Source organism: Pseudomonas sp. S1_E05 (assembly GCF_056337105.1).
In genome coordinates this window covers 286,943-402,285 of record NZ_JBFRHM010000001.1, presented here as the reverse complement: position 1 = coordinate 402,285, position 115,343 = coordinate 286,943, and the positions used below count along the sequence as shown (strand labels likewise).

Annotated in this window: 100 protein-coding genes and 4 pseudogenes (2 of these 104 running past the window's edge); 51 read left to right on the top strand and 53 right to left on the bottom strand. The window is 61.7% G+C overall.

Translation table 11 applies throughout. The features are described 5' to 3' along the window. Together AB4N33_RS01655 and gudD are read left to right on the top strand one after the other, a co-directional pair. On the top strand, positions 1-103 hold the 3' portion of the coding sequence (locus AB4N33_RS01655) for an MFS transporter (RefSeq protein ID WP_460142116.1). 1,223 nt of this gene lie to the left of the window's left edge; the window shows 103 of its 1,326 coding nt (coding positions 1,224-1,326); the start codon falls outside the window, past its left edge; the stop codon is at positions 101-103. Positions 104-128: 25 nt separating this feature from the next. Continuing rightward, on the top strand, positions 129-1,472 hold the full coding sequence (gene gudD / locus AB4N33_RS01650; RefSeq protein WP_460122457.1) for a glucarate dehydratase: 1,344 nt from the start codon (positions 129-131) through the stop codon (positions 1,470-1,472). Between the two features lie 57 nt (positions 1,473-1,529). On the opposite strand, the gene AB4N33_RS01645 is transcribed toward gudD, so the two are convergent. Beyond that, entirely contained in the window at positions 1,530-2,405 is an 876-nt protein-coding gene (locus AB4N33_RS01645) for a LysR family transcriptional regulator (protein WP_460141245.1), read from the bottom strand. Between the two features lie 160 nt (positions 2,406-2,565). On the opposite strand from AB4N33_RS01645, the gene ampC reads away from it, so the two are divergent. Further along, positions 2,566-3,732 (top strand): class C beta-lactamase, encoded by a 1,167-nt coding sequence (ampC, locus tag AB4N33_RS01640; RefSeq protein WP_476456265.1) that lies wholly within the window; start codon positions 2,566-2,568, stop codon positions 3,730-3,732. 93 nt (positions 3,733-3,825) lie between these two features. Here the strand turns inward: ampC and AB4N33_RS01635 are convergent, their stop codons facing one another. Continuing rightward, entirely contained in the window at positions 3,826-4,392 is a 567-nt protein-coding gene (locus AB4N33_RS01635) for a DUF4174 domain-containing protein (protein ID WP_476456264.1), read from the bottom strand. A gap of 305 nt (positions 4,393-4,697) precedes the next feature. On the opposite strand from AB4N33_RS01635, the gene AB4N33_RS01630 reads away from it, so the two are divergent. The 5 genes from AB4N33_RS01630 to AB4N33_RS01610 all read left to right on the top strand — a co-directional run bounded on the left by AB4N33_RS01630 (position 4,698) and on the right by AB4N33_RS01610 (position 12,266). Further along, positions 4,698-6,305 carry an ABC-F family ATP-binding cassette domain-containing protein gene (locus AB4N33_RS01630; RefSeq protein WP_476456263.1) on the top strand — a complete coding sequence of 536 codons (1,608 nt, stop codon included), beginning with the start codon at positions 4,698-4,700 and terminating at the stop codon, positions 6,303-6,305. Between the two features lie 1,164 nt (positions 6,306-7,469). Then, positions 7,470-8,219 carry a creatininase family protein gene (locus tag AB4N33_RS01625; RefSeq protein WP_460122447.1) on the top strand — a complete coding sequence of 250 codons (750 nt, stop codon included), beginning with the start codon at positions 7,470-7,472 and terminating at the stop codon, positions 8,217-8,219. Between the two features lie 167 nt (positions 8,220-8,386). Further along, positions 8,387-8,785 (top strand): sigma factor, encoded by a 399-nt coding sequence (locus AB4N33_RS01620; protein ID WP_460122445.1) that lies wholly within the window; start codon positions 8,387-8,389, stop codon positions 8,783-8,785. Between the two features lie 42 nt (positions 8,786-8,827). After that, complete coding sequence (locus tag AB4N33_RS01615; protein WP_460122443.1) at positions 8,828-9,244, top strand: organic hydroperoxide resistance protein; 417 nt, start codon at positions 8,828-8,830, stop codon at positions 9,242-9,244. Positions 9,245-9,374: 130 nt separating this feature from the next. Continuing rightward, positions 9,375-12,266, top strand: coding sequence for an ATP-binding protein (locus AB4N33_RS01610; protein ID WP_476456262.1), 2,892 nt, complete (start codon positions 9,375-9,377; stop codon positions 12,264-12,266). A 13-nt stretch (positions 12,267-12,279) separates the two neighbouring features. Here the strand turns inward: AB4N33_RS01610 and AB4N33_RS01605 are convergent, their stop codons facing one another. The 4 genes and pseudogenes from AB4N33_RS01605 to AB4N33_RS01590 all read right to left on the bottom strand — a co-directional run. Next, the gene (locus tag AB4N33_RS01605; RefSeq protein ID WP_476456261.1) at positions 12,280-12,930 is read right to left on the bottom strand and encodes a response regulator transcription factor; all 651 of its coding nucleotides are present in this window, start codon (positions 12,928-12,930) and stop codon (positions 12,280-12,282) included. A gap of 29 nt (positions 12,931-12,959) precedes the next feature. Then, positions 12,960-13,331: a response regulator gene (locus tag AB4N33_RS01600; RefSeq protein ID WP_460126606.1), complete on the bottom strand. Its 372-nt coding sequence runs from the start codon at positions 13,329-13,331 to the stop codon at positions 12,960-12,962. Next, on the bottom strand, positions 13,331-14,500 hold the full coding sequence (locus AB4N33_RS01595) for a sensor histidine kinase (protein WP_476456260.1): 1,170 nt from the start codon (positions 14,498-14,500) through the stop codon (positions 13,331-13,333). The genes AB4N33_RS01600 and AB4N33_RS01595 overlap by 1 nt, the downstream gene beginning before the upstream one ends. A 91-nt stretch (positions 14,501-14,591) precedes the next feature. After that, positions 14,592-16,169: pseudogene (locus AB4N33_RS01590) on the bottom strand (PAS domain-containing protein); the annotation flags it as partial. Positions 16,170-16,391: 222 nt separating this feature from the next. On the opposite strand from AB4N33_RS01590, the gene AB4N33_RS01585 reads away from it, so the two are divergent. Continuing rightward, on the top strand, positions 16,392-16,817 hold the full coding sequence (locus tag AB4N33_RS01585) for an organic hydroperoxide resistance protein (RefSeq protein WP_460122435.1): 426 nt from the start codon (positions 16,392-16,394) through the stop codon (positions 16,815-16,817). Positions 16,818-16,892: 75 nt separating this feature from the next. Then, entirely contained in the window at positions 16,893-18,326 is a 1,434-nt protein-coding gene (locus tag AB4N33_RS01580) for a catalase (protein ID WP_460122433.1), read from the top strand. A gap of 116 nt (positions 18,327-18,442) precedes the next feature. Here the strand turns inward: AB4N33_RS01580 and AB4N33_RS01575 are convergent, their stop codons facing one another. Next, a complete protein-coding gene (locus tag AB4N33_RS01575) occupies positions 18,443-19,258 on the bottom strand; it encodes an AraC family transcriptional regulator (RefSeq protein ID WP_476456259.1) in 816 nt (271 codons plus the stop codon). Positions 19,259-19,400: 142 nt separating this feature from the next. Between AB4N33_RS01575 and AB4N33_RS01570 the strand changes: the two genes are divergently transcribed. Continuing rightward, on the top strand, positions 19,401-20,615 hold the full coding sequence (locus AB4N33_RS01570; protein ID WP_476456258.1) for an MFS transporter: 1,215 nt from the start codon (positions 19,401-19,403) through the stop codon (positions 20,613-20,615). Between the two features lie 49 nt (positions 20,616-20,664). On the opposite strand, the gene AB4N33_RS01565 is transcribed toward AB4N33_RS01570, so the two are convergent. From AB4N33_RS01565 to AB4N33_RS01545, 5 genes are read right to left on the bottom strand one after another with little or no spacing between them, the layout of a single operon-like run. Beyond that, positions 20,665-21,417 carry a 3-oxoacyl-ACP reductase family protein gene (locus AB4N33_RS01565; protein ID WP_460122428.1) on the bottom strand — a complete coding sequence of 251 codons (753 nt, stop codon included), beginning with the start codon at positions 21,415-21,417 and terminating at the stop codon, positions 20,665-20,667. Positions 21,418-21,447: 30 nt separating this feature from the next. After that, the gene (locus AB4N33_RS01560) at positions 21,448-22,227 is read right to left on the bottom strand and encodes an alpha/beta fold hydrolase (protein WP_476456257.1); all 780 of its coding nucleotides are present in this window, start codon (positions 22,225-22,227) and stop codon (positions 21,448-21,450) included. Positions 22,228-22,245: 18 nt separating this feature from the next. Next, positions 22,246-22,749 (bottom strand): cytochrome P460 family protein, encoded by a 504-nt coding sequence (locus tag AB4N33_RS01555; RefSeq protein WP_476456256.1) that lies wholly within the window; start codon positions 22,747-22,749, stop codon positions 22,246-22,248. Between the two features lie 22 nt (positions 22,750-22,771). After that, positions 22,772-23,842: an alpha/beta fold hydrolase gene (locus AB4N33_RS01550; RefSeq protein WP_460122423.1), complete on the bottom strand. Its 1,071-nt coding sequence runs from the start codon at positions 23,840-23,842 to the stop codon at positions 22,772-22,774. Between the two features lie 49 nt (positions 23,843-23,891). Then, positions 23,892-25,241 carry an epoxide hydrolase family protein gene (locus tag AB4N33_RS01545; protein WP_476456255.1) on the bottom strand — a complete coding sequence of 450 codons (1,350 nt, stop codon included), beginning with the start codon at positions 25,239-25,241 and terminating at the stop codon, positions 23,892-23,894. A 309-nt stretch (positions 25,242-25,550) separates the two neighbouring features. Here AB4N33_RS01545 and AB4N33_RS01540 point away from each other — a divergent pair, with 309 nt between their 5' ends. After that, a complete protein-coding gene (locus AB4N33_RS01540) occupies positions 25,551-26,765 on the top strand; it encodes an MFS transporter (RefSeq protein ID WP_476456254.1) in 1,215 nt (404 codons plus the stop codon). On the opposite strand, the gene AB4N33_RS01535 is transcribed toward AB4N33_RS01540, so the two are convergent. Together AB4N33_RS01535 and AB4N33_RS01530 are read right to left on the bottom strand one after the other, a co-directional pair. Then, complete coding sequence (locus AB4N33_RS01535) at positions 26,762-27,547, bottom strand: sulfite exporter TauE/SafE family protein (protein ID WP_476456253.1); 786 nt, start codon at positions 27,545-27,547, stop codon at positions 26,762-26,764. The two genes, AB4N33_RS01540 and AB4N33_RS01535, sit on opposite strands and share 4 nt — an antisense overlap. 132 nt (positions 27,548-27,679) lie before the next feature. Continuing rightward, positions 27,680-28,429, bottom strand: coding sequence for a hypothetical protein (locus AB4N33_RS01530; RefSeq protein WP_460141231.1), 750 nt, complete (start codon positions 28,427-28,429; stop codon positions 27,680-27,682). A 238-nt stretch (positions 28,430-28,667) separates the two neighbouring features. Between AB4N33_RS01530 and AB4N33_RS01525 the strand changes: the two genes are divergently transcribed. The 3 genes from AB4N33_RS01525 (at position 28,668) to AB4N33_RS01515 (ending at position 31,242) form a co-directional block, all read left to right on the top strand. Continuing rightward, complete coding sequence (locus AB4N33_RS01525; RefSeq protein WP_476456252.1) at positions 28,668-29,816, top strand: aldose epimerase family protein; 1,149 nt, start codon at positions 28,668-28,670, stop codon at positions 29,814-29,816. A gap of 104 nt (positions 29,817-29,920) precedes the next feature. Further along, a complete protein-coding gene (locus AB4N33_RS01520) occupies positions 29,921-30,742 on the top strand; it encodes an aldo/keto reductase (protein ID WP_476456251.1) in 822 nt (273 codons plus the stop codon). A gap of 29 nt (positions 30,743-30,771) precedes the next feature. Beyond that, positions 30,772-31,242 (top strand): DUF1810 domain-containing protein, encoded by a 471-nt coding sequence (locus tag AB4N33_RS01515; RefSeq protein WP_460141229.1) that lies wholly within the window; start codon positions 30,772-30,774, stop codon positions 31,240-31,242. Here AB4N33_RS01515 and AB4N33_RS01510 read toward each other — a convergent pair. Beyond that, a complete protein-coding gene (locus tag AB4N33_RS01510) occupies positions 31,207-33,567 on the bottom strand; it encodes a DNA polymerase II (protein ID WP_476456250.1) in 2,361 nt (786 codons plus the stop codon). The two genes, AB4N33_RS01515 and AB4N33_RS01510, sit on opposite strands and share 36 nt — an antisense overlap. Positions 33,568-33,719: 152 nt before the next feature. Here AB4N33_RS01510 and AB4N33_RS01505 point away from each other — a divergent pair, with 152 nt between their 5' ends. Beyond that, positions 33,720-34,160, top strand: a complete 441-nt coding sequence (locus tag AB4N33_RS01505) for a CBS domain-containing protein (RefSeq protein ID WP_460141227.1) — start codon at positions 33,720-33,722, stop codon at positions 34,158-34,160. Positions 34,161-34,187: 27 nt separating this feature from the next. Here AB4N33_RS01505 and AB4N33_RS01500 read toward each other — a convergent pair whose 3' ends face one another. Then, the gene (locus AB4N33_RS01500) at positions 34,188-34,808 is read right to left on the bottom strand and encodes a glutathione S-transferase (RefSeq protein ID WP_460122403.1); all 621 of its coding nucleotides are present in this window, start codon (positions 34,806-34,808) and stop codon (positions 34,188-34,190) included. Positions 34,809-34,964: 156 nt separating this feature from the next. On the opposite strand from AB4N33_RS01500, the gene AB4N33_RS01495 reads away from it, so the two are divergent. The 3 genes from AB4N33_RS01495 (at position 34,965) to AB4N33_RS01485 (ending at position 36,914) form a co-directional block, all read left to right on the top strand. Next, the gene (locus AB4N33_RS01495; protein ID WP_476456249.1) at positions 34,965-35,486 is read left to right on the top strand and encodes a DUF3455 domain-containing protein; all 522 of its coding nucleotides are present in this window, start codon (positions 34,965-34,967) and stop codon (positions 35,484-35,486) included. Positions 35,487-35,676: 190 nt separating this feature from the next. Next, complete coding sequence (locus AB4N33_RS01490) at positions 35,677-36,204, top strand: sigma-70 family RNA polymerase sigma factor (protein ID WP_460126602.1); 528 nt, start codon at positions 35,677-35,679, stop codon at positions 36,202-36,204. Continuing rightward, positions 36,201-36,914, top strand: coding sequence for an anti-sigma factor (locus AB4N33_RS01485; protein ID WP_476456248.1), 714 nt, complete (start codon positions 36,201-36,203; stop codon positions 36,912-36,914). The genes AB4N33_RS01490 and AB4N33_RS01485 overlap by 4 nt, the downstream gene beginning before the upstream one ends. 23 nt (positions 36,915-36,937) lie before the next feature. On the opposite strand, the gene AB4N33_RS01480 is transcribed toward AB4N33_RS01485, so the two are convergent. Next, the gene (locus AB4N33_RS01480) at positions 36,938-38,035 is read right to left on the bottom strand and encodes a DUF1615 domain-containing protein (protein WP_476456247.1); all 1,098 of its coding nucleotides are present in this window, start codon (positions 38,033-38,035) and stop codon (positions 36,938-36,940) included. A gap of 155 nt (positions 38,036-38,190) precedes the next feature. Between AB4N33_RS01480 and AB4N33_RS01475 the strand changes: the two genes are divergently transcribed. Then, positions 38,191-39,726 carry an FAD-dependent monooxygenase gene (locus tag AB4N33_RS01475; RefSeq protein WP_476456246.1) on the top strand — a complete coding sequence of 512 codons (1,536 nt, stop codon included), beginning with the start codon at positions 38,191-38,193 and terminating at the stop codon, positions 39,724-39,726. Between the two features lie 44 nt (positions 39,727-39,770). On the opposite strand, the gene hemB is transcribed toward AB4N33_RS01475, so the two are convergent. Together hemB and AB4N33_RS01465 are read right to left on the bottom strand one after the other, a co-directional pair. Continuing rightward, a complete protein-coding gene (gene hemB / locus AB4N33_RS01470) occupies positions 39,771-40,745 on the bottom strand; it encodes a porphobilinogen synthase (RefSeq protein ID WP_476456245.1) in 975 nt (324 codons plus the stop codon). 256 nt (positions 40,746-41,001) lie between these two features. Then, a complete protein-coding gene (locus AB4N33_RS01465) occupies positions 41,002-41,709 on the bottom strand; it encodes a glutathione binding-like protein (protein WP_476456244.1) in 708 nt (235 codons plus the stop codon). A 359-nt stretch (positions 41,710-42,068) separates the two neighbouring features. Here AB4N33_RS01465 and AB4N33_RS01460 point away from each other — a divergent pair, with 359 nt between their 5' ends. Next, positions 42,069-42,743, top strand: coding sequence for a histidine phosphatase family protein (locus AB4N33_RS01460; protein ID WP_476456243.1), 675 nt, complete (start codon positions 42,069-42,071; stop codon positions 42,741-42,743). 62 nt (positions 42,744-42,805) lie between these two features. Here the strand turns inward: AB4N33_RS01460 and AB4N33_RS01455 are convergent, their stop codons facing one another. The 3 genes from AB4N33_RS01455 to AB4N33_RS01445 all read right to left on the bottom strand — a co-directional run bounded on the left by AB4N33_RS01455 (position 42,806) and on the right by AB4N33_RS01445 (position 44,939). Beyond that, positions 42,806-43,762 (bottom strand): quinone oxidoreductase family protein, encoded by a 957-nt coding sequence (locus tag AB4N33_RS01455; RefSeq protein ID WP_476456242.1) that lies wholly within the window; start codon positions 43,760-43,762, stop codon positions 42,806-42,808. A gap of 31 nt (positions 43,763-43,793) precedes the next feature. Further along, positions 43,794-43,967, bottom strand: coding sequence for a DUF1427 family protein (locus AB4N33_RS01450; RefSeq protein WP_460122387.1), 174 nt, complete (start codon positions 43,965-43,967; stop codon positions 43,794-43,796). Between the two features lie 186 nt (positions 43,968-44,153). Then, positions 44,154-44,939 (bottom strand): AraC family transcriptional regulator, encoded by a 786-nt coding sequence (locus AB4N33_RS01445; protein WP_476456241.1) that lies wholly within the window; start codon positions 44,937-44,939, stop codon positions 44,154-44,156. 147 nt (positions 44,940-45,086) lie between these two features. Here AB4N33_RS01445 and AB4N33_RS01440 point away from each other — a divergent pair, with 147 nt between their 5' ends. Continuing rightward, entirely contained in the window at positions 45,087-45,314 is a 228-nt protein-coding gene (locus AB4N33_RS01440) for a DUF6555 family protein (RefSeq protein WP_460122383.1), read from the top strand. Positions 45,315-45,339: 25 nt separating this feature from the next. Beyond that, entirely contained in the window at positions 45,340-45,618 is a 279-nt protein-coding gene (locus tag AB4N33_RS01435) for a hypothetical protein (protein WP_460141220.1), read from the top strand. A 24-nt stretch (positions 45,619-45,642) separates the two neighbouring features. On the opposite strand, the gene AB4N33_RS01430 is transcribed toward AB4N33_RS01435, so the two are convergent. From AB4N33_RS01430 to AB4N33_RS01420, 3 genes are all read right to left on the bottom strand, one after another. Further along, positions 45,643-45,810, bottom strand: coding sequence for a metallothionein (locus AB4N33_RS01430; protein ID WP_460122379.1), 168 nt, complete (start codon positions 45,808-45,810; stop codon positions 45,643-45,645). 84 nt (positions 45,811-45,894) lie between these two features. After that, positions 45,895-46,347, bottom strand: a complete 453-nt coding sequence (locus tag AB4N33_RS01425) for a DMT family transporter (protein ID WP_460122377.1) — start codon at positions 46,345-46,347, stop codon at positions 45,895-45,897. Between the two features lie 2 nt (positions 46,348-46,349). Then, a complete protein-coding gene (locus AB4N33_RS01420; RefSeq protein ID WP_476456240.1) occupies positions 46,350-46,838 on the bottom strand; it encodes a DMT family transporter in 489 nt (162 codons plus the stop codon). A 224-nt stretch (positions 46,839-47,062) separates the two neighbouring features. Here AB4N33_RS01420 and AB4N33_RS01415 point away from each other — a divergent pair, with 224 nt between their 5' ends. Next, positions 47,063-47,998 (top strand): LysR family transcriptional regulator, encoded by a 936-nt coding sequence (locus tag AB4N33_RS01415; RefSeq protein ID WP_476456239.1) that lies wholly within the window; start codon positions 47,063-47,065, stop codon positions 47,996-47,998. 44 nt (positions 47,999-48,042) lie between these two features. On the opposite strand, the gene AB4N33_RS01410 is transcribed toward AB4N33_RS01415, so the two are convergent. Both AB4N33_RS01410 and AB4N33_RS01405 read right to left on the bottom strand, forming a co-directional pair. After that, complete coding sequence (locus AB4N33_RS01410; RefSeq protein WP_476456238.1) at positions 48,043-49,725, bottom strand: methyl-accepting chemotaxis protein; 1,683 nt, start codon at positions 49,723-49,725, stop codon at positions 48,043-48,045. A 209-nt stretch (positions 49,726-49,934) separates the two neighbouring features. Then, a complete protein-coding gene (locus AB4N33_RS01405) occupies positions 49,935-51,251 on the bottom strand; it encodes a Na+/H+ antiporter family protein (protein ID WP_476458770.1) in 1,317 nt (438 codons plus the stop codon). Here AB4N33_RS01405 and AB4N33_RS01400 point away from each other — a divergent pair. Beyond that, positions 51,133-52,794, top strand: a pseudogene (locus tag AB4N33_RS01400) (methyl-accepting chemotaxis protein); the annotation flags it as partial. The gene AB4N33_RS01405 and the pseudogene AB4N33_RS01400 overlap by 119 nt on opposite strands. Positions 52,795-52,896: 102 nt before the next feature. Further along, a complete protein-coding gene (locus AB4N33_RS01395; protein ID WP_460126597.1) occupies positions 52,897-53,652 on the top strand; it encodes a methyl-accepting chemotaxis protein in 756 nt (251 codons plus the stop codon). Positions 53,653-53,781: 129 nt separating this feature from the next. On the opposite strand, the gene AB4N33_RS01390 is transcribed toward AB4N33_RS01395, so the two are convergent. From AB4N33_RS01390 to AB4N33_RS01375, 4 genes are read right to left on the bottom strand one after another with little or no spacing between them, the layout of a single operon-like run. Further along, positions 53,782-55,095 carry a sensor histidine kinase gene (locus AB4N33_RS01390; RefSeq protein ID WP_476456237.1) on the bottom strand — a complete coding sequence of 438 codons (1,314 nt, stop codon included), beginning with the start codon at positions 55,093-55,095 and terminating at the stop codon, positions 53,782-53,784. Then, complete coding sequence (locus AB4N33_RS01385) at positions 55,092-55,760, bottom strand: response regulator transcription factor (RefSeq protein WP_476456236.1); 669 nt, start codon at positions 55,758-55,760, stop codon at positions 55,092-55,094. The genes AB4N33_RS01390 and AB4N33_RS01385 overlap by 4 nt, the downstream gene beginning before the upstream one ends. Positions 55,761-55,763: 3 nt before the next feature. After that, positions 55,764-56,069, bottom strand: a complete 306-nt coding sequence (locus tag AB4N33_RS01380; RefSeq protein WP_460122365.1) for a PepSY domain-containing protein — start codon at positions 56,067-56,069, stop codon at positions 55,764-55,766. Beyond that, positions 56,069-56,377 carry a PepSY domain-containing protein gene (locus tag AB4N33_RS01375; protein ID WP_460122363.1) on the bottom strand — a complete coding sequence of 103 codons (309 nt, stop codon included), beginning with the start codon at positions 56,375-56,377 and terminating at the stop codon, positions 56,069-56,071. Before AB4N33_RS01375 ends, AB4N33_RS01380 begins: the two co-directional genes overlap by 1 nt. 175 nt (positions 56,378-56,552) lie before the next feature. On the opposite strand from AB4N33_RS01375, the gene AB4N33_RS01370 reads away from it, so the two are divergent. After that, positions 56,553-57,632, top strand: a complete 1,080-nt coding sequence (locus tag AB4N33_RS01370) for a patatin-like phospholipase family protein (protein WP_476456235.1) — start codon at positions 56,553-56,555, stop codon at positions 57,630-57,632. A gap of 74 nt (positions 57,633-57,706) precedes the next feature. Continuing rightward, positions 57,707-58,063 carry a 6-carboxytetrahydropterin synthase QueD gene (gene queD / locus AB4N33_RS01365; protein ID WP_017339724.1) on the top strand — a complete coding sequence of 119 codons (357 nt, stop codon included), beginning with the start codon at positions 57,707-57,709 and terminating at the stop codon, positions 58,061-58,063. A gap of 103 nt (positions 58,064-58,166) precedes the next feature. On the opposite strand, the gene AB4N33_RS01360 is transcribed toward queD, so the two are convergent. Next, positions 58,167-60,710 carry an RHS repeat-associated core domain-containing protein gene (locus tag AB4N33_RS01360; RefSeq protein WP_476456234.1) on the bottom strand — a complete coding sequence of 848 codons (2,544 nt, stop codon included), beginning with the start codon at positions 60,708-60,710 and terminating at the stop codon, positions 58,167-58,169. Between the two features lie 225 nt (positions 60,711-60,935). Next, positions 60,936-63,566: an RHS repeat-associated core domain-containing protein gene (locus AB4N33_RS01355; RefSeq protein WP_476456233.1), complete on the bottom strand. Its 2,631-nt coding sequence runs from the start codon at positions 63,564-63,566 to the stop codon at positions 60,936-60,938. A gap of 98 nt (positions 63,567-63,664) precedes the next feature. Here AB4N33_RS01355 and AB4N33_RS01350 point away from each other — a divergent pair, with 98 nt between their 5' ends. Both AB4N33_RS01350 and codA read left to right on the top strand, forming a co-directional pair. Beyond that, a complete protein-coding gene (locus tag AB4N33_RS01350) occupies positions 63,665-64,510 on the top strand; it encodes an alpha/beta fold hydrolase (RefSeq protein WP_476456232.1) in 846 nt (281 codons plus the stop codon). Between the two features lie 33 nt (positions 64,511-64,543). After that, positions 64,544-65,782 (top strand): cytosine deaminase, encoded by a 1,239-nt coding sequence (gene codA, locus AB4N33_RS01345; RefSeq protein WP_476456231.1) that lies wholly within the window; start codon positions 64,544-64,546, stop codon positions 65,780-65,782. Between the two features lie 118 nt (positions 65,783-65,900). Here codA and AB4N33_RS01340 read toward each other — a convergent pair whose 3' ends face one another. Beyond that, positions 65,901-66,893 (bottom strand): diaminopimelate epimerase, encoded by a 993-nt coding sequence (locus AB4N33_RS01340; protein WP_476456230.1) that lies wholly within the window; start codon positions 66,891-66,893, stop codon positions 65,901-65,903. Positions 66,894-67,059: 166 nt separating this feature from the next. Between AB4N33_RS01340 and AB4N33_RS01335 the strand changes: the two genes are divergently transcribed. Beyond that, positions 67,060-68,211, top strand: a complete 1,152-nt coding sequence (locus AB4N33_RS01335) for an MFS transporter (RefSeq protein ID WP_476456229.1) — start codon at positions 67,060-67,062, stop codon at positions 68,209-68,211. A 133-nt stretch (positions 68,212-68,344) separates the two neighbouring features. Here the strand turns inward: AB4N33_RS01335 and AB4N33_RS01330 are convergent, their stop codons facing one another. The 3 genes from AB4N33_RS01330 to AB4N33_RS01320 all read right to left on the bottom strand — a co-directional run bounded on the left by AB4N33_RS01330 (position 68,345) and on the right by AB4N33_RS01320 (position 72,383). Then, positions 68,345-70,768, bottom strand: coding sequence for a TonB-dependent siderophore receptor (locus tag AB4N33_RS01330; RefSeq protein ID WP_476456228.1), 2,424 nt, complete (start codon positions 70,766-70,768; stop codon positions 68,345-68,347). A 96-nt stretch (positions 70,769-70,864) separates the two neighbouring features. After that, on the bottom strand, positions 70,865-71,842 hold the full coding sequence (locus AB4N33_RS01325; RefSeq protein WP_476456227.1) for a FecR family protein: 978 nt from the start codon (positions 71,840-71,842) through the stop codon (positions 70,865-70,867). A gap of 40 nt (positions 71,843-71,882) precedes the next feature. Beyond that, entirely contained in the window at positions 71,883-72,383 is a 501-nt protein-coding gene (locus AB4N33_RS01320) for a sigma-70 family RNA polymerase sigma factor (RefSeq protein ID WP_460122345.1), read from the bottom strand. 225 nt (positions 72,384-72,608) lie between these two features. Here AB4N33_RS01320 and tynA point away from each other — a divergent pair, with 225 nt between their 5' ends. Next, complete coding sequence (gene tynA / locus AB4N33_RS01315; protein WP_476456226.1) at positions 72,609-74,888, top strand: primary-amine oxidase; 2,280 nt, start codon at positions 72,609-72,611, stop codon at positions 74,886-74,888. Between the two features lie 131 nt (positions 74,889-75,019). On the opposite strand, the gene feaR is transcribed toward tynA, so the two are convergent. The 3 genes from feaR to paaY all read right to left on the bottom strand — a co-directional run bounded on the left by feaR (position 75,020) and on the right by paaY (position 77,699). Then, a complete protein-coding gene (gene feaR / locus AB4N33_RS01310; protein ID WP_460141206.1) occupies positions 75,020-75,934 on the bottom strand; it encodes a transcriptional regulator FeaR in 915 nt (304 codons plus the stop codon). A gap of 86 nt (positions 75,935-76,020) precedes the next feature. Beyond that, positions 76,021-76,944 (bottom strand): phenylacetic acid degradation operon negative regulatory protein PaaX, encoded by a 924-nt coding sequence (paaX, locus tag AB4N33_RS01305; protein WP_460122339.1) that lies wholly within the window; start codon positions 76,942-76,944, stop codon positions 76,021-76,023. Positions 76,945-77,102: 158 nt separating this feature from the next. Then, positions 77,103-77,699: a phenylacetic acid degradation protein PaaY gene (gene paaY, locus AB4N33_RS01300; protein WP_476456225.1), complete on the bottom strand. Its 597-nt coding sequence runs from the start codon at positions 77,697-77,699 to the stop codon at positions 77,103-77,105. A 360-nt stretch (positions 77,700-78,059) separates the two neighbouring features. On the opposite strand from paaY, the gene paaF reads away from it, so the two are divergent. From paaF to paaZ, 14 genes and pseudogenes are all read left to right on the top strand, one after another. Beyond that, a complete protein-coding gene (paaF, locus tag AB4N33_RS01295; RefSeq protein WP_476456224.1) occupies positions 78,060-78,833 on the top strand; it encodes a 2,3-dehydroadipyl-CoA hydratase PaaF in 774 nt (257 codons plus the stop codon). Between the two features lie 44 nt (positions 78,834-78,877). Next, positions 78,878-79,669: a 2-(1,2-epoxy-1,2-dihydrophenyl)acetyl-CoA isomerase PaaG gene (gene paaG, locus AB4N33_RS01290; RefSeq protein ID WP_476456223.1), complete on the top strand. Its 792-nt coding sequence runs from the start codon at positions 78,878-78,880 to the stop codon at positions 79,667-79,669. A gap of 3 nt (positions 79,670-79,672) precedes the next feature. Next, positions 79,673-81,189: pseudogene (paaH, locus tag AB4N33_RS01285) on the top strand (3-hydroxyacyl-CoA dehydrogenase PaaH). Then, complete coding sequence (gene paaI, locus AB4N33_RS01280; RefSeq protein ID WP_460122330.1) at positions 81,182-81,631, top strand: hydroxyphenylacetyl-CoA thioesterase PaaI; 450 nt, start codon at positions 81,182-81,184, stop codon at positions 81,629-81,631. The pseudogene paaH and the gene paaI overlap by 8 nt, the downstream one beginning before the upstream one ends. Next, positions 81,624-82,835: a 3-oxoadipyl-CoA thiolase gene (gene pcaF, locus AB4N33_RS01275; protein ID WP_476456222.1), complete on the top strand. Its 1,212-nt coding sequence runs from the start codon at positions 81,624-81,626 to the stop codon at positions 82,833-82,835. Before paaI ends, pcaF begins: the two co-directional genes overlap by 8 nt. A 99-nt stretch (positions 82,836-82,934) precedes the next feature. Next, on the top strand, positions 82,935-84,260 hold the full coding sequence (gene paaK / locus AB4N33_RS01270) for a phenylacetate--CoA ligase PaaK (RefSeq protein WP_460141203.1): 1,326 nt from the start codon (positions 82,935-82,937) through the stop codon (positions 84,258-84,260). Between the two features lie 319 nt (positions 84,261-84,579). Beyond that, positions 84,580-85,569, top strand: coding sequence for a 1,2-phenylacetyl-CoA epoxidase subunit PaaA (gene paaA / locus AB4N33_RS01265; RefSeq protein WP_476456221.1), 990 nt, complete (start codon positions 84,580-84,582; stop codon positions 85,567-85,569). A 126-nt stretch (positions 85,570-85,695) separates the two neighbouring features. After that, complete coding sequence (gene paaB, locus AB4N33_RS01260) at positions 85,696-85,977, top strand: 1,2-phenylacetyl-CoA epoxidase subunit PaaB (RefSeq protein ID WP_460122323.1); 282 nt, start codon at positions 85,696-85,698, stop codon at positions 85,975-85,977. 8 nt (positions 85,978-85,985) lie between these two features. Next, complete coding sequence (gene paaC / locus AB4N33_RS01255) at positions 85,986-86,747, top strand: 1,2-phenylacetyl-CoA epoxidase subunit PaaC (RefSeq protein WP_476456220.1); 762 nt, start codon at positions 85,986-85,988, stop codon at positions 86,745-86,747. Further along, positions 86,734-87,267: a 1,2-phenylacetyl-CoA epoxidase subunit PaaD gene (paaD, locus tag AB4N33_RS01250; protein ID WP_460122319.1), complete on the top strand. Its 534-nt coding sequence runs from the start codon at positions 86,734-86,736 to the stop codon at positions 87,265-87,267. Before paaC ends, paaD begins: the two co-directional genes overlap by 14 nt. A gap of 33 nt (positions 87,268-87,300) precedes the next feature. Then, positions 87,301-88,377 (top strand): 1,2-phenylacetyl-CoA epoxidase subunit PaaE, encoded by a 1,077-nt coding sequence (gene paaE, locus AB4N33_RS01245; RefSeq protein WP_460122317.1) that lies wholly within the window; start codon positions 87,301-87,303, stop codon positions 88,375-88,377. Positions 88,378-88,536: 159 nt separating this feature from the next. After that, positions 88,537-88,845: a DUF485 domain-containing protein gene (locus AB4N33_RS01240; RefSeq protein ID WP_460122315.1), complete on the top strand. Its 309-nt coding sequence runs from the start codon at positions 88,537-88,539 to the stop codon at positions 88,843-88,845. Continuing rightward, positions 88,842-90,488, top strand: a complete 1,647-nt coding sequence (locus AB4N33_RS01235; RefSeq protein WP_476456219.1) for a cation acetate symporter — start codon at positions 88,842-88,844, stop codon at positions 90,486-90,488. Before AB4N33_RS01240 ends, AB4N33_RS01235 begins: the two co-directional genes overlap by 4 nt. 31 nt (positions 90,489-90,519) lie before the next feature. Then, positions 90,520-92,574: a phenylacetic acid degradation bifunctional protein PaaZ gene (paaZ, locus tag AB4N33_RS01230; protein ID WP_476456218.1), complete on the top strand. Its 2,055-nt coding sequence runs from the start codon at positions 90,520-90,522 to the stop codon at positions 92,572-92,574. Positions 92,575-92,682: 108 nt separating this feature from the next. Here paaZ and AB4N33_RS01225 read toward each other — a convergent pair whose 3' ends face one another. The 6 genes from AB4N33_RS01225 to AB4N33_RS01200 all read right to left on the bottom strand — a co-directional run bounded on the left by AB4N33_RS01225 (position 92,683) and on the right by AB4N33_RS01200 (position 99,911). After that, entirely contained in the window at positions 92,683-93,522 is an 840-nt protein-coding gene (locus tag AB4N33_RS01225) for a helix-turn-helix transcriptional regulator (protein ID WP_476456217.1), read from the bottom strand. A gap of 47 nt (positions 93,523-93,569) precedes the next feature. Continuing rightward, the gene (locus AB4N33_RS01220) at positions 93,570-94,988 is read right to left on the bottom strand and encodes an aminotransferase (RefSeq protein ID WP_476456216.1); all 1,419 of its coding nucleotides are present in this window, start codon (positions 94,986-94,988) and stop codon (positions 93,570-93,572) included. Positions 94,989-95,018: 30 nt separating this feature from the next. Further along, a complete protein-coding gene (locus AB4N33_RS01215; RefSeq protein ID WP_460122306.1) occupies positions 95,019-96,128 on the bottom strand; it encodes a polyamine ABC transporter substrate-binding protein in 1,110 nt (369 codons plus the stop codon). A gap of 1,345 nt (positions 96,129-97,473) precedes the next feature. After that, positions 97,474-99,024 carry a diflavin oxidoreductase gene (locus tag AB4N33_RS01210; RefSeq protein WP_476456215.1) on the bottom strand — a complete coding sequence of 517 codons (1,551 nt, stop codon included), beginning with the start codon at positions 99,022-99,024 and terminating at the stop codon, positions 97,474-97,476. A 6-nt stretch (positions 99,025-99,030) separates the two neighbouring features. Further along, positions 99,031-99,450, bottom strand: coding sequence for a PAS domain-containing protein (locus AB4N33_RS01205; protein ID WP_460122302.1), 420 nt, complete (start codon positions 99,448-99,450; stop codon positions 99,031-99,033). 110 nt (positions 99,451-99,560) lie between these two features. Beyond that, the gene (locus AB4N33_RS01200) at positions 99,561-99,911 is read right to left on the bottom strand and encodes a hypothetical protein (RefSeq protein ID WP_460122300.1); all 351 of its coding nucleotides are present in this window, start codon (positions 99,909-99,911) and stop codon (positions 99,561-99,563) included. A 283-nt stretch (positions 99,912-100,194) separates the two neighbouring features. Here AB4N33_RS01200 and AB4N33_RS01195 point away from each other — a divergent pair, with 283 nt between their 5' ends. After that, positions 100,195-101,316, top strand: a complete 1,122-nt coding sequence (locus AB4N33_RS01195; RefSeq protein WP_476456214.1) for an HlyD family secretion protein — start codon at positions 100,195-100,197, stop codon at positions 101,314-101,316. Continuing rightward, on the top strand, positions 101,313-102,905 hold the full coding sequence (locus tag AB4N33_RS01190; protein WP_476456213.1) for a DHA2 family efflux MFS transporter permease subunit: 1,593 nt from the start codon (positions 101,313-101,315) through the stop codon (positions 102,903-102,905). The genes AB4N33_RS01195 and AB4N33_RS01190 overlap by 4 nt, the downstream gene beginning before the upstream one ends. Positions 102,906-102,946: 41 nt before the next feature. On the opposite strand, the gene AB4N33_RS01185 is transcribed toward AB4N33_RS01190, so the two are convergent. Beyond that, the gene (locus AB4N33_RS01185) at positions 102,947-103,387 is read right to left on the bottom strand and encodes a carboxymuconolactone decarboxylase family protein (RefSeq protein WP_460122294.1); all 441 of its coding nucleotides are present in this window, start codon (positions 103,385-103,387) and stop codon (positions 102,947-102,949) included. 213 nt (positions 103,388-103,600) lie between these two features. Between AB4N33_RS01185 and AB4N33_RS01180 the strand changes: the two genes are divergently transcribed. The 3 genes from AB4N33_RS01180 (at position 103,601) to AB4N33_RS01170 (ending at position 107,592) form a co-directional block, all read left to right on the top strand. Beyond that, the gene (locus AB4N33_RS01180) at positions 103,601-104,107 is read left to right on the top strand and encodes a sigma-70 family RNA polymerase sigma factor (RefSeq protein ID WP_476456212.1); all 507 of its coding nucleotides are present in this window, start codon (positions 103,601-103,603) and stop codon (positions 104,105-104,107) included. Then, positions 104,107-105,063, top strand: a complete 957-nt coding sequence (locus AB4N33_RS01175; protein ID WP_476456211.1) for a FecR domain-containing protein — start codon at positions 104,107-104,109, stop codon at positions 105,061-105,063. Before AB4N33_RS01180 ends, AB4N33_RS01175 begins: the two co-directional genes overlap by 1 nt. A 99-nt stretch (positions 105,064-105,162) precedes the next feature. Further along, positions 105,163-107,592, top strand: a complete 2,430-nt coding sequence (locus AB4N33_RS01170) for a TonB-dependent siderophore receptor (protein WP_476456210.1) — start codon at positions 105,163-105,165, stop codon at positions 107,590-107,592. Positions 107,593-107,701: 109 nt separating this feature from the next. Here the strand turns inward: AB4N33_RS01170 and AB4N33_RS01165 are convergent, their stop codons facing one another. The 6 genes and pseudogenes from AB4N33_RS01165 to mgtA all read right to left on the bottom strand — a co-directional run. Next, complete coding sequence (locus tag AB4N33_RS01165) at positions 107,702-109,144, bottom strand: mechanosensitive ion channel domain-containing protein (RefSeq protein WP_460122287.1); 1,443 nt, start codon at positions 109,142-109,144, stop codon at positions 107,702-107,704. A 102-nt stretch (positions 109,145-109,246) separates the two neighbouring features. After that, the gene (locus AB4N33_RS01160; protein ID WP_476456209.1) at positions 109,247-110,113 is read right to left on the bottom strand and encodes a pirin family protein; all 867 of its coding nucleotides are present in this window, start codon (positions 110,111-110,113) and stop codon (positions 109,247-109,249) included. Positions 110,114-110,311: 198 nt separating this feature from the next. Next, positions 110,312-113,553, bottom strand: a pseudogene (locus tag AB4N33_RS01155) (transporter substrate-binding domain-containing protein). Then, a complete protein-coding gene (locus tag AB4N33_RS01150; protein WP_460122281.1) occupies positions 113,554-114,180 on the bottom strand; it encodes a response regulator in 627 nt (208 codons plus the stop codon). 108 nt (positions 114,181-114,288) lie between these two features. After that, on the bottom strand, positions 114,289-114,702 hold the full coding sequence (locus AB4N33_RS01145) for an ANTAR domain-containing protein (RefSeq protein WP_460122279.1): 414 nt from the start codon (positions 114,700-114,702) through the stop codon (positions 114,289-114,291). 163 nt (positions 114,703-114,865) lie between these two features. Beyond that, positions 114,866-115,343: the final stretch of a magnesium-translocating P-type ATPase gene (mgtA, locus tag AB4N33_RS01140; protein ID WP_476456208.1), read on the bottom strand. 2,225 nt of this gene lie beyond the right edge of the window; the window shows 478 of its 2,703 coding nt (coding positions 2,226-2,703); its start codon lies beyond the right edge, outside the window — the gene reads right to left on this strand; it ends in the stop codon at positions 114,866-114,868.

Sequence of the window (115,343 nt, the reverse complement as noted above, 5' to 3'; positions counted from 1 at the left end):
CGCCACTTCGATTATCGCCGCAATCATCGTTTTCGCGGCCCGCAATACACCCAAAACCGCACCACCGGTGGCTGCTGACAAACCTGCGCCACAGCACGCCTGACATGGCCTCTGATAAGGACAACAACATGACCGCACATGACACCGCCAAAGCCCCGATCATCACCAGCATGCAGGTGGTCCCAGTAGCCGGCCACGACGGCATGCTGCTCAACCTGAGCGGCGCCCATGGCCCCTTCTTTACTCGCAACGTGGTGATCCTCAAGGACAACGCCGGCCACACCGGCGTCGGCGAAGTACCGGGCGGCGAGCGAATTCGCCAGACCCTGGAAGATGCCCGCTCGCTGGTGGTGGGCAGTCCGATCGGCAGTTATCAGAAGATTCTTAATCAGGTGCGCCAGACCTTCGCCGACCGAGATGCCGGCGGTCGCGGCCTGCAGACATTCGACCTGCGCATCACCATCCACGCCGTCACCGGCCTGGAAGCCGCGCTCCTGGATTTGCTCGGCCAGTACCTGGACGTTCCGGTGGCCGCCCTGCTCGGCGAAGGCCAGCAGCGTGACGAAGTGAAGATGCTCGGTTACCTGTTTTATGTCGGCGACCGGGAACAGACCAATCTGGACTATCGCAGCGAAGCGGACGCTGACAACGATTGGTTTCGCCTGCGTCACGAAAAGGCCATGACCGCCGAGGCAGTGGTGCGCCTGGCACAAGCCGCTCACGCGCGGTATGGCTTCCAGGACTTCAAGCTCAAAGGTGGCGTACTGAGCGGCGATGCCGAGATCGAAGCCGTGACTGCGCTGGCCGAAACCTTCCCGCAGGCGCGCATCACCCTCGACCCGAACGGTGCATGGTCACTCAAGGAAGCGATTCGCTTGTGCCGCGATCAGCATCAAGTGCTGGCCTACGCCGAGGATCCTTGTGGCGCGGAAAACGGCTACTCGGGACGCGAAGTCATGGCTGAGTTCCGCCGTGCCACCGGCCTTAAAACCGCCACCAACATGATCGCCACCGACTGGCGGGAAATGGGGCACGCCATCCAGTTGCAATCGGTGGACATCCCGTTGGCCGATCCGCACTTCTGGACCATGCAGGGCTCGGTTCGGGTCGCGCAGATGTGCCATGAGTGGGGCCTGACCTGGGGCTCGCATTCCAACAACCACTTTGACATTTCCCTGGCCATGTTCACCCACGTCGCCGCCGCGGCACCGGGCGACATCACCGCCATCGACACGCACTGGATCTGGCAGGACGGTCAGCGCCTGACCCGCGAACCGCTGCAAATCGTCGGTGGTTGCGTACAGGTGCCGAACAAACCTGGGCTGGGCGTCGAGCTGGACATGGATCAGTTGGCCAAGGCCCACGAGCTGTACAAGGGCATGGGGCTCGGCGCGCGAGATGACAGCGTGGCGATGCAGTTCCTGATACCGGGGTGGAAGTTTGATAACAAGCGGCCGTGTCTGGTGCGTTGAGACACACCTCAGCGAGCCTGTCGACGCCTCGACAAGCTCGCTCCTACGGGAATTGGGTCAAGACAGGGCAGCCTGCAATAACCACCCTTTGAACGCCGCCATCGCCGAGGTTTCGGGCCGAGACTGCAAACGTGTCAGCCAGTAGCTGCCGGTGGTGATGCCAATGGCGAACGGTTGCTCGATGGCCCCGACCGTCAATTGCCGGGCGAACATCAGCGGGGGTGCCAACGCCACCCCCGCGCCTTGCAGTGCCGCTTCCATCATCGCCAGTGACGAGTCGAAGACGATACTGCGCGGCGGCGCGACATGAGGTGCAAGACCGGTGGCCTGAAACCACTGCGGCCACTCGTCCGTGCGGTAGGAACGCAATAACGTTTGCTGCAACAGATCGTCCGGAGTCTGCAATTGCCGGGCTATCTGCGGCACGCACAACACCGACAACGGCGCCTCGATCAGGCGCACCGCCTCAATGCCGTGCCAGGCCCCGGCACCGAAGCGAATCGCATAGTCCAAACCTTCGGCGGCAACATCCACACGATTGTTATGGGTCGACAGACGGAGATCTATGAAGGGATATTTCGCCTGGAAGTCCGCCAACCTCGGCATCAGCCACCCCACCGCGAACGTCCCCACTGCCCCCACCGTCAACACTTCACGAAAATGCCCGCCCTCGAAACGTTCCAGTGTGGCGGCGATGCGGTCGAAAGACTCACGCAGCACCGGCAACAGGGTTTCCCCTTCACTGGTCAGCATCAGCCCCCGGGGCAAGCGTTTAAACAGTGTCACCTTGAGCTGGGCTTCCAGGCTCTTGACGTGATGACTGACCGCCGCCTGCGTCACACACAGTTCCACCGCCGCTCGGGTGAAGCTCAGATGCCGGGCCGATGCCTCGAAGGCTCGAAGCGCATTGAGTGGCAATTGCGGGCGAATCATGCTGACTCCCAAATTTTTCTAATGACCAGGCCCAAATAACATCGTTTGTCCCAGGGCGGAAAAGTGAATAGATTTTCGCCACACTCATCGGCGGCCCCCTGGGAATCGCTCGCTCCGAACGGGCACACATGACAAAAACCTCATGAACAGCAGCGTACACATGCACAACTTAAAGCTCAGCAAGGCCTTATCCTACAGCGCTTTCGGACTTCTCCTCAGCACAGGGTACGGCATGGCCGCGAATGCAACGGACTCGCAGATTGAAGCGACAGTCAACAGCATCGTCAGACCACTCATGCAGCAGCAAGGCATCCCTGGCTTGGCAGTCGCCGTCACCGTGAACGGCAAGCCACATTACTTTAATTACGGCGTTGCCTCGAAGGAAACAGGCGAAAAGGTCAGCGAAAACACACTGTTCGAGATTGGTTCGGTCAGCAAGACCTTCACTGCGACCCTCGCCGCATACGCCCAGGCCAGTGGCAAACTGTCCTTGACCGACAAGGCCAGCCAGGTCTGGCCCGCCCTGCGAGGCAGTGCGTTCGATAACATCAGCGTGCTGCAACTGGGCACCTATTCCGGCGGTGGGTTGCCGTTGCAGTTTCCCGCCGAGGCGGACACGCCGGACGGAATGCTCGGCTATTTCAAACACTGGAAACCGGTGTACGCCCCGGGCAGCCATCGCCAGTACTCCAACCCGAGTCTTGGACTGTTCGGTTACCTGGCCGCGCAACGTCTTGGCTTGCCGTTCGATGAGGCGGTGGAAAAGACCCTGCTGCCCAAACTCGGTTTGAAACACACCTTCCTCAGGGTCCCGCAGGATCAACTGGGGCTTTACGCCCAGGGCTACAACAAGGATGACAAGCCGGTACGGGTCGGCCCGGGAGCGCTGGACTCGGAAGCTTATGGGGTGAAGACCAGCGCGGCGGACCTGATCCGCTACGTGCAGGCGAACATGCAACCGGCGCTACTGGAAAAGCCCTTGCAACAGGCCATCGCCCTCACCCACACCGGCTACTACCAGGTAGGCGACACGACTCAGGGTCTGGGCTGGGAGTTCTATCCCTATCCGGTCAAGCTCGACACCTTGCTGGCGGGCAATTCAGCGCAGATGGCCTATGAGGCCAACCCGGTGCGATGGCTCAATCCTCCCCAACCTCCTCGTCAGGATGCACTGTTCAACAAGACCGGCTCAACCAGCGGATTTGGCGCCTATGTCGCGTATGTTCCCGCGAAGCAGATTGGGATCGTGATGTTGGCCAACCGCAATTATCCGAATGCCGAGCGAATCAAGATCGCCCATGCGGTATTGGAGGCATTGGGTCATTGATTTCAGGAATAGACGGGCTGAGCCCAGATACCCCCTGCCCCTCAACCTGCAGGAGGTTCACGAATCGACGAATGGGTCCGGACTCACGCCCGCTCAATCATCCGGCTGCTCGGGCGGCTTGACCGGTTTCGCCGGCTTGGCGGGTTTTGCATTCTTCGCACCTTTGGCCGGGGCCGGTTCGGCAGCGGGAGGTGGGGGTGGCGCGGCGGCGGCGGCTTCCTTCTCGGCCATGGGCATGGCGTCGATGGTATCGAAGATTTTTTTCAGGTCCGTGGACTTCGCCTCTTCACCTGAACTCTCGAACTTCTTCTCGCCGTCCTTACCGATCAATATCACTTTGGGCAACGCCCCCGCCCCCAGTTTCAACGCACGAATCAGCGCCATGGTGTCCTGCTGGCCGATGTCCTTGCCATCAAGCTGGCCGGACATGTTCAGCACGCTGTACACCTTGATGTTGCGATCAGCGATCCCCTGCTTGTTGGCCGGGTCTTCCAGGGATTTTTTCAGGTTGACCCAGACAGGGTCCACCGTGCTTTGGGCGATGACGATCAGCGGTCGGGACAGGCCTTTCTGGACATCCAACGGCGAATCACCATCAGCAGCGAGCAAGGGACCGGCGAAGGCCAGCAAGGTTGTCAGGGTCAGTGACCTGATGAGCATGCGCATCTCCTTTTGATATCCACGCTCTAGTGATTGCGCATCGCGGCGTTCGTTCCGGGTGAGCACCGCAATTGTGTTTCGCCATGTCCCAAGCTTAGGTCAGGGCAGTCAATGCGCAACCAGTGCCGATGCTGAGAATCGGTGGTTGCCCTTCCCGGTCAGGCCCTTCCATAATCGACGTTCTTTGGCTCCTGTGAGGTGTTCGTCCGATGCGCAATTGATGCCGCCGTCCTGTTTGACGGTCCCGACTTCATGTTTTCCCACGCCGTGGGGAAGTGATCGCTGGCATCCATTGAGAAACACCCATGACCGATTCCCGCCTGACGCTGGATAGCGTTTCCTTGACCTTGCCCGATGGCCGGGTTGTTTTTTCCGATCTTTGCGTTGAATTTGATCAACACGCCACTGGCCTGGTAGGCCGCAATGGTGTGGGCAAGAGTTTGCTCGCGCGAATACTGGCCGGGCAGTTGGAGCCGAGCAGTGGCCGATGCGTGCGCGATGGCTCCGTGCACTACCTGACGCAACAGGTCGATGCAACCCGAAGTGTTGCCGATCTGATGGGTGTCGAGCCGGTGCTGGCGGCACTGCAACGTATCGAAGCCGGCAGTGTCGAGCCTGCGGATTTCGACATCGTCGCGGATCGCTGGGATATCCGCAGGCTTGTGCAGGCCGAGTTGCAGGCTCAGGGCCTGGGCCACCTTTCGCTTGAGCAACCTGCCGGGAAGCTCAGTGGTGGCCAGGCCATGCGCGTGGCGCTGGTGGGAGCCTGGGTCGCCAACCCTGACTGGCTGATACTCGATGAGCCGACCAATCACCTCGATCGCGCCAGTCGCCTGACTTTGATGAATCAACTGAGCCAGTGGCCCAAGGGCTTGCTGGTGATCAGCCATGACCGGCAGTTGTTGCGGCGTATGTCGCGCATCGTCGAACTGTCGTCTCTGGGCCTGCAAAGCTATGGCGGCAACTACGATTTTTATCAGCAGGCCAAGTCCCTGGAACGTGAAAACGCCGCGCGTCTATTGCAGCAGCGCAAGCACGAACGCAAGCGCGGCGAGCAGGTGATGGCCGAACAGCGCGAGCGTCAGGAACGCCGAAACGCCCAGGGCAACCGCAATGCACGCGAGGCCAATCAGGCGCCGATTCTGCTGGGGCGGCGCAAGGAGCAAAGTGAGAACAGTCTGGGTAAATCAAGGGCCCGGGAGGCCGCCACTCGCGAACAGATGAACCGACAGGTGCGCGAGGCAGTGCAACAGGTCGAGCAAGATGCGTTGATTCGTTTGTATTCGCCTCAGGATTCATCGCCCCATCGTCGTCAGGTCGCCAGGCTTGAGGCATTGCGACTGCCGTTCAGGCCTGAGAGCGCCTGCGCAATGGACCTGAGCATTGGCGGCGGGCAGCGCATTGGCGTGATGGGCGATAACGGCGTAGGCAAGTCAACATTGTTGAAGGTACTGGCGGGGCAATTGCAGCCGCAATCGGGGGAATGTTCGGTGCAGGTGCCGGTAGCCTGGCTCGATCAACAGACAAGTACCCTGGACCCGCAAAAGTCGGTGCTCGAACAGTTATTGCAAGTGAACCACCGCAGCAGCGAGGGCGAGTTGCGTACGCGCCTGGCCCACCTGGACCTGGATGCCGGGAAACTGCTGCAACCCAGCGGGTCGCTCAGTGGCGGCGAACGCCTCAAGGCCGCCCTGGCCTGCGTGCTCTACGCCGACGAACCTGCGCATTTGTTGCTGCTGGATGAACCGGGCAACCACCTGGACCTGGCGTCGCTACAGGCGCTGGAAACCATGCTGAGCCAATATCAGGGCGCCTTGATGATCGCCTCCCACGACGAAGACCTCCTCTCGCGCTTGCAACTCACCCACCTCCTGCACCTGCACAGCCACACCTGGGAAATACAAATCCTGTAGGCGCGAGCATGCTCCGATGGTAGACCAGGCACCGCGGGCATCCAGACAGCCCGCGTCATCGTTAACGACCATCGCGAGCGTGCTCGCTCCTACAGAAGATCAAGATAAAAAGCGGGCACGATTCCTGTAGGAGCGAGCATGCTCGCGATGGTGGCCCAGCCACCGCGGGCATCCAGACAGCCCGCGTCATCGTTAACGACCATCGCGAGCAAGCTCGCTCCTACAGAAGATCAAGATCAAAAGCCGAGCACGATCCCCTGTAGGAGCGAGCATGCTCGCGATGGTGGCCCAGGCACCGCGGGCCTTCAGGAAGCCCGCGTCATCGTTAACGACCATCGCGAGCGTGCTCGCTCCTACAGAAGATCTAGATCAAAAGCGAAACACGATTCCTGTAGGAGCGAGCATGCTCGCGATGTCAGCCCAGCCACCGCGGGCATCCAGACAGCCCGCGTTATCGTTAACGACCATCGCGAGCAAGCTCGCTCCTACAGAAGATCTAGATCAAAAGCGAAACACGACCCCTGTAGGAGCGAGCTTGCTCGCGATGTCAGCCCAGCCACTGCGGGCCTCCAGGCAGCCCGCGTCATCGTTGACGACCATCGCGAGCGTGCTCGCTCCTACAGAAGATCAAGATCAAAAGCCGAGCACGATCCCCTGTAGGAGCGAGCTTGCTCGCGATGGTAGACCAGGCACCGCGGGCATCCAGACAGCCCGCGTCATCGTTAACGACCATCGCGAGCGTGCTCGCTCCTACAGAAGATCAAGATCAAAAGCCGAGCACGATCCCCTGTAGGAGCGAGCATGCTCGCGATGGTGGCTCAGGCACCGCGGGCTTCCAGGCAGCCAGCGTCATCGTTAACGACCATCGCGAGCAAGCTCGCTCCTACAGAAGATCAAGACCAAAAGCGAAACACGACCCCTGTAGGAGCGAGCTTGCTCGCGATGTCAGCCCAGGCACCGCGGGCCTTCAGGAAGCCCGCGTCATCGTTAACGACCATCGCGACGGTTCGACGGTTCGACAAGCCCATCGACACCATCGTGTAATGTCCTGCGTGTATCCCCCGTGCTGTCATGGCTGTGCGGGCAATCGGGATCTGCACCCGACATTGTCACGCCCCAAGATGTCCCACGCTCCGCCAGGAGCCGTCGATTAGCGAGGCTGAAATGTTACTACCCCTGTCTACCTGGTCCGAGATCGAGCAATTTCTCGAGCGCTCGCGCACCATCGTCATTCCCATTGGCTCCAACGAGCAGCATGGCCCGATCGGTCTGCTGGGCACCGACTGGATGTGCCCGGAGATCATCGCCCACGAAGCACAGAAAACCGCGGATATCCTGATCGCTCCGACCTTCAACATCGGCATGGCCCAGCATCACCTTGGGTTCCCCGGTACCATCACCCTGCGCCCCTCGACCTTCATCGCCGCCATCGGCGACTGGGTGCGCTCGCTGGCGGCCCATGGTTTCGAGAAGATCTTTTTCCTCAACGGTCACGGCGGCAACATCGCCTCGATCGAGGCGGCGTTCTCCGAGCTTTATGCCGAAGCCAGCTTTGCCCGCCGTTCGGCAGGGTTCTCGTTGAAACTGTGCAACTGGTGGGACCTGGAAGGCGTCACCGCGTTGGCCAACCAGCAATTCCCGACCGGCCACGGCATTCATGCCACGCCTTCGGAAATTGCCGTGACCCAGTGGGCCTACCCGGACTCGATCAAGTCGGCGCCCTATTCGCCGCCGATCGCCAACTGGGGCCCGATCCGCGAAGCCCATGACTTTCGCGCCCGCCACCCCGACGGCCGCATGGGTTCTGACCCGGCCCAGGCATCGCCGGAAAAAGGCCACCAGTTGGTGATGCTGGCCGCGCAGGGCCTGATCCGCGAACTGGATCTGTTCAGCAGCGAGCAAGCGCCGCGCTAGAACGTCGTATCAGCCATGTGCCACAGCTAACAAGCGCTAACAGCACATAACTGGTGATCCTGGCCCTGCGGTATCACTCTTGAGTCTGACCACTGCTGGCATGCCGACCCCGATAATCGGGCGTCCGGCATGCCCAGTCGAACTGATGGCTCAAGAGGGATCCGATCATGGCCGAACGTTATTGCGGTAGCTGCCTCGACAGAGTCCACCGTCCCGCCAACGCCGAACTGTGCGCGTTGATGGACGATGTCCTGGAACACGACACACCCGCCTCATTGCAACTGATCGCCACGGTCACCCCGCTGCTGCTGGCGTTTTTCGAAGGCCAGGTCCAGGCCGAACGGGTCGAGCGCGACAGCGTCGACACCCTGGTGCAACAGGCGTTCATGACATTGTATCGGCGCCGCGCCGACTACGATGTGAACACTCCGTTTCGCGCGTGGTTGATCGACACGGCCCGCGACACCCTGCTCGAGCATTTGCGCAGCCAGCGTGGCGCGCAGATCGTTACTCCGGTGGCCAGCAACCTCCTGTTGAACGGCCATCAATCCCCGCGGGCCATTTGAAAGGCCATCGCGAATCTCGTTGGCGCCTATCAGGAAGTCTCCATGATCAATGTCGAAAAAGTCCTTTACACCGGCCATACCCACACCACCGGGGGGCGCGAAGGGACGGGACGCAGCCAGGACGGCCGACTGGACCTCACACTCTCCGCCCCCGGTGCGCCGGGCCAGGGCACCAACCCCGAGCAATTGTTCGCGGTCTGTTGGTCGGCGTGTTTCCTGGGATCTCTGCGTCACGCCTGCAACGCTCGCAAAATCGGCTTTCCGATGGACGCCGCAGTCGATGCCCAGATCGATCTGATGCATGGTGAACAGGGTTTTTTCCTGCAAGCCCGGCTCGCTGTTTCACTGCCAGAGATTGCCCCGGACATTGCCCGGCAACTGATCGAGGCGGCGCACCAGAACTGCCCCTACTCCAAGGCGACTCGCCGCAACATCGACGTCGACCTCCGCCTGGTCTGATCGATTGCGGTGCCGCTCTCCCGGCACCCTCGCAGCACTTGAACGTTGAATCAAAACCCCTATGATGCAGACTAGCGCGCAACTTTCGCCTGACGCGAACACACAGCCCACTTTTCAGAGAGCCTTCCCTGTGGAGTCTGCCCCGGACGATTTGCATGAATCCCTGAACCTGCAACTCGCCTTCGGTCCTTTCTGCGTCACGCCGGGCAAGCGCCTGCTCACCCGACGCGGCCACGCCGTGGAGATCGGCGGACGGGCCCTGGACCTGCTGATCACCTTGCTGGAACGTCCCGGTCGTGTACTGTCCAAACACGAGCTGATCAAGCTGGTCTGGCCCAACATCGTGGTGTCCGAAGGCAGCCTGCGTTTTCACATGACCGGCCTGCGAAAGATCCTCCGGGATGGCGAAGACGGCGCGCGGTACATCTCCACGCAAGTCGGCGTGGGTTACGCCTTCGTCGCCCCCATTGAACGCTTGCAGGTCAGCCAGCATCCATCGATTGCAGCCATGCCCTCGATCACAGGCGAACAACGACTTGGCAGCGTCGGTAACCTGCCGCCAAGGGCTCGACTCGTGGGGCGCGACGACGACGCGCAAATGCTCGTCGAGCGAGCGCTGGAACCCAGGCTCTTTACCATCGTCGGCCCGGGCGGGGTCGGCAAGACCAGCCTGGCAATCGAGGTCGGGCACCGCATTGGCGCCGGCCAACCCGAACGCGTGCGCTTCGTCGACCTGGCCCAGGTCGAGGACGCCACGCTGGTGACGTCCTCCCTGGCAGCGGCACTGGGCATTCCCGTACAGGCCGAAGACCCGCTGCAGGTACTGCTGGCGCATCTGCGGACACAGCGGCTGCTGCTGATCATCGACAACTGCGAGCACCTCATCGACGCCGTGTCGGCGATCGTCGAACAGATCCGCGAGGCAGCCCCTGATGTGGCGCTGCTGGCCACCAGCCGCGAACCACTGCGCGCCCTTGGCGAACACATTCACTGGCTCAGTCCATTAGGTTTTCCTGGGGAGACGCAGACCCTGAGCGTCGAAGAACTGCTGGCGTTTCCGGCCGTGAACCTGTTCGTCGAGCGCGCGTCGTCAGGCAATGCGGCCCTGCTGCTGCAAGCCGGCGATGCGCAATTGATCGCCGACATGTGCAGACGCCTGGAAGGCATGGCCTTGCCCATCGAACTGGCCGCCATGCGCGTGGCGAGCCACGGCGTGCAAGCCACCCACGCCCTGCTCGGCGAGCGTTTCTCCCTTGGTTGGTCCGGGCGGCGCACCGCATTGCCGCGCCACCAGACCCTGCGCGCGATGCTCGACTGGAGCTACGCCCTGCTCTGCCCCCAGGAACAGTTGGTGTTTGATCGCTTGGCGATTTTCGTCGGACCGTTCTCGCTGGAAGCCGCGTCGCACATTCTCGCGGACGGACAAATCGATTCGATCACTGCCGCAGCGGCGCTGGATGAACTGGCTGCCAAAGGCCTGGTCACCGTCGATCACGGCAGTTCCCTGGCCACCTATCGTCTGCTGGAAATGACCCGCGCCTTTGCCCGGGAAAAACTCGTGGTGCGCGGGGAAATCGAGGCCCATGCGCTGTCTTTCAGGCACGCCGCCTATTTCACTGCACTGCTCGATCATTTGGGGGCAACGCCCGGCGACATCTATGACAGTTGCTCACGCCTTGCCTGTCAGCTCGGCAACATCAGGAGCGCGCTGGAATGGAGCTTCGGCCCCCAAGGCGATCCCGGGCTCGCGCTACCCTTGGCGGCGGCCAGCGCGCCGTTGTTCCTGCATTTTTCATTGATGGTCGAGTGCCGCGCCTGGTGTTCACGCGCCACCGAGTTGCTGGAGCTGGGTTATTTCGGCACACCCACCGAAATGGAGTTGCAGGCGGCTCTGGGGTTGGTGCTGATGTTTACCCGTGGCAACAGCGACGCGGCGCACAAGGCATTGCTCAGGGCGCTGGACATCGCACAGGCGCTCGGCGATCACTGGTCGCAACTGCGCTTGCTGGGTCGCTTGCAGATTTTTTCCGAACGTATCGGCGACTTCCCTTCATCGCTGGCCTGGGCTGAACAAGCCGTGGCAGTCGGTCATGTGATCGGTAAACCCGAGGCCATTGCCGTGGCCGCCTCGTTGGCCGGCATCTCCCACCACTTGCTCGGCAATCAGCAGCTGGCGCGCAAGGAACTGGAAAAGTCCCTGCGCTACAGCTTGCCGTCCGAACGCAGCAGCACCGTTCATTACGGTTTCGACCACCGCAACCGCACCGGGCTGGCACTCGCGCGCACCCTCTGGTTGCTGGGCTTTCCCGATCAGGCCAGGCGCTGGGCCGAGCAGGTCGAGGCCGAGGCTGCGGCGCTGGACCATTCAGTGACCTATTGCATCGCCCTCGTCTGGACACTGTGTATCCACATCTGGACCGGCGATCTGGACAAGGCCTCGGCTGGCCTGGAGACCTTCAGCAAGATCGCCGAGGCCAATGCCCTGGCGCCCTACATCGCGGCGACGCTGGGCGTGCAAGGGGCGATTGCGATTCGTGCCGGACAGCCGGGCAACGCCGTGGCCCTGCTCGAGGAAAGCCTGGCCCGCCTGCAAGGCATGCGCTATGAACTGCTGACCACCTCGTTCGAAACGTCGCTGACCGAAGGCCTGGTGTTGAATGGTCAGTACGAAAAAGCCTTGTGTCAGGTCGAGTCCACGATCAGCCACTGCCGTCACAGCGGCGATGCCTACGCCCTGCCCGAGCTGTTGCGGATCAAGGCAAATATTCTCAAGATCCTAGCGCCTGCTACCCCCGGTGTCGTCCATGACCTGCTCGATGAATCGATCACGCTGAGCCGCCAGCAAGGCGCCCGCTCATGGGAACTGCGTACCTCGATGGACCTCGCGCGTCTTTGGCTGGAACAGGGCAAGCCGGCTGATGCCAGGGAACTGCTGACGGCCTGTCGTGAGCGGATGACGGAGGGCTACGATAGCCTCGACCTGCGTCAACTGGAACGTCTCTGGCAAAGCCTGCCGGGCTGAGCGGCAGGCCGGTTCAGTCGGACCGAGGTGAAAGCTGCCCGACTTTTTTCACCAGATCGGCCAGGGACCGGGCCTTCATCTTGCGCATGACCTTGCCACGATGGGCTTTGACCGTGATCTCGCTGATGCCCAGGTCCGAGGCAATGACCTTGTTCATTCGCCCGGCCACCACCATGTCCAGTACCTCGTGCTCGCGGGGCGTCAGGGTGGCATGGTTGTCGCGCAATACGCGCAGGTCCCCCTCGCGATCGAGCGCCGCACGACTGCTTTGCAGCGCATCGGCGATGGCCGAGAGCAACACTTCATCGTCGAATGGCTTGGTCAAAAACTCCACGGCCCCGGCTTTCATTGCCCGCACCGAGCGCGGCACATCGCCGTAGCCGGTGATGAAAATGATCGGCATGTCGGGTCGCTCGCCTGCAATTGCATTCTGCAAATCCAGCCCATTGAGGTCCGGCAGATTGATGTCGAGCACCAGGCAACTGGGCACCAATGGACGCGGATGGTCGAGGAATGCCCGCGCTGATTCAAACAGCTTCGGCCGCCACTGCGCCTGGCCGATCAGCAGCTCCAGCGACTCTCGCACGGAAATATCGTCATCGACCACAAACACGATCGGCGTGTTGTTCGCAGGCTTGGGGGCGAGCTCGTGATTGGCGTTCACCACACATTTCCTCAAAAGTTGATCGACGTTCAGCTGACCGGTAGCGCGGCGCTGAGCGCCTTGAGCAGCTCCGCCTCGCTGAACGGCTTGAGCAGGCAATCCACCGCACCCTGACTGATCAGAAACGGGCGCTGTCCGACATCGCCCAGCGCCGTGATAAAGATGATCGGAATCGCGTAGTGCTGCGATGTGAGCCGCTTTTGCAGCTCGGGGCCGGACATGCCCGGCATGGCGACATCCAGAATCAGGCAGCGCGTCTGCTCAAGGTAATCGGAGGCCAGAAAGGCCTGCGCTGAAGAAAAGGCCTGCACCGCAAAGCCGAATTCCCTGAGCAGATCCGGTAACGCTTCACGCACGGACTCATCGTCGTCAACCACCGATATGAGTAAAGGCTTGTCCATCAAAAACCCTCTCTGGTGTGATCGCGGCCGCTTCCCGCGTCCGGCCTGGGGGCGTCATCCCTACCGGTCGGCTGATCATGGTCAGACGAGTACGGAAGCGAAAAACGAAAGATTGCACCGGGCCCGATATCGTTCACGCAGGCCCACAACCGGCCGTCATGACTGTCGATAATCGAATGGCTGACCGACAAACCAATGCCCATGCCCGATTGTTTGGTGGTGAAGAACGCGTTGAACAGGCGCTCGGCGTCTTTCGGGTCGAAACCGGTGCCGTTGTCCCTGACCTCCAGATACACCTGCTGATCCTGTACCCCGGTGCTGACCTGCAGGTGCCGAGACCGGTCGGTAACGCTACTCATCGCCTCCTTGGCATTGAGGATCAGGTTGAGAATGACCTGTTGCAACTGCACGCGATCGCCTTTGACCAGCGGCAGGCCGTCGGCGAACACAGGATTGACGATGACCCGGCCCCGCTGCAGTTCGCCCAGTAACAGGGCGATCACCTCGCGCGCCGCTTCGTTGAGGTTAACGTCTTCCAGGGCGATGCTGTCTTTGGAAAACAACACCCGCAGACGCTTGATGACATCCGCGGCACGATTGCCGTCACGAATGGTGCGGCGAGCCGTTTCGAGTGCGCCCGCGACGTTTGGCGGACTGGCGCCGAGCATGCGCAGGCAAGTGCTGGCATTGGTGATGATCCCGGCCAGCGGCTGATTGACTTCGTGGGCAATGGACGCGGTCAACGCGCCCAGGCTGGCGACCCGCGCCAAATGGGCCAGCTCCGAGCGAACCTCGCCCAGGACGGTCTCGGAATGGCGGCGCTGTGTGACATCCTGCAAGGCGGCAATGTACTCCAGGCCACCGCCTTCATCCGGCATCGCATGGGCCACCAGGTGAACATGCTTGACCGTACCGTCGAGCAGTTGCAGGCGATGTTCGTGTTCGAAGTCGCCACCTTTCTTGCGCTGGCAACGAATCATCTCCTTGTAGCTGGAGAGATCCTCCGGATGGATACGTGTGTAGAGCAAGTCGAAGGTGGGTCTGATGCCGGGGTCCAGGTCGAGTATGCGGTAAGTCTCCTCGGACCAGATGATGTCGTTCGAACCGGCGTGCCAGGAAAACGTGCCGGTGGAACTCCAGACGCTGCGCCTTGGCCAGGAACGCCTCACTCTGGCGCAGCGCCGCTTCGCCGCGCGCGCGGTCAATGGCGATGCTGGCGAGGTGGGTAAACTGGGCGATCAGATTCTGCTGGGTGGCATCGGGCCTGCCCGCCTCTCTGAACAGCAGCGAGAGCACGCCGATCACCGTGCCATTGATGGAGGTGACTGGCGTCGACCAATTGGCCCGCAGGCCATGACTCAATACGCTGGCACACCAGCGGGGCCAACGCTGCTCACGAGCCAGGTCCGGGCAAATCACCTGCTGGTTGCGAATGGCGACCAGGGCGGCCGGACAACCGGCTGCATCCACCGGACGCCCATCAGCGGCGATGGTCAGGTCGGGCGGCAGGTTCGGCGCTGCGCCCGGCACTATGCGTGGGACGGCCTTGGGCACCCGATACGAGCCATTGGGATCGATCTGCACGATGCTGCACACACCGCCGTCGATGCTCGCTTCGACCAGCTCGCACAGGGCTTCGAGAATGAGCCTGAGCGGTGTACCGCCGGCGATCAGGCCGAGCAGATGTTTTTCGCCCTCCAGCAGCATCTCGGCGCGCTTGCGATCTTCGATGTCAGTATTTTCCCCGTACCAGCGCACCACTCGCCCCCGGTCGTCGCGCTCCGGTACGGCACGCACCAGGAACCAGCGGAAGACGCCGTCGACGCGCCGCAGCCGCGCCTCAAATTCGCCGGGTTGCTCCGATGCCAGTATTCGCCGATAGGACGCCAACGTGTCCTGATCGTCCGGGTGCACCGAGGCCGTCCAGCCATCGCCGCACGCCTCCTGCAGCGCGATTCCGGTGTAATCGCACCAGCGCTGGTTGAGGAAACTGACGTAGCCATCTGGCGCCGCACTCCAGACGAAACCAGGGACCGCGTTGATCAGGCTGCGAAACCGTGCTTCCGACGCACTGATCTCCACCAGCGCCTGGGCGATCAGTGCCTTGTCGCGCTTGTGTTCATCGATGTCCACGGTAATGACCCACCAGCGGGTGATGCGACCGCAGTCGTCGCGCATCGGTATGCCATTGGCCACGAACCAGTGGTAGGCACCGTCGGCACGGCGGATACGTTGCTCCGCGCGAAACGGCTCGCCGGTGGTGACCGAGTGCGTCCAGCTTTGCAGGATATGGGGCTTGTCCTCGGGGTGGATGATGTCGCTGGTGCTCCAGCCCTTGAGCGCTTCAAGGGTGGTGCCCATGTATTGGAGGTTGTGGCTGTTCACGTACTCCAGCTCGCCGTTGGGGCCCATCAGCGAAACCAGCGCAGGAATGTTGTCGATGAGGGTGCGCAGATCGGGCTCGATCGCGAGGGGTGGCGAGGCCACCTCACAGTGATCCTCGATGTCGGTGCCAATCCCGCACCACTTGTGAAGGCCGCCAGCGGCGTCCGGCAATGGGCTGACGCGCAGCAGGAAACGACGGTACGCACCATCGGCGCGGCGCAGGCGCGCGCTGATGTCGCGGGGCTCGCCAGTTCCCAGGATCGTCTGCCAGGCCTGCGACACGTGCGTGCGATCATCGGGATGGATGGACAACTGCCAACCGGCCTCCATGGCCTCACAGCGGTCACGGCCGGTGTAGCGGCACCAGTACTGATTGACGTAATCGACACGACCATCGGCGAGCGCGGTCCATGCCACACATGGCAGCACGTCGATGATGCTCTGGTTGTCCATACCGATCCTGTGTGTGCGGTCGCCGTTTGGCGAGGATGGCCCTGCTGGCGGGTCAAAGCCAATCATACCTTGGTGTCGCATGCCGGCATCAGTCTAGACGCGGGTGTGCACGTTCGCGGCCCCCCCACTGCGAGGCGCACTAACACCTAGGTGCAATTGAGCGCGCGTTGGGGGATTTGGTGAGATGAAGTTTCATCAAACATCCATAAAAAGGAAAACGCCATGCCTGCTCCGACCGCACCCGAGAACGTGCTCTACACCGCCAACGTCCACACCACCGGTGGCCGTGACGGTCATGCTCGCAGCAATGACGGGCGCCTCGAGATCAATCTTTCCAGCCCTGGCTCGTCGGGTGCCGGCACCAACCCGGAGCAACTGTTCGCCGCCGGCTGGTCCGCATGCTTCGAAGGTGCGCTGCGCCTGGCGGCACGGCGCATGAGCATCAATCTGCCACAGCCCGTGGCCATCGATGCGCAGGTCGACCTGTGCTCCGCCGAGGGCAGCTACTTCCTGCAAGCGCGCCTGAACGTCAGCGTGCCGGGTGTGGAGCGCGAATCGGCCCTGGCCTTGGTGAATGCCGCGCATGAGACCTGCCCGTACTCGAAGCTGTCGCGCAATAACATTGCCGTTCAGATCACCTTGGTCTGAGTGCTTCGAAGCCGTTCGAACCGGGCCGCCTGAACCAGGGGTCCGGTTCCGCCCCATAACCGTGAGGAGCTGATGATGAACAAGCTGACAACCGCCGCCGGCGCACCGGTAGTCGATAACAACAATGTGCAGACGGCGGGCCCCAGAGGCCCGATGTTGTTGCAGGACGTGTGGCTGCTGGAAAAGCTCGCGCACTTTGACCGAGAGGTCATTCCCGAGCGACGCATGCACGCCAAGGGATCGGGCGCCCACGGCACCTTTACGGTGACCCATGACATCACCCGCTACACCAAGGCCAAACTGTTTTCCCAGGTGGGCAAGACCACTGACATTTTCATACGGTTTTCCACCGTGGCTGGCGAGCGTGGCGCGGCCGATGCCGAGCGGGACATTCGCGGGTTTGCCATCAAGTTCTACACCGAACAGGGCAACTGGGACCTGGTGGGCAACAACACGCCAGTGTTCTTCCTGCGCGACCCGTTGAAGTTCCCGGACCTCAACCACGCGGTCAAGCGTGATCCGCGCACGAACATGCGCAGCGCCAACAACAACTGGGATTTCTGGACTTTGCTGCCAGAAGCCCTGCATCAAGTCACCATCGTCATGAGCGACCGAGGCCTGCCCCAATCCTACCGGCACATGCACGGGTTCGGCAGCCACACGTTCAGTTTCATCAGCCCGGACAACCAGCGCTCCTGGGTCAAATTCACCTGGAAGACCGAACAAGGCATCGCCAACCTCACCGACGCCGAAGCCGGCGCCGTGATCGCCGCCGACCGCGAGAGCGCACAGCGCGACCTGTATGACAGCATCGAGAAAGGCGACTTTCCGCGTTGGAAACTGTTCGTGCAGGTGATGCCCGAGCTGGATGCGGCCACCTACCCGATCAATCCGTTCGACCTGACCAAAGTCTGGCCCCATGCCGACTACCCGCTGATCGAAGTGGGCGTACTGGAGCTCAACCGCAATCCCGAGAACTATTTCGCTGACGTTGAACAGGCGGCGTTCAACCCGGCCAACGTGGTGCCGGGCATCAGCTTCTCGCCGGACAAGATGTTGCAGGCGCGGTTGTTTTCCTACGGCGACGCCCAGCGTTACCGAGTGGGGGTCAACCATCACCAGATCCCGGTAAACGCGGCTCGCTGCCCGGTGAACAGCTACCACCGCGACGGGCAGATGCGCATCAACGCCAATGCCGGCAGCACGCTTGGTTACGAGCCCAACAGCTATGGCGAGTGGGCTGAACAACCGGACTTTCGCGAGCCGCCACTGGCGCTGCACGGTAGCGCCGACCACTGGAACCACCGCGAGGACGATGACTATTTCTCCCAGCCCGCAGCCCTGTTCCGCCTGATGAGTCCGGCCCAGCAACAGGTGCTGTTCGACAATACCGCCCGCGCCATCCAGGGCGCATCGGCCCAGGTGAAACAGCGTCATATCGACAACTGCACCCAGGCCGATCCCGCGTATGGCGCAGGTGTGGCGCAGGCGATTGAAGCCTTGGGTTGATCAAAACCTGGCCACACAAAACCCCTGTAGGAGCGAGCTTGCTCGCGATGGCGTCCGGTCAGTCGCCCTTGTATCGCCTGACATGGCGCAATCGCGAGCAGGCTCGCTCCTACCGATCAACTGCGGGCCATGAACTCTCTTGGGGATTCGCCCATCACTCGGCGGAACATGGCGCTGAAGGCGCTTTGGCTGTCGTAGCCCAGGGCGTGGGCGATGTGACCGATGGGGTGGCCCCGGTCGAGCCGGTCGATGGCGGTGGCCAGGCGGACCTGCTGTACCCAGTGGCGGAAATTCAACCCGGTTTCATGCTGGAAAAGTCGGATCAATGTCCTTGAACTGGCACCGACCCGGTCCGCCCAGTAATCGACCGAATGGGCCTGTTCGGGATTCTCCAGGATGGCGGTGCACACACTGACCAGCCGTCGATCCCGAGGCCATGGGACCTGCAACGGCAATGTCCGCGCACGCTCGAGCTCACTGAGAATCAGTGCCACCACATGAGCATTGCGCCCTTCCTGAGGGTATTCGATCGACTGTTCTGCCAGCGCCAGAATCAGCTCGCGCAGCAACGACGAGATCTCCACCACCTTGCAGCTGTCGCCGAAACGCCCTGCGGCCTCTGGCTCGATGTAGACCGAGCGCATCTGCACCGGGCTGAGCATGCGCTGGTCGTGGACGACCTGCGGTGGAATCCACAACGCCCGCCTGGGCGGCAAAACCCACAACCCGGTCGGCGTCGCCACCCGCATCACGCCACTGGCGGCGTACAGCAATTGCCCGTGCCGATGGCTGTGCGGTTCGTTGTACTGACCGGTGTCCTGGTCGCGCACCAGCACAGTCATCAGCCGTGGCACGTCCTGGTAATCCAGGTAATCCTCGCTGCGCAGGACGCAGTTTGCTCGCTCGGCAACGGTTCGGTCTGCTCGTTTCACTGGCCAAGAGCCCCAAGTCGTGTGTCGTAAACCATCAAAACATGGCCGATCACCAGTTGTCACTTTTGCGACAAAAGATGGCATATGCCGCCTTCCAGCCATGGATAGCCTTGTCTTCGTTCATCCCAACGAGGCCGCCCACATGGCAAACACTCAAAACCATAGCGACTCCCAATACAACATCGCCGCCGTCATCGGCCTGCTGGTGCTGTCCATCGCCTTACGCCCCGCGATCATCTCCGTGGGCCCGATCCTGTTGCTGATCCAGCAGCACTTCCACCTGAGTTACACCCAGGCCGCCCTGCTCACCTCCATCCCCGACGTGTGCATGGGCGTTTTCGCCCTGATGGTGCCCAACCTCACACGGCGCTTCGGTATCGACCGCTGCGTGGTGGTCGCCCTGCTGCTGCTCGGCGTCGCCACCCTGCTGCGGGCCCTGTCGCCCAATGGTTTTTTGCTGCTGGGCAGCACGTTTGCTGCCAGCGTCGGTATCGCCCTTGCCGGGGCCATGACCGGTGGCTGGATCAAGACTCACTTCCCCCACCGCGCCGCTTTGTTCATGGGTATTTACGCCGCGGGGCTGAGCGTGGGTGCCACCCTCGCGGCAGTGTTCAGCGCACCGATTGCCGAATGGGCGCAGAGCTGGCGAGTCAGCGCCGGGGTCTGGAGTGTGTTGAGCCTGACCGCCGTAGCCAGCTGGATCTGGATGACCCGGACCTTCGCCACACCCGCCACCGCCGCTCACGCACGCCCTGCCCTGAGCACTCGCCTGCCCTGGCGCACCCCGCAAGCCTGGTGGGTGGCGTTGAACTTCGGCGCCGGACAGTTCGTGGTCTACGCCCTTTTCGCCTGGATGGCGCCCGCCTCCGCGGAGGCGGCTATATCGACCTGGTCCCCTGGTACGCTGCTCGGCGTCTTCACCGCCGTGTTCGCCGTCGCCAGTGTCAGCGCCGGCCTGATTCCCGGTAAAGCCCATGATCGTCGTGGCTTGCTCGCGTGCTCGACGCTACTGGCGACACTGGGCGTGGCTGGCATGGCATTCTTCGCACAGTCCTTGCCGATTCTGTATGTGGTAGTGGCGGCCATCGGCCTGGGTATGGGGTTTACCCTTGCCATGACCTTGCCGTTGGATAACGCCGGCAACGCCGAGCAAGCGGGCTTGTGGACCGTGTTCATGTTGTTCATCGGTTACCTGGTGGCAGCGCTGGGTCCATTGCTGTTTGGCGCCTTGCGCGACTACAGCGGCCATTTCGGCCCGGCCTACACGATGCTGTTTGCAGTACTGCTGGTAATGCTATGCATCACGCCGCTGCTCAAACCGGCGACGGAGCAGTCACCGCAGGTGTCGGTGGCCTGAAACGCCCGACGCCGTTGAGCACTTGCACAACGGCGTCGGGCAGGCCCGGTCAGGCCAGGTAACCCCCATCGACCGTCAGGCTCGAACCGGTAACAAACGAAGCATCGTCACTGGCCAGATATGCCGCCATACCGGCAATTTCATCGGCACGGCCCAGGCGCCCCAGCGGCACACGACTGATGACGTGTTCCAGATACGGTGCATCGGCCGGGTTCATGTCAGTCGCCGTCGGACCAGGCTGGATGTTGTTGACCGTAATACCCCGCGCGGCGAAGTCCTGGGCCAGGCCCCGGACCAGGCCGATCATCGCGGCCTTGCTCATGCAATAGCCGCTGGAGCCGGGAAAGCCGCTCCGTTCGCCGGCCACGCTGCCGATGGTGATGATTCGGTCGCCGCGCTGCATGACCTTGGCACAGGCCCGGGCAGCAATGTAAGCCGCTCGCACGTTCACCGCGTACAACTCGTCCAGCGCCTCGACAGTGAAGTCATCGACCGTGCCCAGCGCGAGGATGCCTGCGTTGTTCACCAGAATGTTCAACGCACCGAACTTCTGCACGGTGAAGCTGACCGCGTGCTCGATGTCGTCGGCGAACTTGCTGTTGGCCTTGATGGCCAAGGCGGTACCGCCCTCGCCTTCGACGCTGTGCACCAATGCCTCGGCCTTCTCATCGGAAGCCGAGTAGGTGAAGGCGACCCTTGCGCCTTCCCTGGCCAGACGGCGGACGATGGCCGCACCGATGCCCCGCGAGCCCCCGGTCACTAATGCGGTCTTGCCAGTGAAACGTTGTAGATGGGTGGACATATGCAATACCTGCTCTGAAAGGGATACGAATTACCGGGAAGCGGAGGCGGCCTTTTCAATCAACCGGGCAACCGGTTCGGGGTTGGAAACCATCACCACGTGGGACGCCCCACTCACCACTTCTACCCCTTTGGCGCCGGCACGCTTGGCCATGAACGCCATGGCTTGCGGCGGTATGTTCTTGTCCTGGTCGCCGTAGATGAACCACGAAGGCACTTTCTTCCAGGCGGGCGTACCCGCCTTCTCGTTCAACGCCGCATCGGTGACCGGACGTTGGGTGGCAGCCATCAGAGCCGCCTCCGGTGACGGAACGTCTGCGGCAAACTGGTCGTGAAACTTGTCTTGCTGGATGTACAGATCCTTGCCTCCATCGGCCAGGGCAACCGGCGCGGCCAGGGTCGGGCCCAGCGTGCTTCCGGGGAATTTGCCCGCCAGACCGGCAACGGTTTCGCCCGTTTCGGGCGCAAAGGCACTGACATAGACCAGCGCCTTGACGCCCGGATGGCCATTCGCCGCCGCGCTGATCACATTGCCGCCGTAGGAATGGCCGACCAGTACCACAGGTGTCTTGATGCTCGACAGCAACGCCGACACCGACGCGCCATCGCTTTTCACGCTGCGCAACGGGTTGGCGGCAGCGACCACCGTGTAACCATCCTGCTCGAGAATTTTCACCACGCCGTTCCAGCTCGACGCATCGGCAAAGGCACCGTGCACCAGTACTACCGTGGGTTTTTCAGGCTGGGCAAACGCGCTGCCGCAGGCCATCAGGCTGGCGGTGATCGCCAGCGCCGTCATGACTTTTTTCATAGGGTGACTCCTTCAGGTTCAAAAGGCGTATCGGGTGAAGACATAGTCGTGGTTCTGTACACGCGCCTGATGGCAGGCGAAGCAGGTCTGGTGCTGGGCCTCATCGGCCGGTTTGCCGTTGATGAAGCGACCGAATCCCCAGCCGCCGGTGGATGCATATTTCTTCGAGTCCTTGACCATCACCTGAACAGTGGTCGCCGCACCGGGGATGGCAGCGGGCTCGAACTCCGGCGACTGCACGCGTTTCCAGGCCAACTTGACCAGCACCGTGCCGTCAGGAAACGGCAGCGTCGAAGCCTGGTAGGCCTTGATCGCCTTTCCATTGCCGACCACCACGCGCAGCTCATCCAGCGGTGGGGCTTCCAGCGCCGGGGCAATGAACTGCCATTGGCGATAACCGTCGGGCAGCTTCACGCCGTAGATCGGAGACGCATCACCGCTGTCGCCCAGGGCAACGCCGGTGGCTACCAGTGCCGCCGAGGCAATCGCCGCGGACAGCACGGCCATGTGAGTCAGTTTCATCTCGGTTCTCCTGTGCGGCCGATCAAAGATGATCAGCGTCGATCACCGCCTGGGCGAAGGCCTGTGGCGCTTCCTGCGGCAGGTTGTGGCCGACGCCGCCGTCGATCAGGCGATGCTCGTATTGGCCGGTGAAGCGTTTGGCATAAGCCTCGGCGGGTGGATGCGGAGCACCATTGGCGTCGCCTTCCAGGGTGATGGTGGGCACGCTGATGGACGGGGATTGCGCCAGTTTTTTCTCCAACGCGTCATAGCGGGCCTCGCCCTTGATCAGGCCCAGACGCCAGCGGTAATTGAAAATGGAGACGGCGACGTGATCGGGGTTTTGCAGGGCGGCGGCGCTGCGATCGTAGGTCGCGTCGTCGAAGTCCCATTTCGGTGAGGCCAGTTTCCAGATCAGCTTGGCGAAGTCGTGGGTGTTTTTCTCGTAGCCCAGACGGCCGCGCTCGGTCGCAAAGTAAAACTGGTACCACCACTGCAACTCGGCCGCCGGTGGCAGCGGTGCTTTGCCAGCGTCCTGGCTGCCGATGAGGTAACCGCTGACCGCCACCAATGCCTTCACCCGCTCCGGCCACAGGGCGGCGACGATATCCGCCGTGCGCGCGCCCCAGTCATACCCGCCAAAGACCGCCTGCTTGATGTGCAGCGCGTCCATGAAATCGATCACGTCCTTGGCCAACGCGGCGGGCTGGCCATTGCGCACGGTTTTGGCGGACAGGAATTGTGTATCGCCATAACCCCGCGCATAGGGGACCAACACCCGGTAGCCCTTCTCGGCCAAGGCAGGCGCCACGTCAGCGTAGCTGTGTATGTCGTAGGGCCAGCCATGCAACAGAATCACCACGGGCCCGTCAGCTGGGCCGAGCTCGGCGTAGGCGACATCCAGCAGGCCGGCTTTGACATGTTTCAGTGCCCCCAGAGACGTATGCCCGCCCGGCGTCAGCGTGCCGATGGTGCCGGCAGGGACAGCAGCGGCATTGGCGTGTGACGAAGCCATGCCCAACGCCCCGACTTGCAGGAAAGCCACTGCCAGCGCCGTGCAGGCGAAAAAACGCAGATGACGCGAAACCGCTTGAGGATCGATCGAGATGTTCATGCAGAGTCTCCCGTGCGGTGACCACCGGGCCACCGCGTGATGGAATGGATTAAGGAGCCGTCTTCGCCACGGTTTTGTTGACCTCGGCGCGCAGCGGTCGGAACGCGGCGCGCAGCTCTTCGCTGAACAGTTGTGGCTGTTCCCAGGAGGCAAAGTGGCCGCCCTTGCTCACTTCGTTGAAGTAGAAAAGCGTCGGATAAGCTTTCTGCGCCCAGCTTCTGGGTGCGCGATAGATCTCGCCAGGGAACACGGTGATCGCCACCGGTATCTTGATCGAGGCGGTCTTCTGCGCCTCGGCACTGAAGTTATTGTTGTTGTTCTCCCAGTAGAAACGAGAGGACGACGCGCCGGAGTTGGTCAGCCAGTACAGGCTGATGTCGTCAAGCATTTCATCGCGGCTCAGCACGCGCTCCGGCTTGCCGTCGCTGTCGGTCCAGGCGGCGAACTTCTCGTACATCCAGGCCGCCGTACCCGCTGGTGAATCGGCCAACAGGTAACCGATGGTTTGCGGACGGGTGACCATCATTGCGCCGTAGGCGGCATTGCGCCCGAAGAAGGTGCTCAGCGAGTTGAAGGCGTTACGCTCCGGCACGGTCAGCCCGGCCGGGGCCGGATCGCCGCCGAAGATCGGCTTCACCAGCTCCGGTGGGATGGTCGCCGGCATATTGAGGTGGATCCCCAGCAATCCAGGCGGCGCGAGGCGGCCCAGCGCATCGGACACCACCGAACCATGGTCGCCGCCCTGGGACACGTAATGGCTGTAGCCCAGGCGCTTCATCAGCACGTCCCAGGCCTTGGCCACTCGGTCAGGGTTCCAACCCAGTTCAGTGGGTTTTCCGGAAAAACCGTGGCCGGGAATCGACGGGATCACCACGTCAAAGGAGTCTTCAATACGCCCGCCGTACGCAACGGGGTCGGTCAATGGGCCGATGGTCTTAAGGAACTCGAATTGCGAACCTGGCCAACCGTGGGTGAGGATCAGCGGCATGGCATTGGGGTTGCGCGAACGGACGTGAATGAACTGGATGTCGACGCCGTCAATGGTGGTAATGAACTCGGGCAAGGCATTGAGTTTCGCCTCCGCCTTGCGCCAGTCGTAATCGGTGCCCCAGTACTTCACCAACGCTTGCACCGGGTCCAGTTGCACGCCCTGGCTGACGTCCTTGACGAGCTCCTTGTCGGGCCAGCGGGTGTCGGCGATGCGTTTGCGCAGGTCAATCAGTTGCGACTCATCGACATGGATGCGATACGGACGAACGGCCTCCGAAGCAGCGCTGGCCGAAGGGGCGGCAGCCCATGCACCACTACTGCCAGCCAGCAGGGCAAGACCGAGCACATGGAGTCTGGCGGATGACGCCAGGCATCGGTGCCAGGTGAGAACGGACGAAACTGCAAGCATGATCAATCTCCTTTGAGTAAGTGGCCTACAGGCGCAGTGCGAGTTGCCGGATCGAATGACGCGCGCAGGCTCAAGGCCGCGGTTGTTGCGTCAGTCCAGCCCTCGCCAGGCTTGATAAGACCACCCTGATCCCCTTGGGACGATTGCACGTAGGTGTCGGTCGATACCTAAGTATCACTTGCCAGCACGGGCCTTGAATGTTGTCGTCAGCAGCGCGGGAGGCAGGCATTGCCTGCTCGCATGACAATAAGATTCGATGGATGGCGGATGAGTGTGACAACGCTTGCAGAGGGTATGAAGGACACGACCATGGCGCCCACTCGCTGGGCGGTGGTCGGGCTGTGCATGCTGTTCAACCTGGTCGATGGCCTTGACGTCATGGCCATGGCGTTCACCGGTGCCAGCGTGTTGGCGCAGTGGGGTTTGAATGCGATCGAGCTGGGCCTGCTGCTCAGCGCCAGTCTGGTGGGGATGGCAGGCGGTTCAGTGCTCGCCGGGCCCTTCGCTGACCGGCATGGGCGTCGCCCCCTGCTGCTGGTCGCGCTGTCGCTGAGCAGCCTGTGCATGCTGCTGTCGTTTTGGAGTCCGGGCCTGTACCCATTGATGCTGCTGCGCACCCTGACCGGTGTCGGCCTGGGCGCGGTACTGGTGGGCGCCAACGTACTGACCCATGAGCATGCAAGCCTGCACCGGCGAGGCCTGGCCATCGCTCTGCAATCGCTGGCGTTCGCCCTCGGCGTAAGCCTGGGTGGTGGGTTGGCGCATGTGTTCAATGAAGGCCTGGGTTGGCGTTATGTCTTTCTCACGGGGGGACTGTTCACGCTCGCCGCCACCCTCGCCGGCGTACTGTGGCTGCACGAATCCCCCGAGTTCCTGGCGCTGCGCCAGGTGGGGCGCCCCCCGCCACCGTCATCAGCGTGTCTGCCAGCATTCCAGGCCGGTATGCCCTATCGGCAGTTGTTCGTGGCGGGTCAGTGGCGGCAGACGCTGGCCCTGGCATTGGCTTTTTTCCTCGTCATGTTCTGCTTTTACTTCGTGACCAGTTGGACCCCGACGCTGCTGGTGCAGAACGGTTTTTCGCAGAAGGAAGGTGCCGCGGGCGGAATGTTGCTTGGCCTCGGCGGAATGCTCGGTGCCTTGCTGATGGGGCTTGGGGCGCATCGCTTTGGCTGCAGGCGCTTGTTGCTGGGGTTCGTGCTGCTCAACGCCGGGCTGATGGCGTTGATGGTGCCGGCAACGAGCTCGCGGGGCCTGGCGGTGGTCGTCAGTTTCAGTACCGGGCTGTTGCTGTATGGCGCAATCGCCGCGCTGTTCATCCTGGCGCCTCAAGCATTTGCCACGTCCGTGCGCACCCAGGGCGTGGGCCTGGTGCTGGCATTGGGGCGTCTTGGCGCGATTCTGTCGCCGGCCGTCGCGGGCGTGCTGCTGGACGCCCGGTGGAGCCCGCTGGGCCTGTTCAGTTTTTTTGCCGCCAGTCAGTTGCTGGCCGCGTTGCTGATCTGGCGGGGCGCGCGGGTCACTTAAAACGCCAGCTTGTAGCCGATCAGCAACAGCATACTGGCCAGGCAGGGGCGCAGCCAATCGTCGGAAATGCGCCCGGTCAGGTGGCTGCCCAGGTAAATCCCCGGCAGTGAACCGACCAGCAGAAAGCCCAGCACTCCCCAGTCCATGTTGCCCATGCTCGCATGGCCAAGGCCGGCCACCAGGGTCAGCGGCACGGCGTGGGCAATTTCGGTCCCCACCAGGCGGCGTGTTGGCAGCAGCGGATAGAGGATAAACAACGCCACCGTGCCCAAGGCACCGGCGCCGATGGAGGTCAGCGCGACCATGGTGCCGAGGATCAGGCCGGTGATCACGGTCAGCACGTTCAGGCGTTTGCCGCTGGGGTTGTAATGACCACCCGCACGGTTGTGCGCGAAGTCGAGCAAGCGCTTCTTGAAGAAAATCGCCAGTGCGGTAGCGAATAGCACAAAACCCAACGCCTGCTTGATGATCGCGTTCATCGCATCGGGTGAAGTTTGCAGGGTGCTCAGAAACCACAACGTCAGCGCCACCGCCGGCACACTGCCCAGGGTCAGCCAGCCGGTGATGGCCCAGTCGATGTTCTTGTTCTTGCGGTGCACCAGCACGCCGCTGGATTTGGTAATCGCCGCGTACAGCAGGTCAGTACCCACGGCGGTCGCCGGATTGACGCCGAACCACAGCAGGATGGGGGTCATCAACGAACCACCCCCGACGCCGGTCATACCGACGATGAAGCCCACTACCAGACCTGCCACGACCAGGCCGAAATCACCGAATTCCATCAACACGCCCACACCGCAGGAAAAATCTGGCCCGCAGGATAGCGATTTTTCTTATAACCACTTATATCGATGCGATCTATCTTTATTCCACTGTTTGATATCAGCCTGGTTTGCTCTGTGGGAGTGGCGTGTTTATTGGACAGGCAGGAAATTGAGGAACAGCAGGCTCTGTGCGTAATTCAATCCGATCCTGCGATAGCGCTCGTCGAGCATCTGGGTCATCAGGTCCAGGCGGGCGACCATCTTGCCGAACTCGGTGGCGAAACTCAGGTTGCTGCCCTCCTCCGAGATTTCATTTGAGAACAACATGGGCTGGCCGTCGGCAGTCTGCCGCTGGCTGAGAATCCAGGTGGCCTTTTCGATGTTGCGCGCGGCGTTGTTGACGAAGGTCGGGTTGATCGAATCGGTCATATAGAACTCCAGCCGGTTGCCATGGGCCGTCACCAGCATGCTGCCGATGGCGTAGATGAACGCCCCGACCCGATCGCCCAGAAACTCCGGGCTCATGGCGAAACTCAGCGCCGCCAGGTCCTTGCGGCCGCCCAGAGCCGGCAATGGCTGTTGCTGCTCGATGGCCATGCGCACCTGTTTAACCGCCGTGCGCGAATCGAGAAAACCGGACTTCTTCAACTCCTGGGGATTGCGCAGGTACAGCTTGCCCATCAGCAGGTAGAGGCTGTCGAGGTTGTCGCGCATGGCCAGGGTCGCCATGCGGTCGACGCTGGTCTGCAGGAACTCCTGGGGCCGGCCCTCGCGAAACTGGCTGATGATGTCTTTTCCATCCTGATGGCTGCAGCCACTGGTAAACAGCATCGACAGCACGGCGAGCAGCAGGCCAAGACGGCGGGTGGACACAACAGTTGAAGGTGAAACTCGAGCCATGGGTGCTTGGACTTGGGCATGGGCCGGCGGTGGGGATCGCCGCAGGCTGGCCAAGGATAGAGCCGGGAATTTCAAAAAAGTGCAGTGCCGACCATCCTGGCAATGACACTCAAAACTTAATAGTCAGACTTTATTAGCGCAAAGCTCTCAAAACCAGCTATAAAACCCTGCAGGTCGTTTTAAAAATCGACTTCTAGTATGACTACTTATACAAAAACAACAAAAAGGAAGGTTGACCATGCTTCAATCCCGCTATCCCCTGTGCCTCCTTGGACTGTCCATGATGATCGCCACCCTCCCCACTCACGCCGCCGGACTGTCCAGCGACATGAAAACATTCGGCAAGACCGCAGATGGTACGGCCGTTGAGCAATATGTGTTGCGCAACAGCCACGGCATGCAGGCCAGCGTCATTACCTACGGAGCCACCCTGCAAGCGCTTGAAGTGCCGGACAAGAACGGCAAAGTCGCGGACGTGGTGCTCGGCTTCGACGATGTGCAGGGCTATCAGAACGGCAAGGCTTACTTCGGCGCCACCATTGGCCGTTTCGGCAATCGCCTGGCCAACGGTGCCTTCGAGCTCGACGGCAAACGTTATCAGGTGCCGCAAAACGACGGTTCCAACTCACTGCATGGCGGCCCGCTGGGTTTCGACAAGCGTGTCTGGAAAGCCGAACCGGTAAAAACCGGGGACAGCGTGGGTGTCACGCTGACGTACCTGTCGGCGGACGGCGAGATGGGCTTCCCCGGCAACCTCAAGACCGAGGTTACCTACAGCCTCAATGATCGCAACGAACTGCGCATCGACTACAAGGCCTCCACCGATAAACCCACGGTGCTGAATCTGACCAACCACAGCTACTTCAACCTGGCTGGAGCGGGGAACGGCGACATACTGCAACAATTGGCGACGTTACACGCCAGTCACTACACGCCAGTGAATGCAAAGCTGATCCCCACCGGCGAGCTGGCACCGGTGGCCGGCACGCCAATGGATTTCACCCAACCCACCGCCATCGGCAAACATATCAAGGCTGATCACCCTCAACTGAAGTTCGCCGAACCCAAGCAAGGCGGGTTTGATTTCAACTGGGTACTGGACAGCAAGGGCGACGTAGGCAAACTCGCCGCGCAAGTCAGCGACCCGCAGTCCGGACGGCAGTTGCAGCTCTACACCAGCGAACCTGGCGTGCAGTTCTACACCAGCAACTTCCTCGACGGAACGGTCAAGGGCAAGGCAGGCAAGACCTACAACCATTGGAGCGCGTTTACCCTGGAAACTCAGCACTATCCTGACGCCCCCAATCAGCCGAACTTCCCATCCACACGCCTGGATCCAGGCAAGACCTACACCCAGAGTACTGTCCTGAAGTTCTCTGCCCACTAAGCCCGCCTGCCTGTAGTCGCTGCCATGCCGGCGACTACAGGCAAAGGGAACCGCTGAGCTATTCTGGTGCCAACTGGATAACCCATTGTTCACCGGAGGTATTCATGCGAACTCTCGAACTGGCTGGCGTCCAGGTCCCAGTCATTGGCCAGGGCACCTGGCGAATGGGCGAGGATCACGCCCGTCACGCTGAAGAAGTCGCTGCCCTGCGCCAGGGCATCGAGCTGGGCATGACCCTGATCGACACCGCCGAGATGTACGCTGAAGGGGGCGCCGAAGAGGTGGTCGGCGAAGCGATTGCCGGCCGACGCGATCAGGTTTTCCTGGTCAGCAAGGTCTACCCGCACAACGCCAGCCGCCAAGGTATCCCCCAGGCTTGCGAACGCAGCCTGCGCCGTTTGAATACCGATTACATCGACCTGTACTTGCTGCACTGGCGCGGCCAGTATCCGCTAGCAGAGACCGTCGACGCCTTCGAACGCCTGCGCGAGGAAGGCAAGATCGGCCGTTGGGGCGTGTCCAACTTCGACGTCGATGACTTGGCGCAATTGGCCTCGCCGGCCTGTGCCACCAACCAGGTGCTGTACAACCTGGAGGAACGAGGCATCGAATTCGACTTGCTGCCCTGGTGCCAGCAGCACCGGCTGCCCCTGATGGCGTACTGCCCGATCGGCCAGGGCGGCCAAATGCTCGCCCATCCGACGCTCAAGCAGGTGGCCGCTCGTCATGCCGCCACCCCCGCACAGGTAGCGCTGGCGTGGATTGTGCGACACGATGGCGTGATTGCCATCCCCAAGGCGGTTCGCCCTGAACACGTGCGCCTGAACGCACAAGCCGCGCAATTGCAACTTGAAGCCGGGGATCTGGAGGCGCTGGACCACGCGTTTCGCGCGCCACAACGCAAACAGCGACTGGCCATGGTCTGAGCCATCGCGGTTCTGTCGGAGGGCTTCTGATGAGAAGCACCGATCAGCTCGACGCCTTCAACCTGCAGCGCTTTGTCCTGGCGCAGGACCCGGTGATCGAGCGCGTAAAAAACGAACTCGGCGCCGGCCTCAAGCGCAGTCACTGGATGTGGTTCGTCTTTCCGCAACTCTCGGGGCTGGGAGACAGTGAAATGTCCCGGCGCTTTGCCATTCGCTCCGGCGCAGAAGCGTCGGCCTACCTGCAACATGACCTGCTGGGCCCACGCCTGCGCACGTGCACGCAACTGGTGCTGGATATCCCGCAACGCTCGATTGCCCAGGTATTTGGTCATCCGGATAACCTGAAATTCCATTCTTCCATGACCCTGTTCGCCCAGTTTGCCCCGCCGGGAAGCCTGTACCATCAGGCGCTGGAGCGATACTTCCACGGCATCCCGGACGGATGGACGCTGAGCCTGCTGGATTCAAAACAGGCCCAGTTGCCCCCCAATCAGGGTTGAGAAATCGTCGTCGACAAACGGCAGGATCGCATCGGCCACTGGCTGCAGCTGGCGTGTGACGTAGTGGTCGTAGTCGATGGGCGTGCTGCGCACTTCCAGCGGCTCGGGTCCTGCGACGCTGATCACGTAGCTGATCCAGCCACCGTTCTGGTACTGGCGAGGGCGGCCTTGCTGATCGTTATATTCGTCCGCAATGCGCGCCGCGCGAACATGCGGCGGTACGTTGCGTTCGTAATCGTCGAGAGTGCGACGCAGGCGCTTGCGGTAGACGAGTCGATCATCGAACTCGCCCGACAGGGTCTTGCGCACGTACTCACGCACGTAGTCCTGATAGGGCTTGTGGTGAAAGATCAGCGAGTACAGCTCCTGCTGAAACTGGCGGGCCAGGAGCGACCAGTCGGTGCGCACGCTTTCCAGCCCCTTGTAGACCATTTCGTCGCTGCCATCGGCGCGCGTCACCAGCCCGGCATAGCGTTTTTTGCTGCCCTCCTCGGCCCCGCGGATGGTCGGCATCAAAAAGCGCTTGTAGTGGGTTTCGAACTGCAATTCCAGCGCGCTTTGCAACCCGTACTCCTGCTGCACGTGCTCGCGCCACCACTGGTTGACGTGATCGACCAGAGCCTGGCCGATCTGCGCCGCTTCCTGCTGGCCGTGGGCACGGCGCAGCCAGACGAACGTCGAATCGGTGTCGCCGTAGATCACGGTATGGCCCTGGGCTTCGATCAATTGCCGCGTGCGCAACATGATTTCGTGGCCCCGCAGGGTGATCGACGAGGCCAGCCGCGTATCGAAAAAGCGACAGCCGCTTGAGCCGAGCACGCCGTAGAAGGCATTCATGATGATCTTCAGTGCCTGGGACAGCGGCGCGTTGTGCTCGCGCTTGGCGGTTTCGCGGCCCTCGGCGACCCGCGCGACGATGGCCGGCAGGCAATGCCGGGTCCTCGAGAAACGTGCACCGCGAAAACCTGGCACCGATGCACTGTCTTCTGGGTGGCGCAAACCTTCGATCAATCCCACGGGGTCGATGAGAAAGGTACGAATGATCGACGGATACAGGCTTTTGTAGTCGAGCACCAGCACGGACTCGTACAGGCCCGGTTGCGAGTCCATGACAAATCCGCCGGGGCTGGCCTGCGCCGGCTTGCTGCCCACATTCGGCGCGACGAAACCCTGGCGGTGCATCAGCGGCATGTAAAGGTGCGTGAACGCCGCCACCGAGCCGCCGCTGCGATCCGCTGGCAGGCCGGTGACACTGGCCCGCTCCAGGAGAAACGTGAGCAACTGGGTCTTGGCGAAAATCCGCGTGACCAGTTCGCAGTCCTTGAGGTTGTAGGTGGCCAGGGCCGGCTTGTCCTCGGCGAACATGCGGTTGATTTCGTCCATGCGCTGGTACGGCGTGCTGATCGCCTTGCCTTCGCCGAGCAGGGTTTGCGCGACGTTTTCCAGGCTGAACGAAGGGAAGCTCCAGGTGGCCGAGCGCAGGGATTCGATGCCATCGATGATCAACCTTCCGGCGGCCGAGGCGAAGTAATGGTTGCGGCTGCCATGTTCGCGCCACTGCATCTCTTCACCGCCACGCCCCAGCCTCAAAGGCACCGCCAGCCGTCGAGCGTGTTCGTGCAGCACGCGCAGGTCGAACTGCACGACATTCCAACCGATGATGGCGTCCGGGTCGTGGCGGGCAAACCATTCATTGAGCTTTTTCAACAAGGCGGCGCGCGAATCGCAGTACTCGAGCTGGAAATCCACCGCACTGTCGTCGCCATTGGGCGGGCCAAGCATGTACACCTGCCGTTCGCCGCAGCCTTCCAGGGCGATGGAGTACAGCTCGCCTTGCGCGGTGGTCTCGATGTCCAGTGACACCAGCCGCAGGTTTGGGCGGTAATCGGGGTCGGGCTTCATCTGCGCATCGAGCAGCAGGCCGTCGGCATCGGGGGTGCCACCGAAGATGACGGGCGCGGTGATGAACCGCTCCATCATGTAGCGTTCGGGGGGACGCACATCACCCTCGAACATCTCGACGCCCGACTTGCGCAGCGTGGTTTCCAGGCGCATCAATTGCGCGTGCTGCTGGCAGTAGAGGCCGAGCACTGGGCGGTGATCGAAATCCAGCAGGGCCAGGGGTCTGAGCTTGACGTTTTTTTCGTCATGCAGCAGCCGCTCCACCTGCTCACGCTGCTCGGCCGCGATAAACGCCACCGACGGCTGATGAGGCAGGCGAATGCGCCGGGGCCCGCCGTCGGTCGCCAGCCAGAATTCGACTTCGGTGCCGGTCGGGGTATCGCGCCAATGTCGGGTCAGGACGAAGCCCCGCTGTAAATCCACCACTGCAACCTCAGATTTGATTTCCGTGGGCAATTCTACGAAAAAAACCGTCGGATGACGTTTTTTGCGCGTTATCTGCCGCTTTACGTCTTGCTCTCAGCGCTCGGGTCTACGATTCTTCAGGAACAACGCCAATCCCCTGGACAGCCATCATGAAAACCGTCGCCCAACTGCTCAAGTTGAAAGATCAGAAAAACCAGGAAGTTCACCAGATCAAGCCGGACCACATGGTGCTCGAAGCCCTGATGAAGATGGCCGAGAAAAACGTCGGAGCCTTGCTGGTGGTGGAAAACGATGAAGTACTGGGCATCATCAGCGAGCGCGACTACGCGCGCAAACTGGTGTTGCATGGCCGCTCGTCGGTGGGCACGCCGGTGCGCGACATCATGGTCTCGCCCGTCATCACAGTGGACACCAAACAAACCGTAGACACGTGTCTTGGCATCATGTCCGACAAGCGCCTGCGCCACTTGCCCGTGGTGGAAAACGGCAAGCTGATCGGCCTGCTGTCGATCGGCGACCTGGTCAAGGAAGCCATCGCCGAACAGGCTGACCTGATCAAGCAGTTGGAGCAGTACATTCGCGGGGAGTAACTCTCCCTCGCTCCTACAAGGGCACCGTCAACTCCAATGCCGCGCAAACACCGGCGCCAGCGTCGGGTGTCGGTCGATCCGCTCAAGCCAGGCATGAAAGCCCGGCCGCGCGGCGCGCAGATGCTCTCGCGTCCCGGCCCACCGTGTGACGACCGCGGCCAGGACGTCCAACGCACCGGGCGTCTCCTCCCCCAGGTACAACTCACCGGAAAACTGGTCGGCGAACACCTCCCAGCACCAGTGCAGGCGTTGACGCGCACCGGCCACGAGGTTTTCCCGGCTGGAGTGATCCGACGCAATCAACCAGCGCTCCGGGTAATCGATGATGCCGATGGCCGGGTAGCAATTACTGACGATGAACACCAGGCCCCGCAGCGCTTGGTCGCGTTCGGCAGTCACTTTGGGCAGCAGGCTCGACTCGGGAAAGCTCAACCCCAAATGGATCAGGATGGCCGCGCTCTCGGTGAGAATGCTGCCGTCGGGCAATTGCAGGGTCGGAATCTGCTTGAGCGGGTTGAGTTTCTGCAGTTCCAGGGCTGCCTCCATGGACAGCTCGACGTCGATGAACCGATAAGCCACCTCGCACAGCTCCAGGGCGGCCTCGATGGCAGCGGCACCCGAGTTCTTGTGTCCGTAGAGTTGGTACATAAACACCTCCCTTTTGGTGTTCTCTTTGTAGCAGCTGACTACGGCCGTGCCGTGAAAATTCTTTTTTTTGTCCTGCATCCAAAACCCTTTCCGACGGGTAGTACCTGTAGCAGCCCCAATGACTGCATAGCGAATCACTCATGACGGAGAAAATTCATGAATCCCAAACAGCTGATATGCCTTGCCGGTTTGCTCCTTGCCACGCCTGCGGCGTTCGCACAAAGCGCTCTACCTGACAGCATCAAGGTGCCGGACGGCCACAAAGTGGCAATGGAAACTACCGGCGTGGGTGAAATCACCTACGAATGCCGCGACAAGGCCAATGCCGCCGGGCAAACCGAATGGTTCTTCGTCGGCCCCAAGGCAGTCCTCAATGATCGCAGCGGCAAACAGGTCGGCACCTACTTCGGCCCACCCGCCACCTGGCAAGCGCAGGATGGCTCTAAGGTCACCGGCACCCAGTTGGCCGTCGCACCATCCAGCCCCGGCAACCTTCCCTATCAACTGGTCAAGGCCAACCCCGCCGAAGGAAAAGGCGCGATGAGCGGCGTCAGCTACATCCAGCGCGTGGCGCTCAAGGGTGGCGTCCCACCCAGCGCCGAATGCACGGCCGCCAACAAGGGCAAGCAGGAAGTGGTGAAGTACCAGGCGGATTATATTTTCTGGTCGGCGAGCTGAAAGCGCTTTCTGTAGGAGCAGCCGGTCGACGCTCGATCGCTCGCGATGGTAGTCCAGACACCGCGGGCAATCAGACAGCCAGCGTTATCGTTGACGACCATCGCGACGGTTCGACGCCTCGACATGCTCGCTCCTACAGGGTCCTCTGCTAGATTCATGGCATCCGGATTTATTTTGACGGTTGAGCACATTGTCATTGCCCGAACCCATTTTCGACTACGAAGCCCACCTCGCCGCCTGTGCCCGGGGCGAGCGCCAGGCCCTGCGGGCCTTGTATGTGCAGGAAAGCCCGCGTTTGCTCGGCGTGGCCCGCAGGCTGGTGCACGACACGGCGCTGGCCGAGGACATCGTGCATGATGCGTTCCTGAAGATCTGGGCCGGCGCCGCGCGTTTCGACCCGTCGCGCGGGACAGCAAGAGGCTGGATGTTCAGCGTGACGCGACATCTGGCGCTCAATTTCATCCGCGACAACCCGCGTGAAATCCAGGGCGATATCGACACGCACCCCAGCGTTGAAATAGTCGATGCCGAAGTCCACTCATCGCGCATTCATCTGTGCCTGGAACAGCTGGAACCGGCACGGCGCACATGCATCCTGCACGCCTACGTCGACGGTTATTCCCATGCGCAGATTTCACACAAGCTCGGCACACCGCTGGGCACCGTCAAAGCCTGGATCAAACGCAGCCTGATGGCCTTGCGGGAGTGCATGGGATGACCACCCGACCTGTGGATGAAACCCCGGAGGAACTTGACGAGCTCGCCAGTGAATACGTACTGGGTACGCTTTCGGCAGAGCAGCGCACCGAGGTCCAGCGACGCCTGCGCGACGAAACCCGATTGCGCACGGCGGTCGATGGTTGGGAGCGTCGTTTGCTGGGCCTGACTGATCTTGCCGAACCCGAAACACCATCGCCCCAACTGTGGCACCGCATCGAACGCAGCCTCAACGCGTCGAACGTGAAACCGGTCGCGTCCCCAGCGTCCTCCTGGTGGGATCGGCTGGCGCTATGGCGAGGTCTCGCGGGGGCCGGGCTGGCAGCAACACTCGTACTCGGCGCGTTGCTGCTGACGCAAACCACGGTCAAAACGACCTATCTGGTGGTGTTGGTCGCGCCGCAGGACAACGCCCCCGGCTGGGTGATCCAGGCCAGCAATCCCAGGGAGATCCAGCTGATTCCGTTGGGGGTTGCGCAGGTTCCAGAGGACAGGGCGCTGGAGTTCTGGACCAAGGGCGAGGGTTGGCAAGGGCCGGTCTCCCTGGGCCTGGTGAAACCGGGGCAAACCCTGTCGGTGCCGCTGGACAAACTGCCGCCTCTGGAGGCAAACCAGTTGTTCGAGCTAACCCTGGAAAACCGCACGGGCTCGCCGATTGGCAAACCGACAGGGCCGATCCAGGCCATTGGGCGTGCGGTGAAGGTGATTTGACCCACCCGTATCCCACCGCGTAATCATTTGCCCGCTTGTTTCATGCATCGCTGATACCGCTCCTCATCAACCCGCTTGGCGAACCACGCCGTGGTGAGTTTGCGGGTGATTTTCGGGCTTTGCAGTACGATGCCCGGCAACACCGCCCGGGGTAACTGACGACCGTCGGCCTTTTCCGCCAGGTCGAACACCCGCTGATACAGCTCGGTCTCTTCAAAATCCAGGCTCTTGCCCTTCTCCAGTTGATCCCTGATGACCGGGTTGCGCATACCCAGGCGTTTACCCAGGCTTCGTGCGGCCAGTTCGGTGCTGCCGGGCATGATCGAGCCGAAGCGCACCAGGTCGCCATCCAGCGCCAGGGGGATGCCCGAAGCGCGGCTCAACGCATTCTGAAAGGCCGCGTTGCGGCTCGCGTACCAGCCGGCGTTGAAATCGGCAAAGCGGTACAGCGGCTGGGTGTAGTTCACCGGATAACCGAGCAAGTGGGCGATGCCAAAGTACATGCCGCCACGACGGCTGAACACTTCACGGCGAATGGTGCCGTCCACCGGGTACGGATAATTGCGGGCCTGCTGTTCGGCAAACTCGATGCTGACCTGCATCGGCCCGCCGGTGTGCACCGGGTTGAAGCTGCCGAACAGCGTGCGCCCCATGGGCACCATGCCAATGAAATCATCGAAAATCGCACTCAACTCTTTTTCGCTGCGCGCGCTACTCAATCGGTCGCTGTAGGTTTTGCCGTTGCTGGAGCGCACTTGCAACGCAGCACTCACCAAAAGGCCAGGCACGTGGGCCTTGGCGGCGCGACGGTCGATCTCGTCCCGGGCGATCTTGCCCAGGCCCGGCACGGGCGGATCCACCTGGAAGGTGGATTCCTGCTCGGTGACCGCGAGCACCGAACACAGGTTTTGCGTTGAGGTCTCGATGCCCTGGGCAGCGAACGCGGCGTAGATGTCCGTGGCCCAACCCTGGCGATCCACGGTTTTGGCCGGCAGCAGGCGCACGATCTCTGCCCTGACTTCGGCAGGCGGCCGGGGCGCCGTCTGCTGGGGACGCTGCGTGCCGCAACCGGCCAGCACCAGCAGCGCGATGCTACTCAGGATCACTCGATAGACTTGCATGCGGCTCCATCCAATGCGTTGAACCTTGCTCACCATACGATCAATGGCATGGCGCAAGCTATGACTGCAAGTGGTGACCGGCGTTCACGGCCCGGGAAAAACACCCCACCGTGCGCTTTAATGGAGACAGGGGCGTGAAAACGAGGGACCCAGGTATGAACCGCTGCGACGTGCTGGTCGTCGGCGCCGGCCCCACCGGGCTGGTGCTCGCGCTGTGGCTCAGCAAGTTGAAGATTCGCGTACGGATCATTGACAGGACTTCCACCCCTGGCACCACATCGCGGGCACTGGCCGTGCAGGCGCGAACGCTCGAGCTGTACCGGCAACTGGACCTGAGCCACGCGGTGATCAAAGGCGGCCATCGCGTGGCGGCGGCCAACTTCTGGGTCAGGGGCGAACCGGTCACACGCCTGCCGTTAAGTACGGTGGGTGAAGGACTGACGCCCTATGCCTTCCTCGAGATTTTCCCTCAGGACGAGCACGAGAAGCTGCTGATCGAGCGCCTGGAGACGTTCGGTGTGCACGTCGAGCGCAATACCTCGCTTGAGCATTTCGAGGAAACCGGCGACACCCTGACCGCCCGCCTGCGCCTGCCCGACGGTCAGGAGGAAATCTGCCAGGCATGCTATCTCGCCGGTTGTGACGGCGCCCGTTCGATTGTGCGCAAGACCCTGGACACCGGGTTTCCCGGAGGGACTTACCAACAAATTTTCTACGTGGCCGATGTGCAGGCCAAAGGACCGGCCCTCAATGGCGAGTTGCACCTGGACCTGGATGAAGCGGACTTTCTCGCGGTGTTCCCCTTGGCCGGCGAAGGTCGCGCGCGGCTGATCGGCACAGTACGCGATGACCGCGCCGAACACGCCGACACGCTGCAGTTCGAGGACGTCAGCAGCCGGGCCATCGAACATTTGAAAGTGCAGATCGAACGGGTCAACTGGTTTTCCACCTATCGCGTTCACCATCGCGTGGCTGAGCACTTTCGTCGCGGCCGCGCCTTTCTGCTCGGCGACGCTGCCCATGTACACAGTCCGGCGGGCGGCCAGGGCATGAACACCGGGATTGGTGATGCCATTAACCTGGCGTGGAAACTGGCTGCCGTCCTCAATGGCAGCGCCACGCCAGCGCTGCTCGACACCTACGAAACCGAGCGCATCGCGTTCGCACGCAAACTGGTCGCCACCACCGACCGGGTGTTCAGCTTCGTCACCGCCGAAGGGCGTATGGCCGATCTGCTGCGCACGCGCCTGGCGCCGTTTCTGCTGCCCAAAGCGGCCTCTTTCGCTGCCTCCCGCGAGTTCCTGTTTCGGACCGTGTCACAGATCACCGTGAATTATCGCGGCATGCCCTTGAGCACCGGCACCGCCGGACAGGTGCACGGCGGCGATCGGTTGCCCTGGGCGCATGACGGTGAAGGAGATAACTATGAAGCGCTGAAGTGTCTGAACTGGCAGGTGCATGTGTATGGCGACACCAGCGACGAAATGATCGCCTGGTGCAACGAACACCATGTGCCCTTGCACGTGTTCGATTGGCGGCCGGCGTTTGATGCGGCGGGGCTTGGGCGCAATGGCTTTTACCTGCTGCGCCCGGACACCTATGTGGCGATTGCCGAGACCTGTTCGGACCCGAAAGTCATCGAACGATACTTTCGGCAGCACGGGATCCGCCCCTATTTTGCAGATCACTGACACCCTGCATTCCCCGCTCCCACAGGGAGGAATGCGTGTGTGTTTCAGATCCCCGCCAACGCCAGGTCCATCGCGAAGTAAGTGAAGATCAGGTCTGCCCCCGCCCGCTTGATCGCGCCGAGGCTTTCGCGCACCACGCGATCTTCGTCGATGGCCCCGGCCTGGGCGCCGAACTTGATCATCGCGTACTCGCCGCTGACCTGATACGCCGACAGCGGCAGATTCGACGCCTCGCGGATGTCGCGGATGATGTCCAGGTAGGCGCCGGCCGGTTTGACCATCAGTGCGTCGGCGCCTTCCTGCTCGTCCAGCAGCGATTCACGCAGAGCTTCGCGGCGGTTCATCGGGTTCATCTGGTAGCTTTTGCGGTCACCCTTGAGGGCGCTGCCACCGGCTTCACGAAACGGGCCGTAGAGCGCCGAGGCGAATTTGGTCGAGTAAGCCATGATCGCGGTCTGGGTAAAACCGGCGGCGTCCAGGGCCCGGCGGATCGCCTGCACCTGGCCGTCCATGGCGGCCGACGGGGCAATCACATCCGCCCCCGCACGCGCGGCGGCCACGGCTTGTTTGCCGAGGCTGACCAGGGTCTGGTCGTTGTCCACTTCATGGTTATGCATCACGCCGCAATGCCCGTGATCGGTGTATTCACAAAAGCAGGTGTCGGACATGACGATCATCTCCGGCACAGCGTCCTTGGCAATGCGCGACATGCGCGACACCAGTCCGTTCTCGCTCCAGGTGTCGCTGCCGTTGCTGTCCAGATGATGGGATACGCCGAAGGTCATCACCGACTTGATCCCGGCCCGGGCATAACGCTCGATCTCGCCGGCCAGTTTTGATTCCGGAATGCGCATCACACCGGGCATGCTCTTGATTGGCACGAAGTCGTCGATCTCTTCTTCAACGAAAATCGGCAACACCAGGTCATTGAGGCTGAACTCGGTTTCCTGGAACAGACTGCGCAGGCTCGCATTGCGACGCAGACGGCGTGGACGTGCTTCGGGGAACTGGCTGGACATGAACCTTCCTGAGGACAAGACGAAAGTCGTAGGGGGCAAAAGCTTATGCCTGTGGCACCCGGTGGTACAAACCCGTCAGGAGGAAAAACCGTTACTGCTTTGGCAATAATCCACGTTAGCCATGGTATGGAATGGCTCTTTGTGGGAGCGGGCTTGCTCGCGATGACTGTGGCACATCGAACATCCATGTTGCCTGGCACACCGCAATCGCGGGCAAGCCCGCTCCCACAGGCAATTGCAGTGATCTCGGGGGCGGTCAGGAAACCGGTTTAGGGATCTCCAGCCCGCGTACCACCGCTGGCCGTGCCAGGAAGCGCTCGAGCACCCGGGTCACGTTGGGGAAGTTGTGAATGCCCACCAGCTCGCCGGCTTCATAAAACCCGAGCAGGTTGCGCACCCACGGGAAGATGGCGATGTCGGCTATGGTGTAGCGCTCACCCATGATCCAGTAGCGCCCTTGCAGACGGGTGTCGAGGACTTTGAGCAGGCGTTTGCTTTCTTCGACGTAGCGGTCACGTGGACGCTTGTCTTCGTAGTCCTTGCCGGCAAACTTGTTGAAGAAACCGAGCTGGCCGAACATCGGGCCAATGCCCCCCATCTGGAACATCAGCCACTGGATCGTTTCGTAACGCGCGGCGGCATCCTGGGGCAGCAGTTGCCCGCTTTTGTCGGCGAGGTAGATGAGGATCGCCCCGGACTCGAACAGCGCCAGCGGTTTTTCGCCCGGGCCGTGGGGGTCGAGGATCGCCGGGATCTTGTTATTGGGGCTCAGCGAAAGAAACTCGGGAGAAAACTGATCGTTGCTCTCGAAACCCACGCGATGCGGCTCGTAAGGCAAGCCGATCTCTTCGAGCATGATCGACACCTTGACGCCATTGGGGGTTGGCAGCGAGTAGAGCTGAATCCACTCAGGGTATTGCGCCGGCCACTTGCGGGTGATGGGGAACGCAGACAGATCAGTCATCACGGGGATCCACGAAAAGATTGAGAGGGACGATCATAGTGGCAACCGCGCCATTTGACGCATCAATAATGCTGATAGGCAAGATCAGCACAATGCAGGTTTCATCAGCCCCTGCCCCGAGTACCGTGTCCACAATTTCGCAACATCCTGTCGATAACCTCTGCAGCAAGACGTTTGAGGTGGTCGGTACATTGCTGCGCACGCAACCGGCATCGAACCAAATGAGCGTCAGTGGACTCTGAGTCTTACCTTTTTTTGGAAACGGACCGGTTGCACGACATGGAAACCACCTGACGCCAGGAGCGCGGGTGCAAAGGTTTGTCAGCCTTAACCGAATGCGCTGAAGAATCACTCATTCCATGATGAACCCGATCAAATACCTGCAACGCCTCAAGCCTCGTGCCTGGCTCTTGCTACCCTCCCTGCTGGCAGTCAGTGGGCTGTTCCTGTCGCTGGAATCCAGCGAAAGTCGCGCTCAACCGAAGAACGGCACCCAGACGCTGGTGTTCCTGCGCCACGCAGAAAAACCCGAGGGTGGCCTCGGCCAGCTCAACTGCCAGGGCCTGAACCGGGCCATCGACCTGGCGACGCTGCTGCCCGAAAAATTCGGCAAGGCCAATTACGTATTCGCCGCGAACCCGACGCGCAATGTCGAGGAAGGCGAACTGGACAATTCCTACAGCTACATCCGCCCCCTGATGACCATCAGCCCCAGCGCAATCAAACTCGGCCTGCCGGTGAACATCGATTATTCCGCCAACGATACCAATGACCTGGCCAACGAACTGCTGAGCAACAAGTACCACAACTCGGTGATCTACACGGCCTGGTCCCATGGTTACCTGCCCGAACTGATCAACAAGGTCGCGGGCAAGGCCGTGGGCAAAAAGCAGAACATCACCGATGACTGGGAATCCGGCGACTTCGACTCGCTGTATGTGCTGACCCTGACCTGGCATAACGGTAAAGCCAGCTTGCAGAGTCATAGCTACAAACAGGGGTTGGATAATGGACAGCAAACTTGTCCGACTTGAGGTAGCGGGTGCGGATCGGGCCCCATCGCTGGCGAGCCCTTTCCTGCAAGGGACATGATTGATCAGGGCACCAGGATGACCTTGTCACTGCTGCCCTGATTGACCTCGGCATAGCGCGCGAGCCCTTCGGCCAACGGCGCTTCCACCAACCCCTGGGGCAGCGGCAACAGTCCCTCATCGAAGAACTTGCCGAACTGATCGAGCATCGCCGCACAGGCCTGCACGCCGTAGAGCAACGAGTTGATACCCACCACGGAACCGCCCTTGCGGTACAGCGCCAGCGCCGGCATTTGCACCATGCCATCCACCGGTGCGGCGATGATGGCGATTCGGCCGAAGGTAGCCAATGCCGGGACGGAAGCCGGCAGCCAGAAGCCGGTGGAGTCGAAGATCACCTCGGCGCCGCCGCTGAACACCTCATTAACCTGGGCGCCGAGCGCCTCTGGCTGTGCAAGTTGCAGCGTCTGATAACCCTGTTCCTGCAAGGCCTTGACCTGCTCCGGTCGGCGCGCCGCGGCCAGCAGTTTCGCGCCACGCACTTTCGCCAGGGCCAGCGCCGCTGTGGCAACCGCTCCGCCACCGATCACCAGCAACCGGGTGTCCGCCATTACCAGGCTGCGCTCCAGAGCATCCCAGGCGGTGGTGTAAGGCACGCCGAGGCTGGCGGCCTGGGCGAAACTCAGGTGCGAGGGTTTGAGCGCAACGCCGTTGGCCGGCAGTTTGACGAATTGCGCATGGGCGCCGTCAGCGAAAAAGCCCAGTTCACGGCCGGTGCCCCAGACTTCCTGACCGACCAACGCCTGCGGGCCCTGCACCACGATGCCGGCAAAATCACGGCCGGGAATGCGCGGCAGCGTTGTGTATGGGAAACGCCCCAGTACGTTCTTCACATCACTGGGGTTGAGGCCCGCAGCCTTGATCTGTACCAGCACTTCATCGGCGCCGCAAACAGGCGTGGGGACTTCGGCCAGGCGCAGGGCCGAGAGGTCACCGGTTTTATCGAACTGCAATGCTTTCATGAACGTATCCATTGAACAGGAGGAAGGAAATTCAGGAGATCCAGCCAGCGACCAGTTGCCGGCCCATCGGCCACAACTTTTCGCCGGCCAGCATGCCCAGCAGGCCGATCAACGCGATGGCTGGCGGCGCGGGGGAACGAAAATCCAGCGCGCCATAGATCAGGCCGACGCCCAGGCCGATGGCCAGCGAAACGAGGTAACTCATGACAGACTCCGCAGGATGTGAGGTATGCGCAGAGTCTAGGGAGAAGCGGCGAATGGCATCGGACAGGTGCTTCTGAATTTCGGACAAACCCACCCGCCCCCTGTAGGAGCGAGCTTGCTCGCGATGGCGCAGTGTCAGTCGACATTATTTTCAACTGACCCACCGTCATCGCGAGCAAGCTCGCTCCTACAGGGTTGAGGCGTGGGGATTGAGGGCAAACTGCGAAGGCGCCATGCCCAGTTCGCGGCGGAACATGTCGCTGAAGCTGCTCGGCGAATAACCCAGCTCCCGGGCAATGCGGCTGACAGCCACGCCCTGGATCAGCTCGGCCGCCGCCATCGCCAATTGCACCTGACGCCGCCATTCGGCGAAGCCCATGCCCAGGCCCTCCTTGAACAGTCGCGCCAGGGTGCGCACGCTCGCCCCGGCATTCTCCGCGTGTTGCTCGAAAGGGATGTCCAACGACGGCGCGGCCATGACGGCCTGGCACAGATTCATCAGGCGTCGGTCGGAATCGTCCGGCAAAGGCACCTTCAATTGCGAGCGCCGGGCTCGTTGCAGCTCCAGCAGCGCGAGGCCCACCAACGCCTCGTAATACTCCGGTGGCCCGTCCTCGCCTTGCGCCACGAGGCCGACGATCAACTCGCGCAGCAACCCACCCACTTCGATCACCTGCACCGTAGCGTCCAGCGTCGCCGCCAATGACGGGCGCAGGTAGATATTGCGCATCTGCAAATCCGACACCACGCGGATCCCGTGGGGCACGCCCGGCGGCAACCACACCGCCCGCTGCGGCGGCACCACCAGGGCTTCATGCGGCGTCTCGACCCACATCACCCCGCTCATCGCATACAACAACTGGCCCCAGGCATGCTCGTGCGGCTCGATGAACAGTCCGCGCGGGTAAGTACGCGCCAGCGGTTGCACGGGCACATCGGTATCACTCAGGTCAGGCGGTGCGGCAAGGGCCATGATCAGCAATCACTGGAGGGTTGGCGGACAGCGCATGGTAACCAGCCGCCGGCCCGCTCGCCACCGATGACGGCCGTCTGACAATCCGACTGAATTTTCCGCAACAGCGGCGATCCCTCTATTACCACAGGGAGGAATACGGGCTTTATGAACAACGCAAAACTTTTCGTCATTGAATACACCCTTCATGGGGCCCCCAAGTCATTCATCATCCGCCAGGAAAAGATGGATAACGCCGAGGCTTGGCATTGGGCCAGCTGCGACGCCGGCGTGGGTCGAATCCCGCGTTTTGGCCGGGAAAAAGTGCAAAAGACCAGTAAACCGATGGCGGAAAAATTCGGCGTGGAGAACGTCACGTGGCGCCCGGCAAGTTGATCGGATTCATTGGGGAGATTTGCAGATGAACACTAAGCAACCCACCAGCACGGCGCATATCGACTACGGCCTGGACACGCTGTTCGGCCGTATCACCAAAAGCGCGGAATGCCAGGTCGGCCTGGAGCAGATCGAGGATGACCCGAGCCGTTTTGCCCTGCGCGTGCACGCCCCCCTGCCGGAGGATCTGGACCAGGCGAAAACTCTATTGGTGGTCGTGCAGGGACGGCGGCTCAATGGCGTCATCCGCTGTACCCAGCGCTTCGATGATCAAAGCCTGAAACTGGAAGTGGAGCCCGAATAGGCTCCACCCTTTTCAAACACTCGCCTATCCGCCATGGGCGCACTTGCAGCCCTTGCTTGAGCACGCTTCACCGTGTTCGTGGTGCTTGGCGCACGCGTCGCAACAGTAGTGCTTGCCGTGACGGGCAATCGGATGCTCTCCCAGCTTGCAGTTGCATTTTGGGCAGTCGCAGGTACTTTCGCTATCGATCATGAGTCTGACTCCAGTGGTGTGGTCGTCCGGTCTCGCGAGTACGATCCGTCTTCCTAATGTAGGAGTCGTCTCCCCCAGCGGAGTTCAAGCGCCTCGCGTGCTGCTGCGATACATGAACACCAGCGCCAGGGCGAGCAACACCATCGCCAGGATCCGGCTGCCGGACAACTCGATCGCCGGGTTGCCCAGCCATCCGAAGTTATCGATCAACATGCCCATGCCCAGTTGCCCGACGATCACGGCAACCGTTGCCACGGCTGTACCAACCCTGGGCACCGCGCCCACCATGACCATCATGTAGATCACGCCGAACAGCGCGCCGCAGAGTTGCCATTTCGGCACATTCAGCAGACTCACAGCATGGGCAGGTTCGAAAAACAGGATCAACAACCCTGTAACCACCGCGCCGACCACGAAGGTCAGCAGGCTGCTGCGCAATACGCCGACCGTCTCGCCCAGGCGCCCATTGATGGCTGCCTGCACGCTCAACACCGCACCGGCGGCCACCACCACTCCCAACAGCACAATCAGATTCATCTTCAACCCCGAGCAATCAGAACAAGTGCAGCGACAATCAACAGCAAGGCCAGCCAGCGCTCGCCATTGACCTTCTTGCGGGTGGTGCCGAACCAGCCGAAATGGTCGATCAGCACGCTTTTGCCGACCTGCCCGGAGAGGATCGCGATCATGGTCATGGCGATGCCGATATGCGGCGTGGCCAGGGTGAGAACCACCACATACATCGGCCCGAGAAAGCCACCGATCAATTGCCAGCGTGGCAGTTCGCTGAGCGCCGGGCCTCGTTGTGGACCACTGAACAGCAAAAGCAGAAACAGAACCGCCGAGCCGACGCCAAAGATGCTCAAGGTCGCCCACAGATGCCCCACCTGCCCGCCCAACGGCCCGAGCAACCCGGCTTCAACGGACAGGCCCATGCCGGCGAGGATGACCAGGGGGAGCAGTAACAGGCGCAAGCCGGGTTGGGGTGCCGGCGTGGCGACTTCGCCGGTTTGTTCGATGGATTGCATTTACAAGGTACCTTCACAAATAAGCGGCAGATCCCCTGTAGGAGCGAGCTTGCTCGCGATGGCACAGTGTCAGTCGACATTATTGTCAACTGATACACCGCCATCGCGAGCAAGCTCGCTCCTACAGGTCATCATTGTGTAGTGAATTATCCAGTGGCCAAGCTGTGCAATAAACGGGATCATCCTGACAACACTTTTGCGCATTACGCACAGCAAGGTCCACTATGCACGGCCTCAATGAACTCGGCTTCAAGGCACTCCGGCTATTTGTCGCGGTGCTGGACCATGGCAGTTTTTCCGAAGTCGCCCGTCGAGAGGGCTTGGCTCCGTCGTCGATTTCCCGGCAGATCCAGTTGATGGAACAGGCCCTGAACCAGCAATTGCTCTACCGTCACACCCGCGCGGTCACCCCTACCGAAGCCGGGCGCCTGCTCGGGCACCACGCGCGGCTGGTGCTGGTGCAATTGGAGGAAGCCGAGCAAGCGTTGCACGAACAGCGCAGCGAGCCCACTGGGCTGGTCCGTATCAACGCTCCGGTGGTGTTCGGACAACGGCACCTGACACCCTGGCTCAGGCAGTTGTGCGAGCGGTATCCGAAGCTGCAACTGGACATCCAGCAGACCGACAGCTACGTCGACCCGTTGCAGGAAGGCGCCGATCTGTTGTTTCGCATTGGCCCGTTGCACGACTCGAGCATGCAGGCGCGCATTATCGCGCCCCACCGCTTCCAGGTTGCCGCCAGCCCCGCCTACCTCGCACGCCACGGCACGCCGCAGCGCCCTGCCGACCTGGCGGCGCACCAATGCCTGGCCTACAAGGGCGTGGCTGGCCAGCAGCGCTGGTTTTTCCGCCAGGGCCACGAGGATTGGACGCCGTATTCGGTGAGAGGGCCAATCACCGGCAACCACGCTGACACGCTCACCCAGGCCGCCATACAAGGCCTGGGACTGGTGATGTTTCCGTCATGGCTGATTGGCGAAGCGGTGCGAGACGGCACGTTGGTGCCGGTCCTTGCGGACTATCAGGTATCCAACAGCCTCCAACCGCAGCAGATCGCGGTGCTTTGGCCGGGAAGCCGACGGCTGTCGGTGAAGGTGCGCACGGTCATCGACTTTTTCGTCGAGTGTTTTGGCGAGGTGCCGTATTGGGACAGGGTTTAGCTGACACCCACAGTGTGGGTGTCTCTACCCAGTGATTGCAGCCATCAAATCCTGAACTGCCCCACCAACCCGCCCAACCGCTGCCCCAGGTCCGCCAGGCTGCGGGAGGTTTGGGCGCCGAGCTGGGTTTCGTCCGCCACGTTATCCACGGCTTCGGCGATCTGATGCACGCTGCGGTTGATCTCTTCGGCCACCGCTGTCTGCTCTTCGGCGGCGCTCGCGATCTGCGCGTTCATCGAGTTGATGGTGGCGATCAATTGCGCCATGGTGTCCAGCGACGCCCCCGCCTCGTTGGCTTGCGCGGAGGTGCCGTCGCCGGCCTCGCTGGAGCGACGCATCGCTTCCACCGCTGACTGGGTGCCGGCCTGCAAGCGGTCGATCATGCCCTGGATTTCCTGGGTGCTGATCTGCGTACGACTGGCCAGCGCACGCACTTCATCGGCTACCACCGCAAAACCACGCCCTGCCTCACCAGCCCGGGCCGCTTCGATGGCGGCGTTGAGCGCCAGCAAATTGGTCTGCTCGGCAATCGAACGAATCACCCCCAGCACGCTGACAATCGACGCCACGTCTTTCTGCAAACTGTCGAGGGACACGCCGCTGCTGCGGATATCGTCGACCAGCGCGTGGATTTTTTCGATGCTGCCGGCCACCACCCGCTTGGCGGTCTGGCCTTCTTCGTCGGTCTGCTGGGCAGCCACGGCGGCGTTCTGCGCACTCTTGGCCACTTCCTGGGCGGCGGCAGACATTTCATTGATGGCGGTGGCGACCTGATCGGTCTCGTGACGCTGACGCTCCATCGCCTGATCCGAGCGATGGGCCTGGTCCGATACCTGGTGCACCAGCCCGGTCAATTGCGAGGTCATTTCGGTGATCTGGCGCACCAGGCCGTGGATCTTGTCGACAAACCGGTTGAACGAACCGGCCAGTTCACCCAGCTCATCCTGGCTGGAAATGGTGAGACGGCGGGTCAGGTCGCCCTCGCCCGCCGCGATGTCATCGAGGTTGGCTTTCATCAGGTGCAGCGGACGCAGGATGGTGTTGGCCAGCACCATGCCGGCAGCGGCGATCACCAGCAGCACGACGGCGGCGATACCGGCGATGCTCAGCAATACGCCTTCCATGCGCTCCTTGACCTTGGCTTCGACAACGGCCACCTGCGCCTCGATGCCATCGAGGTTGACCGAGGTGCCGACCGCCATGTCCCACTTGGCCAGGTATTCGGTGTAGCCGAGTTTCGGCACCAGCACTTGGGTGTTGCTGGGCAAAGGCGAGCTGTATTGCAGGTAGTGGGTGCCGTCCTTGGCGACTTGAACCAGGTCGCGGTTGACGTAGACGCCGTTCGGGTCGCGGTTGTCCTTGAAGCTCTTGCCCACGCCGTCGGGGCTGTTGGCCTTGAACAGGCGTACGGTGTTGGAGTCGTAGCCGAAGAAGTAGCCTTCCTTGTCGTAGCTGATGTTCGACAGCAACTTGATCACTTGCGCGCGCGCCGCGTCATCGCCAGGTGCGGCGGCGTCGTAAAGCGGCTTGATCGCGGTCATCGCCACGGCCACGTAGCTTTTGAGCGTGTCCTTGGCGTTAGTGAGCAGGCGCTCGCGGGTCTCTTCGACTTCCTTGCGCGCCTGTTCCTGCAGCACGAAAAACGTGGTCAGACTGATCACCAGCGCGAAGATCAGCACCGGGAGAACGGCGAGGGACAGGACTTTGGCCTTCAGGCTCATGCGCATGACGGTTCACTCTTTTGATTTTACTAACGTGGTCAAAGGCTATAACGGCACGTAAAAGCAAAAGTTGAGACAGGTCACTACAGTGAAACGTATGAAGGCCCTGTGGGAGCGGGCTTGCTCGCGATGGCGGAGTGTCAGTCGACACTTTCATCGACTGATGCATTGCAATCGCGAGCAAGCTCGCTCCTACAGAGGGGGCATGGCAAAATCTAAAGCACCATCGCCGCCACCCAGCCGAACGCCAGCAGTGGCAGGTTGTAGTGCAGGAAGGTGGGCACCACGGTGTCCCAGATGTGGTGGTGCTGGCCGTCGATGTTCAGGCCGGACGTCGGGCCCAGTGTCGAGTCCGAGGCCGGTGAACCGGCGTCACCCAGGGCACCTGCGGTGCCGACGATGCAGACGATGGCGATCGGGCTGAAGCCCAATTGCACGCACAGCGGCACGAAGATCGCCGCGAGGATCGGCACCGTGGAAAACGACGAGCCGATGCCCATGGTCACCAGCAGGCCCACCAGCAACATCAACAGCGCGCCGATGCCCTGGCTGTGACCGATCCACGCCGCCGACGCCTCGACCAGCGTCTGCACCTGACCGGTGGCCTTCATCACTTCGGCAAACCCCGAGGCGGCGATCATGATGAAACCGATCATCGCCATCATCTTCATGCCTTCGGTGAAGAGGTCGTCGGTGTCGCGCCACTTGACGATGCCCGACACCGAGAAGATCAAAAAGCCCACCAGTGCGCCGATGATCATCGAATCCAGCAGCAACTGAATGATGAACGCCGCTGCAATGGCCACGCCGGCCACCATCAGGCTCAGCGGGTTGTACTGCACCGCCACCTGCTCGACTTGTTCGATCTTCGCCAGGTCGTAGACACGTTTCTTGCGATAGCTGATGAACGCCACGGCCAGCCCCACCAACATGCCCAGCGCCGGAATGCCCATGGCATGGGTCACGTTGATGCCGCTGATGTCGACGCCGCTGCGCGCCACGTTGGCCAGCAGGATCTCATTGAGGAAGATGTTGCCGAAACCCACGGGCAGGAACATGTAGGGCGTGATCAGGCCAAACGTCATGACGCAGGCGATCAGACGACGATCAAGCTGCAGCTTGGTCAGCACATACAACAGGGGTGGCACCAGCAACGGAATAAAGGCGATATGTATCGGCAGAATATTCTGTGAAGCGATGGCCACGACCCACAGCAAACCAATCAACAACCACTTGACCTGTCGACCACCCGTAGCGTGCTGCCGGTCGACCATGGCCAGCGCCTTGTCCGCCAGTGCATGGGCCAGGCCGGACTTGGCAATCGCCACCGCGAACGCGCCGAGCAACGCGTAGGACAATGCCACGGTGGCTCCGCCGCCCAGTCCGTTGTTGAACGCCTTCAGCGTGGCGTCGATGCCCAGGCCACCGCTCAGGCCACCCACCAACGCACCGACAATCAGCGCGATCACAACGTGCACGCGGGACAGGCTGAGTATCAGCATGACGCCGACCGCGGCAATTACAGCATTAATCATCATTACCTCAGGGCAAGCGAAAACGGTCCGGCCGGCAGTCTGCACAGGCCGCCAGCGGATTCGGGAATGGGTTTTATTAGAGGGCGGGCACTGTGCCGCAGCACCGCCACCTTGTCAAAGTGAACGCGACCACCTGAGCAGCAGCCCCCCGGGAAATTTGTTTCGCGGTATTGACGTTCGACATAAAGAAAGCGCATTCGCCGCCGTTAACCTGCAAAGACGCAGATTTTTATCGAACAAGGACATCTCCATGCTGCTCCGACACCTTTCCATTCAGTGGAAGATCACCCTCCTCGCCGGCCTGTGCCTGGCGGGTATCGTGACTTTGCTGGTCGGCCTTTCGCTGTATCGCATGGAGCACAGTTCAGCGCTGGTGAAAGCGTCGAGCATGGAAATGCTGACCGAATCGGCCCAGGCGCGCATCGAATCCCAGGGTGAAATCCAGGCGCTGCGCATTCGCCGGCAATTCATGGATGCTTATCAATATGGCCACGGCTTCTCGCGTCAGGTGCTGTTCCTGCGCGATCAAGCGGAAAAACGCTTTCTCGATGCCTTCGACCTGCGGGAGGACCTGACCCGTCAGGTCAAGTCGGCGCTGCAAGCCAACCCGGAGCTGCTGGGCCTCTCGCTGGTGTTTGAACCCAATGCCCTGGACGGCAAGGACGAGCTGTTCGCCGAGCAGGCAGAGCTGGGCAGTAACGACAAGGGCCGTTTCGCGCTGTACTGGTCGCAACCGACACCTGGCAAGCTGACCTCGATGGCGCTGGCGGAAAGTGACATCGCCGACACTCGCACCGGCCCCAGCGGCGAGGCCGCCAATGCCTGGTTCACCTGCCCGCGCACCTCGCTCAAACCCTGCGTGATCGAACCGTACTTCTTTGTGATCGACGGCCAGAACGTGCTGATGACCAGCATTGTGTTCCCGCTGATGGTCAACGGAAAAGTCATCGCTTCGCTGTCCGTGGACCTCAACCTCAACAGCCTGCAGGCGGTCAGTCAGGACGTCAGTAAAAACCTGTACGACGGCCAGACCAGCGTCAGCATCATCAGCCCCGCCGGTTTGCTCGCCGGGTACAGCGCGGACGCCAGCAAACTCAGCCAGCGCCTGGACGCCGTGGACAAAAGCACCGGCGCCGAACTGACCCGCCTGCTGACGGGCAGCAGCAAAACCGCGAGCCTGCACCGCTCCGATCAGTTGAAAGTACTGTCGCCGTTCCAGCCCATCCCGGATGGCAAGCCATGGGGCGTGCTGCTCGACGTGCCGGAAAAGGTCCTGATCGGCCCGGCCGAAGCGCTGAAAAAGCAACTCGACGAAACCAACACCACCGGCAGCCTGATCGAATTGGGCCTGGGCATTCTGGCGGCGCTGATCGGCCTGCTCCTGGTGTGGCTGATGGCGCGCAGCGTGACCCGTCCGATCCTGGGCGTGGCGCGCATGCTCGAAGACATCGCCAGCGGCGAAGGCGACCTCACCCGCCGGCTGGCCTACGACAAGCAGGACGAACTCGGCCAGTTGGCCGGTTGGTTCAACCGCTTCCTCGACAAACTGCAACCGGTGATCGCCGAGGTCAAACGCTCGGTGCAGGACGCCCGCAGCACTGCGGATCAATCCTCCGCCATCGCCACGCAAACCAGCGCCGGCATGGAGCAGCAGTACCGCCAGGTCGATCAGGTGGCCACGGCCTCCCACGAAATGAGCGCCACCGCCCAGGACGTCGCCCGCAGCGCGGCGCAAGCGGCACAGGCGGCCCGGGACGCAGATCAGGCGACCCGCCGTGGCTTGACGGTGATCGACCAGACCACCAGCAGCATTGACCATCTGGCCGCCGACATGAGCGCTGCCATGGTCCAGGTCGAAGGCCTGGCGGCCAATAGCGGCAAGATCGGCTCAGTGCTGGAAGTGATCCGCGCCATCGCCGAACAGACCAACCTGCTCGCCCTCAACGCCGCCATCGAAGCCGCCCGCGCCGGTGAGGCCGGACGTGGTTTTGCCGTGGTCGCCGACGAAGTGCGCAACCTCGCGCAGCGCACCCAGGAATCGGTGGAAGAGACGCGCCTGGTGATCGAGCAGTTGCAGAGCGGCACCCAGGAAGTGGTCGGATCGATGAGCAACAGCCATCGCCAGGCCCAAGACAGCGTCGGGCAAGTCAGCCAGGCCGTCACGGCGTTGCGCCAGATCGGCGACGCGGTGACGGTGATCAGCGACATGAACCTGCAGATCGCCAGCGCCGCCGAAGAGCAAAGCGCGGTGGCGGAGGAGATCACCAGCAACGTGGCGACGATTCGCGACGTGACCGAATCGCTGTCGGGGCAAGCCAATGAATCGGCGCGGGTCAGCCAGGCGCTCAATAGCCTGGCGAATCAGCAGCAGGGGTTGATGGATCAGTTCAGGGTTTAGGACTGGACACTGATCACTGTAGGAGCGAGCTTGCTCGCGATGAGGGTGTGCCTGTCACATCGATGCCGCCTGACACAACCTCATCGCGAGCAAGCTCGCTCCTACAGTACGGACCCTTAGCCATCAAGTTCAGCGCTTGGGCAGTTCAATCACCACCTTCAACCCACCCCACTCGCTCGTCTCCAGCCGCAACACCCCGCCCCAGGTATCGACGATGTCGCGCACGATGCCCAGGCCCAGGCCATGCCCATCGGTCTGCTCATCAAGTCGCGCGCCCCGACTGAACACTTGATCACGTCGTTCCTCGGGAATTCCGGGGCCGTCGTCTTCCACGCTCAATACAAATCCTTCAACCGCCTCGACCACGCTCAAGCGCACCTCGGCATCCGCCCATTTGCAGGCGTTGTCCAGCAGATTGCCCAGCAGCTCCAGCAAATCCTCACGATCCCACGGCAAGTGCAAACCCGCTGGCGCGCTATAGCTCAGGGCGAGGTGTTCGCCGTGAATCATGTTCAGCGTGGCAAGCAAGCCAGGCAGCTCGGCATCGCAATCGAACAGCGCTCCGGGCAGCGCATCGCCGGACAGCCGAGCCCGGTTAAGTTCACGATTGAGGCGTTGCTGCACCTGTTCCAGTTGCTCGGTGAGCACTTTGCGCAACTGCGGGTGACCCTCGAGTTTTTCGCTGGAGGCCACGCTGAGCAGCACCGCCAGCGGGGTTTTCAAGGCGTGACCGAGGTTGCCCAGGGCATTGCGCGAGCGCTTGAGGCTGTCTTCGGTGTGGGCGAGCAAATGGTTGATTTGCGCCACCAGCGGCTCAAGCTCCACCGGCACCTGCTCATCCAGTTGCGAACGCTGCCCCTGCTGCAACTGGGCAATCTGCTCCCGTGCCCGCTCCAGGGGCCGCAAGGCCCGGCGCACGGTGACGCGTTGCAAGATCAGAATCAGCAACAGTGCCAGCAGGCCAAGGCCCAGCCCGACCCGTTGCATCAGTCTGAAACTGTCGCGCACCGGCGAGTAATCCTGGGCGACGCTGATGGAGATCGACTGGCCAAGACGGCGGTAGTCCGAGCGCAGCACCAACAGTTGCTGGCCTTCCGGCCCCAGTTGCAGATTGCTGTGCAGGCCCGGGTTGTCCAGGCGCGGCAGTTCCTGATCCCACAACGAGCGCGATCGCCAATGGCTGTCGGCAAAATCGATGCGAAAGTAATGCCCGGAAAACGGTCGCTGGTAAGCCGGCGACAACCGTCGTTCATCCAGTTGCAAGCCTTGCGGCCCGCGCACCAGGGCGACCAGCAGGTTTTCGCTGTCGTTACGCAGCCCGGCTTCGAGGTAGCGCTGCAAACCGACTTCGAACAGCCACAGGCTGGTTTGCGCCAACACCAGGCCGACAATCACGAGCACGCTGACCAGGCCCAGGCTCAAGCGGCGCTGGATCGACCTCACTGCGCTTGACCGCCAAACAGATAGCCCTGGCCGCGTCGGGTTTCGATGACGCTACGTCCCAACTTGCGCCGCAGGTGATTGACGTGCACTTCGAGCACGTTGGAATCGCGCTCCGTTTCGCCGTCGTAGAGATGTTCGGCAAGATGGCTCTTGGACAGGATCTGTTCGGGGTGCAGCATGAAGTAACGCAGCAGGCGGAACTCAGCGGCAGTCAGTTGAATGTCGGCACCGTCGCGGGTCACGCACTGGCGGCCTTCATCCAGATGCAGACCTGCGGACTGCAAGGTCGGCTGATTGACCTGGCCATGGGATCGGCGCAACAACGCCTGGATGCGCAGGTGCAGCTCTTCCGGATGAAAGGGTTTGCTCATGTAATCGTCGGCACCGGCCTTGAGACCTTCGATCCGCTCGGCCCAGGAACCGCGAGCAGTCAGGATCAACACAGGCGTGGCCAGCCCACCCGCGCGCCATTGCGCCAGCACCTCGAGTCCCGGTACGCCGGGCAAGCCGAGGTCGAGGATGATCAGGTCATAGGGTTCGCTGCGGCCCTGATACACCGCATCCCGACCATCGGCCAGCCAGTCAACGGCATAACCCTGCCGGTTGAGGCCGGCCAGCAACTCGTCGGCCAGCGGCACGTGGTCTTCCACCAAAAGCAAACGCATCGGTCAATCTTCCTCGTCTTTGAGCAACTCGCCCGTGCTGGCATTCACGTCCAGTTCACGCACGACGCCTTCGGTGGTCAACAGCTCGACTTCATAAATGTAGACGTCGTGTTTCTCTTCAAGCTCGGCCTCGAGCAGCTTCGACCCCGGATACCGGTCCATGGCCTGTTGCAACAAGTGCTCGAGCGGCAAAATCACGCCCTGTTGACGCAGGCGCAAGGCCTCGTCCTGATCGAGGTCACGGGCCAGCACCACTGAACAGAACGTCAGCAGCACCAGCGCCATGCGTGAAACCGAACACACCTTCATTACGTATCCTGATGATCCTTGAGCACCTGGCCGCTCACCGCGTCTAATTCCAGGTCCCATTCAATGCCCTGTGGGTCGCGCAGCTCCACCTGATAGATGTACTTGCCGTACTCTTCTTCCAGCTCGGTTTCGGTGATGGTCGAGCCGGGGTGCTTGGCCAATGCCGTGGCGTTGAGCTTCTCGAAAGATACGATAGTACCAGCGTCGCGCAGTCGCAGGGCTTCGTCCGGGCCAAGGTCGCGGGCGTGGGCGGTGCTCGCGCCCAGGCCGATGAGTGTGGCGGTGAACAGGGCAGTCAGGATTTTCATGGGTGTCTCCGTATTCTTTTAATGGTGCATACCCGGCTACCTTAACGAGGCGAACTTAATTGAAACTGAATGGCCATCATTGCCGGTCCCTGCATTCTCTCCTGTGGGAGCGGCGGTACTCCCCCAGAACCCCATCAAGCCTATAATCCTCCGCCAGCCCAACCCCGAGCCGCCCATGACCGCCATCCACATCAAGTTTCCCTCCCTCACCCTAAAGGCCGGCCCTCGCGCATTGGCGCGCATCCGTGAAAATGGCTTGAGCGCGGCCGACGTCGGCACCTTGCCGGGGGCGGCCGGGGGGCCGAAGGCGCTGGGAATCCAGGGCCTGGACCTGGCATTGTTCGGTGAATGGCTGTCCGCCGCGCCGCGCGAACGCTCGCTGATCGGTGCTTCCGTCGGCTCCTGGCGCTTCGCCAGCGCCTGCTTGCCGGACGCCGCCGAAGGCATCCGTCGCCTGGGCCGGTTGTACACCGAGCAGAATTTCAACAAGGGCGTGACCATGGCGCAGATCAGCCAGAGCTCGCGACAAATGCTCGATGACCTGCTGGACGGGCGCGACGCGACGATCCTGGACAACGCCCATTACCGCCTGAATATCATGGTCGTCAAAAGCCACGGCCTGCTCGCCGACGATCATCGCGGGCGCCTGGGTCTGGGGCTCTCCTCGGTCATCGCCGACAACCTGCGCGGGCGCGCACGGTTGTCGCGGCACTTCGAACGGCTGATCCTCCACGACCCGCGCCTGGCACCGCCGGTGAACGCGCTGAACGATTTCCCCTCGCGCTTCGTCGCACTGAACACCGCCAACCTGCGCCAGGCCCTGCTGGCCTCCGGCTCCATTCCGATGGTCATGCAGGGCGTGCGCGATTTGCCTGGCGCAGGTGCCGGAACCTTCCGCGATGGCGGTCTGCTGGATTATCACCTCGACCTGCCCTACAGCGGCGACGACATCGTGCTCTACCCGCATTTCACCGACCGGATCATCCCCGGCTGGTTCGATAAAACCCTGCCCTGGCGCCGCGCCTGCCCGACCCGCCTGCAAAACGCGCTGCTACTCGCGCCGTCCAGGGAATACCTGGCACGCCTGCCCTTCGGCAAACTGCCGGACCGCAACGACTTCAAGCGCTTCATGGGTGACGCGCCGAGCCGACAGAAATACTGGCGCGCGGCAATGGACGAAAGCCGGCGCATGGGCGACGAATTCCTTGAACTGGCCGCCAACGGTCGCTTGGGCGAACGCTTGCTGACCCTTTAGTCAGGACAAGCTGGTAAACTCGCCGCCTGCCCAAATCGCCCCGGCGATCGCCACCTGACAGAGCTGAAAACACTGTGGAAATCTTCAAGGAATTTACGTTCGAATCCGCCCACCGCCTGCCCCATGTGCCGGAAGGCCACAAGTGCGGCCGTCTGCACGGCCACTCGTTCAAAGTGGCGATCCACCTGAGCGGCGACCTCGATCCCCACACCGGCTGGATTCGCGACTTCTCCGAGATCAAGGCGATCTTCAAGCCGCTGTACGAGCGCTTGGACCACAACTATTTGAACGACATTCCGGGGTTGGAAAATCCGACCAGTGAAGTGTTGGCCAAGTGGATCTGGGGTGAGTTGAAGCCGCTATTGCCGGAGTTGAGTGCGATTCGGATTCATGAGACGTGTACGAGTGGGTGTATCTATCGCGGGGAGTGAGGGATCGTGGAATAGCCATCCGGGGGATGGCTATTTTGTTGCTGTGGCTTAACAGTCAATCGGGACTGTAAAACACTTCCAACAACGCCGCCAATAAATCAACTCACTTATGGTACTTACCAAAATGTCGAGTGAAATTAGATTTTCGAGTAAAACCAATATCACATTGGGTGCATTTAAAGATCTTATCTTTACCCCGTGTATGGTTTGGGCGGTCTTTAAACGTGCGTAGATGCACTCTCAAAGCAGTATGAGCGGCAAATGTTTGCTTACAGTCAGGACACTCAAAAGGCTTTTCTCCAGTGTGAATTCGCATGTGTTCATTTAAATGTCCCCTATGACGGAACTGCTTGGAGCAATCACTAAAAGGACAGGCGTGACCTTTTCCAGCATGAATTTTCATATGCTGATTAAGAATATTTTTGCTCTTATAGACTTTCTTGCAAACTGTGCAGGTATTAGGAGCCGAAGGTTCTGTAATATTCACCCTCGAAGGGCCGGGGACTGGAGATGCCTCACGTTGAGGTGTTGCTTGTGGATCAGGAGATGCAGGACCATCATTCGTCGGGGTGCCGATGGGGGGCAAAGGTTCCACCTCTATTTCGTCAACGTCTATTGGTGACGACTGATCACCTGCCAAATCCAGGAAATCCATCTCCGACGTGGGATCAGCTGTGTTTAATTCAGATTCTCGCGTATCACCTGATTGCGCATTTTCCGGGCCAGGCAGATAAAGTAATTCATCCGGCAAATCCCAATCCTCATCGTCACTATCCAATCCGTCCCTATCTATCCTGACCATGGGTGAGTTGCGTACAAAACGATATAGATTCAGCCCGTCCACTGTTCCTGCCGGGTCCGGGTTGATCCAGCGACTCAACCATGGCGCGTAGTAGCGGAACCCGTAGTAATACAACCCTGTCGCATCGCGCTCCTTGCCTGAATATCGAATGGTCTTGTAAGCGCCCGCCTGATCGCTGTGGTCTTCCCACGCCGTGCCGCCAAAGGGGTAATAGGCTTCGCGGCTTTGTACGTTGCCCTGTTCATCCACTTCCAAAGTGCCAGACCCCAGGTGATCGGTCAGGTGATAACGCAGGGGATGGTCCGGCGCCTCGCCCCCAAGAAACCAGGTTACCCGGTTACGCCCGGCCTCAAGGTCGAGCACTTGGTAGTGTTCGCCAGTCGGGCGGCGATGCAATTCCAGCCCTGGCAGGTAACGAACCTCGGCAATTACGGTGGTCGCATTGGTCAGTGTCGTGCGGACCTTGCGCAGGCGTTTGCCGCCACCACCGTAGATGTAGCGTTCGGTATCGTCGGCTTCGTTCGCCCGCACCACTGGCGACACGCTAGCGAGTTGGTTGCGCAGATCCCAGGTCATGATCTGGCCGCGCTGCAGGTATTGCAGGTTGCCGTTGGCGTCGAAATGGCTGGGGAAATCCACCGGCAGGTCGTCATCGATCAGGCTGCGATTGCTGTTCGGGGCTATCAACCAGCAGCGGGTAAAGGATTGGGCACCAACGTGCCGCAGCTCGGCCATGTTGCTGCCTGCGTCGTAGGCATATTCTTCGGTGTAGTTGAGCACAGCGCCGGGACCGGCAGTCTCCCAGCCCGTGGCGCTGATGAGCTGGCCCAAGGTGTCGTAGGCGTAGACCCGTTTTGGGTCGATGCGCTGGTTCTTGAAGTAACGAATCGGCAACGCGTGATCGTCGATTTGCACAACGTTGCCAACGGGATCGACCGTGTAACGCAAGTCCTGCAACGGCTCGGCGTTGGGCAACCCGGCAGACAGGCGCTCCAGCCGGCCATCGCTGAGGGCGTACTCGGCCAGGGTGACCACACCATTTCCGGCGGTCTCACTTTCAACCTTTCCCGCCGGGTTATAGCGGATGTCCCGCACCAGACATTGGCCGGGCGCCGGAGTGTTAGCGGGTTGCAGCCAGCCTTGGCCAAGTTGCCCAGCCACCGAGTAACCGAAAGCGCGGCGGTGGCCATGGGCATCGGTCAAGCTCAACAAATCCCCCAACGGTGAATACGCCCAGCGACTGGCCAACCCCGGCTCGCCCTCCAGCAAAGCATCTCGCGCAGCAGTATCCAGCGGCCAATCGGGAGAATCGAGCGTTTGCAGAAAGTGGCTGACCTCGCACTGCGACCGCCCCAACAGATCGTACTCACTCATGTGCCGGGTCCCAGCCGGGTCGTCGTGACGAACCACTCGCCCGCATTGATTGGCCGCGCTGGCATCAACGCCGCCATACTCGAAGCGCTCCACCACCCGCCCTTGCTCGGTGACCGCCACCGTACGCATCAACGTGTCGTATTCAATATCGCCCTGGCTACCGCGACCGTCCCAGCCCGTCAGCACCTGATCGGCTTCACCGAACAACGATACCCGCCAGCCGGCATCGACGCTATCACTGGCCAGGACCTTGCCAGACAAACTGGCGCACTGCCCCAACGCCGGCACAGTCAACCGCGCATCCCATTGCTCCGCCAGCCGTCCTGCCCCATCGAACACCTGTCGCGTCGCCCGCGCCGCCGCAGCCTGTCCGACTTCCTCCCGCCAGTACGCCACGCCGCGCACGTCCAGCCCCCGGGGGTCGATGACCGCCAGGCTGGGTGTGTGCTGATGCAAGTCGACTGTGTTCATCGAGTCTCAATACCACTCTGTGCCGAATAGCGTCTACTGACACAAATGATAGGTATGCAGGGGAAGTGAAACCGTTGCTGCCAGAATTAGTGCTAGTTCGAATTATTGATGTGAAAGCGTGGTGGCGTCTGCTGTTGTGAGTGGCCACCGGAGAGCAGAAACCATCTTACGAGCAGGTGTAATGCTCTCGCGTTACGTCTGAAACGCAAAAAATCACTATGCCAGTCAAGAGTGAAATTTTTTGACGTGTACCTCCAGGTTAACTTCAGTACTAAATGATGCATGACAATCGCCCGTGGTGCACCAGAGGGGTACTCCATGAGAGTAGGCATGCCTATCTCGTTCGGGCTTTCTCAAAAATGTTTTTGGGCATTTTGGGCATTCATACGGTTTTTCTCCGGAGTGAGTCTTCAAATGTTGACGTAATCGGGAATTCAATTTGAACGAAAGTTCACACATGCCACACTTGTACGGTCTCTCATCTGAATGCACCGATTTGTGAGCATTGAGGTTTCCACGAACTGAAAACGCCCAGCCACATATCTCGCACTCATATGGCTTCTCACCGGTATGAGTTTTCAAATGAACATCAAGACTTTGTCTAAACGCATAACGCTTGTCACACGAACCGCATTTAAAAGGTTTCTCTCCGGTATGCGTGCGTACATGAGCCGTCAGGTTTTCACGCCGCTTGAATACTCTTTGACATGTCTCACACTTCAAGATCGATGCCGATCGACGTGAAGCATTCGATGTCCCTGGCTCCGGAGGAACGTCAGACGGCTGCGGTGTGGAATCAGGTGTGTTTAATTCAGATTCTCGCGAGTTGCCGGACGCCATATTTGCCGGAGGTGGGTCAGACGGCTGCGGTGTGGGATCAGGTGTGCTTAATTCAGATTCTCGCGTATCACCTGATTGCGCATTTTCCGGGCCAGGCAGATAAAGTAATTCATCCGGCAAATCCCAATCCTCATCGTCACTATCCAATCCGTCCCTATCTATCCTGACCATGGGTGAGTTGCGTACAAAACGATAAAAATTCAACCCATCCACCGCCCCCGCCGGATCCGGATTGATCCAGCGACTCAACCACGGTGCGTAGTAGCGGAACCCGTAGTAATACAAACCCGTCGTATCACGCTCCTTGCCTGAATATCGAATGGTCTTGTAAGCGCCCGCCTGATCGCTGTGGTCTTCCCACGCCGTGCCGCCAAAGGGGTAATAGGCTTCGCGGCTTTGTACGTTGCCCTGTTCATCCACTTCCAAAGTGCCAGACCCCAGGTGATCGGTCAGGTGATAACGCAGGGGATGGGCCGGTGCGTCGGACCCGTGAATCCACGTGACCCTATTACGTCCTGCGTCGAGGTCGAGCACTTGGTATTGCTCGCCAGTCGGACGCCGATGCAGTTCCAGCCCGGGCAGGTAACGAACTTCGGCAAACACGGCGGTCGCGTTGGTCAGCGCGGTACGCACCTTGCGCAACCGCTTGCCGCCCCCACCGTAGATATAGCGTTCGGTGTCGTCGTCCTCTTCCTCCCTCACCACCGGCGAAACGCTGGCCAACTGATTGCGCAGGTCCCAGCTCATGGTCTGACCGCGCTGGAGGAATTGCTGGTTGCCGTTGGCGTCGAACTGTCTGGGGAAATCCACTGGCTGGTCGTCGTCGACCAAGCTGCGGTTACTGTCGGGAGCCACCAACCAGCGGCGGGTAAAGGCATGCGCACCGACGTGCCGCAACTCGGTCATGTTACCGCCCGCGTCATAGCCATACGCTTCACGATAATTGAGGATCGCACCGGGACTGGCTGCTTCCCAACCGGTGGCGCTGATGAGCTGGCCCAAGGTGTCGTAGACGTATAAGCGCTGCGGGTCGATGCGTTGATTTTTGAAGTACCGGATCGGCAAGGCATGATCATCGATTTGCACGATGTTGCCCACCGGGTCTACGGAGTAACGCAAGTCCTGCAACGGCTCGGCGTTGGGCAACCCGGCAGACAGACGCTCCAGCCGACCGTCACTGAGCGCGTACTCGGCGACGGTGACAACGCCGTTTCCGGCGGTCTCCCGCTCGACCTTGCCGTTGGGGTTATAGCGGATGTCCTGCACCAGACATTGGCCCGGCGCTGGCGTGTTAGCCGGTTGCAACCAGCCCTGGCTAAGTTGCCCGCCTACCGAGTAGATGAAATGCCGACAGTGGCCGTGGGCATCGGTCAGGCTCAACAGATCCCCCAACGGTGAATACGCCCAGCGACTGGCCAACCCCGGCTCGCCCTCCAGCAACGCATCACGCGCAGGCACCTCCAGCGGCCAGTCGGGTGAATCAAGCGTTTGTAAAAAATGGCTGACCTCGCACTGCGACCGCCCCGAGAGATCGTACTCGGTCATGTGCCGGGTGCCAGCCGGGTCGTCGTGACGAACCACCCGCCCACATTGATTGGCATCACTCGATTCAACGTCGCCGTATTCAAAGCGCTCTACCACCCGCCCTTGCTCGCTCACCGCCACCGTGCGCAACGAGGTGTCGTATTCAATATCCCCGCGACTGCCCCGACCGTCCCAGCCGGCCAGCACCTGATCGGCTTCGCCGAACAGATTCACCCGCCAGCCGGCATCGACGCTGTCACTGGCCAGGACCTTGCCGGACAAACTGGCGCACTGCCCCAACGCCGGCACACTCAACCGCGCATCCCATTGCTCCGCCAACCGCCCTGCCCCATCGAACACCTGGCGCGTCGCCCGCGTCGCCGCAGCCTGCCCGACCTCGTCCCGCCAGTACGCCACGCCGCGCACACCCAGTCCCCGCGGATCAATGACCGACAGGCTGGGTGTGTGCTGATGCAACTCGACCGTGTTCATCGAGTCTCAATACCACCCTGTGCCGAACAGCGTCTACTGACACAAATGACAGGTGTGCCTATGCTCTTCGGCTTTCACCCCGCCATAAGGATGCGATCATGAGTGACTGGCCGCTGGCTCAAACCTATCGTTTCAACGGGCATAACGTTCGCTATGCGGTGCGGGGCGACGGCCCGCCGCTGGTGTTCGTGCATGGCACGCCGTTCTCGTCCTTCGTGTGGCACCGCATCGTGCCGCATTTCATCTGCTCGCACCGGGTGTATTACTTCGACCTGCTGGGGTACGGGCAGTCCGAGAAGATTGACGGCGATGTGTCGCTGGGCGTGCAGAACCACCTGTTGGCGCAGTTGCTGGATCACTGGGGCCTGGATAGCCCGGACGTGGTGGCCCACGATTTCGGTGGCGCCACGGTACTGCGCACGCATTTGCTCAACGGCAAGGACTACCGCAGCCTGACGCTGATCGACCCGGTGGCCCTGACGCCCTGGGGTTCACCGTTCGTGCGGCATGTGCGCCAGCATGAGGCCGCGTTCACCGGCCTGCCGGACTACATCCAGCGCGCCATTGTGCCCGCGTACATTCGCGGCGCGATCAAGCGTGATATCAGCGACGCCGAGCTCGCCCCCTACGTTCAACCCTGGTTGGGCGAGTCGGGCCAGGCGGGTTTCTACCGACAAATCGCACAGATGGACGAGCGGTACACCCGCGAAGTCGAGCCCCTGTACCCGACCATCCGCTGCCCGGTGCAGATTCTCTGGGGCGAGGATGACCAATGGATCCCCCTCGAGCGTGGGCGCGCCTTGCAGCAGTTGATTGCCGGCTCGCAGTTTCATCCGGTGCCCAACGCTGGGCACCTGGTCCAGGAGGATGCCCCGGAAGCCATCGTTGCCGCCCTGCTGCGCTTCCTGCCGCTGGCCGGCAATGGCTCTACCGCGCTACCGTAGAACAAACCCGCCCGATGAAAAAGGACACGCCCGATGCATATCGTCAACGCCCGTCTGCGTAACCAGGAAGGCCTGCATGAACTGCACCTGGAAAACGGTCTGATCAGCCACATTTCCCGTCAGACCGAAGCGCACACCCTGGGCCCTGAGGATCTGGACGCCGGGGGCAACCTGGTGGTGCCGCCTTTCGTCGAGCCCCACATTCACCTCGACGCCACACTGACAGCCGGCGAGCCGCGCTGGAACATGAGCGGCACGCTGTTCGAAGGCATCGAGTGCTGGGGTGAGCGCAAGGTGACGATCACGGCGCAAGACACCAAGGCTCGCGCCAGGAAAACCCTCCAGGCGCTGGCCGCACACGGCATACAACATGTACGCACCCACGTGGATGTCACCGATCCGCAACTCACTGCGCTGAAAGCCCTGCTCGAGGTGCGCGAGGAAAGCCGGCACCTGGTCGACATGCAGATCGTCGCCTTTCCCCAGGAAGGCATCGAGTCGTACCGCAATGGCCGCGAGCTGATGGAAGAAGCGATTCGCCTGGGCGCCGATGTGGTCGGCGGGATCCCGCATTTCGAGTACACCCGCGACCAAGGTGTGAGTTCGGTGAAGTTCCTGATGGACCTGGCCGAACGCACCGGTTGCCTGGTGGACGTGCATTGCGATGAAACCGACGACCCGCATTCACGCTTTCTCGAAGTGCTGGCTGAAGAAGCGTGCAGCCGCGACATGGGGTCCCGGGTCACGGCCAGCCATACCACGGCCATGGGCTCCTACGACAATGCCTACTGCGCCAAGCTGTTCCGCCTGCTCGGGCACTCGGGCATCAGCTTTGTCTCCTGCCCCACCGAAAGCATCCACCTGCAAGGACGGTTCGATACCTTCCCGAAACGTCGCGGCGTGACGCGGGTGAACGAGTTGCTCGAAGCGGGGATGAACGTGTGCTTCGGCCAGGACTCGATCGTCGATCCCTGGTACCCGCTGGGCAACGGCAATATCCTGCGTGTGCTCGAGGCTGGCCTGCATATCTGTCACATGCTCGGTTACCGCAATTTGCAGAGTGCCCTGGACCTGGTCACCGATAACAGCGCCCGGGCGCTGAACCTGGGCGAGCGTTATGGGCTGGAGCCTGGGCGGCCGGCGAACCTGTTGATCCTGTCGGCAGACAGCGATTACGAGGTGATCCGCAGCCAAGGGTTGCCGTTGTATTCGGTGCGTGGGGGGAAGGTGTTGATGAAGCGGGAGATGGCGGTGGTGGAGTTTTTGGGGTGATCCGGGATTTAGGGTGACTGTACTGGCCTCATCGCGGGCAAGCCCGCTCCCACAGGGGATTTGCGGTGTACACAACACCACTGTAGGAGCGAGCTTGCTCGCGATGGGTTCCCAAGGCTCAACGCATCAACCGCGCCGTCCCAAACAGACTCACCCGCCCCAACTCCCCATCCACCTCCTCCAGCAAAATCGGCGCCGTGCCACCGGGCATCACCACCTTCACCTCCCCGGCCGCCACCCAGCCCACCCGCCATGCCGCGCAGGCAACCGCCGTGGCGCTGGTGCCCGACGACGCCGTCGGCCCTTCGCCGCGCTCAAACACCCGGGCGGCAATTCGGCCCTCTGCCTCGCGCATCGCCCATTGCAGGTTGATGCCCGCCGGGCACGGCCGCCCTGCCCCCGTCGGCATGGCGTAGGCGATTTGCATCAGGCCTCCGTTCAGGTCCGCCTGGCGCATCTGCTCATTGGCCGGCAAGGCGCTCGCCTGCTCCACCAGCGTCACGCAGTGGGGGTTGCCGACGCGGACGAACTGGCTGCGTTGCCAGGCGGGGTTCAACGCCGCCAGCGGTTGCACATGGCTGACATCACGAGCATTGAACATCACCTCGCCGGTGCCCTGTGCACTGACCGCCGCCGGGCCGAAGCCGGGTTTGCCCAGGTCCAGCCAGAACCCCGACACGCCCTCGACCTGCGCCGCCTTCACCGAGGTCACCCCGGGCGACGGCGTATCGGCCTTGTCATGATGAACCCGCAGCAAACAGGCTTCGTCCTGTGGCAGCAGTCCCTGGTCGGTGAGGGCCTGGGAGAAAATCGTCAGGCCATTGCCGCTACGCTCGGCCAGGGTGCCGTCGGTGTTGACGATCAACAGGTCGAACGGCGGCGCCGCTTGAAACGGGCCGACCAGCAGCCCGTCACTGCGGTGCGCCTTGCCGCCTGCCGGTTGCGTGCCCGGTGCCCAGGCACAGAACGCCTCGATGGCCAGTGGAGCCCAGGCCGCACGGGTCTGCGCCGCCTGGCTGGCCAGCACCGGCACATCAATACCGGCAGCGCGCACTGCGTCCGGTGCCACCACCGCATAAATATTGCCGCGCGCATCGTAAAACGGCGTCATCTCGCCTCCTGTCCACCGATCAAAACCGACAACATATCGCGAAATGTCACCTGGCTGTGCAAGGATGTCGACCTGCCTCTGAGGCGCATCACAAGGACGCGGGTCGAACCTCACTGCTCGGCTATTGTCCCTTGCCGACGAGGATGTATTTTTACCAGGGATCGATATGACCAGCCTCAACACCCAGACCACCTTCGTGCCTGGACGTCTGCAACAGATGGCCACGCGCGTGGCTTTTTTTATTGCCGGTTTCGGCATCGCCGCCTGGGCGCCGCTGGTGCCCTATGCCAAGGCCCGGGCCGCACTGGATGAAGGTACGCTCGGTTTGCTGTTGTTGTGCCTGGGTGTCGGCTCGATTTTGGCGATGCCGGTCGCTGGCGCGTTGTCGGCGCGCTTGGGTTGTCGGCGCGTGATGATCGGCGGCACGCTGCTGATATGCACCGCCCTGCCCCTGCTGGCAACGGTGTCGGCGATGCCGGCACTGATCGCGGCGCTGTTCATGTTCGGCGCGGGCCTGGGCACGGTGGACTCTACGGTGAACCTGCAAGCCGTGGTCGTTGAACGGGCCAGCGGCAAAACCATGATGTCGGGCTTCCACGGGATGTTCAGCCTCGGCGGGATCGTCGGCGCGGCGGGTGTCAGCGGTTTGCTCGGTTTTGGCCTGTCGCCGTTGGCCGCCATGCTGGTGGTCGTGGTGGTGCTGATCGCTGCGCTGGTCAGGGCCGCGCCGCACATGTTGCCCTACGGCAGCGAAAGCTCGGGACCGGCGTTTGCGGTGCCCAAGGGCATTGTGCTGTTTATCGGCGGCATGTGTTGCATCGTGTTCCTCGCCGAAGGCGCGGCACTGGATTGGAGCGCGGTATTCCTGGTGCAGGAGCGCGGTATCGACACCGCCTACGCCGGCCTCGGTTATGCCGCGTTTGCCTTGACCATGACCGTCGGCCGCCTGACCGGCGACGCCATCGTGCGCCGCCTCGGCGCGACGCGGGTGATCGTGTGCGGCGGGCTGCTGGCGGCCGCCGGGTTGCTGCTGGCGACCTTTGCCCCCGACTGGGAGTTGGCGCTGGTGGGCTACGCCATGCTCGGCGCCGGATGCTCGAACATCGTGCCGGTGTTGTACACAGCCGTAGGCAAGCAGACCGTCATGCCCGAAAGCATCGCCGTACCGGCCATTACCACCCTCGGTTATGCGGGCATCCTGGCCGGGCCGGCCGTGATCGGTTTCATCGCCCACGGCAGCAGCCTGAGTTTTGCCTTTGGGTTGATGGCCGTGTTGCTGGTAGCGGTGGCCCTTGGGGGGCGGGTGTTGAAGGTCTGATGTCCCGTGGTGTCTGGATGTCCATCGTCGGAACGCCGCCCGGAGCAAGCCCGCTCCTACAGGGGCGGTGGTGCCTTTGTGGGAGCGGGCGTGTCGAGGCGTCGAACCGTCGCGACAGGGTCAACGCGATCAGTCAGAACCCCACGCTGGCCTGCACGAAGAACGTTCGCGGCGTACCCACGTACATCCCCGCATTGTTGTCGCTGGAACGGGTGAAGTACTGCTTGTCGAACACGTTCTTCACGCCGGCGCCCAGTTTCAGGTTCGACAGTTGCGGACCAAAGTCATAACCGCCGCGCACGTTCCAGGTGACGTAGCCCGGAATGTCCCCGTACCGGCCATCGGCGGTCCCTTCGGTGATGTAGTTGTTGGTGAAGCTGCCGTTGCCGTTCACCGAAACACCCGGTGAGCGCTGCTTGGACTGGGCGAAGGCATCGACATTGTAGGTCCAGCGATCGATGTCGTAACGCAGGCCGGCGGTGGCCACCTGGCGCGAGTAGAACGGCAGGTCGCGGCCCTTGAAGGCAGGAATCTCGCCTTCATACACAGCGCGGGTGTAGGTGAAACCGGCGTTGGCGGTCAGGCCATCGAGGCGCGGATCGAGGGCCGCCATGTCGTAATGCACCGAGGCCTCGATGCCCTGGTGCGTGGTCGCGCCCAGGTTGGTCCAACCGGCATCGTTGCTGATGTATTGCAGTTCCTTGTCGAAGTCGATGTAGAACAGCGTCACTTCACCGCCCCACACGTCATCGTTGTAACGCGTGCCCACCTCGTAGGTCTTGGCCTTTTCCGGCTCCAGGCCATTGGCCGTGCTGTCACCCGAACCACCCTGGCCGAGCTGAAAATATTGCAGGCTGCCGAACGACGTCTCGTAGTTGGCGAACAGCTTCCACGCGTCGGAGAGGTGATACATCACGCTCAACGCTGGCAGCGGCTCGTTGCTTTCGATGCTGCGATTCTTTTCCGGCACGCGTTTGCCCGCCGCATCAAGCACCGGACGATCGTGCCAGTCGGTGCTGATGTGTTCAAACCGAATGCCCGGCGTGATGGTCCAGTTGCCAACGTCGATCTTGTTATCGACATACACCGAGTTGGCCTCGGTGCCGCCAGTACGGTCCTGATAGACATGACCGTCCGACGTCGGGGTCGCCACCGGAGTGTTGTTGACCAGTGCCAGTCGAGTGGCCTGCTCATGCATCGCTTCCTTGAGGTAGCGATAACCAACGCTCACCTCCTGGGTGGTCGGGCCGACGTCGAACACATGGGACACCCGCGGCTCGATGCCGAAGGTGTAATACGTCCGCGGGAACGAGCCAATGGTCTTCTGATCGAGGGCGGCGATGTTGCTGCCGCGGAAGCTGTCGGTGTAGTACGTCAGCACTTCGGCCTGGGTGCGATCGTCGATCTGGCGAATCCACTTGAACGAGATGTCCTTGCGGCGCCCGCTGAAGTTGTCATTGTTGCGATCGGACTGGAACGGATTGGCATCGTACTGCGCCTGGGTCAAGCCGCCGGGCATGTCTGCACTGGCATCGTAGTAATGCAGGTTGAGGCTGAAATCGTCGACGTCAGTCGGCGCCCAGTGGGTCTTGAGCAATACGTCGTCGATGTCGTTGCCATTGTTGCGTTCACGGTAACCGTTGCCGTTGACGCCCGAGTACAGCAGCGCCACACCGATGCCGTTGTCAGCGGTGCCACCGACGAACGCTGTGTCGATGTGCTTCCAGCCGCCGTGCCGGGAGGTTTCCAGGGTGGTGCCGATCTCAGCCGAGGCTTTTTCCGGAATGGCGCGGGTCACGAAGTTGATCACACCACCGACGTTCTGCGGTCCGTAGCGTACCGAACCGGCACCGCGTACCACGTCGATGCTGTCGAGGTTGCCGGAGGAAATCGGCGCCATGGACAGCTGCGGCTGGCCGTACGGGGCGAACGCCGCCGGCACACCGTCGATCAATACGGTGGAGCGTGGCGACAGCCGCGACGTCAGGCCGCGCACACCGACGTTCAGGGAAATATCACTCCCGCCCGTACCGTTGGCTTCCTGCACCTGCACGCCGGGTACGCGCTTGAGCACATCGCCGACGTTCATCGCGCCCTGCTCGACCATGGCTTCACGGCGAATCACCGTACGGGCGCCGGGGTGATTCTGCACCACGGCGGCGTCGGCATCGCCGAGCCAGTCACCGACCACCTTGATGTCCGTCACGCCCAGTTCCAGCGGACCATTGGCGGCGGAAGTCGGCGCCGGTGTCAGGGTCACCGAACCTTCGTCGATCTGGTATTCAAGGCCACTGCCTTGCAGCAACTGGCGCAGGGCCTGTTCCGGCGAAAGATTGCCGTCCACCGCCGGGGCCTGTTTACCCGCCACCAGTTCCGGGCTGAAGAACACTTGCAACGAGGTCTGCTGACCCAGCTCGCTCAAGGCCTGGCCCAGGGGTTGCGCCGGAATGTGGATAGCATCGGCGGCAAACGCCTGGGGCAACGCAACGTTGACCGCCAGCGCGAGCGCCAGCGGCAGCCAAGGGGATTTGTTGTTTTTGGCAGTGGAGTTTTTCACGTCGAACAGTGTCCTGTGAGCGCAAGAGAGTGCGTCTGTTAATGCAAACCAGTTGCAGTTGGACAAGAAGACGATGTACTCGAAAAAAACCTGAATCTATTTTGAAATTATTTCCTGGCTGCCATCAGGGCGCGTACGCACGGCCACCGGCAGGATGTTCGGCAGGGCCTTGAGCAAGCCTTCGGTATTGTCGGACTTGAACACGCTGGTCAGGCGCAACTGCCCGACTTTGTCGTCGCTGATGGTCAGCGGCTTCTCGCGATAACGCGACACCTCCTCGACGACTTCGCGGAGGCTGGCGTTGTTGAACACCAGTTTGCCGCTGCGCCAGGCGGTCAGCTCCGCCGGGTTGACGGCATAGGCCGGGGCGACGTTTCCATGGGCATCCACCCGCGTCCCCAGGCCGGCGGAAAGCGAGACGAAAGCATCGCCTGGCGCTTCACGCCCCTGGACCCTGACCGTACCCTGCTCGACGACGACCCGCGTATCACGGGGACCGCGCCGCACATCGAAGCGCGTGCCGGTGACCGTGACCTTGCCTGCGCCCGACTCGACCACGAACGGACGATCACTGTCATGGGCGACGTTGAACATGGCCTCGCCTTCGGTCAGCTCGATACCGCGCCGGCCTTTCTCAAACCGCACCTGAAGACGGCTGCGGCTGTTGAGGTCGATCACCGAACCGTCCGGCAATGCCACCTGGCGGCGCTCGCCCAGCGCCGTGGCAAACTCGGCGGAGTACGTTGCGGATTGATTCAGACCACTAAAAAGGCCCAGCCCGAGCGCCACTGCCAGCACACTGGCCGCCACCGCATACCGCAAGATTGGACGACGCTTGCTGCGTTGCGGCGGTGCTTCACACAAGGCGTGCAGGCGCGCAGGCGGCAGCAAGTCTGCCGCCGACCACAGCCCCTGGAGCAATTGAAATTCGTCCCGGTGCTGCGGGTGTTCATGCAGCCATCGCTCGAACTCCAGATGTTCCTCGATGCTCACGGCCGGTTCCCGAAGACGCACAAACCACCGCGCCGCCTCATCGCGAACCGTTGTTTGCCCGCACGCGCAGTTATCCATCATGGAAGTTCCTGTGTGGCTGGGGATGAAAATGCGTTGCCGCTCATGATTGCAGTCCGTCGAGGCGGTCGCGCAGATGCCGCAGGGTGCGGATCATATACTTTTCCACCATGTTCCTGGACAGTCCCAGGCGTTCGGCGATTTCCGCCTGGGTCAGGCCTTCGATCTTCTGCCAGACGAACACCTTGCGGCAATTGATCGGCAGCTCGGCAAGGGCACGCTCGATGGAATCAGCCAACTGGACCGCATGCATGAAATGCTCCGGGTCGCCTGACGACGACACACTTTCATCGATTGCCTCGGACTCCCTGGCGCCCCGCCGATCCTCACGCCGATAACCATCTACCGCGATGTTGCGCGCGGTCTGGTGCAGATAGGCCCGGGGCTGCTGCACCGCACCCGAATCGGACTCGAGCACGCGCACAAAGGTGTCGTGGGCCAGATCCTCGGCCTGCTGACGATTTCTCAGGCGACGGGTCCAGGTGCCAACCAACTCTTCGTAATGCTCGAAAAAGCCGTGTCTGCGGGGCAGCTTGGGGATCATTGCGGTGTGCTGTGAAGACGGGGCGTGAATAGTAATGCTTCCTATTAACTGGAATCAATGGCCACCCGGCAGGCGCCACACAACCCGTTTGCGCGGCAGATCAGCGGGAACAGTTGATTTAGGCACGCAGGCAAAGGATTCTGGCAGGCATACAACAAGAGCCCGCTACAGCCTGTAGCAAAGTGCGGTAATGCCAGTCATCGGTTTTTGCCCGGGAATACAGTCATGTTCACCTCCATCGCCGCACTTAAAAAACAACCCCTCGCCCGCCTCGCGCTGGCCATTGCCCTGGGCTTGCCCGCCTGGGCCGACAACGCCCTCGCCCACGGCGGCCATGCCGAAATGGTGCCGCTGCAAGCAGGCCTCGAAGCATTCGGCGCCTCGGTCAAGTGGGACGATTACGCCGACCTGTTCGTGATTGCCAAAGATGGCGTGTACCTCAAGGTCAAACCAGACAGCAAGGTGGCGATGCTCAACGGCAAGCGCATGGAGCTGACGGTCCCGGTGGTGTTCAAGGGCAAGACCGCCTACATGTCCAAGGACTTCATCAACCAGGTGTTCCAGTCCGGCCTGGACAAGACCTTTGTCGTCGAAACCCGGCCGAACCCGCTCAACCCGTTGAGCGCGGACGAGATCAACAGCGCGGTCAACATCGTCAAGCAATCGGCCCATTACCAGCCGGGGTTCCGTTTCACGGAAGTGTCGGTCAAGGAGCCGCCAAAGGAACAGGTTTGGAATTTCGCCCTGAGCGGGCAGAAAGTCACCCAGCCACGTCAGGCCAACATTGTGGTGCTGGACGGCAAACACGTGATCGAAGCCCTGGTCGACCTCGACAGCAAGACCCTCAGGTCATGGACGCCGATCGAAGGCGCCCATGGCATGGTCCTGCTCGACGACTTCGCCACCGTGCAAGCGGCCATCGAGGCCAGTCCCGATTATGCCCAGGCATTGGCCAAGCGTGGCATCAACGATGTGAAGCAGGTGGTAGCCACTCCCCTGACCGTAGGCTACTTCGACGGCAAGGACGGGCTGACGCAAGACAAGCGCCTGCTGAAAATCGTCAGCTACCTCAATACCGGGGACGGCAACTACTGGGCACACCCGATCGAGGGCCTGGTGGCGGTGGTCGACCTGGAGCAGAAGAAGCTGATCAAGATCGAAGACCACGGCGTGATTCCGGTACCAATGAAACCCACTCCGTATGATGGGCGCGGCCGCAAGGGCGTGGCGGTCAAACCGCTGGAGATCACCGAGCCGGAAGGGAAAAACTACACCATTACCGGCAACAGCATTCACTGGCAGAACTGGGACTTCCACGTACGCCTCGACTCCCGGGTCGGGCCGATCCTGTCCACTGTCACCTATGACGACAAGGGCAAGAAACGCAAGATCATGTACGAAGGCTCGCTGGGCGGCATGATCGTGCCTTACGGCGATCCGGATGGCGGCTGGTACTTCAAAGCCTACCTGGACTCTGGCGAATACGGCATGGGCACGCTCACCTCACCGATTGCCCGGGGCAAGGACGCGCCGCAAAACGCCGTGCTGCTGGATGCGACCATCGCCGACTACACCGGCGCGCCGACCTCGATCCCGCGTGCCATGGCCGTGTTCGAACGCTACGCCGGACCGGAATACAAACACCAGGAAATGGGCCAGCCCAACCTCAGCACCGAGCGACGCGAGTTGGTGGTGCGCTGGATCAGCACCGTGGGCAACTACGACTACATCTTCGACTGGGTCTTCCAGCAGAACGGCACCATCGGCATAGACGCCGGGGCCACGGGTATCGAGGCGGTCAAGGGTGTGAAGTCCAAAACCATGCACGAAGCCACCGCCAAGGAAGACACACGCTACGGCACCCTGCTGGACCACAACATCGTCGGCACCACCCACCAGCACATCTACAACTTCCGCCTCGACATGGACGTCGATGGCGAGAACAACTCGCTGGTGGAAGTGAACCCGGTGATTGCGCCCAACGATCGTGACGGGCCGCGCACCAGTACCATGCAGACCGAAACACGCGTGGTCGGCACCGAGCAACAGGCGGCGCAGAAGTTCGCCCCCTCGACCATTCGCCTGCTGAGCAACCCCGCCAAGGAAAACAAGGTCGGCAACCCGGTGTCCTACCAGTTGATACCGTACGCTGGCGGCACGCACCCGGTGGCCAAGGGTGCCAACTTCGGCAAGGATGAATGGCTCTATCACCGCCTGAGCTTCATGGACAAGCAACTGTGGGTGACGCGCTACAACCCCGAGGAAAAATACCCGGAAGGCAAATACCCGAATCGCTCGGACAAGGACTCGGGCCTGGGCCAGTTCACCCATGACAACCAGTCCATCGAGAACAGCGACGACGTGGTCTGGCTGACCACCGGCACCACCCACGTCGCCCGTGCCGAGGAATGGCCGATCATGCCGACCGAGTGGGTGCATGTGCTGCTCAAGCCGTGGAACTTCTTCGACGAAACCCCGACGCTGAACCTAAACGCCCCGAAGTAACACCCCAAACCCCCTGTAGGAGCGAGCATGCTCGCGATGGTAGTCCAGACACCGCGGGGCGTCAGACAGCCAGTGTCATCGTTGACGACCATCGCGAGCATGCTCGCTCCTACAGGCGTTCGGGCAAGGGATCAGGCGTGCTGTTTGCGGTATTCGCCCGGCGCAACGCCGAAGCGGGTCTTGAACGCGGTGGAGAAGTAGCTCGAATCCGAGAACCCCCAGGAATACCCCAGCACTGACAGCTTCTGTTCCTTGCCCGATTGGCGCAGGGATTCAGCGCACAGGTCCAGGCGGCGGTTTTTGATGTAGCGGGCCACCACCAGGCCCTTTTTGGCGAACATCCGGTACAGGCCACGGGTGGACATGCCGACTTCCCGGGCCAACCATTCCGGGCACAGCTCCTCGGAGCGGATGTGCTGATCGATGAAACTCAGGGTCTTGCGAAAGGCGCGCTCGTGAGGGTCCGCGCTCTCTTCAGCCTGGCTGATCGCCGGGCGCAGCAGGCTGACAATCGCTTCCAGCGTCGCTTCGCTTTCGGTCTGGCTGAGGCTTCGCTGATGAGTGGCATCCAGAATCAACCGATGCGAGAGCATGGCAATTGGCGAGCTCGCGGCAATCCGGTGACCGCACCTGACCTGGTTGAAACGCAGGGTTTGCTCCACCAGTTGCGACGGCAGGATCAACGACAACTGCCGCGAGTTTTCGCTGTAGGTGAAGTCACTGGGGCGCGAGGCGTCGATCAGGGTGATGTCGCCTGCCGTCAACAGCACCTTGTCGTTGCCCTGGGCCATGCCGGCACTGCCATCGAGTTGGAACACGGCGAAGTACTTGCCACCCTCGCCCGCCGCGACTTCCTGGGGCGTGCGATACAGCCGCGCCTGGCGGGCGTCGACAAAGCTGAGCTTCAGCGCGCCATCCCGGTGTTCGCGGATCTGCCCGGCGAAGGCATCGCCCAGCGGTTGCGCATTAAAAGCGCCACAAATCTGGTTGATCTGATGAATCCACTGATCGAAACCATCACGGCGCTGTGCAATTGAAGAAATCATGTCGGGCCTCACGCAGGCTTGTTTTTATTATCTACGCCAATCCACGGGTTCTCCTGAACAGTGTTTCTTCCTGACAGCAAACGGGTTTACTTGAGCCCGCCAAAACGTCTGTAGAAGCTCTCGCCGACATCCGGCAACGGCCCATCGGCGGTTTCCAGCGCACTGTTCAACCATTCTTCGGCCTTGGCGTAGATCAGCCGATAGATATTGCGGCACAACTGCCGGGCGGCCCGTCCTTCCCAATCGCCGGGCAACAACTCATCCGGCAGTTGCGGGTCACGCAACAGCAATTTGCGGTACTCGTGAATAAGCAGGACACGTGCCAGGAAGCAGTCCGACGGTTGCAGGTTTTCCTGCTCGCGAAGCGCTTGCCAGAGCGGTCGGAACAACTGGATGAACTCGCTGTAATGGGCCGCCAGCTCCTCGATGTTCCAACTCTCGCGCACCTGCAGGCGCAGGGCCTTGGAGGCCAGTACATCCTGCGCCGTGGTTTCGAAAACGATGGTGTCTTCCTGTGCGCCAAGGTCGAGCAACGTCGCATTGAGGTCTGAACGATCACTGCGCGGACAAGCCAGCACCGCCGGCGAGATCGCACCAAAACCTTGCCATTCCAGTTCTTCACGCACCTGTTTGCGCTTGTCCTGGGTCAACTGGGTCAGCATCACCAGGCACCAGGAACCGTCCCAGGCCGGGACGCTGGAGCTGTAGACCCGCTTGAAGGCCTTGTCGAAACGCCGCCGACCAGTGCCGGTCAGGCTGTAGTAGCTGCGTCGACCGACCTTTTCGGCGGTCAGCCAACCTTCCTTGGTCAGGCGGAAGATCGAGGTGCGGATCAGGCGTTCATTAATGCCGATCGGTTCGAGCAATTGAATCAGGCTGCCCAGCCACACCGTACCGCCATGGGGTTCGATAGCATCCCCGTACAGCGTGATGATCAGGGAACTGGCGCGGATCGGCGTCTGTTCCTGGAAGCGGGTAATCAGTTGGTTCAGGGGTGTCAGGGACGACATGGGCGTACCGAGCGAAAAAAGAAATGGAATATACCGAAAGTCCGTCTGCTAATTGCAATTTCCCCTTGTGGGAGCGGGCTTGCCCGCGATGAGGGAGTGTCAGACAACCTCTCCGGCACTGACCCACCGCAATCGCGGGCAAGCCCGCTCCTACAGTGTCATTTGGCGCTGCCTTTGGGCCGCAACCCCCGATCGGCGATCCGCGGCCGATCCACTTCCGGCTCAGCCAGCGGTTCGCACACCTGCATCTGCTCCAGGCAGCGCTTCGCCAACTGCTGATATTCGCGAGTGCCCGCCTGTTTCCACGCCACTTCCTGATCGCTGAGCGCACGCTTGACGCTCGCCGGTGCGCCCATGATCAACGACTGCTCCGGGCCTTCGAACCCGGCCTTGACGAACGCCGCCGCCGAAACGAACGAACGTGCACCGATGCGCGCGTTGTCCATCACCACCGCATTCATGCCCACCAGCGCGTCGGCGCCAATCCGGCAGCCGTGCAGCACAGCGCCATGGCCGATGTGGCCGTTGCGCTCGACCACTGTGTCGCTGTCCGGAAAGCCATGCATCACGCAGGTGTCCTGCACATTGGCGCCCTCCTCCAGGACGATCCGCCCGAAGTCTCCACGCAGGCTGGCCAGCGGCCCGACATAACAGTAGGGACCGACGATCACGTCACCGATCAGGACGGCCGAGGGGTGGACATAGGCGGTCGGATCAACCACCGGGGTCAAGCCATCGAGGCTGTAGCAGGTCATGGGCGATTCCCTTTCGAGGCATTCACAAAGCGATGCCGATTTATGAACATTTTGTATCACATCACTTTTAATAGAACAAATAACAAAAGCGGTATCGTTTAGGAAATCACGCCAAACGACCGCTGGTCGGCATCGCAAAAACCCGGGAAACACCCGTAAATTAGGCTTAAACGGCTTGATCTAAAGCGGCCTTTGGCCCTTCATGAAAAGCCAACGAACGACTAATAGGACACATTAAATCAATTCTTATGTTGATTTTACGTATCATATTGACGATATACTCCGACCAAACCGGCACACCTTGCCGATCCAATAATGAGCCGGCCGTTCAGCCGAGCATGCACCGTGAGGGCATCCGCCATGCCTCTAACCCTTGCTGTCGACTTCATCGAGCCGGGCGTCCGCCTGATCACCCTGCAACGCCCACAAGCGTTGAACGCCCTTAACACCGAACTGCTCGGTGAACTGGCTGATGAACTGAACGCCGCCCAGGCCGATCCCGACACCCGTGCGGTGGTCCTGACTGGCAGCCGCAAGGCCTTTGGCGCCGGCGCCGACATCAAGGAAATGGCGGAACGCAACCTGGTCGGCATCCTCGATGACCCGCGCCAAGCGTCCTGGCAAACCATCACCCGTTTCAACAAACCACTGATCGCCGCCGTCAATGGCTTCGCCCTGGGCGGTGGCTGTGAATTGGCAATGCACGCCGACATCATCGTGGCCGGCGAAGACGCCCGCTTCGGCCAGCCGGAAATCAACCTGGGAATCATGCCCGGCGCCGGTGGCACCCAACGTCTGCTGCGCGCCGTGGGTAAATCCCTGGCCATGCAAATGGTCCTCACCGGCGAGCCGATCGACGCCCGCCAGGCCCAGCGCGCCGGACTGGTCAGCGAAGTGACACAGCCGGAATTCACCGTTGATCGCGCCGTACAGATCGCCGCCAGCATCGCCAACAAAGCGCCGCTGGCGGTGCGACTGGCCAAGGAAGCGCTGCTCAAGGCCATGGACACAGACCTCGCCAGCGGCCTGCGCTTCGAGCGCCACGCTTTCACCGTGCTGGCCGGCACCCGCGATCGCGACGAAGGCATCGCCGCGTTCCAGGAAAAACGCATGCCGACCTTCACCGGCCAGTAACCCCTTACAAAAAAGCGACCGACCTCCAAGAGAGCGCCAAGACCATGAACTTCGAACACATCCTGTTTTCCATCGAGGCCGGCGTCGCCCTGCTCAGCCTCAATCGCCCGGACCAGCTCAACAGTTTCAACGCGCAGATGCATGGCGAAGTCAAGAAGGCGCTGAAGCAGGTTCGACAGAGTCCAGACGTTCGCGTGCTCCTGCTGACGGGTGAAGGCCGAGGCTTCTGCGCCGGCCAGGACTTGAGCGACCGCAACGTCGCCCCGGGCGCTGCTGTGCCGGATCTGGGCGAGTCCATCGAGAAGTTCTACAACCCGCTGATCCGCCAACTCCGCGACCTGCCGCTGCCGGTGATCTGTGCGGTCAACGGCGTGGCGGCCGGTGCCGGTGCCAACATCCCGCTGGCCTGCGACCTGGTGCTGGCAGCGCGTTCGGCCAGCTTCATCCAGGCGTTCTGCAAGATCGGCCTGATCCCCGATTCCGGCGGCACCTGGACCTTGCCGCGCCTGGTCGGCATGGCTCGCGCCAAGGCCCTGGCCCTGCTCGGCAACCGTTTGAGCGCCGAACAGGCCGAGCAATGGGGCCTGATATACCGCGTGGTGGACGATGCCGACCTGCGCGAGGAAGCCCTGACCCTCGCCCGTCACCTGGCCACGCAACCGACCTATGGCCTGGCCCTGATCAAGCGGAGCCTCAACGCCAGCCTGAGCAACACCTTCGATGAACAGCTTGAGCTGGAGAAGGACCTGCAACGCCTGGCCGGACGCAGCGAGGACTACCGCGAAGGCGTCAGCGCCTTCATGGAAAAACGCAGCCCAAGTTTCAAGGGGCGCTGAATCATGACCGCTCTGAATATCAACGCACGCATCGCGGTCATCGGCGCCGGCGCCATGGGCGCCGGTATCGCCCAGGTCGCGGCACAGGCCGGTCACTCGGTGCTGTTGCTGGACAACCGCCCAGGCGCCGCCGCGCAAGCCATCGAAGGCATTGACCGACAACTGGGCAAGCGCGTCGACAGCGGCAAGCTGCCGGCCGAATCACGCAGCGCAACCCTCGGTCGCCTGCACGCCGTGGAAAGCATCGAAGCACTGGCCGATTGCGACCTGATCATCGAGGCCATCGTCGAGAACCTCGAGGTCAAGCGTGCATTGTTCCGCCAACTCGAAGAGCTCTGCGACGAACACTGCATCCTCGCCAGTAACACCTCGTCGCTGTCGATCACCAGTATTGCCGCGCAACTGCGTCACCCACAGCGCCTGCTGGGCCTGCACTTTTTCAACCCGGCGCCGGTCATGGCGCTGGTGGAGATCGTCTCGGGCCTGGCCAGCGATCCGGCCCTCGCCGAATGCTTGTACGACACGGCCAAAGCCTGGGGGAAAAACCGGTGCACACCCGCTCGACCCCAGGTTTCATCGTCAACCGCGTGGCTCGGCCGTTCTACGCCGAAAGCCTGCGCCTGTTGCAGGAAAGCGCGGCAGACTGCGCGACCCTGGATGCCTTGATGCGCGAGGCCGGCGGTTTTGCCATGGGCGCGTTCGAGCTGACCGACCTGATCGGCCACGACGTCAACTACGCCGTGACCCGCTCGGTGTTCGACGCCTATTACCAGGACACGCGCTTTTTGCCGTCACTGATCCAGAAGGAACTGGTGGATGCCGGTTGCCTGGGCCGCAAGAGCGGACAAGGTTTTTACAGCTATGCCGAAGGCGCGGTTCGCCCGCAGCCGGCATCAATCCGTAGTGGCCAGAATGTTGCCACCTGCACGGTCGAAGGTGACCTCGGCATCGCGGGCGGCCTGGTCCCGCGCCTGCGCGATCACGGTATCGAGGTCATCCAGCGCGATGGCCGCGGCCTGCTGCGGGTGGGCGATGCGGTGCTGGCCCTGAGTGACGGGCGCATGGCCTGCCAACGCAGCCGCGAAGACGGCCTGCGCAACCTGATCCTGCTGGATTTGGCCGGCGACTACGCCAGGGCCAGCCGACTGGCGATCAGCTGCGCCACCGACATCGACCCGAGCGCCCTCGAACAGGGTGTGGCCCTGCTGCAACAGGCCGGGCTCACCGTCAGCCAGCTCAGCGACAGCCCGGCCCTGGCCGTGTTGCGCACCGTGGCCATGCTCGCCAACGAAGGTGCCGACGCGCTGCTGCAAGGCGTGGCCTCGGCCGCCGACATCGATCTGGCCATGCGCGCCGGGGTCAACTACCCGCAAGGCCCGCTCGCCTGGGCGGACAGCATTGGCCTGGCGCACATCCTCAAGGTGCTGGAAAACCTGCAAGCCAGTTATGGCGAAGAACGCTACCGACCGTCGCTGCTGTTGCGTCGCCGCGTGGCCGAAGGGAGAACCTTGCATGACTAATCATGAAGCGATGAACCTGGCCAGCGCCTGCGCACAAGCGTTGTTCAGCCGCGACAACGCCAGCCAGGCCATGGGCATGCGCCTGCTGTCCGCCGGCCCAGGCTGCGCCCGCGTCGGCATGACGGTACGCGACGATATGGTCCAGGGCCATGGCACCTGCCACGGCGGCTACCTGTTCGCCCTCGCCGACTCGGCGTTCGCGTTTGCCTGCAATAGCTACAACGAGGCCACGGTGGCCATCGGTTGCAGCATCGACTACATCGCCCCGGCGCGCCTGGGCGACACCCTGACCGCCGATTGTATCGAGCAAAGCCGTTCCGGCCGGACCGGCAACTACGACGTACGCATTGAAAACCAACAGGGCCAGCTGATCGCGCTGTTCCACGGCAAATCCTACAAAGTGCGCGGCGCTGTGCTGACGCAGGAGACTCCCAATGAATGATGCCTTGATCATCGATGCGGTGCGCACCCCCATCGGCCGCTACGCTGGCGCCTTGAGCAGCGTGCGTGCCGACGACCTCGGCGCGGTGCCGCTGCGCGAGCTGGTGCGTCGTCACCCGCAGGTGGACTGGGCGCGCGTCGACGACGTGGTCTACGGCTGCGCCAACCAGGCCGGCGAAGACAACCGCAACGTGGCACGCATGTCGGCACTGCTGGCCGGGCTGCCAGTCAGCGTGCCAGGCACCACCCTCAACCGTCTGTGCGGTTCGGGCCTGGACGCCATCGGCAGCGCGGCGCGGGCGATCCGTTGCGGCGAGGCCGCGTTGATGCTGGTGGGCGGCGTCGAGTCGATGTCCCGTGCGCCGCTGGTCATGGGCAAGGCGGAGCAGGCGTTTTCCCGCGACGCGCAGGTTTACGACACCACCATCGGTTGGCGCTTCGTCAACCCGCTGATGAAAAAGGCCTGGGGCATCGACTCCATGCCGGAAACCGCCGAGAACGTTGCCGAGCAGTTCAACGTGTCCCGCGCCGACCAGGACGCCTTCGCCCTGCGCAGCCAGCAACGCGCCGCAGCCGCCCAGGCCAGCGGGCGACTGGCCAAAGAGATCGTTGCGGTCGAAATCCCCCAGCGCAAGGGCCCGGCCAAAGTCGTCGAGCACGACGAGCACCCGCGTGGCGACACCACCCTTGAGCAATTGCAGAAACTCGGCACGCCCTTCCGCGAAGGCGGCAGCATCACCGCCGGCAATGCCTCCGGGGTCAACGACGGCGCCTGCGCGCTGCTGCTGGCCAGCCCGCAAGTGGCACGACGGCACGGCCTGAAGGCCCGCGGGCGGGTGGTCGCCATGGCCACCGCCGGCGTCGAACCGCGAATCATGGGCATCGGCCCGGTGCCCGCGACCCGCAAGGTGCTGGAACTGGCCAACCTGAGCCTGGCCGACATGGACGTGATCGAGCTCAACGAAGCCTTCGCCGCGCAAGGCCTGGCGGTGTTGCGCGAACTCGGCTTGAGCGACACCGACCCACGGGTCAACCCGAACGGCGGCGCGATTGCCCTTGGCCATCCACTGGGCATGAGCGGCGCGCGACTGGTGACCACCGCCCTGCACGAGCTTGAGGAACGGAAGGGGCGCTACGCCCTGTGCACCATGTGCATCGGCGTCGGCCAGGGCATCGCGCTGATCATCGAGCGACTGTCCGACTAAAGAACCGCGATTCCCGAGGAGCCGAGAGGTATCCTTGGCACATGCACTCAAAGCCCCGCTGCGGTGGGGCCGAAACACAAAAATAATTCGAGTGAAGATATGAACATGCCAATTGCAAACGCCGTGCTTGATCCTGTGCTGGACCCGCTGGAAACCGCCAGCATCGACGAACTGCGCAGCCACCAGCTCGATCGCCTGCGCTGGAGCCTGAACCACGCCTACAACAACGTGCCGCTGTACCGCCAGCGCTTCGATGCCCTGGGCGTGCACCCCAATGACATCCGCTCCCTGCAAGACCTGGCGAAGTTTCCCTTCACCACCAAGTCCGATCTGCGCGACAACTACCCATATGGCATGTTTGCCGTGCCGATGCCGGAAGTGGTGCGCCTGCACGCCTCCAGCGGCACCACCGGCAAACCCACCGTCGTCGGCTATACCCAGAACGACATCGATACCTGGGCCAACGTGGTCGCCCGCTCGATCCGTGCGGCGGGTGGCCGACGCGGTGACAAAGTGCATATTTCCTACGGCTACGGCCTGTTCACCGGCGGCCTTGGCGCGCACTACGGCGCCGAACGCCTGGGCTGCACGGTGATCCCGATGTCTGGCGGGCAAACCGAGAAACAGGTGCAACTGATCAAGGATTTCCAGCCGGACATCATCATGGTCACGCCGTCCTACATGCTCAACATCGCCGATGAGCTCGAGCGCCAGGGCGTCGACCCGCACAAACTCGCCTTGCGCCTGGGCATCTTCGGCGCCGAACCGTGGACCGGCGAGCTGCGCAGCGCCATTGAACAGCGCCTGGGCATCACCGCGCTGGATATCTACGGCCTGTCGGAAATCATGGGCCCGGGGGTCGCCATGGAATGTGCCGAGACCAAGGATGGCCCGACCATCTGGGAAGACCACTTCTACCCGGAAATCATCGACCCGGTCACAGGCGAAGTACTGCCGGACGGGCAAATGGGCGAGCTGGTGTTCACGTCGCTGAGCAAGGAAGCCCTGCCGATGATCCGCTACCGCACCCGCGACCTGACTCGCCTGCTGCCGGGTACGGCCCGACCGATGCGACGCATCGACAAGATCACCGGACGCAGCGACGACATGCTGATCATCCGTGGCGTCAACGTGTTCCCGACGCAGATCGAAGAGCAGGTGCTGAAAGTCAAACAACTTGCCGAGTGCTACGAGATTCATTTGTATCGCAATGGCAACCTGGACAGTGTCGACGTGCACGTCGAACTCAGGGCCGACCAGCAGCACCTGGGCGACGAGGCACAGAAAGCGGTTTGCGCCGAACTGAGCCGGCACATCAAGACCTACATCGGCATCAGCTCGCGGATCGTTCTGCAGCCGTTCCACTCGATCAAGCGCTCCGAAGGCAAGGCCTGCCACGTCATCGACAACCGCCCCAAAGCATGACTGCTGCACCTTTTAGCCCCGCGATGCGGGGCTTTTTTTGCCCCTTCATTGCTAGACCCGCACCCCTCTGTAGGAGCGAGCATGCTCGCGATGGAGCTAGGAGCACCGCGGGGTATCAGGCTTCCCGCGTCATCGTTGACGACCATCGCGAGCATGCTCGCTCCTACAGTAAAGGGGGACGGGATGGCGCAAAACCAACCACTCATCCCAAAGCGATACAAAAACATATACGACACGATATTTTATGTTTGATATTCAATTCTGTATCGCTTATAAAGTTCTCCATGCCCTCGATCAGATTCAAGGCGGGAGAACCCCCATGTACGCACAGCTTGTAGAAACCGGCGTCAAGCGCATCAAGGACCTGTCGGAGATGTCCGAACAGGAACGCGCCTTCCAGGAAAAAATCGATTCGGAAATCAAGATCGAAGCCAAGAACTGGATGCCGGATGCCTATCGCCAGACGTTGATCCGGCAGATATCCCAGCACGCTCATTCTGAAATCGTCGGCATGCTGCCTGAAGGCAACTGGGTGACCCGCGCGCCCACGCTCAAACGCAAGCTGCAATTGATGGCGAAGATCCAGGACGAAGCCGGCCACGGCCTGTACCTGTACAGCGCCATGGAGACCCTGGGCGCAGACCGCGACAAAGAGATCGCCAAGCTGCACAGCGGCAAGGCCAAGTATTCGAGCATCTTCAACTACCCGACCCTGAACTGGGCCGACATGGGCGCCGTGGGCTGGCTGGTGGATGGCGCGGCCATCGTCAACCAGGTGGTGCTGCAGCGCACCTCCTACGGGCCCTATTCCCGGGCGATGATCCGCATCTGCAAGGAAGAGAGCTTCCACCAGCGTCAGGGCTACGAAATTCTCCTGACCATGATGCGTCACGGCACCCAGGCGCAAAAAGACATGGTCCAGGATGCGATCAACCGCCTTTGGTGGCCGTCACTGATGATGTTCGGCCCGAGCGACGAACACTCGCCGAACAGCGCGCAATCCATGGCCTGGAAGATCAAGCGCCAGAGCAACGACGAACTGCGCCAGCGTTTCATCGACCAGACCATCCCCCAACTGGAGCTGCTGGGCTGCACCTGCCCCGACCCGGACCTCAAGTGGAACGCCGAGCGCGGCCACTACGACTTTGGCGAAATCCAGTGGAGCGAGTTCTACGAAGTGCTCAAGGGCAACGGCCCATGCAACACCGAGCGCGTCGCCACCCGCCGCAAGGCCATTGAAGACGGCGCCTGGGTACGCGAAGCCGCCGTCGCCCACGCCCGCAAAAAACAAAACAAGAACGCCGCCTGAGCCGGCCCGAACCCCTCTGTAGGAGCTGGCTTGCCAGCGAGGCGGCTTAAAGGGCAGCAGTGATCTCACTGAGGTCATCGCGGGCAAGCCCGCTCCTACACAGAGCAACCGATGTGGAGAACTGAAATGTCCGAGTGGACCCTCTTCGAAGTCTTCGTGCGCAGCAAGCACGGTCTCAATCACAAGCACGTCGGCAGCGTGCATGCCGCCGATACCACCATGGCCATCGAGAACGCGCGCGAGCTCTACACCCGCCGCAGCGAAGGCGTGAGCCTGTGGGTGGTGCCGTCGGCCATGATCACCGCCTCGTCGCCGGATGAAAAAGATCCGCTGTTCGATCCCTCGGACGACAAGGTCTATCGCCACGCCAGCTTTTACGAGCTGCCGGCCGAAGTCGGGCATATGTGAGGTCGACCATGAACAACAAGACCGATCTGATCGAATACCTGCTGCGCCTCGGTGACAGCGCCCTGATCCAGGGCCAGCGCCTGTGCCAATGGTGCGGCAAGGCTCCGGCGCTGGAAGAAGAACTGGCGCTGATGAACGTCGGCCTCGACCTCGTCGGCCAGGCGCGCAACTGGCTGGAATACGCCGCCGAGCTGCTGGATGACGGCCGCGACGCCGATCACCTGGCGTTCCGCCGCGACGAGCGCGCCTACCGCAACCTGCTGCTGGTGGAACAACCCAACGGCGACTACGCGGTCACTATCCTCAAGCAGTTCCTCTACGACGCCTGGCACCTACCGGTGCTGCAGGGCCTGAGCCAGTCCAGCGATGAGCGCATCGCCGGGATCGCCGCCAAGGCCGTGAAGGAAGTCACCTATCACCTGCGCCGCTCCAGCGAATGGGTCGAGCGCCTGGGTGACGGCACCGAGGAAAGCCACCAGCGCATGCTCGCGGCGATCCCGGAAGTCTGGCGGTTCACCGTGGAACTGATCGCCGCCGATGACAGCGAACAGCGCCTGCGCGCAGCCGGCATCACGCCGGACATCGCCACTGTCGCCGCTGCATGGCAAGCCCGTGTCGAAGCGATTTTCGCCAGCGCCACCCTGCCCGTTCCGGCTGCCGCGAACTACTTCTACCTCAACGCACGCAAGGGCCTGCACACCGAGCACCTGGGCATCCTGCTGGCCGAGATGCAATTTTTGCCACGAGCGTACCCCGATGCAACCTGGTGACCTGATCGCCAGCGACCTCGGCGCCCGGCCGGCACAACCGACCGACCTGGCGGCCGCTTGGTCGATCCTGAGCGAAGTCATGGACCCGGAAGTGCCGGTGGTCAGCGTCGTCGACCTGGGGATCGTGCGCGATCTCGATTGGCAGGCGGGGCATCTGCACGTGGTGGTCACGCCGACCTACTCCGGCTGCCCGGCCACCGAAGTCATCGAAAGCGACATCCGCGATGCGCTGGAGCACGCGGGCTTTCGCGCGCCGCAACTGGAGCGCCGGCTGACCCCGGCATGGACCACCGACTGGATCAGCGCCAGCGGTCGTGAGCGCCTGCGCGCCTACGGCATCGCGCCGCCCGAAGGCAGCACCAGCAAGCGCAGCCTGCTCGGCGAAAGCCCGCGGGTGCTGTGCCCGCAATGCGGCAGCGCCCACACCGAGGTGCTCAGCGAGTTCGGTTCCACCGCCTGCAAGGCCTTGTATCGCTGCGTCGATTGCCGCGAGCCGTTCGACTATTTCAAGTGCATCTGAGCGGCCAATGACCGCCTCAGCTGGAGAACAACAATGAGCAAATTTCACAGCCTGACCATCAAGGACGTGCGTGCCGAGACCCGCGATGCGGTGTCCATTGCCTTTGAGATCCCACAGGACTTGCAGGACAGCTTCCACTTCAAGCAGGGCCAGCACCTGGTGATGCGCACGCAACTGGATGGCGAAGAAGTGCGTCGTTCTTACTCGATCTGCACCGGTATCAACGACGGTGAACTGCGCATTGCGGTCAAGCGTGTGGTCGGTGGGCGTTTTTCCGCCTTCGCCAATGAACACCTGAAAGCCGGGCACACCCTGGAAGTCATGCCGCCGGCCGGTCATTTCAGTGTCGAACTGGACCCGAGCCGCCACGGTAACTACCTGGCCGTCGCGGCCGGCAGCGGCATCACGCCGATCCTGTCGATCATCAAGACCACCCTGGAAACCGAGCCCCACAGCCGCGTCACCCTGCTGTACGGCAACCGCTCCAGCGCAGGCGCCCTGTTTCGCGAACAGCTCGAAGACCTGAAGAACCGCTACCTGCAACGCCTGAACCTGATCTTCGTATTCAGCCGCGAGCAGCAGGACGTCGACCTGTACAACGGCCGGATCAATGCCGAGAAATGTGAGCAGCTGTTCTCCCGCTGGCTTGACGTCAAGGCCCTGGACGCGGCGTTCATCTGCGGCCCTCAGGAAATGACCGAAACCGTACGCGACAGCCTCAAGGCCAAGGGCCTGGCGCCCGAGCGCATCCACTTCGAATTGTTCGCCGCCACCGACAGTCAGCAAAAACGCGAGGCCCGTGAAGCCGCCCGCCAGGTGGACGCCGCCGTCAGCCAGATCACCGTCATCAGCGACGGCCGTGCCCTGGCGTTCGATCTTGCGCGCAACACCCAGAGCATCCTCGATGCCGGCAACGCCCAGGGTGCCGAACTGCCCTACTCGTGCAAGGCCGGCGTGTGCTCGACCTGCAAGTGCAAGGTCATCGAAGGCGAAGTGGAAATGGACAGCAACCACGCGCTGGAAGACTACGAAGTCGCCGCCGGCTACGTCCTGTCCTGCCAGGCCTTCCCGATCAGCGACAAGGTGGTGCTGGATTTCGATCAGCTCTGATCCAAAACCCTGTAGGAGCGAGCATGCTCGCGATGGTCGCCAACGATAACGCTGGCAGCCTGGCAACCCGCGGTGCTTGATCCACCATCGCGAGCATGCTCGCTCCTACAGGGAACTGTGTTTCACCCACGACAAAAACAAAAAACAAGAGAGCGTGCCATGACCCCACAAGACATCGAACTCATCCAGCAGCACCCCGCCTTCAAACAACTGGTGCGGCGCAAACAGAAGCTCTACTGGTCGCTGTCGTTGATCATGCTGGTGATCTATTTCGGTTTTGTCCTGCTGGTGGCGTTCTCGCCGGCCACCCTTGGCCAGTCGCTCAATGGCGGCGTGACCTCGGTGGGCATGCTGGTGGGTGTGGTGGTGGTGATCCTGGCGTTCGCCCTGACCGGGTTTTATGTCTATCGCGCCAACCACGTGATCGACCCGCTCAACGACAAACTCAAGCAGGAGTGCGCCCAATGAGCCGGCTCCTGGCATTATTCCTGCTGCCATTGGCCATCGTCACCGACTTCGCGGTGGCCGCCGAGAGTGCGGCTCGCCCGCTGAACTGGAATGCCATCGGCATGTTCCTGGTGTTCGTACTGTTTACCCTCGGCGTGACCCGTTGGGCCGCCTTGCGCACTCGTTCGGCCAGCGACTTCTACACCGCCGGCGGCGGCATGAGCGGCTTCCAGAATGGCCTGGCGATTGCCGGCGACATGATCTCCGCCGCCTCGTTCCTGGGCATCTCGGCCATGATGTTCCTCAATGGCTACGACGGCCTGCTCTACGCTTTGGGCGTATTGGCCGGCTGGCCGATCATTCTGTTCCTGATCGCCGAACGCCTGCGCAACCTGGGCAAATACACGTTTGCCGACGTGGTGTCCTACCGCCTGGAGCAGACCCCGGTGCGCCTGACCTCGGCCTTCGGCACCCTGACCGTGGCCCTGATGTACCTGGTGGCGCAGATGGTCGGCGCCGGCAAGCTGATCGAATTGCTGTTCGGCATCGACTACCTCTATGCAGTGATGCTGGTCGGCGTGCTGATGGTGTTCTACGTCACCTTCGGCGGCATGCTCGCCACCACCTGGGTGCAAATCATCAAGGCGGTGATGCTGCTGTTCGGCACCAGTTTCATGGCGTTCATGGTGCTCAATCATTTCGGTTTCAGTACCGAAGCGATGTTTGCCGGCGCCACCGAAGTGCACGCGAAGGGCACCGCGATCATGGCGCCGGGCGGCTTGCTGTCCAATCCGATCGACGCGATCTCCCTGGGGCTGGGCATGATGTTCGGCACCGCTGGCCTGCCGCATATCCTGATGCGTTTCTTCACCGTCAGCGATGCCAAGGAAGCGCGCAAAAGCGTGTTCTACGCCACCGGTTTCATCGGTTACTTCTACCTGCTGCTGATCGTCGTCGGCTTCGGCGCCATCGTCATGGTCGGCACCGACCCGTCGTACCGAGACGCCAGCGGCTCGATCATCGGCGGCGGCAACATGGTCGCGGTCCATCTGGCACAAGCGGTGGGTGGCAACCTGTTCCTGGGGTTCATCTCGGCGGTAGCGTTCGCCACCATCCTGGCGGTGGTTGCAGGCCTTGCGCTGTCCGGCGCCTCGGCCGTGTCCCACGATCTCTACGCTTGCGTGATCCGTAAGGGCCAGGCCAGCGAACAGCAGGAAATGCGCATGTCGCGCATCGCCACCCTGTGCATCGGCGTGCTGGCGATCATCCTGGGGCTGTTGTTCGAATCGCAGAACATCGCCTTCCTCTCTGGCCTGGTACTGGCCATCGCCGCCTCGGTGAATTTCCCGGTGCTGTTCCTCTCGATGTACTGGAAAGGCCTGACCACTCGCGGTGCGGTGCTGGGCAGCCTGATGGGGCTGGTTTCGGCAATCGTCCTGCTGGTGCTGAGCCCGGCGGTGTGGGTCAACGTCCTGCATCACGACAAGGCACTGTTCCCGTATTCCAACCCCGCACTGTTTTCCATGAGCCTGGCTTTTTTCAGCGCCTGGCTGTTTTCCGTCACCGACCGTTCGCCACGCGCCGCCCTCGAGCGCGGCCGTTACCTGGCGCAGTTCATCCGTTCCATGACCGGCATCGGCGCCTCGGGCGCGAGCCAGCACTAACCCTCCTATTTGCCAACCCGGAGCAATCCAGATGTCTCACGTTGCCACACTGCAAAGCTTCATCGCCGGTCGCTGGATCGGCCAACACGGCGCACAGATCCTGCGCAGCGCCCTCGACGGCCACGAGATCGCCCGCACCCACGAAGAACGCCCGGACTTCGCAGAAGCCATCGAGCACGGCCGTCGCCAGGGCGTCAGCGGCCTGATGGCGCTGGACTTCCAGCAACGGGCCCAGCGCCTGAAAGCACTGGCCCTGTACCTGAGCGAGCGCAAGGAACAGCTTTACGCGATCTCCCACCACAGCGGCGCCACCCGCGCCGACAGCTGGATCGACATCGAGGGCGGCAACAGCACGCTGTTCACCTACGCCAGCCTCGGCTCACGGGAATTGCCATCGGGCAACGTCGTGCACGAAGGCCCGGCGTTGCAACTGAGCAAACTGGGCAGCTTTGCCGGCACCCACATCCTGGTGCCGCGTGGCGGTGTCGCGGTGCACATCAACGCCTTCAACTTCCCGATCTGGGGCATGTTGGAAAAGTTCGCCCCGAGCTTTCTCGCCGGCATGCCGTGCATCGTCAAGCCGGCCAGCGCCACCAGCTACCTGACCGAAGCCGTGGTGCGCCTGATGGACGAGTCCGGCCTGTTGCCCGCCGGCAGCCTGCAACTGATCATCGGCGGCACCGGTGACCTGCTCGACCGCCTGCAAGGCCAGGACGTGGTGACGTTCACCGGCTCCGCCGACACCGCCGCCAAGCTGCGGGTCAACCCGAACCTGATCCGTAACTCGGTGCCGTTCACCGCTGAAGCCGACTCACTGAACTGCGCGATCCTGGCCCCGGATGTCAGCCCGGACGACGAAGAGTTCGAGCTGTTCATCAAGGAAGTCGCCCGGGAAATGACCACCAAGGCCGGGCAGAAATGTACCGCCATCCGCCGCGCCATCGTGCCGGCCAAACACATCGATGCGGTGGCCTCGCGCCTGCGTGATCGCTTGGCCAGGGTGGTGGTCGGCGACCCGTCGGTGGAAGGCGTGCGCATGGGTGCGTTGGCCTCCCATGATCAGCAAAAAGACGTGGCCGAACGCCTGGAAGCCCTGTTGCAGAGCAGCGACATGCTGTTCGGCGCACGCGATGGTTTCGAGCCACGCGGCGACAATGTCGATAAGGGTGCGTTCTTTGCCCCGACGCTGTTGCAGGCCCGCGATCCGCATGCCGAAGGCGGCGCCCACGACATCGAGGCGTTCGGTCCGGTCAGCACCCTGATGGCCTACGACGACCTGGACGAAGCCCTGGCCCTGGCCGCCCGTGGCAAGGGCAGCCTGGTGGCCAGCCTGGTGACCAAGGACCCGTTGATTGCGGCCAAAGCCATTCCAGTCGCCGCGGCATTGCACGGCCGCCTGCTGGTACTCGACCGCCACTGCGCCGGCGAATCCACCGGCCACGGCTCGCCGTTGCCGCAACTCAAACACGGCGGCCCGGGTCGCGCGGGTGGCGGTGAAGAACTCGGCGGCCTGCGTGCCGTGAAGCATTACCTGCAACGCGCAGCGGTCCAGGGCTCGCCAACCATGCTGGCGGCGGTCACGGGCGAATACGTGCGCGGCGCCCAGGTCATCGAGACCGAGGTGCATCCATTCCGTCGTTACTTCCAGGACCTGCAGATCGGCGAATCGCTGCTGACCCACCGTCGCACCGTGACCGAAGCGGACCTGGTGAACTTCGGTTGCCTGTCAGGCGATCACTTCTACATGCACTTCGATGACATCGCGGCCAAGGAATCGCAATTCGGCAAGCGCATCGCCCACGGCTACTTCGTGCTGTCGGCCGCCGCCGGGCTGTTCGTTTCGTCAGCGCCCGGCCCGGTGCTGGCCAACTATGGCCTGGACACCCTGCGTTTCATCAACCCAGTGGGCATCGGCGACACCATCCAGGCGCGCCTGACCTGCAAACGCAAGATCGACCAGGGCAAGAAGAGCCCGCAAGGCATCCCGCAAGGGGTGGTGGCGTGGGATGTGGAAGTGACCAACCAGCTGGGAGAGCTGGTGGCCAGTTATGACATTTTGACGTTGGTGGTGAAGCGCGAGGGTTGATCCTCCATTTGTGGTGAAGTTGATGGCCTCATCGCGGCGGTGCGACAAGCCCGCTCCTCTGTAGGAGCGGGCTTGCCCGCGATGAGGACCTCAAATTCAATGAAGATCCTAATGCCTGCGCAACCACTCGATAAACAGCGCAAACAACTCCGATTGCGACCCCACTTCAAGCTTCAGGTACAGGTTCTTGCGGTGCATGCGCACCGTCTCCGGCGAGATGTTCAATTGGCTGGCCGTGGACTTCACCGAATGCCCGCGCAACACCATATGCGCCACTTCACGCTCGCGCTCGGTCAGCAAATCGCTGCCAAAATGCTCGAACGCTGACTGCACCCGCTGCTTGAGATCCTCACGGCCACTCGCCTCCTGATCGGCACGATGCTGCAAGCCACGCTGACCGAACTCAGCGATGAACTCGCGCACCAACGGCTCGACGGCGCGCAACAGGTTCAGTTGCTCAACCCGCAGGCTTTCCCCGCCAAAGCCCTGGAACAGGCTCACGGAAATTTGTGTGTCGTTGCCGGTGTCCACCAGATAAAAACTGTCTTCGGAACTACCTGCCTTCAAGTAGTAAGTCTTGTAGTACTCGCTGTCGAAGAAGTTGTCCGGGGCGATTTCCTCCAGGTGATAGAAGCCTTCGGCCAAGCCCTGCCCCACCGCCAGGCAGAAGGGGTCCAACAGGTAGCCGCCGGAAAAATAGCGCTCCAGCAGCGACACCCGGTATTGCTCCGGGATGCCCTGCTGATACAGCAACTGGGGCGCGCGGTCCTTGTGTTCCAGGCTGATCATCACCGACTCGATTGACACCAGATGGCCGAATGCCGAGGCCAGATGGCGCAGCGCGTCGGGCTCGTCGATGTGGGCGAAAGCCTTGCGCACTTCGGCATGCCATTTGTGCAAGGCACCGAAAGGCAAGGCGATCAAGGTGTCATCGTTGGGTTTGCTCATGCCCCGCAGTCTAGCGGGTGAACCGAGCCCCCGTAAGCGGCTCGAACTCATTGGCCGGCGTACTGACCGCTTTGTTCAAGCTCGGCCGCCAGCTCGAGAATGCACACGCGCAAGGTCTCGACGATCTCGTCCACCTGGGCATGCGTGAGGATCAGCGGCGGCGACATCACGTTGAGGTGCATGATCGGCCGTACCAGCAAGCCCCGCGTCTGCGCCCGTGAATGAATGCGCTCACCGATGTTGATCTCGTCGGCAAACAGCGCCTTGGTGCGCTTGTCGGCGACGAACTCGACGCAGGCCATCAGCTTCTCGCAACGCACGTCGCCCACCAGCGGCAAGTCGCTGAGCGTGGCCAGACGCTGTTCCAGGTAGCTGCCAACCTCCTCGACATGCTCCAGCAGGTTTTCCCGCTCGATGATCTCGATGTTCTTCAGGGCGGCGGTGCAGCACACCGGGTGGCCGCTGTAGGTGAAGCCGTGGGTGAAACAGCGGCCCTTGCCCGGCTCGGCGATGACTTTCCAGATGCGGTCGGAAAAGATGCACGCGCCCAGCGGCAAGTAGGCAGACGTCAGGCCCTTGGCCGTGGTGATGATGTCGGGCTGCACGTCGAACACGTCCTTGGAGGCGAAGAATTTGCCCAAGCGCCCGAACGAGGTCACCACTTCATCGGCGACGAAAAGGATGTCGTAGCGCTGACAGACTTCCCACATACGCTTCAGATAACCCTTGGGCGGAATGATCACCCCACCCGAGCCCATGATCGGCTCGGCGAAGAACCCGGCGACCTTGTCCGCGCCGATGGCGAGGATCTTGTCTTCGAACTCCTTGACCAGGAACTCGAGGAACTGCCCTTCATCCATGCCGTCCGGTGCACGGTACGGGTTGGGGTTGGACACGTGGTGGATCAGGTCGTTGGCATAGTCGAACTCCGGCACCCGGTCGGCGGCCTTGTTGCCAATCGACATGGTCAGCGTGGTGGAGCCGTGATAGGCGTTTAAGCGCGCGATGATGTGCTTCTTGTCCGGCTTGCCCCGGCAGTTCTGGTAGTACTGGATCAGGCGGTACGCAGTGTCCACGGCGGTTGACCCGCCAGTGGTGAGGAACACGTGGTCCAGGTCCCCCGGCGCCAGGCTGGCGAGTTTTTCGCACAACTGGATGGCGACGTTGTTGGTCATGTCGCAGAACGGGTTCGAATAGGCCAACTGGCGCACCTGGTCGGCGATGGCCTGTGCCATTTCCTCGCGACCCAGGCCGATGTTCGTGCACCACATGCCTCCGACGGCGTCGAGAAAACGGTTGCCCTGGGTGTCGTAGATGTAGGCGCCATCACCGGCGACGATGTTCAGGGCGCCCTGTTCGGCATGCTCGTCGAACATGTGGTAGCCGTGCATGTAGTGCGCTTTATCGGCCTTGATCAGCCGCGATTCATCGGCGGCGGACATTACGTCATGCGTTGGAGTAGCCATACAAAAACCTCGAACCTGTTGGTTTGACGATCAGATGCCGCTTTTCACCGTGCTCCAGACCCGCGTGATGGCACGCATGTCCTTGGGGTCCTGGGTCTTTTGCGCAAACAGGCGCTCACGGGTCTCGTCATCGGGATAAATAGCGGGATTGTTGCGCACATCGGCATCGAGCAAAGGCGTGGCGGCAGCGTTGCTGTTGGCGTAGTGGATGTAGTCGGTGACGTCGGCCATCACCTGAGGCTTCATCAGGAAGTCGAGAAACTTGTGGGCGTTGGCCACGTGCGGGGCGTCGGCCGGGATGTACATGTTGTCGAACCAGATCAGCGAGCCTTCCTTGGGAATGAAGTAGGACAGGTTGATCTTCAACTTGGCTTCTTCGGCGCGAGCCATGGCGGTGGCGTAGTCGCCGGACCAGGTCATGGCCATGCAGGTGTCACCGTTGGGCAGGCTGGTCAGGTAGTTGACGGAGTCGAACTTGCGGATGTACGGGCGCACCGACAGCAGCAGTTCCTGCGCGGCCTTGAGGTCAGCCGGCGCAGCGCTGCGCGGATCGCGGCCCAGGTATTTGAGGGCCAGGGGGATGACTTCGGTCGGCGCATCCACCAGGGTCACGCCACAGTCGGCGAAGCGCGAGACGATCTTTGGATCGAAGATCATCGCCAGCGACCCGATGGGCGCGTCGGGCATACGTTCCTTGATCTTGTCGACGTTGTAGGTGATGCCGTTGCTGCCCCAGGTGTAGGGCGCGGAATAGAGATTGCCGGCGTCGAAGCCCTGCATGTCCTCAAGGACTTTGTGATCGAGGTTGGCCCAGCCTGGCAGCAGTTTTTTGTTCAGCGGCTGGAACACCTTGGCTTTGATCAGCGGTGGCGCGAGCGAGGCGTTGAGCACCACCAGGTCGTAACCGGAGTGGCCGGTGAGCAACTTGGCCTGCACGGTTTCATAGGCGTCGAAGGTGTCGTAGATGACTTTGATGCCGGTGGCTTTCTCGAATTCGGCCAGGGTGTTTTCGCCGATGTAATCCGCCCAGTTGTAGAGCCTGAGTGTTTTACTGTCGTCCACCTCGGCGGCCTGGCTGTTGTGGGTTGTTATCAGGGAAGCGAGAAACAAGCTGGAAATCACCGTGAGGGCCTTGCGCATAGCAAATTCACCTTATCAAGCGACGTCGGCTCGGGATGAGCAGGTGGATCTACTATTGGCCGGTTTGGCGAGGGGCGCCATACCCCGAATGGGGGTGTGCGTGGGGTTGTTCTTTTTTGGCTGGCCTGTGCGCTCTGGAATGGTGATCCCCCCTGTGGAAGCGGGCTTGCCCGCGATGGGCGGTATCGTGCCCCGCTTTTGATCTTGATCTTCTGTAGGAGCGAGCCTGTCGAGGCGTCGAACCGTCGCGATGGTCGTTAACGATAACGCGGGCTGCCTGGAAGCCCGCGGTGCCTGAGCCACCATCGCGAGCATGCTCGCTCCTACAGGGATCGTGCTCGGCTTTTGATCTTGATCTTCTGTAGGAGCGAGCACGCTCGCGATGGTCGTTAACGATGACGCGGGCTGCCTGGATGCCCGCGGTGCCTGGGCTACCATCGCGAGCAAGCTCGCTCCTACAGGGGATCGTGCCCCGCTTTTGATCTTGATCTTCTGTAGGAGCGAGCACGCTCGCGATGGTCGTTAACGATAACGCTGGCTACCTGGATGCCCGCGGTGCCTGAGCCACCATCGCGAGCAAGCTCGCTCCTACAGGGGATCGTGCTCGGCTTTTGATCTTGATCTTCTGTAGGAGCGAGCACGCTCGCGATGGTCGTTAACGATGACGCGGGCTGCCTGGATGCCCGCGGTGCCTGGGCTACCATCGCGAGCATGCTCGCTCCTACAGGGGATCGTGCTCGGCTTTTGATCTTGATCTTCTGTAGGAGCGAGCCTGTCGAGGCGTCGAACCGTCGCGATGGTCGTTAACGATAACGCTGGCTACCTGGATGCCCGCGGTGTCTGGGCTACCATCGCGAGCAAGCTCGCTCCTACAGGGATCGTGCTCGGCTTTTGATCTTGATCTTCTGTAGGAGCGAGCACGCTCGCGATGGTCGTTAACGATAACGCTGGCTACCTGGATGCCCGCGGTGCCTGGGCTACCATCGCGAGCAGGCTCGCTCCTACAGGGGATCGTGCCCCGCTTTTTGATCTTGATCTTCTGTAGGAGCGAGCACGCTCGCGATGGTCGTTAACGATAACGCTGGCTACCTGGATGCCCGCGGTGTCTGGGCTACCATCGCGAGCAAGCTCGCTCCTACAGGGATCGTGCTCGGCTTTTGATCTTGATCTTCTGTAGGAGCGAGCACGCTCGCGATGGTCGTTAACGATGACGCGGGCTGCCTGGAAGCCCGCGGTGTCTGGGCTACCATCGCGAGCAAGCTCGCTCCCACAGGTTTGCGCTTCAGGCAGGCAAAAAAAGACGCGCAACGAGTTGCGGCTCGTCCACGCGTCAAAACGGGAAGCTTCAGTACAGTTCTTTGTGTACGCGATGGTTGCTCGCCAGGTCGGCGACAAAGGTCTGTGCGTCTTCCTCGCCTAGATGACCGAAGGTCATCGCGATATTGACCAGCGCCACGTCAATGGCTCGTTCCAGGTTGCTCTTGTTGCCGCACACGTACAGGTGCGCGCCCTGGCTGAGCAAGGCCCATAGGTAGGCGCCGTGTTCGAGCATGGCGTCCTGCACGTAGTACCGTTGCTCGCTGTCCCTCGAGAAGGCGGTGATCAGCACATCGAGCACGCCGTCAGCCTGCCATTTTTCCAGGCGCGGTTGATAAAGGAAGTCCGAATCCCGGCGGCGGTCGCCGAAAATCAGGCAACTTTGCGCCGGGCTGTCCTGTTGCTCGATCTGTTCCAGCAAGGCAATCAGCGGCGCGATGCCCGTGCCGGTGCCGATCATGATCACCGGGTGCTCGACCTGCCGAGGCAGATGGAACGCCGGATTGCTGCGCACGAACACCTGCGCCTCGGGGTGCGGCCCGACCAAATGGCCGGTCGCCGTGCCAGTACGTGCACGGCCGGCCATGTCATAGGCGACCTCACGGATGCACAGGTCAACGTAACCGGCATGATCATGGGAGGCGATGGAGTAAGCACGCGGCAGAACGTTGGGCAGCCACTCGACCAGATCCTCCACACTCACCTGCCCCGGCTCGCAGAAATCATTAAGCACATCGAGCATGTCGCGGCCATACAGGTAGGCTTCCAGCTCCTTGCGGGCGCTGACCTTGAGCAAACCCTTGAGCGTCTCGTGCTGGCTGACCTTGGCAATGTCGCGCAGCACCGACTTGCTCAACTGGCGCAGCTCTTTGTCCCGCAGCAGCGTGCGGGCGTCTTCACGGCCGAACCATTCGCCCATCTGCTCAAGCAACGGTTCATCGTTGTGCGCCAGCACGTAAAGGTTGTCGCCAGCACGGTACTTGATGCCGCTCCCTTCGATGTCCAGGCGCACTTGCCAGGCGTAAGGCGCCGTGCCGTTGAGCCGGGTCCGCGAGATCACCCGCGCTGGCCAGGTGTCGTTTTCGCCATAGGCGGTGACCTGCAACTGCAAGGTCGTGCCGGCACGCCAGTCACCCCTGAGCACTGCCTCGAGCGTGGCGCACCAGGTGTCGAAGAAGCCCTCGAAATCAGTGTCCGCGTCGACGCGGTTGATCCAGGGTTTCGCCTGCTTTTGCGCAAGCGTGGCGTCGATGAGTTTGCTGAAGCCACAGAAAGTCGGGTAAGCCGTGTCGCCCAGGCCGAAGATGGCGTAAGGCTGATCGATCAATGAGGCGAACTCGTTCAGTTGATCCATGAAGCAATCGGCATTGCCCGGCGGCTCGCCGTCACCGAAGGAGCTGCACACGATGAGCAGCAAGTCCCGCGGGGTCAGGCTGTCGAGTTTCAGCGAGTTGAGATCCTGCACGGCCAGTTCGTACGGCTGCAAGCAAGGCAGACGCAACAGACGTTGCGTCAACCCACGGGCGTTGCCGGACTCCGAGCCATAACCGATCACGATGCGTTCGATCAGAGCTGGCATGGCCACTTACCTGTCGTAGAATTCGTCGAAAGTTTCCTTGGAGAACTCCAGGCCTTCGAAGTCGCTCATCAGGTCGTTGATCACCCGGCGAATGCTGATGTATTCAACGATATTGCCCTGCGCGTCGAACACCGGCTGCACGGTGGTATCGACCACATAGAGGCCACCGCCCTTGCCCACGTTGGGGATCACGCCGGTCCAGATTTCGCCTTTCTTGATGGTGTCCCACATCTGCTTGTACGTGCTTTTAGGCACGGCAGGATGACGCACGACGCTGTGCGGCTGGCCCAGCAGTTCTTCGCTGGTGTAGCCGGTCAGCTTGCAGAACAGATCGTTGACGTAAGTGATGTTGCCCTGCAGGTCGGTGGTGGAGATCACCATGACGTTTTCCAGTGCGCTCAAGACTTTGGCGTTGATGGCTTGCATTGTGTTACCCCTCGATTGATTAAAAATGGCGGCGATGACTGAGAAAAAGAGGATCCGACCCATGAGCGGATCCCAAAGGAGCTCGGGGATGAAACGCGCAGGTGTCGGGTTCAACTGTCCTGCGACTGCAGGCGCGAACCTTTGCGCGTCACTTGCTGGCCAACGTCGAACTTGGCGTTGGGCGAGCGAACGGTGCTGACTTCGCCCTTGGCGTCTTTCACTTCATAAGCGGTTTCGGTCAGGCCAGCCGCTTCCTGCACCGAGCTGCCGGCGAAGAAACCGGCACCGGCACCGATCAGCGCGCCAATCGGGCCGCCCACGGCGCCGACCATCAACCCGGTTACCACACCAGCACCTTTGCCAGCGGTGGTGTCGGGGACTTCGCGAACCACTTGGTCGGCCATGCTCAACGGGGAAAACAACAGGCAGAGGGTGAAGCTGAACGGGAGAGTACGAGTCATGATCAGTTCCTGCTCGGGTGGGAGTTACTCTAAGCATTCCACTAAACGTGCCAATATTTAATTACTTATTTTTCAAGTAGTTATAATAGTCAGGTGTCATTGTGACAACACTGAAAACAGGTCATTAGGACTACCGCGTTGTCTTTGTGACTAATTCTCATCCCGCCATTTCTCGACCGGACGAACCCAACTGACCACCGGCAGTAAAAATCAATTGCGAGCAAATATTACATGCGTCATATTATATGCGTAATAAAGCACCGTTCCTCACAGGTATTACTTCATGACCAGCATGCCCAGCCTCGAATCCGATCTTGCTGCCCCGGTGAGTCCACCTCGCCCGCCCCTGCTCAAGCGCCTGATCCTGCTGACGCTGGCCACCGCCGCCCTGGTGTTCGCAGGTTTCTTTGCCGTGCACTGGTGGACCGCCGGCCGCTTCATCGAAGAAACCGACGACGCCTACATCGGCGGTGACGTGACGGTGATCGGGCCAAAAGTCGCGGGCTACATCGACGAAGTGCTGGTCACCGACAATCAGAATGTCAAAGCCGGTGACGTGCTCATCCGCCTCGATTCACGCGACTACCGCGCCAATCTGGCCAAGGCCGAAGGCGCGGTTGCCGCTGAAGAAGCGCTGCTGGCCAACCTCGACGCCACGCAGCAACTGCAACAGGCAGTGATTGGCCAGGCCCGTGCCGGCATTGAGGCGGCCGGCGCCGAAACCGCTCGCTCGCGGGACGACAACCAGCGCTACAGAAAACTGGTGGGCAGCAATGCCGTTTCAGTGGAAAGCGCCCAGCGCGCCGACGCGACCTTCAAGACTGCCCAGGCCTTGAGCGCCAAGGCCCAGGCCGAATTGCTCGCCGCGCAACGCCAGTTGAACGTGATCGAAACGCAGAAACAGCAAGCCCGGGCGGCGCTGGTCCAGGCCCGCGCCGAGCGGGACCTGGCACAGCTCAACGTCGGCTATACCGAGCTGCGCGCACCGATCGACGGGGTGATCGGCAATCGCCGTGCGCGGGTCGGGGCTTATGCACAGGCCGGGTCGCAGCAGTTGTCGGTGGTCCCGTCGAGCGGGCTCTGGGTTGATGCGAACTTTAAGGAAGACCAGTTGGTCCACATGGTTCCCGGCCAGCGGGTGGTCATCCGCGCCGACGTGCTCTCCGGGCAGGCCTTCCACGGTCGACTCGACAGCCTCGCCCCCGCCAGCGGCTCGCAGTTCAGCGTGCTGCCGCCGGAAAACGCCACCGGCAACTTCACCAAGATCGTCCAGCGCGTGCCCGTGCGGATCCGCCTCGATCCGGCCGACAGCGTGCTCGGCCACCTGCGCCCCGGCCTCTCGGTGACCGCCGAGGTGGACACTCGCAAGGAACCTGAAAGCGCCGCCGTGGCCAGCGCGCCATGAGCCGCACCCTCGCCGCCCCCGCACAACCGTTCAATGCCGCCGACATGGCAACGGCGACCAAGGTATTCGCGTTCGCCACCATGTGCATGGGCATGTTCATTGCGCTGCTGGACATCCAGATCGTCTCGGCGTCGCTGCGCGACATCGGCGGGGGACTCTCGGCGGGCACCGATGAAACTGCCTGGGTGCAGACCAGCTACCTGATCGCCGAGATCATTGTGATCCCGCTGTCCGGGTGGCTGTCGCGGGTGTTCTCGACCCGCTGGCTGTTTTGCGCCTCCGCCGTGGGGTTCACCCTGGCCAGCCTGCTCTGCGGCGCGGCCTGGAACATCCAGAGCATGATTGCCTTTCGGGCGTTGCAGGGTTTTCTGGGCGGCTCGATGATCCCGCTGGTGTTCACCACGGCGTTCTTTTTCTTCACCGGTAAACAACGGGTCATCGCCGCCGCGACCATCGGCGCCGTGGCGTCATTGGCACCGACCCTGGGCCCGGTCATCGGCGGCTGGATCACGGACGTATCGTCGTGGCACTGGCTCTTCTATATAAACCTCGTGCCCGGCATCTTCGTCGCGGTGGCCGTGCCGATGCTGGTGAAAATCGACCAGCCGGAGCTTTCGCTGCTCAAGGGCGCCGACTATTTGAGCATGCTGTTTCTCGCGCTGTTTCTGGGTTGTCTGGAATACACCCTGGAGGAAGGCCCGCGCTGGAACTGGTTCAGCGACCGCACGATTCTGGCCACGGCCTGGATCAGTGGCCTGGCGGGCCTGGCGTTCATTGGCCGGACCCTGCACGTGGCCAATCCGATCGTCGATTTGCGCGCCCTCAAAGACCGCAACTTCGCTCTTGGCTGCTTCTTTTCGTTTGTCACGGGGATTGGTCTGTTTGCCACCATCTACCTGACGCCACTGTTTCTCGGTCGGGTGCGTGGCTATGGGGCGCTGGACATTGGACTGGCGGTTTTCTCCACCGGGGTGTTCCAGATCATGGCGATTCCGCTGTATGCCTTTCTGGCCAATCGCGTAGACCTGCGCTGGATCATGATGACCGGTCTTGGGCTGTTCGCCTTGTCGATGTGGGAATTCAGTCCGATCACCCATGACTGGGGTTCTGCCGAGTTGATGTTGCCGCAAGCCCTTCGCGGGATTGCCCAGCAACTGGCGGTGCCGCCCGCCGTCACCCTGACCCTGGGCGGGTTGGCGCCGGCACGGCTCAAGCACGCCTCGGGGCTGTTCAACCTGATGCGCAACCTGGGGGGGGCCATTGGCATCGCCGCCTGCGCGACGATCCTCAATGACCGCACCAACCTGCACTTCACCCGGCTGGCGGAAAACCTCAACAGCAGCAATGAGGCGCTGAACCAATGGCTGTCCCAGGTCGGCAACAATTTCGCCAACCTGGGCCTTGTCGGCGACACGGGCGCCACGGCCAGCCTGCATCAACTCTGGCAGTTGACCTACCGAGAAGCGCAAACGCAAACCTACGGTGACACCTTCCTGCTGATTGGCGCCTGCTTCCTCATTGCCACGGCGATGGTGCCCTTGATGCGCAAGGTGCAACCACCGCCCGCGCCCAGTGCCGACGGGCATTGATGGCCAGGGCAAGCTGCAAGCTAAACGCTTGCAGCTTAGCGTCACGCCTGAGGGGTTTTACGAAAGCCCACCGCCAGGCGATTCCAACTGTTGATGGTGGAGATCGCCACGGTCAAGTCGACCATTTCCTTGGGACTGAACTGCGCGGCGACGTACTCGTAGACATCATCCGGCGCGTGGGTCTGGCTCAGCTCGGTCAGTGACTCGGTCCACGCCAGCGCAGCGCGTTCGCGGTCGGTGTAGAACGGGGCTTCACGCCAGGCGGTGACACCGAACAAACGACGCGTGGTTTCCCCGGCCTTAAGGGCATCGCTGGTGTGCATATCGATGCAGAACGCGCAGCCATTGATTTGCGAAGCACGCAGCTTGACCAACTCAATCAGGCTCTTTTCCAGTGGCAGCTTCGAAACGGCGCCCTCCAGGGCCATCATGGCTTTGAGTGCATCAGGGGAGGCAGTGTAGAAATCGATACGAGGTTTCATGGTGGGCTCCTGGGAGGTAGTGGTTGCAGCTACGTTAATCCCGCGGGCAGGCGGCGCAAATATCCAATACTCCCGAAGTCGAGGAGGCCATTGGCGCCTGCGGAAAAAATAAAGTCCATCGGCCAATTGCCAGCGGTCACCCTGCGCCACTAGAATGCGATCAATTCTTAATTGCAGTCAGGCCAGCACGCCCGAATCGAGTAGCCGCCTTCCATGCCGTCAACCGAGCACGCTTCGAACCAGCAAATTCACAACCTCTATAGCGAACATCACGGTTGGCTGCAGGGTTGGCTGCATCGGAAACTCGGTAATCGCTGCGATGCTGCCGACCTCGCCCACGATACTTTCCTGCGCCTGCTAACCCGCCAGGTCACCAAGCCACTGGGCAGTGAGCCCCGGGCACTACTGACGCACATCGCCAAAGGCCTGGTCATCGACCGTTGGCGACGCCAGGACCTTGAGCGCGCTTACCTGGAAACCATCGCCCAACTGCCTGCCGCCGAAGTGCCTTCACCGGAAACCCGCCTGCTGATCCTCGAAACCCTGACGCGGATCGAAGCGCTGCTGCGCGAGCTGCCGGCGGTCACCCGCGACACCTTCCTGTTGTCGCAGATCGAAGGCCTGACCTACGTGCAGATCGCTGAGCGCCTGGACGTGTCGCTGATCACCGTCAAACGGCACATGCGCGCCGCCTTCGTTGCCTGCCTGAGTGTCGCCTGATGAACCCGATGATCAACCCGCAAATCCTCGGCGAAGCGGCCGATTGGCTGGTGCAGTTGCACTCTGGCAGCGCCACGCCGTCCGACCATCACGCCATCGCCCAATGGCGCAACCGCAGTGCCGAACATGCCCAGGCATGGCAGCGTGCCGAAGCCTTGCTCGGGGAATTTCGCAGCGTACCGCCCAACCTTGCCCTGCAAACCCTGCAACGGGCGGCACGCAAGGAAGGCCTCAGCCGTCGGCAGACGCTCGCGCGCCTGGGTCTGTTGCTGATGGCAGGTCCCGTGGGCATCGCCGCGCAACATGTGCCCTGGGAGCAATGGAACCCGGATCAGCGCACGGCCGTGGGCGAACAGAAACAAGTGCAATTGCCGGACGGCAGCCAGTTGCTGCTCAACACCCATTCGTCCGTGAATATCGCCTTCACTCCTCAGGAGCGGCGCATCACGCTGCTGGACGGCGAGGTGCTGATCAGCACCGCCAGGGACGCGGCCGCCCGCCCCTTCATCGTCGAAACCCCGCAAGCCATTGCCCGGGCGCTGGGCACCCGGTTTTGCGTGCGTACCCACGACTCGCGAAGCCAGGTGTCCGTACTTGACGGCCAGGTGGAGGTCACGCCGCTGTCGTTGTCACAGAGTTCGACCCTCAACGCCGGTGAGCGCCAGACCTTCCGGTCCGACCGCTTCGACCCGGTGGAACGCTTCGACACCAGCGCCCTGGCCTGGGACAAGGGCATGTTGCTGGCCAACAACATGCGCCTGGATGAATTGCTCACTGAGCTGAGCCGCTACCGTCCCGGCATCCTGCGGTGTCATGCCGATGTCGCCGGGTTGCGGGTGTCGGGAGCGTTTTCCCTGCGTGACACCGACGCCAGCCTGCGCCTGCTCAGCGATACGCTGCCGCTGAAAGTCAGCAGCCTGACCCGCTACTGGATGTCGGTCGAACCCCGGGCCTGAGTGGCCTTCATTTTTTTCACTGCCTCCTGATACCTTTTTGCGTTTCGTTCGGTGTGTGGATAGACCTTTTCAATTCCACGCGCTCGACAGGAACGCCGAATGACTTCCACGCTACAGCACTGCCCCGCCGAATTCCCGCTCAAGGCCCTGAGTCTGAGCGTCGCACTGGCCTTTACCGCTTTGTTGCCCGTCACCAGCCAGGCCGCCGACAGCGTCAGCGAAAATGCCACCCGCAGTGTCAATATCGCACCGGGCCTGCTCAGCCAGACCCTGGCGCAATTTGCCGTAGCGGTCGGCGTTCCCTTGTCGTTCGATCCGGCACAACTGGGTAACCGCCAGAGTGCCGGTCTGCAGGGGACTTACAGCGCCCAATCGGGTTTCGCGACATTGCTCGAAGGCAGCGGCTTTGAATTGATCAGCACCGGCGGCAACGGTTACACGGTAGCGCCGCGCGTGTCAGCCGACGGCGCCCTGGAACTGGGCGCCACCAACGTAAACGCTGTGCGCGATGACAACGCCGACACCTACGGCGGCGGCCAGGTGGCCAAAGTGGCGCAGGTCGGTATATTCGGCAATCAGGCGCTGAAGGACTTGCCTTTCAGCGTCACCAGCTACACCGCCAAGACCATCGCCGACCAACAGGCCCAGACCATCGGCGACGTGTTGCTCAATGATGCCTCAGTGCGCCAGTCCTCCGGCTTCGGCAACTTTTCACAGGTGTTCATGATTCGCGGCTTGCCGCTGGTGTCCGACGATATTTCCTACAACGGCCTGTACGGTATCCTGCCGCGACAAATCGTTGCGGTTGAAGCCTTGGAGCGGGTCGACCTGTTCAAGGGTCCGAACGCCTTTGTCAACGGCGTCACCCCCAGCGGCAGCGGGATCGGCGGTGGCGTCAACCTGCAACCCAAGCGCGCCAACGATGTACCGACCCGCAGCGTAACCCTCGATTACAGCGCCGATGGCCAGGTCGGCGGGCATCTGGACCTGGGCCAGCGCTTTGGCGAAGACAACCGTTTCGGTGCGCGGGTCAACCTGATGCAACGCGAAGGTGACACCGCCGTCGATGACGAAGACCGGCGCTCGTCGCTGATCAGTGTCGGCCTGGACTATCGCGGCGATCGCCTGCGGCTTTCGGCGGACCTGGGTTACCAGAAACAGGTGATCAACCAGGGCCGTTCGGTGATCTATGTCGACTCGTCCCTGAGCAAGGCCCCCAAGGTGCCTCACGCCAACGCCAGTTACGCGCAGAGCTGGAGCTACTCGCAGCTGGAAGACACCTTCGGCATGGCCCGCGCCGAGTACGACCTCAATGACAACTGGACGGCCTATGTCTCCGGTGGCGCCAAGCACACCCGGGAAAACGGCGTGTATTCGTCGCTGACCGTGACCAACCTCAACGGTGCAGCCAAGGGCGGCATGCTCTACCCGCCCCACGACGAAGACAACAAAAGCCTGATGACCGGCCTCAATGGCCACTTCAACACCGGCCCCGTCAGCCACCAGATGAACTTCGGCCTGGCGGGCATCTGGGGCCAGCAGCGCTCGGCGTTCGAGACCATCGGCGCCGCCTCGCGGTACGACACCAACCTCTATGATGTCACCGACAAACCTCGCCCGGCGGCCACCTCGGTTGCCAGCGACATTTCCGATCCGCGCATCGTCGGCAAGAACACCCTGCGCAGCGCTGCGGTGTCCGACACCCTGGGCTTTCTCGACGATCGCGTGTTGCTGACACTGGGCGTGCGCCGCCAGGCCATGAAAATCGACGGTTGGGCCACCGCCAGCGGCCTGCGCACTTCCAGCTACGAAGAGTCGATCACGACCCCGGTCTACGGCCTGGTGATCAAGCCTTGGGAGCACGTTTCGTTCTACGCCAACCGCATCGAAGGCCTGGCCAAGGGCCCGACACCACCGACCACCGCCATCAACCGCGACGAAACCTTCGCCCCGGTACGCAGCAAGCAGGTCGAAGCCGGTGTGCGCCTGGACATGGACAGCTACGGCGCCAGCCTGGGTGTGTATCGCATCGAACAGCCGGCGAGCTACACCCAGAGCGGCATCTTCCGGGTCGACGGCGAACAGGTGAACAAGGGCGTGGAACTCAACCTCTACGGCGAACCCCTCGATGGCTTGCGCCTGCTCAGCGGTGCAACCCTGATGAAAACCGAAATCGAAGGGAGTGCCAACGGCGTCAATGACGGCAACCGCGCGGTCGGCGTGCCACGCTTCCAGTTCAACGTTGGTGCCGACTGGGACGTGCCTGGCATCGAAGGTGCAGCGCTCAGCGCACGGATGTTGCGCACTGGCGGGCAATATCTGAACGCCGCCAATACCCAGAGCATCCCGGCGTGGAACCGCTTTGATGTCGGCTCGCGATATGCGTTCAAGCTCGACGACAAGGAAATCACCTTGCGCGCCAACCTGGAGAACGTCGCGAACAAGGCCTACTGGGCCTCGGCCTATGGGGGCTACCTGACACAGGGCACGCCGCGGACGCTGAAGGTGTCGGCGACTGTGGATTTTTGAACTGACATCGGCTGGATGCCATCGCGAGCAGGCTCGCTCCCACAAGAATCTTCGGCGTTCTTATTGTAGGAGCTGGCTTGCCAGCGATCCGCGCAGCCGCCATCAATGCTCAAGCCCGGTTACGCAACCACTGCAAAAACCCCTTCTTCACCGCCACCTTCGGCACTTCTTCGGTCAACGTCTGCGCCCGATGCAAGCGGTAATCGAGCAACGCCTTCATTGCCTCGCCAATGTCGTGCCGTGCCTCGAGACAGGGCTTGAGGTAATCCTTCTCGATCCGGTACAGACTGCAAGCGGTCTTGGCACTGAATTCGGCCGGCAGCGAAGTGTCCGACAGAATGCCGCCTTCACCGATCACCTCGCCCGGCCCCATGCGCCCGGATTCGAACTTGACCCCGGCGCGGGCCAGCGTGACCGTCACGACACCGGACTCGATGATAAACAAATGATCGCTGACCTCCCCGGCTGGCAGGATCGTTTCCCCGGCACGAAAGGTCTGCAGGGCCATGTGCTGGCTGAAGGTTTCCTTTTCCTCCTGGCGCAGGGTGGAGAAAATCGCCGAGCTTTCCAGCAACGCCCGTGGTCGTGAGAGGCCGGCCGACGTGTTTGGCTCCACGCTCGACAGCAGGCTGACGCCCGAAGCCTGCAAGTGGCGGAACGCAAGGTCGAAGAGCAGGTTGCGCACCATGCGCTTCTGATCCATCGAAACCACGAAGCCGCTGATTTCATATTCCACGCCGGTAGCGCTCGATCCCTTGAGCGCAACGCTCGGAGCGGGTTTGCTCAACAGATGCCGGCAGCCCTCGACCGCACGTTCCAGCGCATCGATCACCGTTTGCGGACGCGCGTGGGGGCTCAGTTGCAAACTGATCGACACGCCAAAGATGTCGCTGGGACGGCTGAAGTTGACGATCTTGGCCTTGGCCGCCAGCGAGTTGGGGATCACCGCCATGCTGCCCTGGGATGTTTGCAGGCGCGTGGCCCGCCAGTCGATATCGGTGACCCGGCCTTCGGTGCCGTCGATGGAGATCCAGTCATCGAGTTGATAGGGTTTGGTGGTGTTGAGCACAATGCCCGAAAACACGTCGCTGAGGGTACTTTGCAAGGCCAGGCCGACGATGATCGCCAACGCACCGGACGTGGCCAGTACGCCCTTGACCGGCAGGTCGAGCACGTAGGCCAGCGCGGCAATGATCGCAATCAGGAAAATCACCGCACCGAGCAAATCCTGAAGCAGGCGCCCGGTGTGCCCGACCCGCTGCATCATCCCCGCGCCGATCAGTACTGTCAGTGTGCGCGCGCCGAACAGCCACCAGCCAATCTGCAAGCCGGTGGCCGCCAGGTGCAACGGGACATTATCGGCCCACGGCGCCGGCTCCAGCGGGTTCAAGCCTTCGTTGAACAGCAGAATGCTGAACAGCGAAAAAATCAGCAGGCGCACCAACAGTTTCCAGTTGCTGCCATTGGCGCTGATCAGGCGCCACAACCCCAGGTCGATCAGGATCAGGATCAGCGCACAGATCAGCGGGTGATTGGTAAGCAGTGACAGCATCGAACGGCTCCAGCCGGATACGGATGGCCACAGTGTAGGAGCAATCACAGGTCCTGGAGCAATACAAAAATGCGGGTTTGTGCAGCGCTCGGCAACCGTGCCTCAACCGCCCATCCGCCCGAAGCGCCCCGACTGGAAATCCGCGAACGCCTGGTGAATTTCCTGCTCGCTGTTCATGACGAACGGACCGTGGCCGACGATGGGCTCGTCGATCGGTTCACCGCTGAGCAACAACACCACGGCATCATCATTGGCTTCCAGGCTCAGTTGCTTGCCGTCACGCTCGAACAACGCCAATTGCCCCTGGCGCACCAGCGCCTCGCCGTTGACCTCCACCGTGCCGCGCAACACTACCAGCGCCGTGTTGCGCCCCTCGTGCAGATCGAGGGTCAGCAACTGGCCACCCTTGAGGCGCAGGTCCCAGACGTCCACCGGGGTGAACGTGCGCGCCGGACCGGTGTGGCCGTCGAACTCACCGGCGATCAGGCGCAGGCTGCCGGCGCCGTCCTTGAGCGGGATGCTCGGAATGTCGGCGTCGAGAATCGTCTGGTAACCCGGATCGGCCATCTTGTCTTTGGCCGGCAGGTTGACCCACAACTGCACCATCTCCAGGTTGCCACCGGTTTGGGCGAAACTATCAGAGTGGAACTCTTCATGGAGAATCCCTGAGGCAGCGGTCATCCATTGCACGTCTCCCGGGCCGATCGTGCCGCCGCTGCCCGTGGAGTCTCGGTGCTGCACTTCGCCCTCATAGACGATGGTCACCGTTTCAAAACCGCGATGCGGGTGCTGGCCGACGCCACGTCGCTCGGTGGTGGACGAGAATTGCGCCGGGCCGGCGTGGTCCAGCAATAAGAACGGGCTGATATGTTCAGCCAGGTTGTCGTAGGAAAACAGCGTACGCACTGGGAAGCCGTCGCCGACCCAATGGGTTCGCGGGCTGGTGTAGATGCCAATGATATTTTTCATGCTTTCTCCAATTCTGTGGCTTGACCCATGGATAAAGCTTAAAACTCAAACCAATGATGCGCTAGACGGCGAAAACAGGCTTCATCGTTCCACTGAGGGAACAGTGGTAAAGGAGCAGGCCCCGCGAATTCTGCGTATTAAACATTCGTCGAGACTTGCTTGGCTCCCAAAGGCATCGCGTCGAACGGGGATTGATCATCAACCTTGGGCGAGACGATGTTCCAGGTGCGTCATGGCCTGCTGCAACTGATCGACGGCCCCATCGATTTGCGACTCACGACCATCACCGCAGGCACGCTCCAGCGCCTCGCAGCACTCGATCAGGGTCTGCGCCCGGACCATCAACGCCCCACCCTTGATGCGGTGCGCCAGCGCACTCAAGGCCGATTCGTCATGCGCGGCATGCGCCTTGAGCAGTTCCTCCCGGTCAGTGCGGTTGCTCAGCACCAGGTCGCGCAGCAACTGGTCGATCAGCTCATGATCCTCACCGACATAGTGCTGCAGACCGCTCAAGTCTATTTCGGAACAAGCGCCTGGCGACTCGATGCTCGCCCCCCTGGGCTCCGCACTGAATCTGGCGGCCAGCCAGGCGGCCAGGTCCGCCAGGCGAATCGGTTTGAACAGGCAGTCGTCCATCCCCGCCTCGATGCAACGCGCCTTTTCACTGGGCTGCGCGTTAGCGGTGAACCCCAGGATCAGGGTGCGTGGCAATCCTTGCTCACGCTCCTTTTCGCGGATCGCTGCTGTCATCTCATAGCCGCTGAGCACCGGCATGTTGCAGTCGGTGATCAGCACATCGAAGGCTGCCTGGCTCCACTTCTCGAAGCCTTGCCGACCCTCTTCAGCCGCCGTGACACGATGCCCCAGATAATTCAGCTGGCGGGTCATCAACAACCGGTTGGCCGGGTAATCGTCGACCACCAGGATCGTCAACGCACGTGTCTGTACTGGCGCCGACGGCTCGGGTGACTGGCTGTTGGCAACAGGTTTCAACAGCGGCAGTTCGAGGCTGATATCGATCCGCGTCCCTCGGCCCATTTCACTGTCGAGTTGCAGCCGGCCACCCATCATTTCGCACAGGGTTCGGCTGATCACCAACCCCAGGCCTGAGCCCTGCTGACCGGACTGCGGGGTATTGCTGGCCTGGACGAAGGGGCTGAACAGTCGCTGTTGATCAGCCGCACTGATACCGATACCGGTGTCTTCGATGCGCAGGCTGATCGCCAGATAGCCCGAGCTCTCAGGTTCGACCTGCAAGAGCAGGCTCACTTCACCCCGGCGGGTAAACTTGATCGCGTTGCTCAGCAAGTTGGACAGCACCTGCTTGAAGCGCGTGGGGTCGATCAGTACGTCGCAGGCGCTTTGCTCGTCCAGTTCGACACGCCACTCCAGGTTTTTCTGGCGCGCCAGCCCCTCGAACACCCGGCACACCGATGCCACCAGCGCGCGCAGGTTGGTCCGTTCCGGCGTCAGGGACAAATGCCCGGACTCGATACGCGCGATGTCCAGGATGTCACCGATCAACGCCAGCAACTGTTGCCCGGCATTGGACGCCACTTCGATGGCGCCACGGTCGGTGATGCCGTCGTCGGCACGCTTGAGCGCCAGTTCGAGCATACCCAGCAGCGCGTTCATCGGCGTACGGATTTCATGGCTCATGGTTGCCAGGAAGGTGGTCTTGGCCCGATTGGCGTCGTCCGCCGCTTCCTTGGCTTCCTGCAATTGACTGAGCAATTGCTGGCGCATGCGAATCTGGCGACGCTGCCAGGCGATCCAGGCCAGCGCCAGTAACAGCAAGACGCCAACACCGGCAAAGGCCTGGAGGATGTTCAAGCGGTGACGCAACCAGAAGCTCTGCTCGACCATCAGGTCGTTGCGCCAGTACCCAGTCATTTCATCGATCTCTTCCGGGGCGATGCTGAGCAGGGCCTTGTCCAGGATCGAATGCAACTCCACCGCATCGCGGCCGGTGGCCAGCGTGGCGCGGGCCGGATCTGTGCCGACCGTGCTGGTCACTTGCAATCGGTCCCGGTACTGGCGGGAAATCATGATCCGTGCGCTGATCAGCGAATTGATCGCGCCGTCTGTCTTGCCCTGCGCGACCATTTCCATGCCGTCCGCGGTCAAGGGCGCATTGACCAGCTCGACCTGTGCAAAGTGCTGGCGAACGAACTCGCCGGCACTGTTGCCCTGGGTCACGGCCAGCCGCTTGCCCGCCATGTCATCCAGCGTCCGGGGGCCGTCTGGTCCTACGCGAGTCACCAGCACATTCGGGCTCGTGAGGAAGGGTCGGGTGAAGCGCAGATCGGCTTCGCGCTCGATGCTGGGGCTTGCCCCCGCCACGATGTCGATCTGTCCGGTCTTGATCTGATCGAGCATTTCAGCGATTGAACTGGCGGGCTGGAGGTCAAACTTCAACCCGGTACGCAAACTGATTTTACCCAGCACATCAATACTGATGCCGCGGTACTTGCCCTCACTGTCGATAAATGAAATCGGCATCATGTTTTCGTTGATCGCCACTTTCACATGGGGATGCTGCTTGATCCAGCGTTGCTCCGCCATGCTCAATTGCAACGGTTGGGTGCCGGCAATGGACGCACCGCTGGCCCCCCACCGTCGCAGGATATTGATGCGTTCATTGGTCGGAACCGCCGCCAGCGCCTGGTTCACGATGCGTTTGAGTTGCACGCTGTCACTGGCCATCGCGAACGCGAAGCGCCCCGACTCCATGGGGGAAAAGTCCGCCAGCTGCACGTTGTTCAGGTAATTCTTGCTGATCAGGTGATGGGCGCTGATGGCGTCGCCAATAAACACGTCCGCCTGGCCGAAGGCTACGGCACCCACGGCTCCCAGCGTCGAAGGGAAGAGTTGCACATCGGCCTTGGGATAAAACGCTCGCACCTGTTGTTCGGGCAGGTAGTGGTACAACATTGCCAGGCGTTTGCCGGCCAGGTCCGGGTCCAGGGGAAGCGTCGCGTCGGTGCGGGTCACCAGTACGGGTTGATCGTCGGCGTAAGCGCTCGATTTGCTTAACGTCGGGTCCTGGGTCTCATAACGATTGGCCGTTCCCAGAAGATCGACCGTCCCTTGCTTGATGGCCTGTACCGCATCGTCGCGAGAGGCGTAGCGCTGGACCACGATGTCCACGTGCAGAAGTTGCTGGAGCAAGCCGGCGTAGTCCGCCGTCAAGCCTTCGTAGTCGGAACCGGTGGTGGTGATGTCGAAGGGGGGTAATCGGGCGCGGTGACGGCCAGTACCAGGCGGCCTTTCTGTTGCAACCAGCGTGAATCGGCCTCCGAGAGCTTGATGTCATGGCCATCGACGCTCGAGCGCCCCAGCAGCGTGAGGACCTGTGGCTGCGCACCCACGCCGACCGCCCACAGGCCGCTCGCCAGGAAGAAGACGATCGAACAACCGTATCGGCGTAATGTGTTCATTCAGATCAGATGATTGCGTTTGGCGAAATCCCTCAGGTGAACCTTGGATTCCACATTGAGTTTTTCCACCACGCGGGTCTTGTAGGTGCTGACCGTCTTGTGGCTCAGGTTCATGAGTTCGGCGATGTCCTTGTTGCCCTTGCCCCGCGCCAGATGCTGGAAGATCGTCAACTCACGATCCGACAGTTTGTCGATCATCTCCTTTTCGCTGCGTTCCAGCGCGCTCATCGACACCGAGCTGGACCGTAGCTGGATAAAATAGGAATACCCGGCACGGACCGCATGGATAGCCTTGTGCAGATGTTGCAGGTCGTTGGTCTTGGACACATACGCCACGGCACCGGCACGCATGCAACGCTCCTGGTAATAGTCCGCATCCTGGCCGGTGAAGACAATGACCCGACACCGTACGTCGCTGGCCTGGATCCTGCCCAGCACACCCAGCCCGTCGAGACCGGGGATATCCAGATCCAGCACCACCACCTCCGGTTTGTGCTCCCGTATCGCCGGCACCACCTCGTTGCCGCTGGATACCTCGATGATCCGGCTGAATCCCTCCTGTTTGAGCAGGATCCTGACTGCAGCGCGAACCACCGGATGATCGTCCGCTATCACGACTGAACTCATGGCAACTCCCTGTGCAAATACACAACCTTTGGACAAAAAATCTCCAAGGTAGACCCCGAATTAGACGCAGTGCTGCGCGAAGACTCTTGCATGTCTCGAAGCGCAGGACTAGCTGACAGAAATGACAGTGCCGACGAGCGGTTGCCTCGACTCAATAACGGCCATTGATCGCTCAATGAACGGCAGTTCAGGCATCGCAGACCCGATGACGTGAATTTTTTGCTGTCCGCGAGCGGATACAGGTGGTGACTGAGGGGCGTCGTCGCCATAGATCAAAGCGTGATGAACCTGTGGATGATCGAGGAAGAAGTCGAACAGGTTCAGCTCGCCCCGGGCCATCGAGGCGTTGATGACCACAAGGTCGAAGGGCACGCTCCCGTAATCGACCAGGGTCAGCAACTCCGCCAGACTGTGCACAGGCACCACCCGGTAATAACCGAGCTGGTTGAAGAGGCGCTCGATTCGCATGCGTTGAAAATGTTGCTCGTCGGCAATCAGGATACGTAACGCTTTGTTCGACAACCGGGACCACCAGAAGAAGTTCAGTTCGGAAGGCTGCAAGACTACGGAAGAGACATAGAGCTTTCTGTAGGACTATTCCGAAATTCCCGGTATCTAATCGGCTATGCCCTGCGAGGTGCCGGAGCCCACCTGCGCACAGGCAGGTAGGACCCGTACCCAACGCCTATTGCCAGCCAAACCGGCGAATGTAAAAACCCTTCACTGCCTGGGTCAGCGCCATGTAGGCGAGCAGGATCGCCGGCAGGAACACGAAGTACAGCGATGGCAGCGCCTGCAACTTGAAGTAATGCGCCAATGGTCCCATCGGCAGGAAAATGCCCACGGCCATGATAATCGCGGTCATCGCCATCAGCGGCATGGCCGCCAGGCTTTGCAGGAACGGGATCTTCGGCGTGCGGATCATGTGCACGATCAACGTCTGGGTCAGCAGCCCGACCACGAACCAGCCGGATTGGAACAGGGTCTGGTGGTCCGGGGTGTTGGCGTCGAACACGTACCACATCAGGGCGAAGGTGCTGATGTCGAAGATCGAACTGATCGGCCCGAAGAACAGCATGAACCGCCCGACATCCGTCGGCTGCCAGCGTTGCGGTTGCTTGAGCATCTCTTCATCGACGTTATCGAACGGGATGGCGATTTGC

Coding starts and splice junctions, on each gene's coding strand:
- gudD (WP_460122457.1), top strand. CDS start 129: ATGACCGCACATGACACCGCCAAAGCCCCGATCATCACCAGCATGCAG.
- AB4N33_RS01645 (WP_460141245.1), bottom strand. CDS start 2,405: ATGATTCGCCCGCAATTGCCACTCAATGCGCTTCGAGCCTTCGAGGCA.
- ampC (WP_476456265.1), top strand. CDS start 2,566: ATGCACAACTTAAAGCTCAGCAAGGCCTTATCCTACAGCGCTTTCGGA.
- AB4N33_RS01635 (WP_476456264.1), bottom strand. CDS start 4,392: ATGCTCATCAGGTCACTGACCCTGACAACCTTGCTGGCCTTCGCCGGT.
- AB4N33_RS01630 (WP_476456263.1), top strand. CDS start 4,698: ATGACCGATTCCCGCCTGACGCTGGATAGCGTTTCCTTGACCTTGCCC.
- AB4N33_RS01625 (WP_460122447.1), top strand. CDS start 7,470: ATGTTACTACCCCTGTCTACCTGGTCCGAGATCGAGCAATTTCTCGAG.
- AB4N33_RS01620 (WP_460122445.1), top strand. CDS start 8,387: ATGGCCGAACGTTATTGCGGTAGCTGCCTCGACAGAGTCCACCGTCCC.
- AB4N33_RS01615 (WP_460122443.1), top strand. CDS start 8,828: ATGATCAATGTCGAAAAAGTCCTTTACACCGGCCATACCCACACCACC.
- AB4N33_RS01600 (WP_460126606.1), bottom strand. CDS start 13,331: ATGGACAAGCCTTTACTCATATCGGTGGTTGACGACGATGAGTCCGTG.
- AB4N33_RS01585 (WP_460122435.1), top strand. CDS start 16,392: ATGCCTGCTCCGACCGCACCCGAGAACGTGCTCTACACCGCCAACGTC.
- AB4N33_RS01580 (WP_460122433.1), top strand. CDS start 16,893: ATGAACAAGCTGACAACCGCCGCCGGCGCACCGGTAGTCGATAACAAC.
- AB4N33_RS01570 (WP_476456258.1), top strand. CDS start 19,401: ATGGCAAACACTCAAAACCATAGCGACTCCCAATACAACATCGCCGCC.
- AB4N33_RS01565 (WP_460122428.1), bottom strand. CDS start 21,417: ATGTCCACCCATCTACAACGTTTCACTGGCAAGACCGCATTAGTGACC.
- AB4N33_RS01560 (WP_476456257.1), bottom strand. CDS start 22,227: ATGAAAAAAGTCATGACGGCGCTGGCGATCACCGCCAGCCTGATGGCC.
- AB4N33_RS01555 (WP_476456256.1), bottom strand. CDS start 22,749: ATGAAACTGACTCACATGGCCGTGCTGTCCGCGGCGATTGCCTCGGCG.
- AB4N33_RS01550 (WP_460122423.1), bottom strand. CDS start 23,842: ATGAACATCTCGATCGATCCTCAAGCGGTTTCGCGTCATCTGCGTTTT.
- AB4N33_RS01545 (WP_476456255.1), bottom strand. CDS start 25,241: ATGCTTGCAGTTTCGTCCGTTCTCACCTGGCACCGATGCCTGGCGTCA.
- AB4N33_RS01540 (WP_476456254.1), top strand. CDS start 25,551: ATGGCGCCCACTCGCTGGGCGGTGGTCGGGCTGTGCATGCTGTTCAAC.
- AB4N33_RS01535 (WP_476456253.1), bottom strand. CDS start 27,547: ATGGAATTCGGTGATTTCGGCCTGGTCGTGGCAGGTCTGGTAGTGGGC.
- AB4N33_RS01530 (WP_460141231.1), bottom strand. CDS start 28,429: ATGGCTCGAGTTTCACCTTCAACTGTTGTGTCCACCCGCCGTCTTGGC.
- AB4N33_RS01525 (WP_476456252.1), top strand. CDS start 28,668: ATGCTTCAATCCCGCTATCCCCTGTGCCTCCTTGGACTGTCCATGATG.
- AB4N33_RS01520 (WP_476456251.1), top strand. CDS start 29,921: ATGCGAACTCTCGAACTGGCTGGCGTCCAGGTCCCAGTCATTGGCCAG.
- AB4N33_RS01515 (WP_460141229.1), top strand. CDS start 30,772: ATGAGAAGCACCGATCAGCTCGACGCCTTCAACCTGCAGCGCTTTGTC.
- AB4N33_RS01505 (WP_460141227.1), top strand. CDS start 33,720: ATGAAAACCGTCGCCCAACTGCTCAAGTTGAAAGATCAGAAAAACCAG.
- AB4N33_RS01500 (WP_460122403.1), bottom strand. CDS start 34,808: ATGTACCAACTCTACGGACACAAGAACTCGGGTGCCGCTGCCATCGAG.
- AB4N33_RS01495 (WP_476456249.1), top strand. CDS start 34,965: ATGAATCCCAAACAGCTGATATGCCTTGCCGGTTTGCTCCTTGCCACG.
- AB4N33_RS01485 (WP_476456248.1), top strand. CDS start 36,201: ATGACCACCCGACCTGTGGATGAAACCCCGGAGGAACTTGACGAGCTC.
- AB4N33_RS01480 (WP_476456247.1), bottom strand. CDS start 38,035: ATGCAAGTCTATCGAGTGATCCTGAGTAGCATCGCGCTGCTGGTGCTG.
- AB4N33_RS01475 (WP_476456246.1), top strand. CDS start 38,191: ATGAACCGCTGCGACGTGCTGGTCGTCGGCGCCGGCCCCACCGGGCTG.
- hemB (WP_476456245.1), bottom strand. CDS start 40,745: ATGTCCAGCCAGTTCCCCGAAGCACGTCCACGCCGTCTGCGTCGCAAT.
- AB4N33_RS01465 (WP_476456244.1), bottom strand. CDS start 41,709: ATGACTGATCTGTCTGCGTTCCCCATCACCCGCAAGTGGCCGGCGCAA.
- AB4N33_RS01460 (WP_476456243.1), top strand. CDS start 42,069: ATGATGAACCCGATCAAATACCTGCAACGCCTCAAGCCTCGTGCCTGG.
- AB4N33_RS01455 (WP_476456242.1), bottom strand. CDS start 43,762: ATGAAAGCATTGCAGTTCGATAAAACCGGTGACCTCTCGGCCCTGCGC.
- AB4N33_RS01450 (WP_460122387.1), bottom strand. CDS start 43,967: ATGAGTTACCTCGTTTCGCTGGCCATCGGCCTGGGCGTCGGCCTGATC.
- AB4N33_RS01445 (WP_476456241.1), bottom strand. CDS start 44,939: ATGGCCCTTGCCGCACCGCCTGACCTGAGTGATACCGATGTGCCCGTG.
- AB4N33_RS01440 (WP_460122383.1), top strand. CDS start 45,087: ATGAACAACGCAAAACTTTTCGTCATTGAATACACCCTTCATGGGGCC.
- AB4N33_RS01435 (WP_460141220.1), top strand. CDS start 45,340: ATGAACACTAAGCAACCCACCAGCACGGCGCATATCGACTACGGCCTG.
- AB4N33_RS01430 (WP_460122379.1), bottom strand. CDS start 45,810: ATGATCGATAGCGAAAGTACCTGCGACTGCCCAAAATGCAACTGCAAG.
- AB4N33_RS01425 (WP_460122377.1), bottom strand. CDS start 46,347: ATGAATCTGATTGTGCTGTTGGGAGTGGTGGTGGCCGCCGGTGCGGTG.
- AB4N33_RS01420 (WP_476456240.1), bottom strand. CDS start 46,838: ATGCAATCCATCGAACAAACCGGCGAAGTCGCCACGCCGGCACCCCAA.
- AB4N33_RS01415 (WP_476456239.1), top strand. CDS start 47,063: ATGCACGGCCTCAATGAACTCGGCTTCAAGGCACTCCGGCTATTTGTC.
- AB4N33_RS01410 (WP_476456238.1), bottom strand. CDS start 49,725: ATGCGCATGAGCCTGAAGGCCAAAGTCCTGTCCCTCGCCGTTCTCCCG.
- AB4N33_RS01395 (WP_460126597.1), top strand. CDS start 52,897: ATGGAGCAGCAGTACCGCCAGGTCGATCAGGTGGCCACGGCCTCCCAC.
- AB4N33_RS01385 (WP_476456236.1), bottom strand. CDS start 55,760: ATGCGTTTGCTTTTGGTGGAAGACCACGTGCCGCTGGCCGACGAGTTG.
- AB4N33_RS01380 (WP_460122365.1), bottom strand. CDS start 56,069: ATGAAGGTGTGTTCGGTTTCACGCATGGCGCTGGTGCTGCTGACGTTC.
- AB4N33_RS01375 (WP_460122363.1), bottom strand. CDS start 56,377: ATGAAAATCCTGACTGCCCTGTTCACCGCCACACTCATCGGCCTGGGC.
- AB4N33_RS01370 (WP_476456235.1), top strand. CDS start 56,553: ATGACCGCCATCCACATCAAGTTTCCCTCCCTCACCCTAAAGGCCGGC.
- AB4N33_RS01360 (WP_476456234.1), bottom strand. CDS start 60,710: ATGAACACAGTCGACTTGCATCAGCACACACCCAGCCTGGCGGTCATC.
- AB4N33_RS01355 (WP_476456233.1), bottom strand. CDS start 63,566: ATGAACACGGTCGAGTTGCATCAGCACACACCCAGCCTGTCGGTCATT.
- AB4N33_RS01350 (WP_476456232.1), top strand. CDS start 63,665: ATGAGTGACTGGCCGCTGGCTCAAACCTATCGTTTCAACGGGCATAAC.
- codA (WP_476456231.1), top strand. CDS start 64,544: ATGCATATCGTCAACGCCCGTCTGCGTAACCAGGAAGGCCTGCATGAA.
- AB4N33_RS01340 (WP_476456230.1), bottom strand. CDS start 66,893: ATGACGCCGTTTTACGATGCGCGCGGCAATATTTATGCGGTGGTGGCA.
- AB4N33_RS01335 (WP_476456229.1), top strand. CDS start 67,060: ATGACCAGCCTCAACACCCAGACCACCTTCGTGCCTGGACGTCTGCAA.
- AB4N33_RS01325 (WP_476456227.1), bottom strand. CDS start 71,842: ATGATGGATAACTGCGCGTGCGGGCAAACAACGGTTCGCGATGAGGCG.
- AB4N33_RS01320 (WP_460122345.1), bottom strand. CDS start 72,383: ATGATCCCCAAGCTGCCCCGCAGACACGGCTTTTTCGAGCATTACGAA.
- tynA (WP_476456226.1), top strand. CDS start 72,609: ATGTTCACCTCCATCGCCGCACTTAAAAAACAACCCCTCGCCCGCCTC.
- feaR (WP_460141206.1), bottom strand. CDS start 75,934: ATGATTTCTTCAATTGCACAGCGCCGTGATGGTTTCGATCAGTGGATT.
- paaX (WP_460122339.1), bottom strand. CDS start 76,944: ATGTCGTCCCTGACACCCCTGAACCAACTGATTACCCGCTTCCAGGAA.
- paaY (WP_476456225.1), bottom strand. CDS start 77,699: ATGACCTGCTACAGCCTCGATGGCTTGACCCCGGTGGTTGATCCGACC.
- paaF (WP_476456224.1), top strand. CDS start 78,060: ATGCCTCTAACCCTTGCTGTCGACTTCATCGAGCCGGGCGTCCGCCTG.
- paaG (WP_476456223.1), top strand. CDS start 78,878: ATGAACTTCGAACACATCCTGTTTTCCATCGAGGCCGGCGTCGCCCTG.
- paaI (WP_460122330.1), top strand. CDS start 81,182: ATGACTAATCATGAAGCGATGAACCTGGCCAGCGCCTGCGCACAAGCG.
- pcaF (WP_476456222.1), top strand. CDS start 81,624: ATGAATGATGCCTTGATCATCGATGCGGTGCGCACCCCCATCGGCCGC.
- paaK (WP_460141203.1), top strand. CDS start 82,935: ATGAACATGCCAATTGCAAACGCCGTGCTTGATCCTGTGCTGGACCCG.
- paaA (WP_476456221.1), top strand. CDS start 84,580: ATGTACGCACAGCTTGTAGAAACCGGCGTCAAGCGCATCAAGGACCTG.
- paaB (WP_460122323.1), top strand. CDS start 85,696: ATGTCCGAGTGGACCCTCTTCGAAGTCTTCGTGCGCAGCAAGCACGGT.
- paaC (WP_476456220.1), top strand. CDS start 85,986: ATGAACAACAAGACCGATCTGATCGAATACCTGCTGCGCCTCGGTGAC.
- paaD (WP_460122319.1), top strand. CDS start 86,734: ATGCAACCTGGTGACCTGATCGCCAGCGACCTCGGCGCCCGGCCGGCA.
- paaE (WP_460122317.1), top strand. CDS start 87,301: ATGAGCAAATTTCACAGCCTGACCATCAAGGACGTGCGTGCCGAGACC.
- AB4N33_RS01240 (WP_460122315.1), top strand. CDS start 88,537: ATGACCCCACAAGACATCGAACTCATCCAGCAGCACCCCGCCTTCAAA.
- AB4N33_RS01235 (WP_476456219.1), top strand. CDS start 88,842: ATGAGCCGGCTCCTGGCATTATTCCTGCTGCCATTGGCCATCGTCACC.
- paaZ (WP_476456218.1), top strand. CDS start 90,520: ATGTCTCACGTTGCCACACTGCAAAGCTTCATCGCCGGTCGCTGGATC.
- AB4N33_RS01225 (WP_476456217.1), bottom strand. CDS start 93,522: ATGAGCAAACCCAACGATGACACCTTGATCGCCTTGCCTTTCGGTGCC.
- AB4N33_RS01220 (WP_476456216.1), bottom strand. CDS start 94,988: ATGGCTACTCCAACGCATGACGTAATGTCCGCCGCCGATGAATCGCGG.
- AB4N33_RS01215 (WP_460122306.1), bottom strand. CDS start 96,128: ATGCGCAAGGCCCTCACGGTGATTTCCAGCTTGTTTCTCGCTTCCCTG.
- AB4N33_RS01210 (WP_476456215.1), bottom strand. CDS start 99,024: ATGCCAGCTCTGATCGAACGCATCGTGATCGGTTATGGCTCGGAGTCC.
- AB4N33_RS01205 (WP_460122302.1), bottom strand. CDS start 99,450: ATGCAAGCCATCAACGCCAAAGTCTTGAGCGCACTGGAAAACGTCATG.
- AB4N33_RS01200 (WP_460122300.1), bottom strand. CDS start 99,911: ATGACTCGTACTCTCCCGTTCAGCTTCACCCTCTGCCTGTTGTTTTCC.
- AB4N33_RS01195 (WP_476456214.1), top strand. CDS start 100,195: ATGACCAGCATGCCCAGCCTCGAATCCGATCTTGCTGCCCCGGTGAGT.
- AB4N33_RS01190 (WP_476456213.1), top strand. CDS start 101,313: ATGAGCCGCACCCTCGCCGCCCCCGCACAACCGTTCAATGCCGCCGAC.
- AB4N33_RS01185 (WP_460122294.1), bottom strand. CDS start 103,387: ATGAAACCTCGTATCGATTTCTACACTGCCTCCCCTGATGCACTCAAA.
- AB4N33_RS01180 (WP_476456212.1), top strand. CDS start 103,601: ATGCCGTCAACCGAGCACGCTTCGAACCAGCAAATTCACAACCTCTAT.
- AB4N33_RS01175 (WP_476456211.1), top strand. CDS start 104,107: ATGAACCCGATGATCAACCCGCAAATCCTCGGCGAAGCGGCCGATTGG.
- AB4N33_RS01170 (WP_476456210.1), top strand. CDS start 105,163: ATGACTTCCACGCTACAGCACTGCCCCGCCGAATTCCCGCTCAAGGCC.
- AB4N33_RS01165 (WP_460122287.1), bottom strand. CDS start 109,144: ATGCTGTCACTGCTTACCAATCACCCGCTGATCTGTGCGCTGATCCTG.
- AB4N33_RS01160 (WP_476456209.1), bottom strand. CDS start 110,113: ATGAAAAATATCATTGGCATCTACACCAGCCCGCGAACCCATTGGGTC.
- AB4N33_RS01150 (WP_460122281.1), bottom strand. CDS start 114,180: ATGAGTTCAGTCGTGATAGCGGACGATCATCCGGTGGTTCGCGCTGCA.